The sequence below is a fragment of the Sphingomonas sp. GW821-FHT09E03 genome, assembly GCF_059416225.1.
This window is the reverse complement of sequence record NZ_JBWKOS010000007.1, coordinates 55,471-149,417: the sequence shown is the minus strand read 5'-3', so window position 1 is coordinate 149,417 and position 93,947 is coordinate 55,471. Positions and strand designations below refer to the sequence as shown.

The 93,947-nt window shown below is 67.7% G+C and carries 95 protein-coding genes (1 of these 95 running past the window's edge); 50 read left to right on the top strand and 45 right to left on the bottom strand.

Going from position 1 to position 93,947, the window contains the following annotated elements; all coding sequences use genetic code 11:
* Positions 1-165 precede the first annotated feature (165 nt).
* The 10 genes from AC07M8_RS15120 (at position 166) to AC07M8_RS15075 (ending at position 10,509) form a co-directional block, all read left to right on the top strand.
* Entirely contained in the window at positions 166-876 is a 711-nt protein-coding gene (locus AC07M8_RS15120; protein ID WP_495175151.1) for an endonuclease/exonuclease/phosphatase family protein, read from the top strand.
* 7 nt (positions 877-883) lie between these two features.
* Positions 884-3,208 carry a patatin-like protein gene (locus AC07M8_RS15115; protein ID WP_495175150.1) on the top strand — a complete coding sequence of 775 codons (2,325 nt, stop codon included), beginning with the start codon at positions 884-886 and terminating at the stop codon, positions 3,206-3,208.
* A gap of 193 nt (positions 3,209-3,401) precedes the next feature.
* The gene (locus AC07M8_RS15110; RefSeq protein ID WP_495175149.1) at positions 3,402-3,926 is read left to right on the top strand and encodes a lipopolysaccharide assembly protein LapA domain-containing protein; all 525 of its coding nucleotides are present in this window, start codon (positions 3,402-3,404) and stop codon (positions 3,924-3,926) included.
* Complete coding sequence (gene pyrF, locus AC07M8_RS15105) at positions 3,923-4,594, top strand: orotidine-5'-phosphate decarboxylase (protein ID WP_495175148.1); 672 nt, start codon at positions 3,923-3,925, stop codon at positions 4,592-4,594. Before AC07M8_RS15110 ends, pyrF begins: the two co-directional genes overlap by 4 nt.
* A 269-nt stretch (positions 4,595-4,863) precedes the next feature.
* Positions 4,864-5,502 carry a phosphoribosylanthranilate isomerase gene (locus AC07M8_RS15100; RefSeq protein WP_495175147.1) on the top strand — a complete coding sequence of 213 codons (639 nt, stop codon included), beginning with the start codon at positions 4,864-4,866 and terminating at the stop codon, positions 5,500-5,502.
* A 258-nt stretch (positions 5,503-5,760) separates the two neighbouring features.
* Positions 5,761-7,005: a tryptophan synthase subunit beta gene (gene trpB / locus AC07M8_RS15095; protein ID WP_495175146.1), complete on the top strand. Its 1,245-nt coding sequence runs from the start codon at positions 5,761-5,763 to the stop codon at positions 7,003-7,005.
* Positions 7,002-7,829 (top strand): tryptophan synthase subunit alpha, encoded by an 828-nt coding sequence (gene trpA / locus AC07M8_RS15090; protein ID WP_495175145.1) that lies wholly within the window; start codon positions 7,002-7,004, stop codon positions 7,827-7,829. The genes trpB and trpA overlap by 4 nt, the downstream gene beginning before the upstream one ends.
* Entirely contained in the window at positions 7,826-8,683 is an 858-nt protein-coding gene (gene accD, locus AC07M8_RS15085) for an acetyl-CoA carboxylase, carboxyltransferase subunit beta (protein WP_495175144.1), read from the top strand. Before trpA ends, accD begins: the two co-directional genes overlap by 4 nt.
* A 13-nt stretch (positions 8,684-8,696) precedes the next feature.
* Entirely contained in the window at positions 8,697-10,013 is a 1,317-nt protein-coding gene (locus tag AC07M8_RS15080; protein WP_495175143.1) for a bifunctional folylpolyglutamate synthase/dihydrofolate synthase, read from the top strand.
* A gap of 67 nt (positions 10,014-10,080) precedes the next feature.
* Positions 10,081-10,509 carry a DUF6628 family protein gene (locus tag AC07M8_RS15075; protein ID WP_495175142.1) on the top strand — a complete coding sequence of 143 codons (429 nt, stop codon included), beginning with the start codon at positions 10,081-10,083 and terminating at the stop codon, positions 10,507-10,509.
* Here AC07M8_RS15075 and AC07M8_RS15070 read toward each other — a convergent pair.
* The 3 genes from AC07M8_RS15070 to AC07M8_RS15060 form a co-directional block, all read right to left on the bottom strand.
* Positions 10,506-11,840 carry an AmpG family muropeptide MFS transporter gene (locus AC07M8_RS15070; RefSeq protein WP_495175141.1) on the bottom strand — a complete coding sequence of 445 codons (1,335 nt, stop codon included), beginning with the start codon at positions 11,838-11,840 and terminating at the stop codon, positions 10,506-10,508. The genes AC07M8_RS15075 and AC07M8_RS15070 overlap by 4 nt on opposite strands.
* 107 nt (positions 11,841-11,947) lie before the next feature.
* The gene (locus AC07M8_RS15065) at positions 11,948-12,682 is read right to left on the bottom strand and encodes a metallophosphoesterase family protein (RefSeq protein ID WP_495175140.1); all 735 of its coding nucleotides are present in this window, start codon (positions 12,680-12,682) and stop codon (positions 11,948-11,950) included.
* Between the two features lie 57 nt (positions 12,683-12,739).
* Positions 12,740-13,171, bottom strand: a complete 432-nt coding sequence (locus tag AC07M8_RS15060; RefSeq protein ID WP_495175139.1) for a response regulator — start codon at positions 13,169-13,171, stop codon at positions 12,740-12,742.
* 123 nt (positions 13,172-13,294) lie between these two features.
* Here AC07M8_RS15060 and AC07M8_RS15055 point away from each other — a divergent pair, with 123 nt between their 5' ends.
* Both AC07M8_RS15055 and rsmD read left to right on the top strand, forming a co-directional pair.
* A complete protein-coding gene (locus tag AC07M8_RS15055) occupies positions 13,295-14,842 on the top strand; it encodes a pseudouridine synthase (RefSeq protein WP_495175138.1) in 1,548 nt (515 codons plus the stop codon).
* On the top strand, positions 14,842-15,378 hold the full coding sequence (rsmD, locus tag AC07M8_RS15050; RefSeq protein ID WP_267396840.1) for a 16S rRNA (guanine(966)-N(2))-methyltransferase RsmD: 537 nt from the start codon (positions 14,842-14,844) through the stop codon (positions 15,376-15,378). The genes AC07M8_RS15055 and rsmD overlap by 1 nt, the downstream gene beginning before the upstream one ends.
* Here rsmD and AC07M8_RS15045 read toward each other — a convergent pair.
* On the bottom strand, positions 15,375-16,658 hold the full coding sequence (locus tag AC07M8_RS15045) for an MFS transporter (RefSeq protein WP_495175137.1): 1,284 nt from the start codon (positions 16,656-16,658) through the stop codon (positions 15,375-15,377). The two genes, rsmD and AC07M8_RS15045, sit on opposite strands and share 4 nt — an antisense overlap.
* 363 nt (positions 16,659-17,021) lie before the next feature.
* Between AC07M8_RS15045 and AC07M8_RS15040 the strand changes: the two genes are divergently transcribed.
* A complete protein-coding gene (locus AC07M8_RS15040) occupies positions 17,022-19,313 on the top strand; it encodes an ATP-dependent helicase (protein ID WP_495175136.1) in 2,292 nt (763 codons plus the stop codon).
* An 8-nt stretch (positions 19,314-19,321) separates the two neighbouring features.
* Here AC07M8_RS15040 and AC07M8_RS15035 read toward each other — a convergent pair whose 3' ends face one another.
* Positions 19,322-19,942, bottom strand: coding sequence for a TetR/AcrR family transcriptional regulator (locus tag AC07M8_RS15035; RefSeq protein ID WP_495175135.1), 621 nt, complete (start codon positions 19,940-19,942; stop codon positions 19,322-19,324).
* Positions 19,943-19,993: 51 nt separating this feature from the next.
* On the opposite strand from AC07M8_RS15035, the gene AC07M8_RS15030 reads away from it, so the two are divergent.
* Complete coding sequence (locus tag AC07M8_RS15030) at positions 19,994-20,836, top strand: oxidoreductase (RefSeq protein WP_495175134.1); 843 nt, start codon at positions 19,994-19,996, stop codon at positions 20,834-20,836.
* Between the two features lie 12 nt (positions 20,837-20,848).
* Here AC07M8_RS15030 and AC07M8_RS15025 read toward each other — a convergent pair whose 3' ends face one another.
* Both AC07M8_RS15025 and AC07M8_RS15020 read right to left on the bottom strand, forming a co-directional pair.
* Positions 20,849-21,085 carry a hypothetical protein gene (locus AC07M8_RS15025; RefSeq protein ID WP_495175133.1) on the bottom strand — a complete coding sequence of 79 codons (237 nt, stop codon included), beginning with the start codon at positions 21,083-21,085 and terminating at the stop codon, positions 20,849-20,851.
* Between the two features lie 230 nt (positions 21,086-21,315).
* Positions 21,316-21,720, bottom strand: a complete 405-nt coding sequence (locus AC07M8_RS15020) for a response regulator (RefSeq protein ID WP_495175132.1) — start codon at positions 21,718-21,720, stop codon at positions 21,316-21,318.
* A gap of 217 nt (positions 21,721-21,937) precedes the next feature.
* Between AC07M8_RS15020 and AC07M8_RS15015 the strand changes: the two genes are divergently transcribed.
* The gene (locus tag AC07M8_RS15015) at positions 21,938-22,474 is read left to right on the top strand and encodes a glycine zipper 2TM domain-containing protein (protein ID WP_495175131.1); all 537 of its coding nucleotides are present in this window, start codon (positions 21,938-21,940) and stop codon (positions 22,472-22,474) included.
* Between the two features lie 91 nt (positions 22,475-22,565).
* Here the strand turns inward: AC07M8_RS15015 and AC07M8_RS15010 are convergent, their stop codons facing one another.
* Positions 22,566-22,907, bottom strand: coding sequence for a hypothetical protein (locus AC07M8_RS15010; RefSeq protein WP_495175130.1), 342 nt, complete (start codon positions 22,905-22,907; stop codon positions 22,566-22,568).
* 107 nt (positions 22,908-23,014) lie between these two features.
* On the opposite strand from AC07M8_RS15010, the gene AC07M8_RS15005 reads away from it, so the two are divergent.
* Positions 23,015-23,476, top strand: coding sequence for a cupin domain-containing protein (locus AC07M8_RS15005; RefSeq protein ID WP_495175129.1), 462 nt, complete (start codon positions 23,015-23,017; stop codon positions 23,474-23,476).
* Between the two features lie 94 nt (positions 23,477-23,570).
* Here AC07M8_RS15005 and AC07M8_RS15000 read toward each other — a convergent pair whose 3' ends face one another.
* Positions 23,571-25,685, bottom strand: a complete 2,115-nt coding sequence (locus AC07M8_RS15000) for a prolyl oligopeptidase family serine peptidase (RefSeq protein ID WP_495175128.1) — start codon at positions 25,683-25,685, stop codon at positions 23,571-23,573.
* A 125-nt stretch (positions 25,686-25,810) separates the two neighbouring features.
* On the opposite strand from AC07M8_RS15000, the gene AC07M8_RS14995 reads away from it, so the two are divergent.
* The gene (locus AC07M8_RS14995; protein WP_495175127.1) at positions 25,811-27,208 is read left to right on the top strand and encodes an MFS transporter; all 1,398 of its coding nucleotides are present in this window, start codon (positions 25,811-25,813) and stop codon (positions 27,206-27,208) included.
* Between the two features lie 124 nt (positions 27,209-27,332).
* Here the strand turns inward: AC07M8_RS14995 and AC07M8_RS14990 are convergent, their stop codons facing one another.
* The gene (locus AC07M8_RS14990; RefSeq protein WP_495175126.1) at positions 27,333-29,099 is read right to left on the bottom strand and encodes a DUF885 domain-containing protein; all 1,767 of its coding nucleotides are present in this window, start codon (positions 29,097-29,099) and stop codon (positions 27,333-27,335) included.
* A gap of 121 nt (positions 29,100-29,220) precedes the next feature.
* Here AC07M8_RS14990 and AC07M8_RS14985 point away from each other — a divergent pair, with 121 nt between their 5' ends.
* Positions 29,221-30,048 (top strand): alpha/beta fold hydrolase, encoded by an 828-nt coding sequence (locus AC07M8_RS14985; RefSeq protein ID WP_495175125.1) that lies wholly within the window; start codon positions 29,221-29,223, stop codon positions 30,046-30,048.
* Between the two features lie 250 nt (positions 30,049-30,298).
* Here AC07M8_RS14985 and AC07M8_RS14980 read toward each other — a convergent pair whose 3' ends face one another.
* A complete protein-coding gene (locus tag AC07M8_RS14980; protein ID WP_267396827.1) occupies positions 30,299-30,580 on the bottom strand; it encodes an FtsB family cell division protein in 282 nt (93 codons plus the stop codon).
* A gap of 59 nt (positions 30,581-30,639) precedes the next feature.
* Positions 30,640-31,917: a phosphopyruvate hydratase gene (gene eno / locus AC07M8_RS14975; protein ID WP_495175124.1), complete on the bottom strand. Its 1,278-nt coding sequence runs from the start codon at positions 31,915-31,917 to the stop codon at positions 30,640-30,642.
* A gap of 136 nt (positions 31,918-32,053) precedes the next feature.
* On the opposite strand from eno, the gene AC07M8_RS14970 reads away from it, so the two are divergent.
* From AC07M8_RS14970 to AC07M8_RS14950, 5 genes are all read left to right on the top strand, one after another.
* Positions 32,054-32,569, top strand: coding sequence for a hypothetical protein (locus AC07M8_RS14970; RefSeq protein WP_495175123.1), 516 nt, complete (start codon positions 32,054-32,056; stop codon positions 32,567-32,569).
* A 5-nt stretch (positions 32,570-32,574) separates the two neighbouring features.
* Positions 32,575-32,928, top strand: a complete 354-nt coding sequence (locus AC07M8_RS14965) for a phage holin family protein (RefSeq protein ID WP_495175122.1) — start codon at positions 32,575-32,577, stop codon at positions 32,926-32,928.
* Entirely contained in the window at positions 32,928-33,218 is a 291-nt protein-coding gene (locus AC07M8_RS14960; RefSeq protein WP_495175121.1) for a DUF3618 domain-containing protein, read from the top strand. The genes AC07M8_RS14965 and AC07M8_RS14960 overlap by 1 nt, the downstream gene beginning before the upstream one ends.
* 56 nt (positions 33,219-33,274) lie before the next feature.
* Positions 33,275-33,739 carry a hypothetical protein gene (locus tag AC07M8_RS14955; protein WP_495175120.1) on the top strand — a complete coding sequence of 155 codons (465 nt, stop codon included), beginning with the start codon at positions 33,275-33,277 and terminating at the stop codon, positions 33,737-33,739.
* 221 nt (positions 33,740-33,960) lie between these two features.
* Positions 33,961-34,191: a DUF4170 domain-containing protein gene (locus AC07M8_RS14950; protein ID WP_495175119.1), complete on the top strand. Its 231-nt coding sequence runs from the start codon at positions 33,961-33,963 to the stop codon at positions 34,189-34,191.
* Between the two features lie 96 nt (positions 34,192-34,287).
* Here AC07M8_RS14950 and greA read toward each other — a convergent pair whose 3' ends face one another.
* From greA to carA, 4 genes are all read right to left on the bottom strand, one after another.
* The gene (gene greA / locus AC07M8_RS14945) at positions 34,288-34,764 is read right to left on the bottom strand and encodes a transcription elongation factor GreA (protein ID WP_267396820.1); all 477 of its coding nucleotides are present in this window, start codon (positions 34,762-34,764) and stop codon (positions 34,288-34,290) included.
* A gap of 79 nt (positions 34,765-34,843) precedes the next feature.
* Positions 34,844-38,167: a carbamoyl-phosphate synthase large subunit gene (carB, locus tag AC07M8_RS14940; protein ID WP_495175118.1), complete on the bottom strand. Its 3,324-nt coding sequence runs from the start codon at positions 38,165-38,167 to the stop codon at positions 34,844-34,846.
* 47 nt (positions 38,168-38,214) lie between these two features.
* The gene (locus AC07M8_RS14935) at positions 38,215-38,520 is read right to left on the bottom strand and encodes a hypothetical protein (protein ID WP_495175117.1); all 306 of its coding nucleotides are present in this window, start codon (positions 38,518-38,520) and stop codon (positions 38,215-38,217) included.
* Complete coding sequence (carA, locus tag AC07M8_RS14930) at positions 38,517-39,716, bottom strand: glutamine-hydrolyzing carbamoyl-phosphate synthase small subunit (protein ID WP_495175116.1); 1,200 nt, start codon at positions 39,714-39,716, stop codon at positions 38,517-38,519. The genes AC07M8_RS14935 and carA overlap by 4 nt, the downstream gene beginning before the upstream one ends.
* 145 nt (positions 39,717-39,861) lie before the next feature.
* On the opposite strand from carA, the gene AC07M8_RS14925 reads away from it, so the two are divergent.
* The 3 genes from AC07M8_RS14925 (at position 39,862) to rpoD (ending at position 44,334) form a co-directional block, all read left to right on the top strand.
* On the top strand, positions 39,862-40,314 hold the full coding sequence (locus AC07M8_RS14925; protein WP_267396817.1) for a GatB/YqeY domain-containing protein: 453 nt from the start codon (positions 39,862-39,864) through the stop codon (positions 40,312-40,314).
* Between the two features lie 103 nt (positions 40,315-40,417).
* Entirely contained in the window at positions 40,418-42,298 is a 1,881-nt protein-coding gene (dnaG, locus tag AC07M8_RS14920) for a DNA primase (protein ID WP_495175115.1), read from the top strand.
* Positions 42,298-44,334: an RNA polymerase sigma factor RpoD gene (gene rpoD, locus AC07M8_RS14915; RefSeq protein WP_495175114.1), complete on the top strand. Its 2,037-nt coding sequence runs from the start codon at positions 42,298-42,300 to the stop codon at positions 44,332-44,334. Before dnaG ends, rpoD begins: the two co-directional genes overlap by 1 nt.
* Before the next feature lie 110 nt (positions 44,335-44,444).
* Here rpoD and AC07M8_RS14910 read toward each other — a convergent pair whose 3' ends face one another.
* The 5 genes from AC07M8_RS14910 to AC07M8_RS14890 all read right to left on the bottom strand — a co-directional run bounded on the left by AC07M8_RS14910 (position 44,445) and on the right by AC07M8_RS14890 (position 47,134).
* Positions 44,445-45,131 carry a hypothetical protein gene (locus tag AC07M8_RS14910; protein WP_495175113.1) on the bottom strand — a complete coding sequence of 229 codons (687 nt, stop codon included), beginning with the start codon at positions 45,129-45,131 and terminating at the stop codon, positions 44,445-44,447.
* Positions 45,132-45,353: 222 nt separating this feature from the next.
* Positions 45,354-45,743, bottom strand: coding sequence for a 50S ribosomal protein L19 (gene rplS / locus AC07M8_RS14905; RefSeq protein WP_267396813.1), 390 nt, complete (start codon positions 45,741-45,743; stop codon positions 45,354-45,356).
* Position 45,744: 1 nt separating this feature from the next.
* The gene (gene trmD / locus AC07M8_RS14900; protein ID WP_495175112.1) at positions 45,745-46,473 is read right to left on the bottom strand and encodes a tRNA (guanosine(37)-N1)-methyltransferase TrmD; all 729 of its coding nucleotides are present in this window, start codon (positions 46,471-46,473) and stop codon (positions 45,745-45,747) included.
* Complete coding sequence (locus AC07M8_RS14895; protein WP_495175111.1) at positions 46,470-46,844, bottom strand: type II toxin-antitoxin system VapC family toxin; 375 nt, start codon at positions 46,842-46,844, stop codon at positions 46,470-46,472. Before AC07M8_RS14895 ends, trmD begins: the two co-directional genes overlap by 4 nt.
* Positions 46,841-47,134, bottom strand: coding sequence for an AbrB/MazE/SpoVT family DNA-binding domain-containing protein (locus tag AC07M8_RS14890; protein WP_495175110.1), 294 nt, complete (start codon positions 47,132-47,134; stop codon positions 46,841-46,843). Before AC07M8_RS14890 ends, AC07M8_RS14895 begins: the two co-directional genes overlap by 4 nt.
* Positions 47,135-47,233: 99 nt before the next feature.
* On the opposite strand from AC07M8_RS14890, the gene AC07M8_RS14885 reads away from it, so the two are divergent.
* Positions 47,234-48,139, top strand: coding sequence for an NAD(P)/FAD-dependent oxidoreductase (locus AC07M8_RS14885; protein WP_495175109.1), 906 nt, complete (start codon positions 47,234-47,236; stop codon positions 48,137-48,139).
* A 104-nt stretch (positions 48,140-48,243) separates the two neighbouring features.
* Here AC07M8_RS14885 and rimM read toward each other — a convergent pair whose 3' ends face one another.
* The 8 genes from rimM to AC07M8_RS14845 all read right to left on the bottom strand — a co-directional run bounded on the left by rimM (position 48,244) and on the right by AC07M8_RS14845 (position 54,079).
* Complete coding sequence (gene rimM, locus AC07M8_RS14880; RefSeq protein WP_495175108.1) at positions 48,244-48,786, bottom strand: ribosome maturation factor RimM; 543 nt, start codon at positions 48,784-48,786, stop codon at positions 48,244-48,246.
* A complete protein-coding gene (locus tag AC07M8_RS14875; protein WP_495175107.1) occupies positions 48,752-48,883 on the bottom strand; it encodes a hypothetical protein in 132 nt (43 codons plus the stop codon). Before AC07M8_RS14875 ends, rimM begins: the two co-directional genes overlap by 35 nt.
* Before the next feature lie 54 nt (positions 48,884-48,937).
* The gene (gene rpsP / locus AC07M8_RS14870; RefSeq protein WP_495175106.1) at positions 48,938-49,390 is read right to left on the bottom strand and encodes a 30S ribosomal protein S16; all 453 of its coding nucleotides are present in this window, start codon (positions 49,388-49,390) and stop codon (positions 48,938-48,940) included.
* Between the two features lie 120 nt (positions 49,391-49,510).
* A complete protein-coding gene (ffh, locus tag AC07M8_RS14865) occupies positions 49,511-51,019 on the bottom strand; it encodes a signal recognition particle protein (RefSeq protein ID WP_495175105.1) in 1,509 nt (502 codons plus the stop codon).
* 250 nt (positions 51,020-51,269) lie between these two features.
* Positions 51,270-51,824, bottom strand: a complete 555-nt coding sequence (locus tag AC07M8_RS14860; RefSeq protein ID WP_495175104.1) for a hypothetical protein — start codon at positions 51,822-51,824, stop codon at positions 51,270-51,272.
* 273 nt (positions 51,825-52,097) lie between these two features.
* Positions 52,098-52,382, bottom strand: coding sequence for a hypothetical protein (locus AC07M8_RS14855; protein ID WP_267396803.1), 285 nt, complete (start codon positions 52,380-52,382; stop codon positions 52,098-52,100).
* Between the two features lie 69 nt (positions 52,383-52,451).
* Entirely contained in the window at positions 52,452-53,231 is a 780-nt protein-coding gene (locus tag AC07M8_RS14850) for a transglutaminase-like domain-containing protein (RefSeq protein WP_495175103.1), read from the bottom strand.
* A gap of 95 nt (positions 53,232-53,326) precedes the next feature.
* Positions 53,327-54,079: a Bax inhibitor-1/YccA family protein gene (locus AC07M8_RS14845; RefSeq protein ID WP_495175102.1), complete on the bottom strand. Its 753-nt coding sequence runs from the start codon at positions 54,077-54,079 to the stop codon at positions 53,327-53,329.
* Positions 54,080-54,207: 128 nt separating this feature from the next.
* Between AC07M8_RS14845 and thpR the strand changes: the two genes are divergently transcribed.
* Together thpR and AC07M8_RS14835 are read left to right on the top strand one after the other, a co-directional pair.
* Positions 54,208-54,753: an RNA 2',3'-cyclic phosphodiesterase gene (thpR, locus tag AC07M8_RS14840; RefSeq protein WP_495175101.1), complete on the top strand. Its 546-nt coding sequence runs from the start codon at positions 54,208-54,210 to the stop codon at positions 54,751-54,753.
* A gap of 40 nt (positions 54,754-54,793) precedes the next feature.
* The gene (locus AC07M8_RS14835) at positions 54,794-55,327 is read left to right on the top strand and encodes a superoxide dismutase family protein (protein ID WP_495175100.1); all 534 of its coding nucleotides are present in this window, start codon (positions 54,794-54,796) and stop codon (positions 55,325-55,327) included.
* Between the two features lie 39 nt (positions 55,328-55,366).
* Here AC07M8_RS14835 and AC07M8_RS14830 read toward each other — a convergent pair whose 3' ends face one another.
* Positions 55,367-56,923, bottom strand: coding sequence for a spinster family MFS transporter (locus tag AC07M8_RS14830; RefSeq protein WP_495175099.1), 1,557 nt, complete (start codon positions 56,921-56,923; stop codon positions 55,367-55,369).
* A gap of 46 nt (positions 56,924-56,969) precedes the next feature.
* On the opposite strand from AC07M8_RS14830, the gene AC07M8_RS14825 reads away from it, so the two are divergent.
* Positions 56,970-57,197: a hypothetical protein gene (locus AC07M8_RS14825; RefSeq protein WP_495175098.1), complete on the top strand. Its 228-nt coding sequence runs from the start codon at positions 56,970-56,972 to the stop codon at positions 57,195-57,197.
* Positions 57,198-57,213: 16 nt separating this feature from the next.
* Here AC07M8_RS14825 and AC07M8_RS14820 read toward each other — a convergent pair whose 3' ends face one another.
* On the bottom strand, positions 57,214-57,924 hold the full coding sequence (locus AC07M8_RS14820) for a hypothetical protein (protein WP_495175097.1): 711 nt from the start codon (positions 57,922-57,924) through the stop codon (positions 57,214-57,216).
* Positions 57,925-57,926: 2 nt separating this feature from the next.
* Complete coding sequence (locus AC07M8_RS14815) at positions 57,927-59,132, bottom strand: TIGR04063 family PEP-CTERM/XrtA system glycosyltransferase (protein ID WP_495175096.1); 1,206 nt, start codon at positions 59,130-59,132, stop codon at positions 57,927-57,929.
* 96 nt (positions 59,133-59,228) lie between these two features.
* Here AC07M8_RS14815 and AC07M8_RS14810 point away from each other — a divergent pair, with 96 nt between their 5' ends.
* From AC07M8_RS14810 to AC07M8_RS14800, 3 genes are read left to right on the top strand one after another with little or no spacing between them, the layout of a single operon-like run.
* On the top strand, positions 59,229-59,417 hold the full coding sequence (locus tag AC07M8_RS14810) for a hypothetical protein (RefSeq protein ID WP_495175095.1): 189 nt from the start codon (positions 59,229-59,231) through the stop codon (positions 59,415-59,417).
* Complete coding sequence (locus tag AC07M8_RS14805) at positions 59,410-60,753, top strand: putative O-glycosylation ligase, exosortase A system-associated (protein WP_495175094.1); 1,344 nt, start codon at positions 59,410-59,412, stop codon at positions 60,751-60,753. The genes AC07M8_RS14810 and AC07M8_RS14805 overlap by 8 nt, the downstream gene beginning before the upstream one ends.
* Entirely contained in the window at positions 60,750-61,787 is a 1,038-nt protein-coding gene (locus AC07M8_RS14800) for an acyltransferase family protein (RefSeq protein ID WP_495175093.1), read from the top strand. The genes AC07M8_RS14805 and AC07M8_RS14800 overlap by 4 nt, the downstream gene beginning before the upstream one ends.
* A 12-nt stretch (positions 61,788-61,799) precedes the next feature.
* On the opposite strand, the gene AC07M8_RS14795 is transcribed toward AC07M8_RS14800, so the two are convergent.
* Positions 61,800-62,372: a type 1 glutamine amidotransferase domain-containing protein gene (locus AC07M8_RS14795; protein ID WP_267396791.1), complete on the bottom strand. Its 573-nt coding sequence runs from the start codon at positions 62,370-62,372 to the stop codon at positions 61,800-61,802.
* A gap of 107 nt (positions 62,373-62,479) precedes the next feature.
* Here AC07M8_RS14795 and AC07M8_RS14790 point away from each other — a divergent pair, with 107 nt between their 5' ends.
* Positions 62,480-63,484 carry a DNA topoisomerase IB gene (locus AC07M8_RS14790; RefSeq protein ID WP_495175092.1) on the top strand — a complete coding sequence of 335 codons (1,005 nt, stop codon included), beginning with the start codon at positions 62,480-62,482 and terminating at the stop codon, positions 63,482-63,484.
* A gap of 38 nt (positions 63,485-63,522) precedes the next feature.
* Positions 63,523-64,719 carry a mechanosensitive ion channel family protein gene (locus AC07M8_RS14785; protein WP_495175091.1) on the top strand — a complete coding sequence of 399 codons (1,197 nt, stop codon included), beginning with the start codon at positions 63,523-63,525 and terminating at the stop codon, positions 64,717-64,719.
* Positions 64,720-64,826: 107 nt separating this feature from the next.
* Here the strand turns inward: AC07M8_RS14785 and AC07M8_RS14780 are convergent, their stop codons facing one another.
* The gene (locus AC07M8_RS14780; protein WP_495175090.1) at positions 64,827-65,816 is read right to left on the bottom strand and encodes a retroviral-like aspartic protease family protein; all 990 of its coding nucleotides are present in this window, start codon (positions 65,814-65,816) and stop codon (positions 64,827-64,829) included.
* A 199-nt stretch (positions 65,817-66,015) separates the two neighbouring features.
* Positions 66,016-68,985: an L-glutamate gamma-semialdehyde dehydrogenase gene (locus AC07M8_RS14775; protein WP_495175089.1), complete on the bottom strand. Its 2,970-nt coding sequence runs from the start codon at positions 68,983-68,985 to the stop codon at positions 66,016-66,018.
* Positions 68,986-69,088: 103 nt separating this feature from the next.
* Here AC07M8_RS14775 and AC07M8_RS14770 point away from each other — a divergent pair, with 103 nt between their 5' ends.
* Positions 69,089-69,583 carry a MaoC family dehydratase gene (locus tag AC07M8_RS14770; RefSeq protein WP_495175088.1) on the top strand — a complete coding sequence of 165 codons (495 nt, stop codon included), beginning with the start codon at positions 69,089-69,091 and terminating at the stop codon, positions 69,581-69,583.
* Positions 69,584-69,593: 10 nt separating this feature from the next.
* Positions 69,594-70,772 (top strand): acetyl-CoA C-acyltransferase, encoded by a 1,179-nt coding sequence (locus AC07M8_RS14765; RefSeq protein ID WP_495175087.1) that lies wholly within the window; start codon positions 69,594-69,596, stop codon positions 70,770-70,772.
* Positions 70,773-70,795: 23 nt separating this feature from the next.
* Here the strand turns inward: AC07M8_RS14765 and AC07M8_RS14760 are convergent, their stop codons facing one another.
* Positions 70,796-70,948, bottom strand: coding sequence for a hypothetical protein (locus tag AC07M8_RS14760; protein ID WP_495175086.1), 153 nt, complete (start codon positions 70,946-70,948; stop codon positions 70,796-70,798).
* A gap of 147 nt (positions 70,949-71,095) precedes the next feature.
* Here AC07M8_RS14760 and AC07M8_RS14755 point away from each other — a divergent pair, with 147 nt between their 5' ends.
* The 4 genes from AC07M8_RS14755 (at position 71,096) to AC07M8_RS14740 (ending at position 75,867) form a co-directional block, all read left to right on the top strand.
* Entirely contained in the window at positions 71,096-71,581 is a 486-nt protein-coding gene (locus AC07M8_RS14755) for a pyridoxamine 5'-phosphate oxidase family protein (RefSeq protein WP_495175085.1), read from the top strand.
* A 133-nt stretch (positions 71,582-71,714) separates the two neighbouring features.
* The gene (locus tag AC07M8_RS14750; protein ID WP_495175084.1) at positions 71,715-73,070 is read left to right on the top strand and encodes a M48 family metalloprotease; all 1,356 of its coding nucleotides are present in this window, start codon (positions 71,715-71,717) and stop codon (positions 73,068-73,070) included.
* Positions 73,071-73,138: 68 nt separating this feature from the next.
* Positions 73,139-73,792, top strand: a complete 654-nt coding sequence (locus AC07M8_RS14745; RefSeq protein ID WP_495175152.1) for a DsbA family protein — start codon at positions 73,139-73,141, stop codon at positions 73,790-73,792.
* A gap of 449 nt (positions 73,793-74,241) precedes the next feature.
* Complete coding sequence (locus AC07M8_RS14740; protein ID WP_495175083.1) at positions 74,242-75,867, top strand: family 43 glycosylhydrolase; 1,626 nt, start codon at positions 74,242-74,244, stop codon at positions 75,865-75,867.
* Between the two features lie 365 nt (positions 75,868-76,232).
* On the opposite strand, the gene AC07M8_RS14735 is transcribed toward AC07M8_RS14740, so the two are convergent.
* Both AC07M8_RS14735 and AC07M8_RS14730 read right to left on the bottom strand, forming a co-directional pair.
* The gene (locus AC07M8_RS14735) at positions 76,233-76,538 is read right to left on the bottom strand and encodes a hypothetical protein (RefSeq protein ID WP_495175082.1); all 306 of its coding nucleotides are present in this window, start codon (positions 76,536-76,538) and stop codon (positions 76,233-76,235) included.
* A gap of 896 nt (positions 76,539-77,434) precedes the next feature.
* Entirely contained in the window at positions 77,435-77,674 is a 240-nt protein-coding gene (locus AC07M8_RS14730; protein ID WP_495175081.1) for a hypothetical protein, read from the bottom strand.
* A gap of 433 nt (positions 77,675-78,107) precedes the next feature.
* Here AC07M8_RS14730 and AC07M8_RS14725 point away from each other — a divergent pair, with 433 nt between their 5' ends.
* The 5 genes from AC07M8_RS14725 (at position 78,108) to AC07M8_RS14705 (ending at position 81,948) form a co-directional block, all read left to right on the top strand.
* The gene (locus tag AC07M8_RS14725) at positions 78,108-78,710 is read left to right on the top strand and encodes an anthrone oxygenase family protein (protein WP_495175080.1); all 603 of its coding nucleotides are present in this window, start codon (positions 78,108-78,110) and stop codon (positions 78,708-78,710) included.
* Between the two features lie 146 nt (positions 78,711-78,856).
* Positions 78,857-79,609, top strand: coding sequence for an EF-hand domain-containing protein (locus AC07M8_RS14720; protein ID WP_495175079.1), 753 nt, complete (start codon positions 78,857-78,859; stop codon positions 79,607-79,609).
* A gap of 100 nt (positions 79,610-79,709) precedes the next feature.
* Positions 79,710-80,144 (top strand): hypothetical protein, encoded by a 435-nt coding sequence (locus AC07M8_RS14715; protein ID WP_495175078.1) that lies wholly within the window; start codon positions 79,710-79,712, stop codon positions 80,142-80,144.
* A gap of 60 nt (positions 80,145-80,204) precedes the next feature.
* Positions 80,205-81,134 carry an ABC transporter ATP-binding protein gene (locus tag AC07M8_RS14710; RefSeq protein ID WP_495175077.1) on the top strand — a complete coding sequence of 310 codons (930 nt, stop codon included), beginning with the start codon at positions 80,205-80,207 and terminating at the stop codon, positions 81,132-81,134.
* Positions 81,135-81,186: 52 nt separating this feature from the next.
* Positions 81,187-81,948, top strand: a complete 762-nt coding sequence (locus AC07M8_RS14705; RefSeq protein WP_495175076.1) for an ABC transporter permease — start codon at positions 81,187-81,189, stop codon at positions 81,946-81,948.
* Here AC07M8_RS14705 and AC07M8_RS14700 read toward each other — a convergent pair.
* From AC07M8_RS14700 to AC07M8_RS14685, 4 genes are all read right to left on the bottom strand, one after another.
* Entirely contained in the window at positions 81,945-82,643 is a 699-nt protein-coding gene (locus AC07M8_RS14700) for a CPBP family intramembrane glutamic endopeptidase (protein ID WP_495175075.1), read from the bottom strand. The genes AC07M8_RS14705 and AC07M8_RS14700 overlap by 4 nt on opposite strands.
* Positions 82,644-82,665: 22 nt before the next feature.
* A complete protein-coding gene (glpX, locus tag AC07M8_RS14695) occupies positions 82,666-83,631 on the bottom strand; it encodes a class II fructose-bisphosphatase (protein WP_495175074.1) in 966 nt (321 codons plus the stop codon).
* Positions 83,632-83,693: 62 nt separating this feature from the next.
* Positions 83,694-84,521, bottom strand: coding sequence for a 2,3,4,5-tetrahydropyridine-2,6-dicarboxylate N-succinyltransferase (dapD, locus tag AC07M8_RS14690; RefSeq protein WP_495175073.1), 828 nt, complete (start codon positions 84,519-84,521; stop codon positions 83,694-83,696).
* Positions 84,518-85,183: a pyrimidine 5'-nucleotidase gene (locus AC07M8_RS14685; protein WP_495175072.1), complete on the bottom strand. Its 666-nt coding sequence runs from the start codon at positions 85,181-85,183 to the stop codon at positions 84,518-84,520. The genes dapD and AC07M8_RS14685 overlap by 4 nt, the downstream gene beginning before the upstream one ends.
* Positions 85,184-85,302: 119 nt before the next feature.
* On the opposite strand from AC07M8_RS14685, the gene AC07M8_RS14680 reads away from it, so the two are divergent.
* From AC07M8_RS14680 to AC07M8_RS14670, 3 genes are all read left to right on the top strand, one after another.
* The gene (locus tag AC07M8_RS14680) at positions 85,303-87,621 is read left to right on the top strand and encodes a S8 family peptidase (protein ID WP_495175071.1); all 2,319 of its coding nucleotides are present in this window, start codon (positions 85,303-85,305) and stop codon (positions 87,619-87,621) included.
* A gap of 194 nt (positions 87,622-87,815) precedes the next feature.
* Complete coding sequence (locus AC07M8_RS14675; RefSeq protein ID WP_495175070.1) at positions 87,816-88,814, top strand: LLM class flavin-dependent oxidoreductase; 999 nt, start codon at positions 87,816-87,818, stop codon at positions 88,812-88,814.
* Positions 88,815-89,229: 415 nt separating this feature from the next.
* On the top strand, positions 89,230-90,120 hold the full coding sequence (locus AC07M8_RS14670) for a DMT family transporter (RefSeq protein WP_495175069.1): 891 nt from the start codon (positions 89,230-89,232) through the stop codon (positions 90,118-90,120).
* Between the two features lie 27 nt (positions 90,121-90,147).
* Here the strand turns inward: AC07M8_RS14670 and AC07M8_RS14665 are convergent, their stop codons facing one another.
* From AC07M8_RS14665 to AC07M8_RS14655, 3 genes are all read right to left on the bottom strand, one after another.
* Positions 90,148-91,527 carry a sensor histidine kinase gene (locus AC07M8_RS14665; RefSeq protein ID WP_495175068.1) on the bottom strand — a complete coding sequence of 460 codons (1,380 nt, stop codon included), beginning with the start codon at positions 91,525-91,527 and terminating at the stop codon, positions 90,148-90,150.
* A 72-nt stretch (positions 91,528-91,599) separates the two neighbouring features.
* A complete protein-coding gene (locus AC07M8_RS14660; protein WP_267394055.1) occupies positions 91,600-92,265 on the bottom strand; it encodes a response regulator transcription factor in 666 nt (221 codons plus the stop codon).
* A gap of 24 nt (positions 92,266-92,289) precedes the next feature.
* Positions 92,290-92,430: a hypothetical protein gene (locus tag AC07M8_RS14655; protein WP_495175067.1), complete on the bottom strand. Its 141-nt coding sequence runs from the start codon at positions 92,428-92,430 to the stop codon at positions 92,290-92,292.
* A gap of 269 nt (positions 92,431-92,699) precedes the next feature.
* On the opposite strand from AC07M8_RS14655, the gene AC07M8_RS14650 reads away from it, so the two are divergent.
* Positions 92,700-93,947 carry the 5' portion of an ABC-F family ATP-binding cassette domain-containing protein gene (locus AC07M8_RS14650; RefSeq protein WP_495175066.1) on the top strand. The gene runs 528 nt beyond the window's last position, so 1,248 of the gene's 1,776 nt are visible here — the first part of the coding sequence; it begins with the start codon at positions 92,700-92,702; its stop codon lies off the right edge, out of view.

The window sequence follows — 93,947 nt, the reverse complement described above, 5'->3', positions numbered from 1 at the left end:
CGACCATGTCGGCCACCGCTGCGGTGACACCCATCTAGGTCGATCGTTCCCACCACGCAAGAGCTTTTTTCAGTTTTGTAGGGAGGCGCTGATTTCTGATGCTTACCGGCGCTCGCCCGGTACCGCGATGCAACCGTGCCCTCGTGACGGCGTTACGACATCGCAATGACTTCACGATCCCTGCTCAAGGTTGCCAGCTACAACATCCACAAGGGCATCGGTCTCGATCGCCGCCGCAGTCCCGAGCGCGTGATCGAGGTGCTTCGCGAAATCGACGCCGATGTGATCGCGCTGCAGGAAGCCGATCGCCGGTTCGGCACGCGCGAGGGAGTGATCCCTACCCATCTGCTTGACGAGCATAGCGACTATAAGGCGGTGGAATTCGGCATGCGGGCGCTGTCGATGGGGTGGCACGGCAACGTCATCCTTGTTCGCAAGGCAAGCCAAGTGATCGACCGCGAGCCGATCCACCTGCCCTCGCTAGAGCCGCGCGGCGCGGTTCTCGCGGACATCCGCAGCCATGCCGGGGTGATCCGCGTGGTCGGCATGCACCTCGATCTCTCGGGCCTGTGGCGTCGCCGGCAGGCAGCGGCGGTGATGAGCCATGTCGACAGCTGCAGCCAGCGCCACCCGACGGTGCTGATGGGCGACCTCAACGAATGGACCGCGGCGGCAGGCTGCCTGCGCGATTTCGCGCGCGACTTCACGGTTGCTGCCACCGGGCCCAGCTTCCACGCCCGCCGCCCGGTCGGCCGGCTCGACCGGATCATGGTCTCGCGCGACGTGACGGTAACCGAGTGCGGCGTCCACGCGAGCGCCGCCGCGCGGAAGAATTCCGATCACCTGCCGATCTGGGCAACGCTGGCGCTGCCATGACCGTGACATGGCGGCGCGCGTGAGCGTGCGCGACAAGGAATTGCGGCTGGCGCTGGTCTGCTACGGCGGCGTGAGCCTCGCCGTCTACATGCACGGCATCACCAAGGAGATTTGGCGGCTGGTCGGCGCGAGCCGCGCCCGGCACGACGACGATCCCGGGGAGCCGGACGCGCCGGACAGTCACGCGCCCCGTTCCGTGGACAATCCCTATGCCGCGCTGCTCGACGCGATCGAGACGAGCGCGGGGATCCGGCTGCGGGTGCTCGCCGACATCATTGCGGGTGCATCGGCCGGCGGGATCAACGGCATCTTCTTGGGGCAGGCGATCGCGACCGGACAGAGCCTCGATCCGCTTACCGACCTGTGGCTCGATTCGGCGGACGTCGAGGCGCTGGTCGCGAGCGAGGCGGCCCCGTCGTCGCGCTTCGCCAAGATGTGGGCGCTGCCGATCGCCTGGATGGCGGCGGGACGGAGCGCGGAGGGGGTTGAGGAGCTGGAGGAGGCGACGCGGGACGAGGTGCGCGGCAAGCTCTCGCACTTCGTTCGCTCGCGCTGGTTCGAGCCTCCGTTCGGCGGCGAGACCTTTACCGGGCTGCTGCTCGATGCGTTCGACGCGATGGCGGCGAGCAAGGCGGGGCCGCGGCTGCTCCCCGACGGGCAGCCGCTCGACCTGTTTGTCACCGTCACCGATTTCACCGGCCACCCCGAGCGCCTGACGCTGAACTCGCCGCCCGAGGTGCTGGAGACCGAGCATCGGCTGGTGATCGGCTTCACCGACCATGGCATCGCCGGCCATCCGCTCGCGGCGATCCCCGATCTCGCCTTTGCCGCGCGCGCGACCTCGAGCTTTCCCGGCGCCTTCCCGCCGTTCACCGTCAAGGAACTCGACACGGTGCTCGCGGCCCGCCGGCTCGACTGGGCCGGCCGCGCCGCGTTCCTCCAGCGGGTGCTGCCGCGCCAGTTCGCCGCCAACCAGGCCGACAAGACCGTGCTGATCGACGGCTCGGTGCTCGCCAACGCGCCGTTCCGGCCGGCGATCGACGCGCTCAAGCAGCGCCCGGCGCGCCGCGAGATCGATCGCCGCTTCGTCTATATCGACCCCTCCCCCGGCCTCAAGCTCAGGCTCGGCAAGGGCGAGGCCGACCCCGGCTTCTTCCAGACCATCATCGGCGCGCTGAGCGACCTGCCGCGCAGTCAGCCGATCCGCGACAATCTCGACGCGATCGCCGAGCGCTCGGCCCGCATCGACCGGATGCGCGGGATCGTCACCGCGCTGCGCCCCGAGGTGGAGGCGGCAATCGAGGCGCTGTTCGGCCATACGCTGTTTCTGGGTCGGCCGACCGCAGCGCGGCTAATCGCCTGGCGCCGGCGCGCGCAGGACGCTGCCGCCGCCGCTGGCTTTGCCTATGCCGCCTACGGCCACCTCAAGCTGACCGGCGTGATCGAAACGATCACCGCCTTGCTCTACGAAGCCGGTGGCGAGTCCGGGCAGCAGCGTTGGCAGCGGCTGCGCACCGCGATCGACGCGGCGATCGCCTCGCACGGCTTCGGCGATATCGGGCCATCCTTCTCGGGCAAGGAAAGCACGGCGACGATCGCCTTCCTGCGCACCTTCGACATCGGCTTCCGCATCCGCCGGCTGCGGCTGATGGCGCGCCGGCTGGCCCAGATCGAGGCCGACGAGCGTACCGCCGAGCCGATGCGCGAGGCGATCTACGGCTCGCTCGCGACCTATCTCAACGCGCTGCGCGCCGACCAACATCCCGCCTTGCGCGAGGTCGTCCGCGATCTGCGCGACGATGCCGCGCCGCTGCTCGACACGCTGGCCGCCAGCCTCGACCTCACCACCCTCGATGCCGACACCGACCGCCGGCTGGCCGAGGGCTTCGCCGCGCTCGACAAGCCGGCACGGCGGACGCTGCTGCTGAGCTATCTCGGCTTCCCCTATTTCGACACCGCCACCCTGCCGCTGCTGCAGGGCGAGGGGCTCGACGAGTTCGACCCGATCAAGGTCGACCGCATCTCGCCCGACGATGCGACCTCGATCCGTGGTGGCGGTGCCGAGGCGACGCTCAAGGGAATCCAGTTCAACAACTTCGGCGCCTTCTTCAGCCGCGCCTATCGCGAAAACGACTATCTGTGGGGGCGACTGCACGGCGCCGAGCGGATGATCGACATCTGCGTTTCGACGCTTCCCGCCAGCGTGCGGATGAAGCCCGGCCAGGTCGCCGCGCTCAAGCGCCAGGCGTTCGTCGCCATTCTCGATGAGGAGGAACCGCGGTTGACCGCGATCGGCGCGCTGTTTGCGTCACTGCGGGAGGAGATCGGGTAAGCGGAAATGCTGGTGAGGCGCACAGCAAGGGCGCCGTACAGGATCCCGGCGTCAGCTGGGCTAATGGAAGATTAGCAGCGGCCGCGCCCTCCCGACCGGCGGGCGCCACTCCCGCCGCCAGCGCCGCCCCATCCACCCTGCTTGCGCTGGGGTGACGGGGGCTCTAGCCTTGGCCGCCGCTAGGAGACGTTCATTGCAGTTCCTGAAAATCCTGTTCTGGTGCCTGCTCGCCTTCGTGGCGGCGCTGTTCACCTACAGCAATTGGAACAGCATCGAGATCCATCTGTGGAGCGGGCTGATCGCGGCGGTGAACCTGCCGCTGCTGCTGCTCGTCACCTTCCTGATCGGTTTCCTGCCGACCTATCTGTACATGGGAGCGCGCCGCTGGCGGCTGCGGCAGCGGCTGGCCACGTGCGAGCGCACCCTGGCCGACCTCCGCATTGCCGCGGTCACCCCGTCGCCGGCGCTGGTCGAGCCGACGCTGCCAATCGCGACGCCGTTGCCGATCGCCCCGGCCGGTGAGGTCCCCGCCGAGACCGTGCCCGTCAGCGTGGTGCCCGTCAGCGTGGTGCCAGTCGCCGTCGTGCCCGCCGAGACGCTGCCCGTCGATGTTACGCCCGTGCCAGCGGTGCCCGCAGAACCGGAAGCCGCGCCGTCGGCAACGCCGTCTGCCGCCACCGCGCCGGACGAGCCGCTGGCGCAGGGCCGGCTGGTATGAGCCCGATCTACGTCGCGATCGATACGCCAGACCTCGATCGCGCCAAGGCGATCGCTACCCGCACCCGCCACCATGTCGGCGGGATCAAGCTCGGGCTCGAATTCTTCTGCGCGCACGGCCAGCACGGCGTCCATGAGATGGCGACGCTGGGTTTGCCGATCTTCCTCGACCTCAAGCTCCACGATATTCCCAACACCGTCGCCAAGGCGGTGCAGGCGCTGGCGCCGCTCGCGCCGGCGATCCTCACCGTCCATGCCGCGGGCGGGCGGGCGATGCTGGAGGATGCCAAGGCGGCGGCGCCGAGCGGCACCAAGGTGGTGGCGGTGACGATGCTCACCAGCCTCGACGCGAACGACCTCGCTGCGACCGGGGTCGGCGGCAACGCCTATGACCAGGTCGTGCGGCTCGCCGAGCTGGCGCGCGAAGCCGGCGTCGACGGCATCGTCTGTTCGGGCGCCGAGGTCGCGGCCGCCAGGGCGCTGTGGCCCAAGGGCTTCTTCGTGGTTCCGGGGGTACGGCCGGCCGATGGCGTGATCGGCGATCAGAAGCGGGTGGTCACCCCGCGTGCAGCGCTCGATGCGGGTGCCTCGATCCTGGTGATCGGCCGCCCGATCACCCAGGCCGACGACCCCGACACGGCCGCCCGGGCGATCGGCGCGACCCTGTAAGCTTGGCATCTACCGGCGGTTCTCGGTCGCAGCCCTGTTCAGTTCTCCCATCTCCCGAGACTTGCACAGGGTCCACGCCGCTCCCCGGGAATGCTTCGGCTGATGAATCATGGATGCGCGGCCAAGCCCGGCATGACGAAGAAGAAGCGCGGATAAGGTCCAACCTTGCGGCGTCGATAACCATCGCCGCGAGGCAGCAGTCCCGGTATCGGTGGGCTGCCACCGGAAAGCCATTGTGTTGCCGCGCCGCCGGGCCGACAGAGCCGGTCATGCCAAGCCTTGCCAAGATCTGCGGCCTTTCGACTCCCGCCACGCTCGATGCCGCGATCGGCGCGGGTGCGAGCCATGTCGGTTTCGTGTTCTTCCCGCCGAGCCCACGCCATCTCAGCGTCGCGCGCGCCGGCGAACTCGCGGCGCGGGTGCCCGGCCATGTTGCGCGGGTCGGCGTGTTCGTCGATCCCGATGACGCGCTGCTCGAACAGACGATGGCGGCGGGGCAGCTCGATGCCGTCCAGCTCCACAAGGTGACGCCGGCGCGCACCGCGGCGGTACGCGCGCGGTTCGGCCGCGAGACCTGGGTCGCGGTGGCGATCCGCACCCGCGCCGATCTCGAGGCCGCGGCGAGCTATGCCGGCGCCGCCGACCGCTTGCTTTATGACGCCAAGACGCCAGAAGGCGCCGCCCTGCCGGGCGGCATGGGGCTGCGCTTCGACTGGGCGCTGCTCGACGGCTTCCGCCACCCGATGCCCTGGGCGCTCTCCGGGGGGCTCGATCCCGCCAACGTCGCCGAGGCAATCCGCCGCACCGGCGCAGCGCTGGTCGATGTGTCCTCCGGCGTCGAGTCCAGCCCCGGCGTCAAGGACGTCGACAAGATCCGGGTGTTCCTGAAAGCTGCTGCCTCGGGCTGACACGGCTGCTAGTGGCCCGCCCGCTATCGATCAGGATCCGTCACGCCGGCGCAAGCTGGGATCTTCCTTGATGGCGCGAGGCCCGCGGCGCGAGACCCGCGCTTTGGCTGTGGTGACGAATGGGAGGGGATGAGGGTTCGGCGGACCGACCAACCAGCCGATCAGCATGCAACACTTATCGCCCGGCATCATCCACGCCGCCCGCCGCCAACCCCAACCAACACTTGGCCTCCCGTGCGCAGGTGCTAAAGCGCTGGGATGAACGCCCCCAACACCTTCCGTGCCCAGCCCGACGAGCGTGGCCATTTCGGCGACTACGGCGGCCGCTATGTCGCCGAAACACTGATGCCGCTGATCCTCGAGCTCGAGCGCGAGTATAAGGCCGCCAAGGCCGACCCCGCTTTCCAGGCGCAGTTCGACGATTTGCTCGAACATTATGTCGGCCGGCCGAGCCCGCTCTATTACGCCGAACGGCTGACCGAGGCGCTGCGTGCGTCGGCGCCCGACGGCCCAGATGGTGAAAAACGCGGCGCGCAAGTGTGGTTCAAGCGCGACGAGCTCAATCATACCGGCGCCCACAAGATCAACAATTGCATTGGCCAGATCCTGCTGGCGATGCGGATGGGCAAGACCCGGATCATCGCCGAGACCGGCGCCGGCCAGCATGGCGTCGCCACCGCGACGGTGTGCGCACGCTTCGGCCTGCCGTGCGTGATCTATATGGGCGCCAAGGACATCGAGCGGCAGGCGCCCAATGTGTTCCGGATGAAGCTGCTCGGCGCCGAGGTCCGTCCGGTGACTAGCGGATCGCATTCGCTCAAGGATGCGATGAACGAGGGCATGCGCGACTGGGTCGCGAACGTCCACGATACCTTCTACATCATCGGCACCGCCGCCGGCCCGCACCCCTATCCGGAGCTGGTGCGCGATTTCCAGTCGGTGATCGGCAAGGAAGCGCGCGCGCAGATGCTGTCGCGGATCGATCGCCTGCCCGATCTGCTGGTCGCGGCGATCGGCGGGGGCTCCAACGCGATCGGCCTGTTCCACCCGTTCCTCGACGACGCCGAGGTCAAGATGCTCGGCGTCGAGGCGGCGGGCGAAGGGCTCGACAAGAAGCATGCGGCGAGCCTTGCCGGCGGCTTCCCGGGCGTGCTCCACGGCAACAAGACCTATCTGCTCCAGGACGCCGACGGCCAGATCACCGAGGCGCATTCGATTTCGGCCGGGCTCGATTATCCCGGCATCGGCCCCGAGCATGCCTGGCTGAAGGACATCGGCCGGGTCGATTATACCGCTGTCACCGACAGCGAGGCGCTCGACGCCTTCCAGTTGCTGTGCCGCACCGAGGGCATCATCCCCGCGCTCGAACCCAGCCACGCGATCGCCGCGGTGGCAAAGCAGGCCCGTGAAATGCGGCAGGATCAGATCATCCTCGCCAACCTTTGCGGTCGCGGTGACAAGGACATCTTCACCGTCGCCGACGCGCTTGGGGTGGCGATATGACCCGCCTCGCCACTGCCTTCGCCCGCGCCGCCGCGGACGGCCGCGCCGCGCTCGTCACCTTCGTCACCGCCGGCGATCCCGCGCCTGTCGCGACCGGGGCGATCCTCGATGCGCTGGTCGCGGGCGGCACCGATGTGATCGAGCTCGGCATGCCGTTCACCGATCCGATGGCGGACGGGCCCGCGATCCAGGCCGCCAACATCCGCAGCCTGCTCGCCGGCACCACCACGGCCGACATTCTCGGCATCGCGGCGGCGTTCCGCGCGCGTCATCCCGCCACGCCGCTGGTGCTGATGGGCTATGCCAACCCGATGCTGCGCCGCGGCCCCGACTGGTTCGCGCGCGCCGCGGCGGAAGCCCAGGTAGACGGCGTGATCTGCGTCGACGTGCCGCCCGAGGAAGACGATGCGCTCGGACCGGCGCTGCGTGGCGCCGGGATCGACCCGATCCGCCTCGCCACGCCGACCACCGATGCGGCGCGGCTGCCGCAGGTGCTCGATGGCGCCAGCGGCTTCCTCTATTATGTCTCGGTCGCCGGAATTACCGGGCTGCAACAGGCCGCGCAGGCCTCGATCGAAGAAGCGGTGACCCGGCTCAAGGCATCGACCGCGCTGCCGGTCGTGGTTGGTTTCGGCGTGCGCACGCCTGATCAGGCAGCCGCGATCGGCGCGGTGGCCGATGGCGTGGTGGTCGGCTCGGCGATCGTCGAGCTCGTCGCGCAGCACGGCGCCGATGCACCCGCCGCGGTCAGCGCCTATATCGCAAGTCTTGCCGGCGCGCTGGCGTCGGCCCGGAAGGTACCCTCCATGGACATCATCGCATGAGCTGGCTCAACAGCGTCCGCAACGCCCTTTCCTTCGTCGCCAAGAAGGAGAGCTCGGACGAGAATCTCTGGCACAAGTGCAAGGGCTGCGGCCAGATGGTCTTCACCCGCGAGTTGGAGGAGAACCTCTACGTCTGCCCGAAGTGCGATCACCATGAGCGGATCGGCCCCAAGGAGCGGTTCAAGCAGATCCTCGACGAGGGCAGCTGCGCCGAGATCCCGGTGCCCAAGGTACCCGAGGACCCGCTCAAGTTCCGCGATTCGAAGCGCTACAGCGATCGGCTGAAGGCGGCGCGGACCTCATCGCAGGAACAGGACGCGCTGATCAACGCGCGCGGCACGATCCTTGGCCGTCGCGTGGTGATGGGCGTGCAGGATTTCGGCTTCATGGGCGGGTCGATGGGCCTCGCGGTAGGCGAAGCCTTCATCCGCGGTGTCGAGGCGGCGATTGCCGACCGCTGCCCGTATGTGATCTTCACCGCGGCCGGCGGCGCGCGCATGCAGGAAGGCATCCTCAGCCTGATGCAGATGCCGCGCTCCACCGTGGCGATCCAGATGCTCCACGATGCCGGCCTGCCGTATGTGGTGGTGCTGACCGATCCCACCACCGGCGGCGTCACCGCCAGCTACGCGATGCTCGGCGACGTCCAGATCGCCGAGCCGGGCGCGCTGATCGGCTTTGCCGGCCAGCGGGTGATCGAGCAGACCATCCGCGAGAAGCTGCCCGAGGGCTTCCAGCGCTCGGAATATCTGCTCGAGCATGGCATGCTCGACATGGTGGTCCACCGCAAGGAACTGCGCGAGCGGCTGGCGACGGTGATCAGCTACCTGTGCGGCACGCGCGCGGCGGCCTGAGCCCGCCGCGGCGATGCCCGATTTCGCGACCTCGTCCAGCCCGGCGGTGCAGGCGCAGCTCGATCGACTGACCCTGCTCTCGCCGGGCGCCGACATCCTCGGGCTCGAGCGGATCACCACCCTGCTCGCCCGGCTCGGCGACCCGCATCGCTCGCTGCCGCCGGTGTTCCACGTCGCCGGCACCAACGGCAAGGGCTCGACCTGCGCCTTCCTTCGCGCCGCGATCGAGGCCACGGGGCACAGCGTCCACGTCTATTCGAGCCCGCATCTGGTCCGTTTCAACGAGCGAATCCGCCTTGCCGGGCAACTGATCGACGACGAGGCGCTGGCAGCGCTGCTCGCCGAGGTCCTCGGCCAGGCGGAGGATCTCGGCGCGAGCTTCTTCGAGATCACCACCGCGGCCGCCTTCCTCGCCTTCGCGCGTACCCCGGCGGCGGCGACGATCGTCGAGGTCGGGCTCGGCGGCCGGCTCGACGCCACCAACGTCATCGCCGCGCCCGCGGTGACCGGCATCGCCGCGCTCGGGCTCGATCACGAGGCGTTCCTCGGCGACACGCTGGTCGCGATCGCCGGCGAAAAGGCGGGGATCGCCAAGCGCGGCGTGCCGCTGGTGACGATGGACTATCCGCGTGCCTGCCGCGAGCGGATCGCCGCGGTCGCCGATGCCGCGGGCGCACCGGTGATTGCGCGCAACGCGGCGTGGCGGAGCGAGGCGCTGCGCACCACACTACGTTACCAAGATGATGGCTTCTCGGTGGTGACCCGCCGCCCGCGGCTGGTCGGCCCGCATCAGGGGCGCAACCTCGCGCTCGCGATCGCCATGCTCCGCCACCAGGGCGCGCTCGCCGTGCCCGAAGCGGCGATGCGCGCCGCCGCCGATTGGGCGCACTGGCCGGCGCGGATGCAGCGACTGGGCGATGGTCCACTCCACGCGCGGCTACCGGCGGGCTGCGAGCTGTGGCTCGACGGCGCCCACAACCCGTCCGCCGCGCAGCCGGTCGCCCGCGCGCTGCGCAGCCTCGCGCGCGGTCGCCCGGTGACGCTGGTGTCCGGCATGCTCGCCAACAAGGATGCCGCCGGCGTGCTGCGCGCGCTCGCACCGGGCCTCGCGCGGGTGATCGCGGTGCCGGTGCCCGGTCACGATCATCACTCGCCGACGTCGCTGGCCGACCTTGCCCGCGATCTCGGCGCCGAGGCAACGACCGCCGAGAGCCTCGACCAGGCGCTCGATCTCGCCGCGGCGGGCGGGAGCGATCAACTCGTGCTGATCGCCGGCTCGCTCTACCTCGCCGGCGAAGCGCTCGTCGCCAACGACGAACAGCCGACCTGATGAATTATTGCGATTGACTATCAATAGCTGAAGCGCGACCTTGCCGGCTCAACAGGAGTCGCGCCCCATGACCGACGTCGCCACCACTGCCACCCACCTGCCCCACGCGTTGCCCGACTGTCCCAATGCGCGGATCGCGCTGTTCGCGATGCGGCGGATGGGCGCCAACGGCCTCGCCGATGCCCGCGCCAGCCACGCGCTGTTCACCGCCTTTGGCCAGGGCTTCAAGCGCCCGTTGGTACTGATGCGCAGCTTCATGGCCGACCTCGCTAGCGCGGCGAGCGGCACCATCGCGATCGCGCCCTGCTGCTGCGCGCGCACCACCTCGGCCGAGGCGGCATTGCTGACCATTCTCGCCCGCGTCGAGACCGCGCCGGGCGCCGCGCGGTTGCTGATGGCCGATCTGCTCGGCGTCCGCCAGGTCGAGGGCGTGCTCGCCAGCGCCGCCGTGCTCGCCGCCGCCTTCGCCGACGACGGCCGCCCGATCACGGGCTAGACGGCCTCGCTTTCGCGCGCGTCGCCCTCGCCGACGGTGCCGGCGCTGCCGATCGAGCGATCGACCAGTCCCGAGCGGCACATCCACCAGAACAGCAGCACCCCCGGCAGCGCGGCTACCGTCGTCCCCCAGTAGAAGGCGACATAGCCGAAGCGATCGACCAGCTGGCCGGTAGTGGTAGCGGTGAGCACCCGCCCGACCACGCTCGCCGCCGCCGAGATCAGCGCATATTGCGCGGCGGTGAAGCGGAGATCGGTCAGCGCCGAGAAATAGGCGACCACCGTCACCCCGCCGATCCCGCTCGAGGCGTTTTCAAACGCCATCGCCGCACCGAGCCCGAGGTTGCTGTGCCCCGAGCCGGCGAGCAGCGCGAAGCTCGCGTTGGAGACCATCATCAGCACCAGGCTGATCAGCACCGAACGCTTGAGACCGAGCCGCGCATAGAGCGCGCCGCCGATGAACAGGCCCACCCAGAACGCCCAGAAGCCGACGCCGACGTCGTACAGCGCGATCTCGTCGTTGCTGAAGCCGAGGTCGTCGAGCAGCAGCCGCAGCGCCTGCTGGCCGAGCGTATCACCGATCTTATGGATGAGGATGAAGGCCAAGATCACGAATGCGCCGTGGCGGCGGAAGAATTCGGTGAACGGCCCGACGATCGACGACGTCAGGTCGCCGATCCCGCGCCGCTCGATCACCACCAGGCGGCGCACCGGCTCGCCGCGTATCAACGCGACGATCATCGCCGGCAATGCGAAGGCGATGCAGGCCAGATAGGCGACATGCCAGTTCGTCCGCGCGGCGATCACCAGTGCCAGGCCGCCGGCGAGCACCGAGCCGATCTTCCAGCCATATTGGGTCATGCCCGAGCCGACACCCATCTGATACGGCTCGAGCGTCTCGATCCGATAGGCATCGATGACGATGTCGTAGGTAGCACCGGCGAAGCCCACCAGGATCGCGGCGGTGACCGTCCGCGACAGCTCGGTCGCAGGATCGACCAGCGCGAGATTGGCGATCGCCACCATCACCAGGACGCCGGCCAGGAGCAGCCACGACACGCGCTGGCCAAGCCGGCCGAGCACCGGCAGCCGCACGCCATCCACCATCCACGCCCACAGCGGCTTAAGATTGTAGACCAGGAACGCGAGGGTGAACGCCGTGATGGTCGACTTGTCGAGACCATCCTGCTTCAGCCGGGTGGTCAGCGTCGCGCCGATCATGGTGAAGGCAAGCCCCGAGGAGATCCCCATGAAGAACACCGCGAGCGGACCCCGCTCGACATAAGGCCGCAGGCCATCCCACCAGCTCGCCTGCCGCACGCTCTCGTTCATCGCCGCTCCACTCGTCACTCGCAGCGGCGACACTAGCGCCAAATCGCGCCGCGGCTAGAACGGATCGACACCCGAGCGACGGCAGGCCCGGATCGCACGCTCACACCTCAGCAATAGCCGGTCCTCAACGCCCGCGCCCAATCTGCGCGCCCGTTGGCGTCGGCGTCGCACGCCGCCTGCTCCCAATCATAGGCCACTTTCCGAAAATCGGCCGACCAGCGGCCGCCACGGTCGTCGATCACGGCATAGCGCGCGTGCGGCGACCCGTTCTCCATCCGATGCGGAAACGGCCGGTCATCGTCATAGGCGGGCAAGCCGACGCTGCCCGGATTGACGATCAGCCGGCCGTCGCCAAGCGTCATCGTGCGCTGGAGATGGGTGTGCCCGCACAGGATCACCGCCGCATCCGCGCCGGCCGCGCGCGCCGCGACCTCCGCCTCGCTCGCCGGCCAGGCGCCATCGGCGGTGACGGTGTCGAGGAAGTAATCGAGGTCGCTTGCGGGCGTGCCGTGGACCAGCAGCACGCCGCCATCGATGCGCAAGCTTGGCGGCAGGCTCGCCAGCCAGGCCCGCTGGTCGGCGCCGAGCGTTGCGGCGGCATGGCGATCCGACAGTCCCATCCGTTCGGGCGGCAGTTCGCCAAGCTGCCGCTCGTGATTGCCGCGGATGGTGGGCAGGCCCAGAGGCATCAGTCGCGCCGCCGTGGCGGCCGGAAACAGCGCGCCCGAGCAGATGTCGCCAAGGTTGACGATCAGGTCGACGCCGTCCTTGGCGATGTGAGTAAGCACGGCGTCGAGCGCTGCGATATTGCCGTGGATGTCCGAGATGGCCGCGATTTTCATCACCGCAGCATAGCCGCCGGCGGCTCGGCGCCTACCCCCGCTGGCTCGACGGAGCCGCTAGACCTGCCGCTCGAACAGCCGCAGCCCCGGCGGCAGCCGCTTGGGCGGCTTGCCCGCGAGGCTCGCCTCGATCGCCGCGATCGCGCCGAGCAGGTCCTTCGGGTTGTACGGCTTAGCGAGGCACCCCACCGCGATTGCGCTCGCTTCGTCCGGGAAATGCCCGGTGACGAACAGCACCGGCACCGACCGCGCGACCGCGGCGCGGGCGACGTCTAGCCCCGAGCCATCGGCAAGATTGACGTCGACCAGCACGAGGTCGATCACCGTGTCCGATCCGATCACCTCGAGCGCGTCGGCGACCCGATCGACGGTGGCGACGATGTGATAAGCGGCATCCGACAGGAAATATTCGGTGTCGAACGCCACCAGCGGCTCATCCTCGACAACGAGGAGGCGCTCGATCTGACGTTTCTTCCGACCAAAAATCATCGTCCAGCCTGCTCCGAGCGCAATTCCGGTACTGTTCGTTACGCTCGCGCGACATAACGCGCGCTTTGTTGATCAGTCGCAAATATTTTCGCGTTGAGCGCCAATCACCTGTATGGCCGCGCCATGCCGAGCCACCAGGACGACCAAATTCCGCCCGATCGGGCCGGAGACCGTATTGCCAAGCTGCTGGCGCGCGCCGGCGTGGCGTCGCGCCGCGACATCGAGCGGATGATCGCCGACGGCCGTATCGCCAAGGACGGCGTGGTGCTCGATACGCCCGCCACCGTGCTGAAGTCGCTCGCCGGCATCACTGTCGACGGCGAACCGGTCGGCGCGCCCGAACATGCCCGCCTGTTCCTCTACCACAAGCCGCCCGGGCTGCTCGTCACCGAGCGCGATCCCAAGGGCCGGCCGACGATCTACGATCGCCTGCCCGCCGACCTGCCCCGCGTGGTGCCGGTCGGCCGGCTCGATCTCGCCACCGAGGGGCTGCTGATGCTGACCACCGATGGCGGCTTCAAGCGCCAGCTCGAGCTGCCCGCGACCGGCGTCGAGCGCAGCTATCGCGCCCGCGCCTATGGCAACGTCACCCAGGCGCAGCTCGAGGATCTCGCCGAGGGCGTCGAGATCGAGGGCATCCGTTATGGGTCGATCGACGCCAACATCGAGCGGCGCACCGGCGCCAATGTCTGGATCGAGCTGACTCTGACTGAGGGCAAGAACCGCGAAGTGCGGCGCGTGCTCGAATATCTCGGGCTGCAGGTCAGCCGGCTGATCCGCACCCGCTACGGCCCGTTCGTGCTTGCCGATCTGCCGCCGGGTGAGGTCGGCGAGATCAAGCAGCACGATCTGGTCGCCTTCCGCAAGACGCTGGAGTCGCCGCGCCGCCAGCGCGAGCAGATGGACCCTGTCTCGGTCGAGGGCCCGGCGCGCAACGCCGGCGCGAGCGGCCGCCCGCGCTCGCATCTGCCGTCGCAGCGCCAGGAGGGTGACGTTCCCTATCGTGGCGAGCGCGTGCCGCGTCCGGTGTCGGCACGCGGCTCGCGTGGCGCTGCCCGCCATCCCGCCGACGAGCGGGCCCCCGCGGGTCGCCCGGCGTCGGCGGTGAGGAGCGAGCGTCCATCGTTCCGCACCGGCGACGACCGCCCGATGCGCAGCGAGGCCCCGCAGGGCCAACGTCGCACCCCCGATCGCGCCGCGCCCGCCCCGCGTGGTGATGCACCACGCCCAGGCTTCAGGCCGCAGGCCGACCGGACGGCGCGTCCCGGAACCACGCGACCGTCCCGCACCGCCACCGATCCCCGCGCCGCGCGCAGCGACGTCGATGCACGGCCGCCGCGCGCCGCTGCCCCCGATCGCACCGGCTGGGCCAAGGCCGCGCCACGACCCAACAAGGGCAGGCCCGATCGCAGCGCCACGCCGCGCCCGCCTCGTACCGGCGACGATCGGCCGGAACGTGCCCCCGCCCCGCGCGGCGAGCGGATGGACGCCCCGCGCAGCGCGCGGACTGGCGCCCCGCGCACCGAACGGACCGGCGCGACCCTGTCGCCGCGCACCAAGGGCCCCGCCGGCGGACGCGGCCGCCCGCCGCGTGACGGCGTTAATCCCCGCCCCGGCCCCGGCAAGGGTCCGGCCGGCGGCCGCGGCCATCCACCCAAGGCAAAGCGCTGATGCGGGTGATCGCCGGGCAATGGCGCGGGCGGCCGCTGGTCGCTCCCAAGGGCGAGGCCACGCGACCCACCGCCGATCGCACCCGTGAGGCGCTGTTCTCGATGCTCGCCAGCCGGCTCGGCAGCTTCGAGGGGCTGGCGGTCGCCGATCTGTTCGCCGGCTCGGGCGCGCTCGGCATCGAGGCGCTGTCGCGCGGCGCGGGCTCGTGCCTGTTCGTCGAGCAGGATCGCGCCGCGGTCGACGCGCTCAAGGCCAATCTCGCCAAGCTCGAGACGCGCGCGGATGTCCGCGCCACCTCGGTGCTGGCGCTCGGCCCGACCGCGACGCCGCTCGACCTGATCATGATGGACCCGCCCTATGGCACCGGTGCCGGTGCGGTGGCGCTCGACAAGCTTGGCCGGCTCGGCTGGATCGGGCCTGCGACCTGGGTCAGTATCGAGACCGCCAAGGCCGAGGAGATCGAGGTCGCCGGCTTTGCGATCGACGCCACCCGCGTCCACGGCAAGGCGCGGCTGACACTACTCCGCCAGGCCTAGACCAGCAGGTCGGCCACCGGCGGCGCCGACCGGCCGCGCACCAGCACCAGCGCCACCAGGCTGAGCAGCGCCGCACCGCTGAGATACAGGCCGACCAGCGCCAGCCCACCCTGCATCGCCAGCCCCTGCGCGATCAGCGGAGTAAGGCCGCCGCCGATCACTCCGGCGACGTTGAACGCGATCGACGCCCCCGAATAGCGCACCCGCGCCGGGAAAAGCCCCGGCAGCCACGCGCCGAGCGGGCCGTAGACGAAGCCCATCATGAACAATAGCACCGCGAGGAACGCGAACAGCTCGCCGAGCGAGCCGCTGCCCATTAGCGGCGCCATCACGAAGCCGGTCAGCGCCACGCCGACGCAGCCGGCGGCGAGCACGCGGCGCTCGTCGAACCAGCGATCGGCGAGCCAGGCGGACAGATAGATGCCGAGCGCCATGAACAGGATCGCGCCGAGCTGGACGCCGAGCAGCGCCTGCATCGGATAGCCCAGCGTCTTGGTGCCGTAGCCGAGCACGAAGGCGGTGGCGATATAGTAGGTGGCGAAGCAGGCGACCGCGCCGATCGTGCCGGCGATCGTGACGCCCGCATGGCGGCGCAGCACCTCGGCGATCGGCACCGCGGGCGGTGGCGCCTCGGCAAGCGAGGCGGCGAACTCGGCGGTCTCGACCAGCTTGAGCCGGATCCACAGCCCGAGCAGCACCAGCAAGGCGCTGATCGCGAACGGAATGCGCCAGCCCCAGTCGCGGAACTGGTCGGGCGTCAGCCACAAACCGAGCAGCAGGAACAGGCCATTGGCGGCGATGAAGCCGACCGGCGCGCCGAGCTGCGGCGCCATCCCGTAGCGTGCGCGCCAGCCCGGCGGGGCGTTCTCCACCGCGAGCAGCGCCGCCCCGCCCCATTCGCCGCCGAGGCCGAAGCCCTGGCCGAAGCGCAGCAGGCACAAGGCGATCGGCGCGACCCAGCCGGCGCTCGCATAGGTCGGCAGCACCGCGACCAGCGTCGTCGACAATCCCATCGTCAGCAGGCTCGCGACCAGCGTCGACTTGCGGCCGATGCGATCGCCGAAATGGCCGAACACGACGCTGCCGATCGGTCGTGCGAAAAAGGCGACGGCGAGCGTCGCAAAGGCGGCGAGCTGCTGGGTGCCGGCCGCGCCCTTGGGGAAGAACAGCTCGCCGAACACCAGGCTCGCGGCGGTGGCATAGATGTAGAAGTCGTAGAATTCGACGGCGGTGCCAACCAGGCTGGCGAGCAGGATACGGCGGGCGGCGGGAGGATGCATGGCGCCCTGTATTGTTTAGCAGCCGCATCGCGCAACTAAAGGAACGTCGATGCCGCCCCGGCTTGCACGATGCGCCGCCGCCACCCGGCGTCGCGGAGGAAAGCAGAACGGCCTCGCGCGCCGAATCCGATATTCCCACCTGCTGACATTTTGCGGCAACAATGCTCCGCCATAGCGCCGGCAGCCGCTGCTCCTCTCCCCCTTTGAGCGCGGCTGTCGGGCGCCTCCCCTGTCGCCCGGCCTCCCTGAACTACGGGGCGGTTCCTCACCGAGCCGCCCCGGATTTTGTCAGGGGTTGCTCAACGACTTGACCCGACAGCTTGGCGGTTGCCTCCGGCCTCGGCGTTCCCTACCTGTTCACCGGTGAACGACCTCGCCCCCCGCCCGTCTGCCGCCGTGCAGGATCCGCCCTATCTCAAGGGCCTGAACGATCCCCAACGCGAGGCGGTGCTGACCACCGAAGGCCCGGTGCTGATGCTCGCCGGCGCCGGCACCGGCAAGACCGCGGCGCTTACCGCCCGGCTCGCCCACCTGCTCTACACCCAGCGCGCCTATCCCTCGCAAATCCTGTCGGTGACCTTCACCAACAAGGCCGCGCGCGAGATGCGCGAGCGGGTCGGCCGGCTGGTCGGCGACCTGGTCGAGGGGATGCCCTGGCTCGGCACCTTCCACGCGATCGGCGCCAAGATGCTGCGCCGCCATGCCGAGCTGGTCGGGCTGCAGAGCAACTTCACCATCCTCGACACCGACGACCAGCTGCGCCTGCTCAAGCAGATGATCGTCGCCGCCGATCTCGACGAAAAGCGCTTTCCCGCGCGCAGCCTCGCGGGGCTGATCGACGAGTGGAAGAACAAGGGGCTGGTCCCCGCCGACATCGATGCCGGCGAAAGCGAGCGCTACGCCAACGGTCGCGGCGGCGAGCTCTATGCTCAATATCAGGCGCGGCTGAAGGCGCTCAACGCCTGCGATTTCGGCGATCTGCTGCTGCACATGCTGACCATCCTCAAGACCCACCGCGACGTGCTCGAGGATTATCAGCGCCGCTTCAAATATATCATGGTCGACGAGTATCAGGACACCAACAGCGTCCAGTATCTCTGGCTGCGGCTGCTAGCCCAGGCGCGGCGCAACATCGCCTGCGTCGGCGACGATGATCAGTCGATCTATTCCTGGCGCGGCGCGCAGGTGGAGAATATCCTCAAGTTCGAAAAGGATTTTCCCGGCGCCAAGGTGATCCGGCTCGAGCAGAATTACCGCTCCACCCCGCACATCCTCGGCGCCGCGGGCGGCGTCATCGCCAACAACAGCGGTCGGCTCGGCAAGCAGTTGTGGACCGAGCTCGACGCCGGCGAGAAGGTCCAGGTGATCGGCGTGTGGGACGGGCCCGAGGAGGCCCGCCGCGTCGGCGACGAGATCGAGGCTTGCCGAAGGAACGGCAAAAGCCTCGATGACATTGCCATCCTGGTCCGCGCCCAGCACCAGACCCGCGAGTTCGAGGATCGCTTCATCGCGATCGGCATGCCCTACAAGATCGTCGGCGGCTTTCGCTTCTACGAGCGCGCCGAGATCCGCGATGCGCTCGCCTATCTGCGCATCGTCAACCAGCCCGCCGACGATCTCGCCTTTGAGCGCATCGTCAATGTCCCCAAGCGCGGCCTCGGCGACAAGGCGATCGCCAAGATTCACCAGCTCGCCCGCGCCACCCGCGTGCCGCTGACCACCGCCGCCGCGCGCATCCTCGACACCGACGAACTCACCCCCCAGGCGCGCCGCACGCTCGGCAATTTCATCGGCGACATCGCCCGCTGGCGGGACATGGCGCGCGACCTGCCGCATGCCGAGCTCGCCCGCCAGTTGCTCGACGAGAGCGGCTACACCGCCATGTACCAGGCCGAGAAATCGGTCGAGGCCGCCGGCCGGCTCGAGAATCTCAACGAGCTCGTCCGCGCGATGGAGGAATATGAGAGCCTCGGTGCCTTTCTCGAGCATGTCAGTCTGGTGATGGACAATGAGGGCGGCAAGCAGGACCCGCAGGTCACGATCATGACCATCCACGCCGCCAAGGGCCTCGAGTTCGACACCGTGTTCCTGGTCGGCTGGGAGGAAGGCGTGTTCCCGTCGCAGCGCAGCCTCGACGAGGGTGGGCTGCGCAGCCTGGAGGAGGAGCGCCGGCTAGCCTATGTCGCGATCACGCGCGCGCGCCGCCGCGCGGTGATCATCCACGCGGCCAACCGCCGCATCTATGGCCAGTGGACCTCGAGCATTCCCAGCCGCTTCGTCGGCGAGCTGCCGCCCGAGCATATCGACAGCGAGACCACCATGTCCGGCGGCGCCAGCCTGTGGCAGGCCAATTGGAGCGAGCGCGCCGATCCCTTCGCCAATGTCGCCCGCGGCAGCGGTCGCGGCCCCGGCTGGCAGCGCGCCGCTGACTCTGGCTCGGGTTTCACCACCGCCCCCAAGCGGATCGTCGAGACCCGCACGCCCTCGGTCAGCATCGGCAACAAGGGGCGCAGCGACCTGTCGGTTGGGCAGCGCGTGTTCCACCAGAAGTTCGGCTATGGCGCGATCGCCGAGATCGAGGGCAACAAGCTCGAGATCGATTTCGAGGCGGCGGGCCGCAAGCGGGTGATGGACAGCTTCGTGACGCTGGGGTGAGCCCGCGCTCAGGCCAGTTGATCGGCCGGCGGCGGCTGCTCGAGCACCCCAAGCAGCAACGCCAGCGCCATGTCACGGGCACTGCCGGCAAGCGCCGCGTCCGGCAGTTCGCCCGCCGTCCAGAACGACAGCACGCCGCGAAAGCCGAACGCCAGCTGGCCGGGTAGGCGACGCAGCGCGTCGTCCCTTTGCGCCGGGATCAGCCCGTCGCCCGCGCCCAGCGCCAGCGCCCATAGGGCAGTCGATCGCGCCCACACCGTACCCGGGGCACCGCCACGGGTGCCGATGAAGCCCATCACCGCGCGGTTGACCACCGGCTCCTCCAGCATCACCGCCGCTGCCGTATCGACCGCCAGCAGCACGCGCTGCGGCGCCTCTCCCGCTGGCCGCGCGGCGCGGTAGCGCGCTTCCATGCTGTCGATCCGCCGGCTCGACAGCGCGTGCATGATCGCATTCTTGCTGCCGAACTGGTTGAACGGGGTGGCGAAGCTGACCCCCGCCTCGGCCGCGAGATCGCGCATCGAAAAGTCGGCTCGATCGAGGCGCAGCAGCCGCTCGGCGGCGTCGATCACGCGCTGGCGCAGCGGTTCGCCGCGCACGCTGGTGGGTGGGGACGTCTTGTCGATCATCATCGCTCTTTCTATATCATGATATACCGCATTGCTACTGAGGAATTGATCATGGTCGTTGCCGCCAAAACCTTCGTCATCACCGGGGTCAGTTCCGGGCTCGGCCGCGCCTTTGCCGAGGGCGCGCTCGCTGCGGGGCATCGCGTGATCGGCACCGTGCGCCGCACGAGCGATGCCGATGCTTTTGCCGCGCTCGCGCCGGCCCAAGCGATCCCGTTGGTGCTCGACGTCACCGACTACGCTGCGATCCCGGCCGCCATCGCCGCTGCCGAGCGCCAGGCCGGGCCGATCGACGTGCTGGTGAACAATGCGGGCTATGGCCATGAAGGCGTGCTGGAGGAATCATCGATGGACGACCTCCAGCGCCAGTTCGCCGCCAACGTGTTCGGGCCAGTGGCGATGATCAAGGCGGTGCTGCCCGGCATGCGCGCCCGGCGGCGCGGTCATATCGTCAACGTCACATCGATGGGCGGTTTCATCACCATGCCGGGGATCAGCTTCTACTGCGGCAGCAAGTTCGCCCTGGAAGGCATCTCCGAGGCGCTCGGCAAGGAAGTGGCAGGCCTTGGCATCCGGGTAACCGCGCTCGCTCCCGGCCAGTTCCGCACCGATTGGGCGGGACGATCGATGGATCGCACGCCGCGCAGCATCGCCGATTATGATGAGGTCATGGACCCGATCCGCGCCGGGCGTCAGGCCAAGAGCGGCAACCAGCCGGGCGACCCCGCTCGGGCCGCACAGGCGCTGCTCGCCTTGGTCGAGACCGACAGTCCGCCGGTGCGGTTGTTCCTGGGCGAGGACGCGCTCGGCCTGGTGGATCAGAAGCTGGCCGCGATGAAAGCCGAGATAGGCGCATGGGACGCCCTCTCCCGCTCGACCGGCTTCGTGGCCTGACCCGGCCCGGCGCTATTCCGCCGCCGAGGCCGCGCCGCTTGCCGCCACCAGGCGATTGCGGCAGATCTGGCGCAGGTCGCGGCGGATGCTCGGGCCACTGAGATGGGCGTTGACCGACGGATAGCGCTCGCGCTCGAGCTGGCGGCGGATATCATCAAGCGAGGTGCACGGTCCGTTGCGCGCCAGCGCATAGGCGCGTTCGACGGTGGACAAGGCTCGGTGCTGCTCGGGCCGATCGCCCTCATGCATGCGCGAGACCCCGGCCGCTGCGCGCGTTCGCGGCGCAGCGCGCCTTGGTCAGCGAGATCCGCTCGTGGGCCTGGAGATAGCTGATGTCCATGACGGATACCTTGGCTTGTAAGCGAGGGCCCCGGCGGGCCGCCATCACGAGGATGCCTACGTTACGATCGGGTGATGCCACCCATTAGCACAGACGCGCGCTGAGGGCCACTCCGCCGCCGGCGAGCCGGCCGGGTTGATCAGGCTGCCATCCGCCTGATCGCGCTGGCAACGGCAATGCGCGTATAGGGCTTGGCGAAGAAAAGGCTTCCCGGCGGCAGCTCGCCGCCCACCGGCTTGGTGCGACCTGAGGTGAGGATGATCCGGATCGGTGGCCAGCGGTCGCGAACGCAGGCGGCCAGCTTCACTCCGTCCATCGATCCCGGCATGTCGATATCACTGAACACCACTCGGATGTCTTCGCGCTCCTCGAGCAGCGCCACCGCTTCGTCGGCATTGCGCGCCTCGATCGCGGTGAACCCTTCGGTGGTGACCAGCTCGATCGCGGCCATCAGCAGCAGCGGCTGGTCTTCCACCACCAGCACGGCAGGTGCCGATGTCTTGGGACGCTCGAGTGACGTTCCCGGGTAGATGGACTGGCCCATGGTACTCTCCTGTCACGCCGATGCGCGGGCATTCAATTGAACCACGTTATTAACTCATGATAATCCATCGCACAGCAATAGGTTCCGGATCGATGCCGAACGCTGATTACACGCACCACGGAGCGACGATCGGCCGCTGATCCGTTCAGGAACCGCCAAGCAAGGTCCTGCGTATCCTCGCCCAGCCCGACTCATCGGGCGGTAAAGGACGTGAACCATGCTCAACCGCCTGCTCACCGCCGGCCTGGCCGCCGCCACCCTCGTCACCGCCATGCCCGCCGCCGCGCAGAGCGGCGCCGACGAGGCCCGTTTCCGCCAGGCGCAGCAGCGCTTCGACCGCGAATATCAGATCTACCGCGACGAGACCGATCGCTACCTCGCCGCGCGCGGCAACCGTGGCGGCTACAACCCCGGCCCCGGCGGCTATCGCGAGGCGCCTGAGCGCTATGACGATGGCGACGAGCGCGACGAGAACGGCTATGATCCCGCACGCTTCTACCGTTCCGGCCCCAACTATCAGGAGCGTACGCTCAGCGCCGATGACCGTGTCTATGCCGGCAACGACGGCCGCTATTACTGCAAGCGCAACGACGGCACCACCGGGCTGATCGTTGGCGGCGCCGCAGGCGGCATCCTCGGCAACGTCATCGACGGCGGCCATTCGCGCGTGGTCGGCACGCTGCTCGGCGGCGCGGTCGGCGCGCTCGCCGGCAAGTCGATCGACCAGAACAACAGCCAGGTGCGCTGCCGCTGATGAACGGAGCGGCTGCCGGGGTTATCCGGCAGCCGCTCCGTTCATGCTTTGCAGGTGCTTGTTGCCGCGAGCGTCGGGGCTCGGGTGACGGTCAGCCGCGCTCGATCGCCATCAGCGTGACGCCGGCATATTTCTCGGCCTCTGGCTCGAACAACGCGCTCGGCGTGAACGGCTTGGCGCCGAGCCGCGGATCGCCGAGGCCATCGAGCTTGAACGTCCCGAGCTTCTCCTCGCGCGGTGGCTTGCCGTCGCGCTCCACCGTGGTCGCGTCGATATAGATCTCGCCGTGGCGGGTGTAGATAATGTGGGGGGCAAGGGTCACCACGCCGCGGTTGTACGTCGCCGTCACCGTTATCTGGCGGACGATCGCTTCGAACATGGTCGGCACCGGGCCGGTAGGCGCCTGCTGGTCGGCGTCACTGGGCTGCTTCATCGTCATGGGTCTAGCCGCTTCTGCTGCAATGCAGCAAGACTGGTTTCGGCAACGCAGCGTTCACTGCGCAAAATCGGGACAACCCACCCTCCGGAATGGATGCCATCATGGATGAAGCCGCGCTGATCGCCCATCTGGGCCTGATACCGCATCCCGAAGGCGGTTTCTACCGCGAGACGTTCCGCCAGCCTGCCGCGGATGGCGGCCGGGCGCTGGCCACTGCGATCCTGTTCCTGCTGCCGGCGGGGGGCCGATCGCACTGGCACCGGGTGGATGCCGCCGAATTGTGGATGTGGCACGCCGGCGCGCCGCTCGCTCTCAAGATCGACGACAGCGAGCTGGTGCTCGGCGGCAATGTGCTTGCGGGCGAGCAGCCCCAGGCGCTGGTCCCCGCCCACGCCTGGCAAGCCGCCGAGGCGCGGGCGGATTGGGTGCTGGTCAGCTGCGTCGTCTCGCCCGGCTTCGACTTCGCCGGCTTCGAGCTCGCGCCGCCCGGTTGGTCGCCCTCAGTGCCAGAAGATCAGCAGCAGGATGATGATCGGCAGCGGGATGCCGATCAGCCACAATAGAATACCCTTGCCCATCATGAACTCCTCTCGTTGATTGTCCCGGATCAGCAGAACCGGGGAAGAAAGGATTTCGTTCCGCTAGCGCAACGCCTGTTCAGCGCGCTGCGGTCGCCTGGGATGCCGGGCCGAGCAGTTTTTGCGCGAAATAGGTCATCTGCAGCGCCTGCAATCGCGCGCCCTGCTCGATATCGGCATCGCCCGAATGCCCGCCGGCGGTGTCCTCGTAGAACAGATAGGGCAGGCCATATTCCTTGAGCCGCGCCGCGAACTTGCGGGCATGCTGGGGCCCGACGCGATCGTCCTTGGTGGTGGTCCAGATATAGGGCTCGGGGTAGGCGACGCCCTTCTTGATGTTCTGATAGGGCGAGATCGTCTCGAGGAACGCCTTCTCGTCCGGGTTCGCCACCGAGCCATATTCGTCGACCCACGACGCGCCGGCGGCGATCTGCTCGTAGCGGATCATGTCGAGCAGCGGCACCTGGATGGTCACCGCCTTCCACAGATCGGGATGCTGGTTGAACTCGACGCCCATCAGCAGCCCGCCGTTGGAGCCGCCATAGATGCCGAGCTTGGCCGGGCTGGTCAGCTGCCGCGCGATCAGGTCCTTGGCGACGCTGGCGAAATCGTCGTAGATTACCTGCCGCTTGGTCTTGCGGCCGGCGTCGTGCCACGCCGGGCCGAACTCGCCGCCGCCGCGGATGTTGGCGAGCACATAGGAGCCGCCGCGCTCCAGCCACAGCTTGCCGGTGACGCCGGAATAGCTCGGCAGCATCGGCAGCTCGAACCCGCCATAAGCGGTCATGATCGTCGGCGTGGTGCCGTCGAGCGCGATGCCCTGCTTGTGGACGACGAAATAGGGCACCTTGGTGCCGTCGGCCGAGGTCGCCTCATGCTGTTCGACCACCAGTCCAGTAGCATCGAACTTCGCCGGCAGCGTCTTCACCGGCCGCGCTGCCGTGGCCGCCGCCGCATCGAGCGGCAGCAGCGTCGTGGGCGTGAGGAAGTCGGTCACGGTCAGATAGCCGTGATCGCTCTTGTCGTCGGCGCTGGCGACGCCGAGCGAGGCATTGTCGGGCAGCGCGATCGGCTTGGCGGTCCAGCCGCCCTTGCCATGGGTGTAGACCGAGGCGCGGCCACGGACATTGTCGTTATAGATCAGCACCACATGGTTGCGGGTGGCGACCACCTCGTCGACCGACTGGCGCGGCGTCGGCGCGAACAGGATGGTGGGTCTGAGCCTCCCCACCTCGACATCGGCGAGCGGCACCGACGCGATCGCGCCCGCGGGCACGCTGCCCCAGGGATCGCTGGTCTGGAACAGCACCTGGCCGTCGACCATGCCGGCGGGAAAGGTCCGCGCCGGCAGATCGAGCTTGCGCGTGCCGCTCGGCGTCCAGATGTAGGTCTCGCCGCCGAAGAAGGTGGTACGACGCAGGATCGTCACCAGCCGGTGGCCCTGGCCGTCGGTGATCACGCCCGCATAGGTGCCAAGCTGGTCGGTCGGCTGGCCGCGATACACCTCGGTCGCCGCCTCGAGCGGCGCACCGCGCTTCACCGTCTTGACCACGAACGGATAGCTCGACTGGGTCATCGTCCCCGCGCCCCAGTCGCGGCTGACCAGCAAAGTATCCTTGTCGAGCCATTCGGCGCCCTGCTTCGACTTGGGCAGGGTGAAGCCACCGGCGACGAACTGGCCCGCGGCGAGATCGAACTCGCGATAAGTCACCGCGTCCTCGCCGCCCTCCGACAGCGCCACCAGGCACAATCGCTCCTCGGGCTCCAGGCAGGTCGCGCCCTTCCACACCCACTTCTTGCCCTCGGCCCTGCCCAACGCATCGAGATCGAGCGTCGTCGTCCAGTGCGGCGCGGGCGCGGCGTAATCGGCCTCGCTGGTCCAGCGCCAGATGCCCTGCGGGTGATCGGCGTCGCGCCAGAAATTGTAGATCCGGCCGAACATCTGCGCCGGCATCGGGATGCGATCCTTGGCCGAGGCGATCGCCAGCGCTTCCTTGTAGAAGGTCGCGTAGCGCGGATCGTTCTGCAATCGCGGCAGGGTCTTGGCATTCTCCGCCTCCACCCACGCCAGCGGCTTGGCGCCATCCTTGTCTTCGAGCCAGATATAGGGATCATTGGTCATCGCGTCGCTCTGCGCGAGCGCGGGCGCCGCCGCAAGCACCGCAGCCAGACTAGCCATCCACCAGTTACGCATGCTGTCCCCTTGTTGATCCCCGGCCGGGTTGTTCCCCGTGCCGCCCGCCCCTATCGGCTGCGGGCCGGAGTGTGCGGGAGGGTCACTGCCGGAACAAGCCCGAACCGCAGGATTTCTGAGCTGCCATGACCGACGGCCTCCCCCTTCCCCGCCGCTATCTCGCGATCGGCGCGATCTCCGCCGGCACCGCGCTGGTGATCATCGACGGCGGCGTTGCCACCGTCGCGCTGCCGACCATCGCACGCGACCTCCATGTCGAAAGCAGCGCCGTGGTCGCGGTGGTGACGGTCTACCAGCTGATCCTGGCCATGATGATCCTCCCATTCGCCGGGCTCGGCGACAAGTTCGGGCTGAAGCGCACCTACCAGTTCGGGCAGATGGTGTTCACCGTCGCCACGATCCTGTGCTTCTTCGCCAAGAGCCTGCCGTTCCTGCTCGTCGTCCGCGCCGCCCAGGCACTCGGCGCGGCGGCGGCGCTCAGCGTGTCCCCGGCGCTGATACGCTCGATCTACCCGGCCAAGCAGCTCGGCCGCGGGCTCGGCATCAATTCGGTGGTGGTGTCGAGCTCGGCCGCCCTCGCGCCGACGATCGGCGGCCTGGTCCTCGCGATCGCGCCATGGCCGTGGGTGTTCGCGAGCGCGGTGCCGTTCGCGTTGCTCAGCCTCGCGCTCGGCCGCGCGCTGCCCGATCCGCAGCCGCACGACGAGCCGTTCGACGTGCTCGGCGCGGTGATGTGCGCGGCGATGATCGGGCTGGTGATCTCGGGCGCCGAAAGCGGCGTCCATGGCGACAGCCCGATCGTCTCGGCGGCGATCGTGCTCACCGGCGTTGTCATCGGCTGGTTCTTCGTCCGCCGCGAGCGCGGCGAGGCCAAGCCGATCCTGCCGATCGACCTCCTCGCAAAGCCGGTGATCGCGCTGTCGGCGATCGGCGCCTATACCGCCTTCACCGCGTCGATGACGCTGCTGCTGGCGACGCCGTTCCGCCTCCAGCACGGCTATGGCTTCTCCGCCGCCGAGGTCGGCGCCGCGATCGCGCCCTGGCCGCTCACCAACATGATCGTCGCGCCGCTCTCGGGGTGGCTGTCCGACCGCGTCCCCGCCGGGCTGCTCGGCGGCATCGGCATGGCGATCTCGATCGTGGCCTTGTCGTTGATCGCGTTGCTGCCGGCAGACCCGACCTATTTCGACATCGCCTGGCGGATGGCCTTGTGCGGATCGGGCTTCGGGCTGTTCCTGCCGCCCAACGCACGCCTGATCATCGGCTCCGCCCCGCGCGAGCGCGCCGCCGCCGCGGGCGGGCTGGTCGGCACGGTGCGGCTGGTCGGCCAGACCACCGGCGCGACCCTGGTCGCGGCGCTGCTCGCGCTCGGCATCGGCGCCGGCACCACCCCCCCGCTGGTCGCCGCCGGCCTCGCGCTGGTCGCCGGCCTGTGCAGCATCGCCCGCCTGCGCCCGTCGATCCGCAACCCGACACTTGCCGAGACGCGCGACGACGTGCCGGTGATGCGCCACACGCGCTAGCGGCCGGAGGCCGGCGCCGAGCCCGGTCCCGTCACCCCAGCGAAAGCTGGGGTCTTCGCGTTACGAGGCCGACCGCTCGCGGCACGAGATCCCAGCTTCCGCTGGGATGACGGTTCGGGCAGCCCTAGAACACCGCCTTCGCGGTCGGCTCACCCATCATCTGCTGGCGGAGCAGCGGGATCGGCGGGCCACCATAGCTCAGCAGCTGGTCGTGGAACGCCTTCCATGCCTTGCGACCGCCCCTGGTGGCGGTCCAGTCGTCACGCAGCTTGCGGATCATCAGCTTGCCCATCGTGTAGTTGAGATAGGCCGGATCATAGGTGCCGCGCGCCGCCTGCTGGCGGGAATTGCCCTCGTCCTGATAGCATTGCTCGCGAAACATCTTGAGGCTCTGCGCCTGGGTCATGCCGCGCGCATGCATGCCGATCGCCGACAAGAAGCGGCAGTCGCGCAGCAGCGCGTTCGAGATCTGGCCGATATGCGTCTCGGCGTCGCCCTGGTTGAGGCCCGCCTCCCACATCGTCTCCTCCATGTAATGCGCCCAGCCCTCGGCGAACGCATAGCCGACGAACAATCGCCCGAAGAGCGACGGCGAACGGTTGGCGTGGAGGAACTGGACGAAATGCCCCGGCATCACCTCGTGCACCGAGGTGAACAGCAACTCGGCCTTGCCCGGCACGAACGCATCGCGGGTCTTCTTGTCCCAGGCGGGATCGGGCGGCGAGATGTAATAGACCGAGGGAATACCCTTATCGAACGGTCCCGGCGGGTCGATATAGGCGGAGTTCTGCCGGTTGTAGGGCGGGCTTTCCTCCACCTTGGCTTCCTCGGTGCCGGGGATCGTCACCAGATCGTGATCGACCACGAACTTGCGCAGCATCGGTATCTGCCGCCGCGCCTCGGCCACGGGACCGTCGGCGGCCTTGTTCGCCCCCACCTTGTCGATGCACGCCGGGATCGTCTGGCCCTTGGCGTAGAGCGCGCAAGCCGCGGCGAGCGCATCCTGGTTGCGCTTGAGATCGGCGCGTCCCGCCGCCTCGAGCTGGGCGAGCGGCGTGTCGACACCCTCGGTAGCAAGGATCATTCGCTGGAAGCGATCGGCGCCGAGCGCGAAATTGCCGGTCGCGCTGCCCTGCTGGCTCTTCACCCAGCCCGCCAGCTCCTTCATCGACGCGCTCGCCTTGGTCGCCGCGTCAGTCAGCTGCGCCTGCAGCGCCGGGTCCTGGACCGCCGCGAACGCCTTCCTGGCATCGCCGGCGTAGTAATCGGCGAAGCCCTGGAAACCGGCCACGCCGTAATCGACGAACGAGCGCGGCATCGGCGTCTTGAGGTTGGCGCGGATGTTCTGCGCCGCTGCCGGCACCCGCTGCAGGAAGGCGATCAGCGCCTTCATCCGCGTCGGCGCATCGGCATAGGGCCGCGCGATATAGACGTTGGGGTCAAGCCCGCCGCCGACATAATAAGCCGGGTTGGTGTGGGGCTGGTCGGCATCCTCCAGCCAGAACAATTTCCCTTCCGCGACCTTGATCAGATAATCGCGCTCGAACTTGTCCTGCGGGCTCAGCCCGTTATCGCCGAACGCCTTGGCGCGGCCGATCGCCTGGTGAAGATAGTCGCTCTGCCGCTTGAGTCCCGCGGCGCTCCAGTCCGGCAGCTGGCCATCGAAATCGTGGCGTCCCTGGTAGACGGCGTTGGCCGGATCGAGCTTGAACCAGCCCTCGATGAAGCCGTTGCGGAACTGCGCCCAGTTGGTCGCCGACGCGGTGGCCGCGGGGCTCGGCGCCGCCGCAACCTGGTTGGTCGGCGCCGCCGCCTCGCGCGAACATCCCGCGAGCGCCCCCGCCCCGGCCATTGCCAGGGCCACCATCGAAACCGCCACCGTTGCGCGCATCCGTCTCTCCTCGTTCGCCGTACATGCTGCCAGAGACGGAATTCGAGCACCAGCCCGCATCCGGCGGGAACGTCCACAACGGCGCCTTGTTAAACCTCGAGCAATCCACTGGAGAGACTCGATGCCTTACGTAAAGACCCGCGATGGTACGGATATCTACGTCAAGGACTGGGGCAGCGGCCGCCCGGTCATCCTGCTGCACGGCTGGCCGCTCAACGCCGACAGCTGGGACGCGCAGGCTGTAGCGCTCGCCGAGGCCGGCTTCCGCGCGATCGCCTATGACCGCCGTGGCTTCGGTCGCTCGGGCCAGCCGTGGAGCGGCTATGACTATGACACGCTGTCGGACGATCTCGCCGACGTCATGAAGGAAACGGGCGCCGATCAGGACGCAACGATCGTCGGCTTCTCGATGGGCGGCGGCGAGGTCGCGCGCTACATGAGCCGCCACAATGGCCAGGGCGTGATCGCCGCCGGCCTGATCTCGTCGGTCGTGCCCTATATGCTCAAGACCGACGACAATCCCGACGGCACGCCGCAATCGACGTTTGACCAGATCGTTGCGGGCATCAAGGCGGACCGGCCGAACTTCTTCCGCCAGACCTTCATCCCGCAATTCTACGGCGTCGGCTACATCACCAGCCCGGTCAGCGACGATATGGTCGCCTATTCCACCGCGCTCGCGCTCCAGGCCGGCCTCAAGCCCACCCTCGCCTGCGCCCAGGCGTTCGGACACACGGACTTCCGCCCCGATCTCGCCGCCTTCAGGGTGCCGACGCTGATCGTCCACGGCACCGGCGACAAGACGGTGCCGATCGACGCCTCCGGGCGCGCCGCCGCCAAGGGCATCGCGAACAGCCAGCTGGTGGAATATGACGGCGCACCACACGGCCTCAACGTCACCGAAAGCGACCGCCTTACCAACGACCTGCTGACCTTCCTCGGCAAGTAACCGGAGCTGTCAGGCGGCGACCTCCGCAAGAGCGTCGCCGCCCAGCCTCTACCATGCTAGCGAAAGCTGGGATCTCAGCCCGCAAGCACCACGAAAAGATGTTTCGCGCGGAGGCGCGGAGGACGCAGAGATGCCGCCCCCGCGGCGAAGCCGCACTTAACCTCAATAATGATAGGGCTGCCGCCGCAGGCGAACCCTCTCTGCGCCCTCCGCGCCTCTGCGCGACCTCACCCAGCGTCGCGCCAACCGACTACTTGAGCGGCACGATCACCTCGTCCGGATGGACGACGTTGAGCTCCTTGCGGGTCATCTCGTCCACCATGTCCGGATTGGCGTGATCGGGGTCGAGCAGCGCCACCCGGTTCTTGATCACCTCGCGGCGGTGGTCGAGCACCGCATAGTCGCGCTCGCGCTTGGCTAGTTGGCGCTTGTAGTCGCCATAAGCGAGGATGCCGTTGGGCCCCAGCACGGCATAGGTGCCGAACACCGCGATCAGCGTGAAGCCGATCGCGGGCCAGGCGGCGCGCTTCATGGTCCTGCGAAAGGCCGATGTTTTCACGCGCGCCATCATTCACTCTCCGTGTCGGGCGATCAAGCCTTCAGAACGCTCCGGCCGGCGTAACGTGCCGAATCGCCCAGCTCTTCCTCGATGCGGATCAGCTGGTTGTACTTGGCGAGCCGGTCCGAGCGGGCAAGGCTGCCGGTCTTGATCTGGCCGCAGTTGGTGGCGACTGCGAGGTCGGCGATGGTCGCATCCTCGGTCTCGCCCGAGCGATGGCTCATCACCGCGGTGTACTTGGCGCGCTGCGCCATCGACACCGCTTCCAGCGTCTCGGTCAGCGTGCCGATCTGGTTGACCTTCACCAGCAGCGAATTGGCATAGCCGCCGTCGATGCCGCGCTTGAGGCGCTTGGGGTTGGTCACGAACAGGTCGTCGCCGACCAGCTGGACCTTGTCGCCGACCAGATCGGTCAGCGTCTTCCAGCCCGCCCAATCGTCCTCGCCCATGCCGTCCTCGATCGAGAAGATCGGATAGCGGCGGGTGAGCTCGGCGAGATACTCGGCCATCTCGTCGCTCGAAAGGATCTTGCCCTCGCCCGAGATATTGTAGCGGCCGTCCTTGTAGAATTCGGTCGCGGCGCAATCGAGCGCGAGCATCACGTCGTCGCCCGGGGTGTAGCCCGCCTTCTCGATGCTGGTCATGATGAAGTCGAGCGCCTCGGTGGTGCTGGCGATGTTCGGCGCGAAGCCGCCCTCGTCGCCGACGCCGGTGGCGAGGCCCTTCTCGGACAGGCCCTTCTTGAGCGTGTGGAAGATCTCCGAGCCGCAGCGCACCGCCTCGACGATGTTGGCGGCGCCGACCGGCACGATCATGAACTCCTGGAAGTCGATCGGATTGTCGGCATGCTCGCCGCCGTTGATGATGTTCATCATCGGCACCGGCAGCACGTGCGCCGAGACGCCGCCAATGTACTTGTACAGCGGCATGCCGCGCGCCTCGGCGGCCGCCTTGGCGGCGGCGAGGCTGACGCCGAGGATCGCGTTGGCGCCGAGACGGCCCTTGTTCTCGGTACCGTCGAGCTCGATCATTGCCTGGTCGAGATCGGCCTGATCCTCGGCATCCATGCCGAGCACCGTGTCGGTGATCTCGTCGTTGACCGCCTCGACCGCCTCGTCGACGCCCTTGCCGCCCCAGCGACTCTTGTCGCCGTCGCGGCGCTCGACCGCCTCGTGCGCGCCGGTCGACGCGCCCGACGGCACGGCGGCGCGGCCGAAGCTGCCGTCCTCGAGCAATACGTCGACTTCCACCGTCGGGTTGCCCCGGCTGTCGAGGATCTGGCGGGCATGGATGTCGATGATTGCGGTCACGTAACGAAGCTCCTAGGTCAGGGCATATCTCGCCGCGCCTCTACCGCGCTGTCCCGCCGCGGGCAATCGCCGCGCCGATGGAACCGGTGTTCGTGACGCGGGGTTGAAGCGACGAACAATCGAAAGGGCGCAAACCATGGCCGACGACAACGCAACCCCGATGACCGACGGCGACATCACCCCGCCGCCCGCCACCACCGAGTTCGAGCCCGCCGCGCCGCTCAAGGACACCGGCGTCGAGTTCGATGCCGAGGGCACTGCGACCGGCAGCAAGGCCGATCAGGCCCGCCAGGCGTTCAAGGACTATTCCGCCAAATATGGCGCGCAGGCCAACGACAAGCTCCGCGCCTTTGCCGACACCGGCAAGGACAAGGCGAGCGGCGCGCTGGACCAGCTCTCGCAGCTGCTCACCGACGCCGCAGGCCAGGTCGATGACAAGCTCGGCGCGCAATATGGCGAATATGCCCGCACCGCGGCGAGCACCGTCTCGGGCTTCGCCGAGCAGGTGAAGGGCAAGGACGTCGATGCGCTGATCGACGAGGCGCGCGGCTACATCCGCAAGAGCCCCGCGGTCGCCGTCGGCATCGCCGCCGCATTGGGCTTCGTGGTCGCCCGCCTCGCCCAGTCCGGCCTCGACGACAACAAGGCCTGATCAGCTTGGCGACCGGGACAATCGAGCAGGCCACCGACGATGAGAGCGTGGCGACGCTGGTCGGTCAATTGGTGGACGACACCCGCGATCTGGCCGCAGCCGAGATCGCGCTGTACAAGGCCAAATTCGCCGAGCGTGCCGGCGCCTATAAGAGCGCGATCCTGTTCTTCGCGGTCGCCGGGGTGCTGGCGCTGGCGGCGTTGATCGCGCTGCTGGTCGGCCTCATTCTCAGTCTTGCGACGCTGATCGGCCCCGGCTTCGCCACCGCTGCGGTGGTGGTAACGGTGCTGGTGATCGCCGCGGTGCTCGGCATCATCGGCAAGGGCCGTCTTGCCCCCGCCCGGCGGGAGACGGTGTGATGGCCAACCTCTCGCCCGATCCGGTCGCGCGGCTGGTCGATGCCGAGCTCGAGGCCGCGGTGGCCCGCCAGCGTCTGTCGGCAACGCTCGCCAGGCTGCAGGTCAAGCTCAGCCCCAAGGCACTGGCCCGCCAGGCGATGGTCGAGGTCACCGACAAGGGTGGCGCCGCCGCCCAGGCCGGGATCGAGACCGCACGGCGCAATCCCGCTGCGGTCGCCGGCGTCGTCGCGCTCGCCGGCGCGGTGCTCGCGCGTCGCCGGATCGCCGGTCTGTTCCGTCGCCGTCCCTGATGAAACCGCCAACGGCGCCAGCCGTTGATCCCGTCAATGCTCGCAAAGGACCTTCCATGACCGATATCGATACCGCCAAGGACCGCGAGACCCACGGCCGCCTGCACGACGCCAAGGAGACCGTGACCCACGCCTATGAGGCTACCGTCGAAAAGGCGTCCTCCGCGCTCGGCAGCTCCAAGGAAGTCGCCAGCGACGCCGCGCGCCGCACCGTCGAAGGGCTCGAATCGAACCCGCTCGGCATCCTGATCGGTGGCCTCGCCGTCGGCGCCATCGCCGGCGCGCTGATCCCTCGCTCGGCCAAGGAAAAGGAACTGCTTGCGCCGCTCGGCCAGCAGATCGGCGAGCGTGCCCGCCAGGCGATCGCCGCCGCCCGCGAAGCCGGCACCGCCGAACTCGACGGCTTCGGCATCAACAAGGATGCCGCGCGCGACCAGGTCAAGACGCTGCTCGGCAATGTCGTCAAGGCCGCGCAGACCGCGGGCGCCGCTGCCGCCAAGACGGCCACCAGCAAGGCGTGACGCACCTCGGAGGAGAGGAATGGGCCACCGCTCGCCTCTCCTCCTCCCGTCACGCCGGCCGTGGTCCGAAGCCTACCGCGTGCCATGGACGCCGCGGCAACGCCGGCATGCCGCAGCACGATCGTGTCCATTACCATCTGTTGCCCACCCCACGCGCAGGGTTCAATCCCGCGCCGCAACACGCTAGGGCAGCCGGCGAACCCCTTCAGCCAGGATTTCGCATGAGCAAGCTCCACCTCGTCTTCGGCGGCCGCGTCAAGGATCCCCGCACCCTCGAATTCGCCGATCCTTCGCAACTCGAGGTCGTCGGCATCTTCGCCGACTATGGCGACGCCGAAAAGGCCTGGCGCGCCGCCGCGCAGCGCACCGTCGACGATGCCGAGATGAAGTTCGTGGTGGTCCACCTCCACCGCCTGCTCGAGCCGGACGCGATCACGCCCCCGACGGCATAACCGCCTCTCGTCATCCCGGGTCCAGTCCGGAATGACGAACAAACAAAAGGCCGGGTTTCCCCGGCCTTTTTCATGTCTGCGGCTGTGGCGCGCTGATCAGATGAACTCGATCTTCGACACCACATAATAACGGTCGCCCGCGGGCACCGCGACCTCGACCTCTTCGTCCACCTTGCGCCCGATCAGCGCGCGGCCGAGCGGCGAATTGTACGAGATCCGGCCGGTCTTGGCGTTCGCCTCGGTCTGGCCGACGATCTGATAGCGCACCGGCTTGTTGTCGTCGTCGAGCAGCGTCACCGTGGCGCCGAACACCACCTTGTCGCCCGACAGGTCGCGCGGGTCGATGATCTGCGCGCGGGACAATTTGTCCTCGATGTCGCTGATCGTCGCCTCATTCTGGCCCTGCTGCTCCTTGGCAGCATGGTATTCGGCGTTTTCCGACAGATCGCCATGGGCACGCGCTTCCTCGATCGCGTCGACGATGTGCGGCCGCTCCTCTTTGAGACGCCGCAAATCCGCAGTGAGCTTCTCATAGCCCTCTTGCAGCATCGGCATCTTTTCGACGGTGGCCATTGTCTCGTCCCCAATAACTCATTCCCAAGCGGGCCCCCGACCAGGGCGCCCGCCCGCACATCACGCGATCATGCCGGGATTAATAGTGCGACTGCGAATAATAAGACTGCAACGGACGCACTTCAAGGGAGCGCGTGCCGATTGCCGCCGCCGCCTGTACCGAGGCGGGCGCGGTGGTGAAGTAAGGGATCTTCTGCGCGAGCGCCGCCTGGCGGATCGGCTTGGAATCCTTGAGGCTCTGCCACCCCTCGGTGGTGTTGAAGATCAGCCCCACCTCGCCGTCCATGATCCGGTCGAGGATGTGCGGCCGCCCCTGCGCGACCTTGTTGACCCGCTCCACCGACAGCCCGGCAAGCTCGAGGTAATCCGCGGTACCACCGGTCGCGAGCACGTGAAAGCCATGCTCGAGCAGCGAGCGCACCGCCGGCACGATGTGCGGCTTGTCGCCATGCTTGACGCTGACGAACGCGGTGCCGCTGGTCGGCAGCACCGTGCCGGCGCCGAGCTGCGACTTGGCAAAGGCGGTGGTGAAATCGGGATCGATTCCCATCACTTCGCCGGTGCTTTTCATCTCGGGTGACAATACCGGATCGGTGCCCGGGAAGCGGTTGAACGGGAACACCGCTTCCTTGACCGCATAATAATCGATGTGGCGGTTGATCGCCGGCAGGTCCTTCAGCTTCTCGCCCGCCATCACCCGGCTCGCGATCTTGGCGATCGGCGCGCCGATCGCCTTGGCGACGAACGGCACCGTGCGGCTGGCGCGCGGGTTGACCTCGATCAGATAGACAAGGTCGTCCTTCACCGCGAACTGGATGTTCATCAGCCCGACCACCGACAGCGCATGCGCGAGCAGCACCGTCTGCCGCTCGATCTCGGCGATGATCGCGGGGGTAAGCGAATAAGGCGGGATCGAGCAGGCGCTGTCGCCCGAATGGACGCCGGCTTCCTCGATATGCTGGAGCACGCCCGCAACCACCACATCGGTGCCGTCGCAGATCGCGTCCACGTCCACCTCGATCGCGTCGCGGAGATATTGGTCGATCAGTACCGGCGATTCGCCCGATACCTGCACCGCGGTCTGGATGTAGTCGTCGAGCTGCTGGAGCGAATCGACGATCTCCATCGCCCGGCCGCCCAGCACATAACTCGGCCGCATCAGCACCGGATAGCCGATCCGCTCGGCAGCGGCGACGGCCTCGTCACGGCTGCGGGCGAGGCCGTTGGCCGGCTGGCGCAGCTTGAGCTTGTTGATCAGCGCCGCAAACCGCTCGCGGTCCTCGGCGAGATCGATCGCGTCGGGCGAGGTGCCGAGGATCGGGATCCCCGCCTTTTCCAGCGCGCGTGCGAGGTTGAGCGGGGTCTGCCCGCCGAACTGGACGATGACGCCGACCAGTTCGCCGCGCGACTGCTCGACATGGAGGATCTCGAGCACGTCCTCGGCGGTCAGCGGCTCGAAATAGAGCCGGTCCGAGGTGTCATAGTCGGTGCTCACCGTCTCCGGGTTGCAGTTGACCATGATCGTCTCATAGCCGGCGTCTGCCAGTGCGAAGCAGGCATGGCAGCAGCAATAGTCGAACTCGATGCCCTGGCCGATGCGGTTGGGGCCGCCGCCGAGGATCACGATCTTGCGCCGGTCGCTCGGTGCCGCCTCGCTCTCTGGCTCGCCGAAGCTCGGCGACTCGTAGGTCGAGTACATGTACGGCGTCTTGGCGTCGAACTCGGCCGCACAGGTGTCGATCCGCTTGAACACGGGGCGCACGCCCAGTCGGTGACGCAGCGCGCGCACCTCGTCCTCGGTGACGCCGCCGGTCATCGCCACCACCGCTTCGTGGATCAGCCCGGTGCCGCGGGCGATGCCGCGCGCATTGCCGCGGAGGTTGGCCGAATGCAGCGCCAGGAAGGCCAGCCGCTTGTCGCTGAACCCCATCGACTTGAGGCGCCGCATGCCGGCGGCCTCGATCGGCAGGCCCTCGCGGCAGATCTGCGCTTCCGCCTCGACGATCTCCGCGATCCGTTCGAGAAACCAGGGGTCGTAGGCGGTCAGCGTCTGCACCTCGGCAACGGTGAAGCCTTCGCGCAACGCCTGCGCCGCGATCATCAGCCGGTCGGGCGAGCGGATCGCCAATTCGGCCTCGATCACGTCGCGCGGGGCGCCCGCCAGCCGCTCGACATTGTTGAAGCCGGACAGCCCGGTCTCCAGCCCGCGCAACGCCTTCTGCATTGATTCATGGATGTTGCGGCCGATCGCCATCACCTCGCCGACCGACTTCATCGCGGTGCCGAGCGTCGCCTCGGCGCCCTTGAACTTCTCGAATGCGAAGCGCGGGATCTTGGTGACCACATAGTCGATCGTCGGCTCGAACGACGCGGGAGTCGCTCCGGTGATGTCGTTCTCGATCTCGTCGAGCGTATAGCCCACCGCGAGCTTCGCGGCGACCTTGGCGATCGGGAAGCCGGTCGCCTTGGAGGCGAGCGCCGAGCTGCGCGACACCCGCGGGTTCATCTCGATCACGATCAGCCGGCCATCCTTGGGATTGACCGCGAACTGGACGTTGGAGCCGCCCGTCTCCACACCGATCTCGCGGAGCACCGCGATCGATGCGTTGCGCATGATCTGATATTCCTTGTCGGTCAGCGTCAGCGCCGGCGCGACCGTGATCGAATCGCCGGTGTGGGTGCCCATCGCATCGACGTTCTCGATCGAGCAGATGATGATGCAATTGTCGTTGCGGTCGCGCACGACCTCCATCTCATACTCCTTCCAGCCCAGGAGCGATTCCTCGATCAGCACCTCGGTGGTCGGCGAGAGGTCGAGGCCCGAGCGGACAATGCTCAAGAATTCCTCGCGATTGTAGGCGATGCCGCCGCCTGACCCGCCCATGGTGAAGCTCGGGCGGATGATCGCCGGCAGCCCGACCTTGGCGAGCCCCTCCAGCGCCTCGGCCTCGCTGTGCGCAATCGCCGAGCGGGCGCTTTCCAGCCCGATCTTGTCCATCGCCACCTTGAACTTCTGGCGATCCTCGGCCTTGTCGATCGCCTCGGCGTCGGCGCCGATCATCTGCACGCCATACTTTTCCAGCGTGCCGTCGCGGAACAGCGCCAGCGCTGTGTTGAGCGCGGTCTGCCCGCCCATCGTCGGCAGCACCGCGTCCGGCCGCTCCTTCTCGATAATCTTGGCGACGATCTCGGGCGTGATCGGCTCGACATAAGTCGCGTCGGCGAGCTCGGGATCGGTCATGATCGTCGCCGGGTTCGAATTGACCAGGACGATGCGATAGCCCTCTTCCTTAAGCGCCTTGATCGCCTGCGTGCCCGAATAATCGAACTCGCACGCCTGGCCGATCACAATCGGCCCTGCGCCGATGACGAGGATGGAGGAGATGTCGGTGCGTTTAGGCATCAGCGGGACAGACCCAAGTAAGAACGGAAGGGATGTTCATGACCAGATCACTCCGCAACTGGAGGATCGGCCTTGAACGAGAAAAAGTCGTAGCGGTAGTGCTGCAGGTTGGCGCCCATGCATTTGAAGATCGGTGAACCTTCATCCCCCACCTGCTTGGCAGCATCGCCATAGGTGAATTCGACATGAGGCAGACCTTTGGTCCCGCGATAGAAGACAGCGTGATCGGCATGGCACGTCGCAGCGATATGCCGGTAGGCGCCCGCAGTCAGGAGCGGCTTTTCCGCGCGATGCGTTGCACATCCCACGAGCATTATCGCGCAGATCAGCAAGACGCCGCCGGCACGTTTCACCGCAGCGAACCCACGAACCGCTCGAACAGGTACAGGCTATCCTGCGGCCCCGGGCTCGCCTCAGGATGATATTGCACGCTGAACGCCGGCCGATCGGTCAGCTCCAGCCCCGCGTTCGAGCCGTCGAACAGCGACACATGCGTCTCGCGGACGTTGGCGGGCAGGCTGTCGCGTTCCACCGCAAAGCCGTGGTTCATGCTGGTGATTTCCACCGCGCCGTCGCTGAGCCGCTTGACCGGGTGGTTGGCGCCGCGATGGCCCTGGAACATCTTGGTGGTGGTCGCGCCCACCGCCAGCCCGAGCAGCTGGTGTCCCAGGCAGATGCCGAACAGCGGCTTTCCCGTCTCGAGCAGCTGCCGGATCACCGGCACCGCATAGTCGCCGGTCGCGGCGGGATCGCCGGGGCCGTTGGAAAGGAAGATGCCATCCGGCGCGAGCGCCATGACCTCGTCGAAGGTCGCCTCGGCAGGTAGCACCGTTACCTTCGCACCCGCCTCAACAAGGTTGCGGAAGATGTTGAATTTGCTGCCATAGTCGATCGCGACGACATGCGGCCGCGGGGCGTCGTTTGCGTGACCTTTGTGAAGATAGCCGTGGCCGAGCTTCCATGCCCCGCCCTCGCGCGCCTCGCCCCAGGCATAATGGGTCGCGGTCGACACCTCCTTGGCGAGGTCCATGCCCTCCAGCCCGGGCCAGCCGCGCGCCAGCTTGAGCAGCAGGTCGAGGTCAAAGTCGCCGCTCGCCGAATGCGCGATCACGCCGTTGGGCGCGCCGCCGCTGCGGATCCGGCGGGTCAGCGCGCGGGTGTCGATCCCGGCGAGGCCGATCCGCGCGTGGCGCTTCATCCAGCCGTCGAGCCGCTCGACCGCCCGGAAGTTGGACGGCTCAGTGACGTCCTCGCGGACAATCATGCCCAGCGCATGCGGCGCGTCGGCCTCGATGTCGTCCGGGTTGGCGCCGACGTTGCCGATGTGCGGGAAGGTGAAGGTGATGATCTGCCCGGCGAAGGACGGATCGGTCATGATCTCCTGATAGCCGGTCATCGCGGTGTGGAAGCACACCTCGCCCACCGCCTGCCCCTCGGCGCCGAAGCCGCGGCCCCAGGCGATCTCGCCACTGGCGAGGACGAGCACGCCGGTCGCGCCATCTGGCCTGGCGGACGTAGCAGGCGCGGCAGAGGGTTTGGCGTCGGCCATGGCTTGGCGGGCACTCCTGTGTTGGTTCGCGATGTCGCTAAGTGGCGCCCGCTAGACCTCACACCCCGCGAGGTCAACCGGTTCACGGGGGAGCGTTGTTCCGCTAGGGTAACCCGCTTTACCGCTTTGGCTTCGAGAGACACCCATGATTCGCGACGACATCAAGGCCGCGCAGGTCACCGCCATGAAGGCCGGCGACAAGGAAGCGCGCGCCGCCATCAGCCTGATTCAGGCCGCCATCAAGAACCGTGACATCGAGCTGCGCACCGGCACCGCGCCGGCGGACGATGACGCCGTGGTGGTTGAGGTGCTGCAGAAGATGGTCAAGCAGCGCCGCGAGTCGATCGCCATGTACGAGACCGGCGGCCGCCAGGAACTCGCCGACGCCGAAAAGGCCGAGGTCGCGGTGATCGAGCGCTTCCTGCCGGCACAGATGAGCGAGGCGGAGACGACCGCGGCGATCGAGGCAATCAAGGCCGAGCTCGGCGCCAGCGGGATGAAGGACATGGGCCGGGTGATGGCCGAGCTGAAGGCACGGCATGCGGCGAGCCTGGACATGTCCAAGGCAAGCGGGCTGGTGAAGGCGGCGCTGGCGTAACGGCACAGGGCCGCATATCGATCGGGCTCGACGCGGCGGCGGCGGCCCGGGATCTTGCCCACCCGTTCGTGCGGCGCGCAGTCGAGAAGGCAGGCACCCAACCATGAGCCTCTCCCCCCAATTCCTCGACGAGCTGCGCGCCCGCACCTCGCTGTCGGCGCTGGTCGGCAAGACCACCAAGCTGCAGAAGGCGGGCCGCGAGATGCGCGGCTGCTGCCCGTTCCACAACGAGAAGACGCCCTCCTTCTACGTCAACGACGACAAGGGCTTCTACCATTGCTTCGGCTGCTCGGCGCATGGCGACGCGATCCGCTGGATGACCGACCAGCGCGGCCTGCCGTTCATCGACGCGGTCAAGGAACTCGCCCAGGCGGCAGGGCTCGACATGCCCGCGCAGGACCATCAGTCCGCGCGCAAGGCCGAGCGCGCCAAGGGCCTGCACGAGGCGATGGCCGGAGCCGCCGCCTGGTTCACCGAGCAGCTCGGTGGGCTCGGCGGCAACGATGCCCGCGCGGCGCTGGCAAAGCGCGGCATCACGCCCGAGACCGCGCGCACCTTCGGCATGGGCTTTGCGCCGGACAGCCGCGGCAAGCTCAAGGCCGCGCTAAAGGACTTCGGCGACCCGATGCTGGTCGAGACTGGCATGCTGATTCAGGTCGAGGGCAAGGAACCCTATGACCGCTTCCGCGGCCGGCTGATGATCCCGATCCGCGATCCGCGCGGCCGGGTGATTGCGTTCGGCGGCCGGATCATCGGCGAGGGCGAGCCCAAATACCTCAACTCGCCCGAGACGCCGTTGTTCGACAAGGGCCGCACCCTCTACAACCTCGATCGCGCCGCGCCCGCCAGCCGCAAGTCCGGCCGGGTGCTGGTGGTCGAGGGCTATATGGATGTGATCGCGCTCGCCCAGGCGGGGATCGCCGAGGCGGTCGCCCCGCTCGGCACCGCGCTTACCGAGGGGCAGCTCGAGCGCTTGTGGCGGATGGTCGACGTGCCGATCCTCTGCCTCGACGGTGACAGCGCCGGGCAGAAGGCCGCGCTGCGCGCCGCCCACCGCGCGCTGCCGATGCTCGGCGGCGGGCGCAGCCTTGCCTTCGTCACCCTGCCGGAAGGCCAGGATCCGGATGATCTGGTCCGGTCCGGTGGCGCGCAAGCGATGGAAGCCCTGCTCCAGCACCCCCAGCCCCTGGTCGACCGCCTCTGGCACAGCGAACTCGCCACAGGCCCGCTCGATACGCCCGAGCAGCGCGCCGGGCTCAAGCAGCGCCTCCAGGAGCTAGCCGCGACCATCGTCGATGCGTCGGTCCGCAAGGAATATGAGAACGACTTCCGTAACCGGGTTTACGAGCATTTCGCGCCCAAGCGCCGCGCCTTCACCCCCGCCCCGCCCCGCCCACAAGGTAAGCGAGACACCAAGGGCCAGTGGAAGCAGCCGCACGCGCCGGCGACCGAGGACGCCAAGGCCGTCCGCGCCGCCGGAATTGACCGCGTGCTTGCCAAGGCGGTGCTCGCCGGGCTGATCCGCCATCCGGTGGAGATTGCGCGGCACATGGAGGTGCTCGGCAGCCTCAAGCTGATCGATGGCGCGCTGGGTAGGCTCTACGAGGCGGTGGTCGATCTGGCGCTGGAGGAGCAGGCGCTTGATAGCGGCCGCTTGATTACCATATTGGCGTTATCCGGTTTCGATTCAGTCGCGAGCGACCTGCTGAGAGCCGATACGATGCCCTATTCGTTCACGCGGAATGCCGGTGATCCGGCCAGAGCCAGAGCCGACCTCGACGAGGCGATTGCCATCATGGTGGCACGTCCGGAAGTCGATTTGGCGCTTGCCGAGGCAACCAGCGCCATGCAGGCGCATTTCACTGATGAGGCGTTTGAACGGCAAGTGGCATTGGTGAGAGAGAAACAGGCGTTGGAGCTTCGGCTTGCAAATCTCGTGCAGGCGAACGAAGACGCCCGGGCGTTTGGATCCGAGGGCAATTGATGGCGAAATCGAACATGGCGGCTGAAGCCCCCGACACGGCAGAGACGGGCGATGCGCCGCTGATCGACATGAACGATGCGTCGGTCAAGAAGCTGATCGCGCGCGCCAAGAAGCGCGGCTACATCACCTACGACCAGCTCAACGAGGCGCTGCCGCAGGACCAGATGTCCTCCGACCAGCTCGAGGACGTGATGGCGGCGCTCAACGAGATGGGCGTCAACATCGTCGAGAACGACGAGGCCGGCGACGACGGCGAGACCGACGACGCGCAGGATGACGAGGTCGAGACCCCGGACGCCGAGGCGGATACCGGCAGCGCGCCTGCGCTCGACACCAAGAAGAAAGAGACGATCGACCGTACCGATGATCCGGTGCGGATGTATCTGCGCGAGATGGGCGCGGTCGAGCTGCTCAGCCGCGAGGGCGAGATCGCCATCGCCAAGCGCATCGAGGCTGGTCGCGACACCATGATTCTCGGCCTGTGCGAATCGCCGATCACCTTCAACGCGATCATCGATTGGTCGACCGCGCTCAATGAAGGCACGATGCAGCTGCGCGAGATCCTCGATCTCGATGCGATGCTCTCCAAGGGCCCGACCGCCGAGCAGGTCGAGGGTGCCGAGGAAGACGACAACGGCGAAATCTCCGAGAAGGCCGCCGGCCCGTCGTTCAAGGAAGAGGAAGAGCCCGAGGAGGCCTCTGCCGACGAGGACGAGGAGGGCGGCGAGCGCCGCGCGCCGCGTCCGGCCGATGACGAGGAAGAGGACAACACCCTCAGCCTCGCGCAGATGGAAGAGACGCTCAAGCCGCAGGCGTTGGAGCGCTTTGCCAACATCACCGCGCTCTACAAGAAGTTCAGCAAGGTCCAGCAGGCGCGGCTCGATGCCATGGCCGCCGGTGGCGAGCTGTCGGCTGCCGAGGAACGCAAGTACCAGAAGCTGCGCGAGGAGCTCACCGCCGAGGTGGAGAGCGTCCAGTTCCACAACGCCAAGATCGAGTTCCTGGTCGACCAGCTCTACGCCTACAACCGGCGCCTGACGACGCTGGGCGGGCAGATGCTGCGCCTCGCCGAACGGCACAAGGTTGCGCGCAAGGACTTCCTCGATCGCTACGTCGGCCATGAGACCGACGAGAACTGGCTCGCCTCGATCGGCAAGCTCGACAAGAAGTGGACCGCGTTCGCGACCAACGAGGGCGAGGCGGTTGACCGCATCCGCGCCGAGATCGCCGACATTGCCCAGCAGACCGGCATGGCGCTCACCGAGTTCCGCCGCATCGTCAACACGGTGCAGAAGGCCGAGCGCGAGGCGCGGATCGCCAAGAAGGAGATGGTCGAAGCCAACCTCCGCCTGGTGATCTCGATTGCCAAGAAGTACACGAACCGCGGGCTGCAGTTTCTGGATCTGATCCAGGAGGGCAACATCGGCCTGATGAAGGCGGTCGACAAGTTCGAGTATCGGCGCGGCTACAAGTTCAGCACCTATGCGACCTGGTGGATCCGCCAGGCGATCACCCGCTCGATCGCCGACCAGGCGCGGACGATCCGTATCCCGGTCCACATGATCGAGACGATCAACAAGCTGGTCCGCACCAGCCGCCAGTTCCTCCACGAGCAGGGCCGCGAGCCGACTCCGGAGGAGATGGCCGAGCGCCTGAGCATGCCGCTCGAGAAGGTGCGCAAGGTGATGAAGATCGCCAAGGAGCCGATCAGCCTCGAAACGCCGATCGGCGATGAGGAAGACAGCCACCTCGGCGATTTCATCGAGGACAAGAATGCGGTGATCCCGGTCGACGCCGCGATCCAGGCCAACCTCAAGGAAACGGTCACCCGCGTCCTTGCCAGCCTCACCCCGCGTGAGGAGCGCGTGCTGCGCATGCGCTTCGGGATCGGCATGAATACCGATCACACGCTTGAAGAGGTCGGCCAGCAATTTTCGGTGACGCGCGAGCGCATCCGCCAGATCGAGGCCAAGGCGCTGAGGAAGCTCAAGCACCCGAGCCGCAGCCGCAAGATGCGCAGCTTCCTCGACCAGTAAGCGGGCGTCTAATCAAGCAACGGACAAGGGCCGCCGGGCATCAGCTCGGCGGCCCTTTTCGTGCTACCTGTCGACGTCCGGCGGGTCGCCAGCAGCGACGGCAGCCCTGCTCAGTCGCCGAATTGCCCGAACGGCAGCAGTCTGGCCGCCAGCTTCTTGGTCGCCGCCGCATCGCCGCCGTTGAGCGACGCCAGCACCGCGGTCGAGGCCCGGCGCATCGCCCGGTCGAACGCGGTCGGCGTGCTCGCCCGTGCGGCCATCTCCGCCAGCGCGCGGCCGCGTTGGTCGCCCGGGTCCTGCTCCAGCCGCAACAGCGCCGCGACGCCGGCGCAGGACGCCCTGTCGCCGCCCAGCGCCACCGCGCGGTCCAGCGCGGCCAGCCCCACCGCCTTTTGCGCGCCGAGCGCCGCCCGCCCCATCAGGCTGCCGAGCTTGAACACCGCGCCCATGTGCCAGGCGCCGAGCCCGAGCTGCGGCTCGGCATCCCGCGGCGAGCGGCTGGCAAGCGCCTCGAACAGCTTGCGCGCGGCGATCGCGTCGGCGCGGCTGCCGCTGAGCTTGGCCTCATAGCCCTTGGCGGTGGCCTGCATCAGCAGCGCCTCGTGATCGGTCGGCGACCGTGCCAGCGCCGCCGCGGCGAGCCGCTGGGCGGTCAGCACGCCCTGCATCGCTGCCTGCTTGGTCGCGGAGCCGAACGAAGCCTGGGTGAGCACGTCGCGCGCGGACACGGCGCCGGTCTGCGCAGCAGACGGCACCGCCGTTCCCGCCAGCGCACAGTAAGCGGCAGCCGCCGCCATCGGGTATCTCCACGCGCCCATCGCTCGCCGCATCTCGCCTCTCTTTTCCACTGTTATCAGCATCATAACGGCGCAGCTGCCGCAACGATACTCCACAGAAAGCCGAGAGGTAGCATGGTCGCGTGCGTTGGCCAGCCGCCAGGCAAGAAAAAGGCGCGGCAGCCGAAGCCTCCGCGCCCTGTTTTCTCGTGCGACCGGCCGGCGGTCACCCACCGGGGTGGATTACTCGGCGGCCGTGCCCTTGGCCGGACGGACGTCGCGGCGCTCGGCGATACGCGCCGACTTGCCGGTGCGGCCACGCAGATAATAGAGCTTGGCGCGACGCACGGCACCCTTGCGGACCACCTCGATCGAATCGACGTTGGGCGAGTAGAGCGGGAAGACGCGCTCGACGCCCTCGCCGAAGCTCATCTTGCGCACGGTGAAGCTCGAGCCCATGCCGCGGTTCGAGCGCGCGATGCACACGCCTTCGTAGTTCTGCACGCGGGTGCGCTCGCCTTCGACGACCTTGACGCCGACCTTGAGCGTATCGCCAGGGCGGAACTCGGGAATCGACTTGGTCTCGTGGAACTTGGCAATCTGCTCGGCTTCGAGCGTCTGGATGAGGTTCATCTCATTCGTCCTTCATTCGCCGCGCGCTAGAGGGCGACTGGACCCGAGCGCCCTCGTGGCGCTCCCAAAGGTCCGGCCGCCGTAGCCGTGTGTCGGTCTCGGCCATGTGCTTTCGCCAGGCCGCGATCCTCGCATGATCCCCCGATCGCAGCACTTCGGGGATCGTGCGCCCTTCCCATTGCTGAGGTCGGGTATATTGCGGGTATTCGAGCAGCCCCGTTTCGAAGCTCTCGTCCACACCGCTGGAAGGGGCGCCCATTACGCCGGGCAGTAGCCGAATGCAAGCGTCGAGCAGCACCAGCGCACCCATTTCGCCGCCCGAGAGGATATAGTCGCCGACCGACACCTCCTCGATCGCACGGCCCTCGAAGATACGCTCGTCGAACCCCTCGAACCGGCCGCACAGGATCGTCACCCCGGGTCCCGCGGCAAGCGCCCTCACCCGCTCCTGGCCGAGTGGCCGCCCGCGCGGCGTCATCGCCAGCACCGGGCGGTCGTCGGCCACGCTGTCGATCGCCGCCGCCAGCACGTCCGCGCGCAGCACCATGCCCGCGCCGCCGCCCGCGGGCGTGTCGTCTACAGAGCGATGTCGATCGGTAGCGAAGTCGCGAATCTGCACCGCGTCGAGCGTCCAGCCTCCTTCGCGCAGCGCGCGGCCGGCGAGGCTCGCGCCAAGTGGCCCGGGGAACATTTCGGGGTAGAGGGTGAGAATGGTGGCAGCGAAGGTCACAGCGTCCAGTTTTCCACGGAGAGGCCCGGCACATCGGCGAAATCGCGCTCGTTACCGGTAACGACCGTCAGCCCCAGCGAGAGAGCGTGCGCCGCAATCAGCCGGTCATAGCTGGCCCGCACGAACGGCAATGCCGCATAGGCGTTCGCGGCGGCTGCATCGAAAGGCAACACGGGAATGGCCCGCAGGAAGCGGTCAAGCAGCGGGATCGGGGGCGGCTTGCCATGACGCGAGCCATGGGCAACCTCCACATAGGCCATGGCGGAGGTGACCAGGTCGTCTTCGTCACACGCCGCCATCCGGTCGCGCAGCGGGTCCGATGCGGCAAGCATGGCAACGATGATGATGTTGCTGTCGAGCAGATATTTCACGGCGTTGGCGGGACCAGCGATTCGTCGGGATCAATCTCGGGCCACAGCAGAGGTCGGTCTTCAAAGACGCGATCCTCCGGCGCAATCGGTCTAAGGCCAAGGTGACGACCGATGCCCCATATCCCTGCGATATCGAACTTGCGCTTGGGCTGGCTGACCCGCTCTACGATGAACCGCCCCTCCTCCTCGCGGATGCTCATCTCCACGCCTTCCTCGATGCCCAAGCCTTTAGGCAAACGCAGCGCGACCGAATTGCCTGACTTGAAAGTTCTCGTAGGAAGCACGCCCATCTCAGCTACTCCGTATATACGGGATGTATATACCGTGAGCACTGTTGCGGCAAGAACCGCGCCCAAGGAACCACGCCCGGTGCGGGGGATTGCGCCACCATGGACGATTGCATCATCATCGGCGCCGGGCCCGCGGGGCTTACCGCGGCCATCTATCTCACCCGCTTCCATCTTTCGATCCGGCTGTTCGACAGCAATTCGAGCCGTGCGGCGATGATCCCGTGCACCCACAACCATGCCGGCTATCCTGACGGGATCAGCGGCAAGGATCTGCTGCGGCTGATGCGCGTGCAGGCGGAGAAATACGGCGCGCGGCGCGAGGAGAAGAAGGTCACCGAGATCGTGCCCGACGGCGACAATTTCGTGGTCGTCACCGACGAAGGGCGGTTCGCCGCACGCACGGTGCTGCTCGCCACAGGCGTCGTCAATCACCGCCCCCATATCTTGCCTGAGGTGCATGATCCGGCGCTCGAGCGCGGCCTCTTGCGTTATTGTCCGATCTGCGACGGTTATGAGGTCACCGACAAGCGCGTCGGCGTGATCGGCACCGGAGACCATGGCATGCGCGAGGCGCTATTTCTGCGCGGCTACACCCGCGACGTGACGCTGATCGCCCCCGAGGCCGAACACCTGCTCGATGAAGCCTGCGCCGCCAAACTCGACGAGGCCGGCATCGTCCGTGTTGACGGGCCGTGCGGCGATTGGGCAATCGAAGGCGACCAGCTCGCGCTCGACGCCGCCGGCGGCCGTCTGGCGTTCGACAGCGTCTATCCAGCGCTCGGCTCGCGGATCCGCTCGCACCTCGCGGTCGCCGCCGGCGCGCGCGCCAGCGATGAAGGCTGCCTGGAGGTGGACGACCACCAGCGCACCACCGTGGCAGGCCTGTTCGCCGCAGGCGACGTGGTGAAGGGGCTTGACCAGATCAGCCACGCGATGGGCGAAGCCGGCGTCGCCGCGACGACGATCCGCAACCTGCTCAGCGAGCGGCAGCCGATCAGGCGCTAGGCCATGGTCTTTATGGCTTAAGCCGCCGAGGTCCGCCTCGCCCGCCACGTGGCAAGGTCGGCATGACGACGAAGAGGGGTATATCGGCCCCTCTCCCGCTGCTGCTATTCGATGAAATCGGGGCTGATCACCAGCCGCTCGGCGTTCCACTCGGGCACCGCCTCAGGCCGCATCGGCACCATGAAGCGCTTGCCGGCCTTGCCGTCGACCGGCGGCCGCTCGATCTCGATGACGTCGCCGGCACCGAAATTCTCGATCAGCACCACCGTGCCGAGTTCCTCGCCGTCGGTCGACACCGCCGCGAGGCCGATCAGATCGGCATGATAATATTCACCCTCCGCCAACGCCGGCAGCGCCGAGCGCGGAATGGTAAGTTCGGTGCCGCGCATCGCCTCGGCGGCGGTGCGGTCCGCCACCTCGGCGAAGCGGGCGATGGTGCCGTTGTTGCCTGGGGTCGCGTTCTTCAACGTCAGCGTGCCACCGTTGAAGCTGCGATAGGGTCCCAGATTCTCGGCGAAGACCTTGAGGCGCACCTGGCCATGGATGCCATGCGCACCGATCACCACCGCCAGCGTCACCGTCGGCTCGGTGCCGGGTGACACGGGGACGGCGTTAATCTGGTGATCCACTGCCGCCGTCGGGGGCATCGTCTTCCCCTTCTGCGGGATCGGTGCTGGAGACACCCTGGTTGGTGGCGTCTTCGTCGTCATCGGGTGCGGTACGCGGATCGGGATCGATGGCCATGATGCGTCGTCTCCTGTTGGTAGGAGGGTAACGCACCATGGCCCATCCGGATGCTTACTGCTCGGCCGTCGCGTCGGCGACCTGCTCGGATTCCGCGGTCGGCGTCTCGGTCGCGGCTTCCACCTCGGTGGCGATCACGGCCTCGGCCTCGGCGCGGGCGTCCTGCTCGGCCTTCAGCTTGTCGGCACGCTCCTCGGCGCGCTCGGTGGCCTTCTCGCCAGGCTTGCCCTTGTTGGGGTTGCTGCGGGCGGCGCGCTCGCGGACGCCGGCGACGTCGAGGAAGCGGGCGACGCGGTCGGTCGGCTGGGCGCCGTTCGACAGCCAGTACTTGGCGCGCTCGGCGTCGAGCACGACGCGCTGATCGTTGTCCTTGGCGAGCAGCGGGTTGTAGTTGCCGAGCTTCTCGATGAACTTGCCATCGCGCGGGCTGCGCGCATCGGCGACGACGATGCGGTAGTAGGGACGCTTCTTGGAGCCGCCGCGCGACAGACGAATGCTGAGTGCCATGGTAACCAGTCCTTCTTTCAAATCGTCACCCCAGCGAACGCTGGGGTCTTGTGGTTGTTGTTCGTGCCCTGGCCGCCTGAGCCCCCGGCTGTCGCTGGGGAGACGGTCAGGATCGGGTAATCACTTCTTCTTGATCAAATTCTCGAAACCCGGGGGCAGCTGGGGCATGCCGTTGCCGCCGCCCAGTCCCGCGAGCCCCTTGGGTAGCCCGCCGCCGGCCTTGTCCATCATGTCGCCGAGCTGGGCGCCCCCGATTGCGTTGCCGAGGCCGGCCATGCCGCCGCCCATCCCGCTCTTGCCGAGCATCGCCATCATGCCCTTCAAGCCGCCCATCTTCTTGATCTTCTTCATGGCGGTGGACATTTCGAGGTGCATCTTGAGCAGCTTGTTGACCTCCTGGACGGTGGTCCCCGAGCCCTTGGCGATGCGGATCTTGCGCTTGGCGGTGATCAGCTCGGGCTTGGCACGTTCCTTCAGCGTCATCGAGCCGATCATCGCGTCCATGTGGACCAGCACCTTGTCGCTGCCCGGCGCCGAGGCCATCGCCGCCTGCGCCTTCTTCATGCCCGGGATCATGCCGGCAAGTGCGCCCAGCCCGCCCATCCGGCGCATCTGCGCAAGCTGGCCGCGCAGGTCGTTCATGTCGAACTGACCCTTGGCGAGCCTGCCCGCCATCCGCTCGGCGTCTTCCTGCTGGATCGACTCGGCGGCCCGCTCGACCAGGCTGACGACGTCGCCCATGCCGAGAATGCGCCCGGCGACCCGCTCCGGGTGGAACGCCTCGAGCGCATCCAGCTTCTCGCCGGTGCCCGCAAACTTGATCGGCTTGCCGGTGACGGCGCGCATCGACAGCGCCGCGCCGCCGCGGGCATCGCCGTCCATCCGGGTCAGCACCACACCGGTGAGCGGCACCTGGTCGGAGAAGTTCTGCGCGACGTTGACCGCGTCCTGGCCGGTCAGCGAATCGACGACGAGCAGGATTTCCTGTGGGTTGGCAATCTCGGCGACCGCCTTCATCTCGTCCATCAGCGCCGCGTCGACATGGAGTCGGCCGGCGGTGTCGAGCATCAGCACGTCATAGCCCTGCAGCCTGGCGGCCTGGAGCGCGCGACGCGCGATATCCACCGGCTGCTGGCCGGGGATGATCGGCAGCGTCGCCACCTCGATCTGGGTGCCGAGCGTCGCCAGCTGTTCCTGCGCATTCGGGCGATTGACGTCGAGCGACGCCATCAGCACCTTCTTGCGATCGCGTGCCGTGAGCCGCTTGGCGATCTTGGCCGTGGTCGTGGTCTTGCCCGAGCCCTGCAGGCCGACCATCATCACCACCGCGGGCGGCGCGACGCCGAGCTCGAGCTCCGAGGCATCGGCGCCGAGCATCTCGATCAGCGCGTCGTTGACGATCTTGACGACCTGCTGCCCCGGCGTGACCGAGCGCAGCACATTGTGGCCGACCGCTTGTTCGGTGACCTTGTCGACGAACGAGCGGGCAACCGGCAGGGCGACGTCCGCCTCGAGCAGCGCGACGCGCACCTCGCGCATGGCGGTGCGGACATCGGCTTCGGTCAGCGCGCCACGGCCGCGCAGGCGGTCGAACACCCCACCAAGCCGGTCGCTCAGACTGTCGAACATCGCGCCATCACCTCATCAATGCCGCCAAACGCAAAAGCGCCGGCGGGCGAAACCTCGCCGGCCAGCGTGCACCCGTGGGCGCGTGTCTATCGCGTTCGACAACGAACGTGGAAGGGCGTGTAGCCCGCGGGGCGGCAAAACGCAAGGCTGACAGATCGAACCCGTGCGTGCCGAGCGTGTCGAGACACGCTAAGCCCTATGCCTGGTCGTCCTCCACGCGACCAGATGACAACGGGGTGCGTTGCCTCGATCAGTTCGGCAGCGCCGCGCCGCTGTCCACCTTCTCCACCCAATGCGGATAGAAGGCCGGCCGCCGGTTGGACCAGCCCGACGCGGTCGCCGCAGCCTCGCTGATCGACTGGAGCAGTTTGCGCCGCAATTCGGGGTGGAGGTGCGGCAGCGCCGCCGCCGCGCAAAAGGCGCTGGGCAGCCACGGCCGCACCTCGGCACCGAGCAGCCGCTCGTAGAGAAAGCGGAATGCCGAGAAATGGGTCAGCCGTCCCTGGCCGAGGTCGAACGCCGCCAGCGTCACCACGGGTGCGAGGAACGGCTCGAGCGCGCCGAGATCGGCATCGTCGGGCACCATCTCGCGCAGCTCGGGCAGCGCGCGATACAGCCGCGCCTGGGCACGGATGCTCGCTGCCTCCACCACGTCGCGCGACCAGCGGGCCATCGCATCGTCACGGTCAAGGCCGATATCGAGGCTGCGACGGATGTAACGCTGCGTCGCCGCAGGAAAGCCCGCAAATTCCTTCATCTCGGCCAGCGTCATCGCACCTTCGGCCGGCTTCATCTTGGCACCCATGATCTATCACCCCGCCCCGCAATGGAACCGGCAGATCATGCGCCAGGATGGTTAACGGACCCCTTAACGCCTTGGTCTGCCGACATTCACAAAAGCATCACATATCCCGCTGCGCCGCAACATGACTGCGACGAGCCGATGCGAAATGACCTTTTCTGCGATCTGACTGGTGCAAGCGCGCAACATAGCGTCCAAAGCTGCTGACCGGGGACGCACGAACGGCGGCCCTGCGTCAGCGGGGCCGCCGTTCCTCAGCGCCAGTGGGAGCGCCGATCAGTCCTGCTGCAGCTTGCGCTCGGCTTCCTCGTCATAGCCCGACGAGGGCGCCGGACCATGGTTGTGCACCGGCTGGGTCGTGGCGGGCGGATCGCTTGCATCCATCGATTCATCAAGCGCATTGTCGAGCCGCGCGTCGCTGCTTTCGGGATTCTTCTCCAGCCGCTTGGCGATCGACTTGTCCTGGCCGGCGTCCTGGCGCGGGTCGCGTTCCTGATTGCTGCCGCCCTCGGCCGGCGCGACCGAGAGACTGTCGAGAGCCCGTTCGTCAATAGCAGTCATGGTGACACCCTCCTCGATTGGTTTCGGGAGTAGAACGGCTGGCCAGCCGCTTCCGTTCCTGCCGGTGCGTCAGGTCCGGGTCACCACCACTGATTGATTGACCATCTGCGCCACGCCGAAGATTGTCATGAACGCGATGTCGGTGGCATCGCGACCGACGCTGACCCGCGCGATCTCGGCCGGGTCGGCCATGCCGGTGGGATCCACCAGCCGCCAGCCGCCGTCGAGCCATAGCTCGGCCACTGCGTGGAAATCGGGCGGGTCGACGCCAGGCGCATAGGCCGAGACGCAGCGCGCCGGGATCTCGCCCGCGCGTGCCAGCGCCACCAGCAGATGAGCATAGTCGCGGCACACGCCGGCGCGGCTGGCGAAGGTGTCGAGCGCGGTGGTGGTACCGCTGCTCGCATTCCAGCGATAATCGAGCGAGCCCCTCACCCAGTCGCTCAGTGCCGCCGCCAGCGCGCCACCCTCGAGCCCGGCAAACTTGCGACGGACGAAGCCCTCGAAGCGGTCCGACTGGCAATAGCGGCTCGGCAGCAGATAGGGCACCAGCGCACCGTCGAGCAGCCGCACCGGCGTCGGCGCCAGCGTCTCGAGCGACACCGCGTTGCGCTCGATGGCGACGGTGGCGCGATAGGAAGCGCGGACCTGCCCGTCGCCGCGGATCCAGCAGCGCTGGCCGATACCATCCTCGCCTGCCACCGCGGCGATCGGCGTGTCGCTCCACACCGTCAGCGCCTCATGCTCAAGGCGCTGGTCGGCCATCGCCGCCACCTCCACCTGGAGCAGCACGTCGGCCGGACCATTGCCCAGCCAGTAATCCAGTTCCACCTCGATATTAAGCCGCATCACAGGCCCTTGTGCCAAAAGAAAGGGCCCGGCGGATCATCCCGCCGGGCCCTGAACGTCTGCGGTGCCGGCCGCGTCGCCGCGACCGCGCCGGGTCAGCTGCGCTGCGAGCCGAACAGGCGCAGCACGAACATGAACATGTTGATGAAGTCGAGATACAGCGACAGCGCCGACATGATCACGACCTTGCCGACCATATCGGTGCCCGCGACCTGATAGTACAAGCTCTTGGTGCGCTGCGTGTCGTAGGCGGTCAGCCCTGCGAACAGCAGCACGCCGACCGCGCTGATCACCAGCTCGAGCACGCTGTTGTGCAGGAACAGATTGATCAGGCTGGCGACGATCAGGCCGACCACGCCGATGATCAGGAAGGTGCCGAACGCCGACAGGTCCTTCTTGGTGGTATAGCCGTAGAGGCTGAGGCCCGCAAAGCCCGCCGCGGTCGAGAAGAACGCGCCCGCGATCGAGGTGCCGCTATAGACCAGGAAGATGGTCGAGAGCGACAGGCCCATCAGCACCGCGAACGCCCAGAACAGCATCTGCATGGTCGAGGTCTTCATCCGACCCTGGCCCATGCTCATCCCGAACACGATCGCGAGCGGCGCGAACATGATCACATAGCGCATCAGCCCGCCGCCGAGGAACACCTGCGCGGCCGGCGAATTAGCGCCGCCCCAGGCGAACAGCAGCGCGACGATGCCCGTCAGCAGCACGCCGGACGACATGTAGTTATACACCGACAGCATGTACGAGCGCAGACCCGCGTCATAGCCGGCGCTGCGCGTCGCATCGGCGCGCGTGGCCCCGAACGGCGCGGCGCTCGGCCGGGGGTCAGACCAGTTAGCCATGGTACACCAAACTCCTTCAAACCGGCCCGATGCCGATTACCTCGAAATATCGGCCCGGACCGATCCCTTTTCAAGCGAAACCGGCTAAGCCGCTGGCTTTCAGCAATAGAACATTACACGGCTCGCCCATGCACCGCCTGTTCGTCGCGCTCCGCCCGCCGCCAGAAATCCGCCGCCAGCTCGCCGGCGTCATGGCCGGCGTGCCCGGCGCGCGCTGGCAGGACGACGACCAGCTCCATCTCACGCTGCGCTTCATCGGCGCGGTCGATCGACCGCTCGGCGAGGACATCGCCGCCGCGCTCGCCGGGATCCATGCGCCCGTGCCGCAGGTATCGCTCGCCGGCGTCGGCCGATTCGAGCACCGCGGCCGCACCGATACATTGTGGGCGGGGCTCGCCCCCACCGATGCGCTCCATCATCTCCATCGCAAGGTCGAGCAGGCCTGCGCCCGCGCCAGGCTGGCGCCGGACCGCCGCGCCTATGCGCCACACGTCACTCTCGCGCGCCTGGCGCGCAGCCACGGCCTTGCCCCGGAGATCGACGGCTGGCTCGCCGTCCACGCCGGTCTCGCGAGCCAACCGTTCACCATGGCGCATCTGTTGCTGTACGAGAGCCACCTCGGCGGCGAGGGCGCGCGCTACGAGCCGATTGCCCGCTGGCCCTTGGCGACCTAGTCGGCCATATCTGCGCGCAGGAATTTACGGGAGAACCCTGATGCGCACCGCCCTGCCCCTCGCTGCCCTGCTCGCCCTCGGGCTAACCGCCTGCGACCACAAGGACATGGCAACGGGTGCGCCGCTCGCCGGCGGCGCCAAGGCGGTGGCGATGCTCCACACCGCCACCGGCGCCGATGCCGGCCGCGCCACCGCGACCGATGTCTCCGGCGGCGTCCGCTACACGCTCGACGTCAAGGGCCTGCCTGCCGGCACTCACGGCGCGCACGTCCACATGACCGGGCTGTGCGAAGCGCCCGGCTTCACCACCGCGGGTTCGCACTGGAACCCAACCAACACCAAGCATGGCGCGATGAACCCGGCCGGGCCGCACGAGGGTGATCTGCCCAATCTGGTGATCGGCGCCGATGGCCGCGGTACCGTCGCGGTCACCATCCCCGGCGCGACGGTCGCCGGCATGCTCGATGCCGATGGCGCGGCGATCGTGATCCATGCCGCCGCCGACGATCTGATGACCGATCCGTCTGGCAACAGCGGCGCCCGGATCGCCTGCGGCGTCTTCGCCGCAAGCTGAGCCGACAACAGTTCCCCGGCGACAGCCGGGGAACACGGCCTAGATCACCTCGCCCACCGCGCACGCGCGGTCCTCGCGGCTCGCCTCTGCCGCCGGCACCAGCCGATAGGCTGCGATCGCGGTCGCGAGGCCCACCGGCATCACCACCAGCAGCGACAGCATCCCCACCGACAGGCTGCCGCTCAGCGTCGATACCCGCCCGGCGAGATACGGCCCCAGCGCCAGCCCGATCAGCGTCGTGCCGATGAAGAAGGTCGCGGTCGCCGTGCCGCGCATCCTGGGCAGCACCAGATCCTGGGTGGTCGCCGCCGCGGCGCCGAGCGCGCAGCTCGCGCTCAGCAGGGCGACGAACAGGCACGGATAGAACAGCCACGCCGACCCCGCGGTGAATGCCGCGACCAGGAACGGTGCCGGCATCACCGCGCCGAGGATCACCGGCACCAGCCGCCCCGCCGGATTGCCGCGCCGCAGCCGATCCGCCGCGACCCCGCCGATCGTCAGCCCCAGGAACCCCGCCAATGCGCCACAGCCGCCGGCGAGCAGCCCGGTGTCCGCCGGCGACGCACCGAGCACGCGAAGCGCATAAGGCGCCGCCCAGAAGCTGGCGGCATAGCTTAGAAACGCGTTGAGGCCATAAGCCACCACCGTGCACAGGAACGCCGGCGTTCCGACGATCAGCGCAAAGGTCGCCGGATCGCGCCGCCTGAGCGCGCTCGCCCAGGAAAACACCGCATAGACGCCGATCCCGATCGCCGCCCATTGCAGCACCGGCTCGCCGAGGCTCACGAGCAGCGCCACCAGCCCGGCGATTATCGCCAACCCGACCACGTTGATGCCCAGCGCCCGCCGCCCGCCCAGCGCGGCGCCGATCAGCGTCAGCGGCGGCACGATGGTCAGCAGCTCGCCCGCAAAGGCACGCAGCGGCGCTGGGTGTGGCGCCGGCTCTGGCAGTCCCTCGATCCGGCCACGGATCGGCTCGCGCAGCGTCGACACCCACAAGGCCAGCACCAGCCCGGGCAGGCCGACGCCGAGGAACGCCGCCTGCCAGCCGGCGAGGCCGAGCGGCCCGCCGCCGGGATAGGCCCGGTTCCAGTTCTGCACGATCAGACCGCCGATGAACAACGAACAGCCACCGCCGACGAACAGCCCGGCCGAATAGATGGACAGCGCGGTCGCGCGCAGCCGGCGCGGAAAATAGTCGGAGATTAATGAATAAGCCGAGGGGCTGGCGGTCGCCTCGCCGATTCCCACGCCGATCCGCGCCGTCGTCAGCTGCCCGCCACTGCGCGACAAGCCGGATAGCGCCGTCATCGCCGACCATAGCGCAAGGCCGATCGTCATCAGCCGCACCCGGTGCCAATGATCCGCCAGCCGGCCGAGCGGAATGCCAAACAGGGCATAGAACACCCCGAAGGCGGTGCCGTAGAGAAACCCGAGATCCTCGTCGGCAAGGTGAAGATCGCGCTTGATATCCTCGGCCAGAATCGAGATCACTTGTCGATCGACGAAGTTGAGCACATACACTAGGAAAAGCGTGCCGAGGACGTACCACGCGTAGCGCGAGGTCTCCGGCGAGTCCGCCGCCGTGCTGCCCATTGCCCTCTCCCGGCTGTTTTGCGGGAGGCTAGCCAAGGTGCGCGGCATGAACAAGCGGGAGCGCCGACGATCGGGCGGCCTCGGAACCTCACCGCGCTTTACCGGTTCATCTGCAACTGCGAACGGATTGGCGATGGCACACAGCGAGCGACATAGAGCCTTGGAGCTGCTCAGGCAGGCGTTGGACACGCTGGACCACCTCGGTTGCGAACAGGCGGTCGCGGCCGTGGTTGCCCATGCGATCGATCTGCTCGAAAGCAGCCCGCACCGCTGAGGCGGAGCGGCAGGCCCTATTGCGCCGCCGTCCGCCGCCCGCGGGTGCTCTGTTCCAGCCGCCGCAGCAGCGACTCGATCGACGGCGGCCCGCCTGCCTCACTGGGTCCACGCGGCAATTCGACCGAAGCGATCCGCTCGCCATCCGCCAGTTCCACCGGGACCCGTAACGACGGCACCGGCCGCACCGGCTCGCGCGGGACTGCGGGCACCGCCGCGGGATGGAAGGCCGCGAGCGGCAGGTCGAGATCGGCAGGAATGTCCTGCTCATCGGGCTCCAGCACCAGCGCCGGCAGGACTTCCGGCTCGGGCACAGCCGCCTCGGGCGGCATTGGCACCCCGAGATCGCTTGCCGACAGCGGCCGCCGCGGTGGCGCATCGGGATGGGCATCGGCGCGGCGCACCACCGGCACACCGTCGTCGCGCAGCCGCTTGGGCACGAGCAGGCCGCCGTTGCCGAACAGCAGGAACAGCGCCGACCAGACCACCGCGGCAGCGATCGCGCCGCCGCCCAGTGCGAGCAGCGCGCGTGCGGTGGTGCCGAGCGGCGGCGCCGCGACGCTGACGAGCGAAGCCATGCCGCTCTGCCACACCCAATCCTCCAGCACGGTCCGGGGCACGAGCACCGCGACCGCGGCAACGGCGAGCCCAGCAGCGGCGCCGCCGAGCGGCGCGACTCGATCGGTGATCGCCGGGTTTTTGAGAGGTAGGCGGGGGAACGCTGCCATGATCAATCCACTGAAGCGGCGCCGACCAGCCGCTGGTAAACCGGTTCGTAACGACAAATATTTGACGACCAGTTACGATCCGTCTCGACGAACCTGCGCCCAGCCGCACGTCTTCTATCCCACCCCGACCGATCCGCAAACAGCCCGGCTAGCGCCGCGGCGATCGCGGCGGGGTCGTCGGGGCGAAACAGCGTGCCGGTCTCGCCGTCGCGGATCAGCTCGCGATGGCCGCCGACGTCGGATGCCGCCACCAGCCGTCCCTGCGCCATCGCCTCCAGCGGCTTGAGCGGGGTGACGAGATCGGTCAGCCGCATGTGCTTGCGCGGATAGGCGAGGACGTCGATCAACCCGTAATAGCGCTCCACCTCGGTGTGCGGCACCCTGCCGACGAAGTGGATCGCCGCCGCCACCGGCGACGCCTCCGCCTGCGCCCGCAGCGCCCCCTCCATCGGCCCGCCGCCGACCAGCAGCAGCCGCGCCGCGGGCCGCGCCGCGACCAGCGCCGGCATCGCCGCGATGAGGTCGTCCAGCCCTTCATAATCGTAGAAGCTACCGATGAAGCCGACCACGTCGGCGCCATCCAGTCCGAGCGAGGCGGCGAGCGCATCGTCGCGCGGCGGGACCGTGCCGAACAGCGCGAGATCGACGCCGTTGGGCGAAACCACGATCTTGTCTGCCGCGACGCCACGCGCCACCAAATCGCCGCGCAGCCCCTCGCAGATCACCGCCACCGCATCGGCGCGATGCACCGCCCAAGTCTCCAGCGCCCGCGTCGCACGATATTTCGCCGAGCCTTCGCGCCCGGTCCCATTGCCCACCGCCGCATCCTCCCAGAACGCGCGTATCTCATAGATCAGCGGCAGCTTCCGCCGCCGTGCCACCACGAGGGCCGCCAGTGCGTCGAGCACCGGCGAATGGGCATGGAGGATGTCGGGCCGGAACGTGTCGACCGCGCGGCCGATCCGGCGGGCGAAGGCCGCGATCTGCGCGAGTTCGCCAACTACACCCGCGGGTCGCGCACCGCGAGTGCGGTGGAAGCTCAGGCCATCGACCTCGTCGACGCGGTCGTGGTCGCCGCCGTGGCGTGGCCCGGTCACCGAGGCCACGGCCCAGCCCCGCGCCTCCTGCGCCTTGAGGATCGCGCGGGTACGGAAGGTATAGCCGCTCTGCAGCGGCAGGCCGTGATCGAGGATGTGGAGAATACGCATCGCCGGCGATACTGCGCGCGATGCACTTAACGGCGCGTCAACTCACCGGGCGCTAAGCCGATGCCGACGCCAAGGCAGCAAGGAAAGCGCGAAAGGATGATCGACAATCTCGCGCTCGGCATCAGCCACGGGCTGATGATGCTCGCGGCCTTTTACCTGTTCAAGCGGTCCGATCTCGACTCCGAGACACCGGCGCCGCGTCACTGGCGCGCGCGTAGCGGCGAGAGGTCAGTTGGAGCCCAGCCGGGCGAGAATCGAGCAGGTCGCGACCAAGCCGATGCGTGATCTCGCCTTCGTCGCCTTCCTCGTCATCCTGTTCGGCATGGGATTGCGTCGGCCGTTCCTGCTGGTGCTGGCCTATGTCTATATCGACATCGTCTCGCCGCAGCGGCTGACCTATCTGCTGCTCAACACCGTGCCGATCTCGCTGATCGCGGTCGTGCTGGCGGTCGGCGGCTGGTTGCTGATCGACAACAAGGCGGACAGCCGCTTCGCGCCGCGCCAGGCGCTGATGGTGGTGCTGCTGCTCTATTGCTGGGCCACCACGCTCACCGCCGATTACCCGCTGGAGGCGGCGGACAAATGGGGCTGGGTGTGGAAGTGCCTCGCCTTCGCCGCCTTCCTGCCGCTCACCCTGCGCACCCGCTTGAGGATCGAGGCGCTGCTGCTGTTCATGATCCTCTCCGCCGCCTCGATCATCATCGTCGGCGGGATCAAGACGGTCGCGGGCGGCGGCGGCTATGGCCAGCTCGACCTGATGGTGAACAACAATTCGGGGCTCTACGAGGGCAGCACCATCTCGGCGGTGGCGATCGCGATCATTCCGCTGATCGTCTGGTTCATGAAATATGGCACCATCTTCTCGCCCGACTGGAAGGTGAAGGGGTTCTGCCTGGCGCTGATCTTCGCCTGCCTGCTGATCCCGGTCGGCACCTCCACCCGCACCGGCCTTCTCTGCATCGGGCTCGTCGCTTTGCTGTCGCTGCGCAACGCCAAGCGCAAGCTGCTCTACCTCGCGATGATCGCCGCCGTCGGCATCGTCGCCGTGCCGTTCCTGCCGTCGGCCTTCACCGATCGGATGAACACCGTGAAGACCTATCAGGCAGACGAATCCGCCTCCACCCGCCTCGCGGTGTGGCAATGGACGATCGACTACGCCAAGACCCACCCGTTCGGCGGCGGTTTCGCCGCCTATCTCGGCAACCACATCCGCTACGATATCAAGACCGAGAACGGCGCCGGGGTCCAGGACAAGCTCACCCAGGACAAGGCCCGCGCCTATCACAGCGCCTATTTCGAGATGCTCGGCGAACAGGGCTATCCCGGCCTCGCCTTGTGGCTGTCGATCAGCCTCATCGGCATCGTCCGCATGGAGATGCTGCGCCGCCGCTATCGCGAACCCGCCGGCGAGCTCGCCTGGGCGGGCAGCCTCGCCGCCGCGCTGCAAACCGCGCATCTCGTCTATCTGCTCGGCGCCGCCTTCATCGCCATCGCCTTCCAGCCGTTCATCTACATGCTGATCGGCGCGCAGATCGGGCTCGACACCTATTGCACCCGTCGCCGCGGCGAGGGCAGCTTCCGGCCGATGAACCGCGCCGCGCCCGCGCCGCTCGTCGCATGAGCGAGCTGCGCGCGCTTACCGGCGCCCGCGGCCTCGCCGCCTGGGCCGTAGTGTTCTACCATATCCGCGGCGGGCTCGCCTGGGCGCCGCCCACCGCCATCGCGGTACTGGCCAAGGGCTATCTCGCGGTCGACTTCTTCTTCCTGCTCTCAGGGTTCGTGATCTGGCTTAGCTGGCATGCGCGGCTGCGCGACGTCGGGGTCGCCGCCTTTCTGCACAAGCGCGTCGCGCGGATCTGGCCGCTCCATCTTGTGATGCTCGCCGCCGCCGCGGCGCTGGCGCTGCTGCTCGCCGCCACCGGCCGGCCCGATCCCGCCTTCCCGCCGGCCGAGCTGCCGCTCCATCTCCTGCTGCTGCAGAATTGGGGGTTAACCCCCGCGCTGCGCTGGAATGACCCCGCCTGGTCGATCAGCTGCGAGCTCGCCGCCTATCTGTTGTTCCCGCTGCTGATCGCCGCGGTCGACTGGCGTCGACTGCCCACCGCGGCGCTGGTCGCCCTTGCCGCCGCGATCCTGCTGCTGCTCCACGCGATCATGGCCGGCCAGCCGGGGCTCGGCGCCGCGATCCCGCGCTTCGGCCTTGCCCGCTGCCTCGCCGAGTTCGCCACCGGCACGATCATCGCCGCGCTATACCTCCGCCACCCGCCGCTCTGGCCGTGCCTCGCGATCGCCGCCGCCTGCCTGCTCGCCTGCGCACTTGGCGGCGCGGAGACGCTCGCCATCCCCGCCGCCCTCGCCGCGCTGCTGCTCGCGCTCGCGCTGACCTCGGCCCGCGCCGGCAACCCGCTCGCCACCCGCGCGATCCATTATCTCGGCGAGATCAGCTACGCGACCTATCTCAGCCATTTCCTGCTGTGGAAGATGTTCAAGCTCGCGGCTGTGCGCGACGCCACCGCGGTACCGCCGCTTCTCGTCGCGGCCTATCTGCTGCTCGTCCTTGCCGCCTCGGTGGCGCTCTACCACCTGGTCGAGCGCCCCGCGCAACGCTGGGTCAACGCCTGGCGCTGGCCGCGGCGAACCGCGGCGCGCGCCTGACGTCACCCTGCGTCACGCCGGCTCGTCGGCGAGCTCCTCCTCCAGGGCATCGATGATCGCCTGGTTGAAATGGGGGATGTCGTCGGGCTTGCGGCTGGTGATCAGATTGGCGTCGATCACCACCGCCTCGTCGATCACATCGGCGCCGGCATTCTCGAGATCGGTGCGTAGCGACGGCCAGCTCGTCATCCGCCGCCCGTCGACCACATCGGCCTCGACCAGCAGCCACGGCGCATGGCAGATCGCCGCGACGATCTTGTCGTCCTCCATGAACTCGGTAACGATCTCGACCGCACGCTCCTGCAGCCGCATCTTGTCGGGATTGGCGACGCCGCCCGGCAGCACCAGCGCGTCGTAATCGTCGGTGTCCACCTCCTCGAGCGTCAGGTCGGGGGTGATCGTGTCGCCCTTCTCGGTGTCGTGGCGGACGCCCTGGATGGGATCGGTGGTGATCGAGGCGAGCGTCACCTGCGCGCCTGCGTCGAGCAGCGCTTGGCGCGGCAGAAACAGCTCGTCCTGCTCGAAACCGTCGGTGGCGAGGATGAGCACGCGGGCTTGCGCCAGCAACGAGGCGGTATCGGCCATGGTAAACTCCTTGAGAACGTGGACGCCCAATCCCCGGCAGTGGCCCGCCGTTCCGGAACGAAGCGGGCCGCGGATCATTTGCAGGGATCGTTTCGTAGGAGCATCGAGTGGCGGCCAGAATCGTATATTCGGATGACTCTAAGCCGGGGATCACCCGCAAGAAGGTCCGCAATGGCTGGGCCTATTTTACCCCCGCCGGCGAACGCATCACCGATCGCGACGAGATCGACCGGCTCAACGCGATCGGCCTGCCGCCGGCCTATGCCAATGCCTGGTTCAACCCCAAGCCCAACGGCCACATCCAGGCGGTCGGCTGGGACGAGAAGGACCGTAAGCAATATCGCTATCACATCGGCTTTCGCGAGGCGCAGGAGGCGGCGAAGTATGAGCGGTGTGCGGAATTCGGCCATGCCCTGCCGCGCCTGCGCAAGCAGGTGGAGGAAGACCTGGCATCGCGCGGACTCACCAAGGACCGCGCCGTCGCCGCGATCGTCCGCCTGCTCGACATCGGCCACATCCGCGTCGGCAACGAGGCCTATGCCGCGGCGAACGAGAGCTACGGCGCCACCACGCTGCGCAAGGAACATGGCGAGGTGCGCGGCGCCACCCTCAAGCTGCGCTACAAGGGCAAGTCGGGCAAGGAGCGCGACATGGCGGTCACCGACAAGCGCCTCGCCACCACCGTCAAGAAGATGCAGGATCTCGACGACCAGCATCTGTTCGCGTGGGTGGACGATGAGGGCGAAGCCCATCCGGTCACCTCGTCCGACGTCAACGACTATATCAAGAAGGCGACGCGCGGCGATTTCACCGCCAAGCATTTCCGCACCTGGGGCGCCAGCGTTACCGCGTTCGAGGCGCTCGCCAGCGCCGAGGCCGACCTGTCGTTGAAGCTGCTGCTCGCGCCGGTGGTGGAGAAGCTCGGCAACACCCCGGCGATCGCGCGCAAGAGCTACGTTCATCCGTCGCTCATCGCGCTCGTGAAAAAGGGACAGAACAGCTTCCGCAAGGCGCTGCGCCTGCCCCGGGCCAAGCGCTATCTGAGCCGCGAGGAATGCGGCCTCATCGCCTTCCTGGAGAAAGGCACGCCACCGGCCATCGCGGCCGCCTGACGCCACCGGCCGCCACGGCCCGCCCGATAAGAGCTCCTATGCCCGCTTCATCCGCCCCAGCCGCCAGCGCCACGCCCAAGCCACCGATCATCAACAAGGTAGATGTAGACCGCCAGTTCCAGGAGCTGGCCGATGCCAGCGTCGTCTGGCTGCACACCCATTGGCTGCAGATCCTGATCGCCTTTGGTGCCGGCGCGCTGATCGTGATCGTGCTTCACGGCCTGCGCCGCCTCGGCAACCGCCTGTGCAGCCGCGACAAGAGCATGCGCGGCTGGGGCACTATCCTTGGCCGGGTGGTAACGCGCACCAACAACTTCTTCATCATCATGCTCGCGTGCAAATTGGTGGTCGGCTACGCCGGCGCGCCGAGCCAGGTCGACACCACCGTCAACTTCCTGTGGACCGTCGCCTCGGTGTTCCAGTTCGCGATCTGGGCGCGCGAGCTGATCCTCGGCGCAATCGAGCATCGCACTAGCTCGGAACATTACTCGGGCGAGGCGCTGCTGAGCGCGCTGGGGCTGATCCGCCTGCTCGTCACGGTCGCCTTGTTCGCGATCGCGCTGGTGGTGGTGCTCTCCAACCTCGGCGTCAATGTCACCGGGCTGGTCGCCGGCCTCGGCGTCGGCGGCATCGCCATCGGCCTCGCGGCGCAGGGCATCTTCGCCGATCTGTTCGCAGCGCTGGCGATCATCTTCGATCGCCCGTTCCGCCGGGGCGACAAGATCTCCTACGGCACCACCAGCGGCGTGATCGAATCGATCGGCCTCAAATCCACCCGCATCCGCGCCTTCACCGGCGAGCTTCGGATCATTTCCAACCGGCAGCTGCTCGACAAGGAGATCCAGAACACCTCGGTGCGCGATCACATTCGCATCAACTTCACCCTCGGCGTCGCCTATGAGACCCCGCCCGACACGCTGGCGCGCATTCCGGCGCTGCTCAAGGAATTGGTGGAAGCGGAGAACGCCAAGGTCGCGCGCTCGGGGTTCGAGAATTTCGGCGCCAGCACGCTCGATTTCGCGCTCCAGTTCGACATCCCCGGCGACGATTGGGCCACCGCCCATCCCACCCGCGACCGGATCATGGTCTCGATCATGCGCCGCTTCGCCGCCGAGGGCATCAACCTGCCCTATCCCACCCAGACCACCTTCACCGCCGCCCCCGACGGCTCGCTGATCATGCCTTATGCCGCAGCACCGGCGGCCGGCGCTCCCGACGCTGCCCCGCACCCCTAAGCCGTCGTTCGTCACCACCCATCTACGTCACCCGAGCGCAAGCTTGCGTCTCAAGCGGCTTCATCCCCGCTCTCAGCTCCATCTTCGACAAGGGCGACCTTCCACCCTCAACATCCCGACGTTCGCCCGATCGAGAACCCTGCCGCACCCGCCAGCCGCGGTGGGCATCGCCGCAACTGAAAGCGCACCTTCTTCGCTCGGAAATCGAGCGACACCCGGCGAAAGCTCGCCATCACGTCGGATCCCAGCATCATCGCCGGCGTGTCGGCGAGCCCGAACAGCGCGAATGGCGGCACCTCGGCAAAGGCGATCGGCACATCGCGCAGCACGATCCCGCCCAGCCGCATCTCGCGCACCGTGGTGCGCTGCCCCACCACCGGCTGGCCGGTGACGCTGATCATCGTCACCGGGTTGAACATCCCCGGTCGTGCCCGCCGAAATAGCGCGCGGTGCAGCGCGCTATTGCCGATGGTGATGTCGGATCCGGTGTCGATCACCGCACTGAGCGGCACGCCCCCCGCGCGAGCCTGGGTGAGGATCAGCTGGCCGTGGAAGCGCCGCGCGGTGACGACAATGTCGTCGGCGCTGTGCCGCGCCGGCCGCCGCGCATCCTCCACCACGATCGCATGATGCTCGAAATCGAGCATCAGCCGCTGCCCGGCGAGCGCATCGATCCCGAGCAATCCTTGCGCGCCGAGATTGCGCTCGAGCAGCACCGGCGCGACGATCTCCTCCACCGCGCTGCTACCGACCCGTAGCCGGTCGATCCGCACGGTCACGGTGCGGCTCGCCCCGGCCATGCCGTGCAGCATCACCGGCGCCGCAGGCGGCAGCCCCAGCGCCGTCGCCAGGCGCCGCCCGATCGCGGTGCGATCGGCGCCGCTGTCGACGATGAAGCGATACGGCCCACGGTCGTTGACCATCACCGGCACCGTCATCCGGTTCTGCAGCTGCCAGGCCTCGATACTGTCGCCGGTGATATCAAGCGAATCGTCGAGCGCCGCCGGCGCCACCGGCATGATCGGCGGTACTGCGGTAGGCGGCGTGACCGGCGGCTCGCGCTGCGGCGCCTGTGCCGTGCCAAGGAGAAGCAGCACCACCGGCAGCCACACAGGGCAACGCGACCGAGTCATGGAGGATCATACCATTGAGACGGCGGCAGGTTAAGCCCAGCCCATCTCTCGCAGTTGCGCCGATCCCCACGCCGTCACCTCAGCGCACGCTGGGGTCTCGACCGGCTCCTTCCCTATCCCGGCCGCGAGCGCCCACCAATCCAGCAGGATAATCAACGAGCCGTCAGATCCCGCCCTCATCCAGGCTCAGCAAGGTCGCATTGCCCCCGGCCGAGGTCGTATCCACCGACACCGCCCGCTCCGCGCAGAAGCGATACAGATAATGCGGTCCGCCCGCCTTGGGCCCGGTGCCGGACAGACCTTCGCCGCCAAACGGCTGCGAGCCGACCACCGCGCCGATCATCGAGCGGTTGACGTAGAGATTGCCGACCGCCGCCAGCGCCTCGGTCACCTCGGCGGCGCGGGCGATGCGGCTATGCAGCCCCATCGTCAGCCCATAGCCCTTGGCGTTGACCCGCGCGATCGTCTCGGCGAGCTTGCCCGCCGGCCAGGTCGCGACATGGAGGATCGGCCCGAACCATTCCTGGGTGAGATCCTCGATCCGGTCGAGCGCGATCAGCGTCGGCGGCACGAACAGACCCTCCGCGGGGGCATCGAGCGTCTTCACCCAGCGGCTGCGGACGCTGTCGCGATAACCCATCAGCCGATCATAGGCCGCCCGGTCAATCACCGGGCCGACATCGGTCGCCGGATCGCCCGCCGGCCCCAGCCGCAGCGTCTCCATCGCGCCCTTGAGCATCTCGATGATCGTGGCGGCGACATCCTCCTGCACCAGCAGCAGCCGCAGCGCCGAGCAGCGCTGCCCCGCCGAGCGGAACGACGAGGCGATCACGTCCGCCACCACCTGCTCGGGCAGCGCGGTGGAATCGACGATCATCGCGTTGATCCCGCCGGTCTCGGCGATCAGCGGCACGATCGGCCGCTCGTCGTCCGCCACCAGCATCCGCGCGATCCGCTTGGCGGTGGCGGTCGATCCGGTGAAGGCGACGCCGGCGACACGCACATCGCCGGTCAGCGCCGCGCCCACCTCGGGGCCGCCGGTCACCAGCACCAGCGCATCGGCCGGCACGCCCGCTTCGTGCGCCAGCTCGACCGCGCGCGCGGCGATCGCCGGGGTCTGCGGCGCCGGCTTGGCGACCACCGTGTTGCCCGCGACCAGCGCTGCGGCGGTCTGGCCGAGGAAGATCGCCAGCGGGAAGTTCCATGGCGCGATCGTCGCCCACACGCCGCGGCCCTCGATATGGAGGGTGTTGCGCTCGCCAGTCGGTCCCGGCAGCTCCACCGGCTGCAGCCGCGCTCGCGCCTCGCCCGCATAATAGCGGCAGAAGTCGGCGGCCTCGCGGACCTCGCCGATCGCATCGGGAATGGTCTTGAACGCTTCCTGGACGCAGATCGCCATCAGCTCGTCGCGATGGTCTTCGAGCAGGTCGGCGAGCCGCTCGAGGCAGGCGGCGCGCTGCGCCACCGGCGTCGCCGACCACGATGGGAAGGCCGCATGCGCACGCGACACCGCGTCGGCGACGTCCGTGCCGTGGCGCAGCCCGGGCGACGGGAGGGGCTTGTTCACCGCTGTCACCGTCGCCGTCAGCGTCGCCACGTCGCTGAGGTCCAGCCCGCCCGAATTGCGGTGCCCCGGCGCGAACAGGTCCTTGGGAAGCGGGATGCTCGGATGGCGCGCGCCGCCCACCGCAGCGATCTTCGCCACCGGATCGGCAAGGATCTCGCCCTCGCTCAGCCGCGCATCGGCGAGCTGGTGGACGAAGCTCGAATTGGCGCCATTTTCCAGCAGCCGGCGGACCAGATAGGCGAGCAGGTCGCGATGGCCGCCGACCGGCGCATAGATCCGGCAGTGATAGCCGTTCTCGCGCACCAGCCGCTCGTAGAGCCCGTCACCCATGCCGTGGAGTCGCTGGAACTCGAAGTCGCGGCTGTTGCCCGCCCATTCCATGATCGTCGCCACGGTCAGCGCATTGTGGCTGGCGAAGGCGGGGCGGATGTTGGGGGCGGCGAGCATGTCCTTGGCCACCGCAAGGTAAGAGACATCGGTCGCCGCCTTGCGGGTGAACAGCGGATAGTCGCCCAGGCCCTCCACCTGCGTGCGCTTGATCTCGCTGTCCCAATAAGCGCCCTTGACGAGCCGGACGTTCATCACCCGATCGAGCTCGTTGGCCCAAGCCACCACCGGCCGCGCGCGCTTGCCATAGGCCTGCACCGCCATGCCGAAGCCTTCCCAGCCGGCGAGGCTCGGCAGGCTGGCGACGCTGCCGATGATGTCGAGGCTCATCTCCAGCCGCTCGGATTCCTCGGCGTCGACGGTCAGCGCGATGCCCTTGGCCGCGGCCTGCACCGCGAGCGCCTCGAGCATCTCGGTCAGCGCCGGCACGCACTCGTTCCACCGCGCCACCTCATAGCGCGGGTGCAGCGCCGAGAGCTTCACCGATATCGAATGGCCCGCCGCCGGGTCGTTCCCCACTGCCGCGATCGCGCCGACATAGGCCTGGAAATAGCGCTGCGCATCGGCCTGGGTCCGTGCCGCCTCGCCGAGCATGTCGAAGCTCGCGGTGAAGCCCTTGTTCTCGGGCCGCCGCATCCGCCGCATCGCCTCATCGATGGTGCGTCCCATCACGAAGATCTCACCCATCCGCTTCATCGCCGCGCCCACCGCCTGGCGCACGAACGGCTCACCAGCGCGGCTGATCAGGCGCCGCAACGGCCCCGTCTCGCCCTCACCCACCAGCACCCGGCCGACCACCAGGCCCCAGGTCGCCGAATTGACCAGCTTCGAGTTCGACTTGCCGGCGTGGGCGCGCCAGTCGGCATCGCCCAGCTTGTCGGCGATCAGCAGGTCCGCGGTCTCGGGGTCGGGCACGCGCAGGAACGCCTCCGCGAGGCTGAGCAGCGCGACGCCTTCCGACGAGTTGAGCCGATATTCCTGCAGGAACTGGTTCACCCAGCCGCGCGACTGCGCCGCGCGAAGGTCGGCGAGCAGCCCGGCGGCATGGCCGAGCACCCGCTCGCGCGAATCGGGTGCCAGCGCGGCGCGCTCGAGCAGCGGCTTTAGAACATCGGGTTCGCTCGCCCGGTACAGACCCGCCAGGGTTTTGCGATGGAAAGTCGTAGCGTCAATCGTCATGGTCGAAGATCCGGTTGGGTCGCGCGCTTGCCAGCGAAGCGCGTGGTCGCCTATCTGATCGCCCGCCTATGCGATGAAAGATGGGGCAGCGAAAGGCATGCACATGGAATTGGTCGATCACCGTGCGCCGCAGGGGACCATCACCGTCGATGCCATGGCGCAGCGGATCGGTACCGAGCAATTGTCCGATTGGCTGCTGGTTGATCAGGCGATGATCGACCGCTTCGCGGCAGCGACCGGCGACCACCAATTCATCCACGTCGATCCCGTCGCCGCCGCCGCTACCCCGTTCGGCGGCACGGTGGCGCATGGCTTTCTCACCTTGTCGCTGATGCCGCTGCTGTCGAGCATGATCGCCGATGCGCCGATGATCGAGGGCATGGCGATGGGCATCAACTACGGCGGCAACAAGTTGCGCTTTATCACCCCGGTGCGCGCTGGATCGCGCGTCCGCGGCCGCTTCCGGCTGCTTGCCTTTGCCGAGAAGAAGCCCGGCCAGTGGCAGCAGACCACCGAGTTCACCGTCGAGATCCAGGGCGAATCCAGCCCCGCGCTGGTCGCCGAATGGATCAGCCTCGTCATCGTCCAGCCCCGCTAGGAGACACCCCATGCGTTCCGCCGTCATCGTCGCCACCGCGCGCACCCCGATCGGCCGCGCCTATCGCGGCGCGTTCAACGATCTGCCCTCGCCCAGCCTCGCCGCCCATGCGATCACCGCCGCGGTCGAGCGCGCCGGGATCGATCCCGCCGAGGTGCAGGACGTGGTGCTCGGCGCCGCGCTCCAGCAGGGCTATCAGGCGACCAACATCGCCCGTACCTCGCTGCTCCGCGCCGGGCTGCCGACCAGCGTCGCCGGCATGTCGATCGACCGCCAATGTGCATCCGGGCTGATGGCGATCGCCACCGCCGCCAAGCAGATCGTCGTCGACCACATGGACGTCGCGATCGGCGGCGGCGTCGAATCGATCAGCATGGTGCAGACGCCCAAGATGAACGTCGCGCCGGATCCTGCGCTGCTGGGGATGCACGCGAACATCTACATGCCGATGCTGCAGACCGCCGAGGTCGTTGCCAAGCGATACGGCATCGGCCGCGACGCGCAGGACGCCTATGCGCTGCAGTCGCAGCAGCGCACCGCCGCCGCGCAGGCCGCCGGCCGCTTCGATGCCGAGATCGTCCCCGTCACCGCGACCATGGCGATCGTCGACAAGGAGACCAAGGCGGTCAGCCACCGCGAGGTGACGCTCGCCAAGGACGAGGGCAATCGGGCCGACACCACGATCGAGGGCCTGCGCGCGCTCAAGCCCGTGCTCGGCCCCGATCTCACCATCACCGCCGGCAACGCCAGCCAATTGTCCGATGGCGCCTCGGCGAGCGTGCTGATGGAGGAGAAGCTCGCCGCGCGGCGCGGTCTCGAGCCGCTCGGCCGCTATGTCGGCATGGCGGTCGGCGGCACCGAGCCCGACGAGATGGGGATCGGCCCGGTGGTCGCCATCCCCAAGTTGCTCGACCGGTTCGGGCTGGGCATCGGCGACATCGGCCTGTGGGAACTCAACGAGGCGTTCGCGGTCCAGGTGCTCTACTGCCGCGACAAGCTCGGCATCCCCAACGAGCTGCTCAACGTCAACGGCGGCGCGATCGCGATCGGCCATCCCTATGGGATGTCGGGCGCGCGGATGACCGGCCACGCGTTGATCGAGGGCAAGCGCCGCGGCGCCCGCTATGTGGTGGTGACGATGTGCGTCGGCGGCGGCATGGGCGCCGCGGGGCTATTCGAGGTGCTGTGATCGGGCCGCCGGGCCCGGCCGGCTCAATGAGTGAGGCGCACCGTCGGGTTCTGCCGGCGGTGGATCTCCCACCCGATCGTCGACGCCTCCAGGCTCCCCCACCGCGCCCGGCGGAAGCACGCCAGTAGCTCGGCGTCGGAGAAATTGCGGAGATTGGCCTTGAAGTCGGGTGTCATGGGGAATGCCGAATTTGCCTGCGTTCCCGGAAGTTACGGTGCCACCGCCGATAAAGATGCACCGCGGCGCGCTCCATGTCCCCCGCCCCTCGCGCAACCAACCCCCATCCCCATCGTTCTCCCGCCGACCTCGACAGGAGACACACCATGGCCGATCACGACACGCCCCAGGAAATCGCCACCAAGTTCCTCGGCAAGCTCAAGGACAGCCCGTTCGTGATGATCGGCCTGACCGGCAGCCACCAGCACAGCGAGCCGATGACCGCGCAGGTCGACGACGACCTGCCCAACACGCTGTTCTTCTTCGCTGGTCAGGACAACCGCCTCGCCGCCGGTGGCGAGGCGATGGCGCAGTTCGTCGGCAAGGGGCATGATTTCTTCGCCTGCCTGTCGGGCATTGTCACGCCCGACAATGATCGCACCCAGATCGACAAGCTCTGGAACAACCATGTCGAGGCCTGGTTTCCGGCCGGCAAGGACGACCCCAACCTCACCCTGCTGCGCTTCGACATCGACAGCGCCGAGCTGTGGGAAACCGACATCTCGGTGAGCGGCCGCGTCAAGATGCTGTTCGGCGGCACCATCCGCGCCGATGAATCGAGCAGCCACGCCGTGGTCGACTCGGTCGGCTGAGCGCCAACGCTCCGATCCGTCACCCCCCGATCCGTCATCCCAGCGCCAGCTGGGATGACGGATCGGTTCTTCACCCACCATTCAGCCCCCGCGCCGCATTGCGCCCGTCCCCCGACTGGACGATACCACCCGCATGAAGCGTTTCCTCGCCGCCGCGACCGCCTCGATCCTGCTCCTGGCGCAACCCGCCGCCGCCCAGTCGATCCTGCGCGATGCCGAGACCGAGGCGATGTTCGCCGACATGTCGGCGCCGTTGTTCAAGGCCGCGGGCCTGTCCCCGCGCGATGCAAAGGTCGTCCTCATCAACGATGATTCGATCAACGCCTTCGTCGCCGGCGGCCAGATCGTCTACGTCCACTCGGGCCTGCTCCAGGCCGCCGACAACGCCAACCAGGTCCAGGGCGTGATCGCGCACGAGATCGGCCATATCGCCGATGGCCATGTCGTGCTCGCCGATGCCGGGATCAAACCCGCGCTCGGCATCACCATCCTCTCGATGGTGCTCGGCATCGCGGCAATGGCGGCGGGCAGCGGCGATGCCGGCGCCGGGATCATGGCCGCCGGCCAGCAGGCGGGGATGAGCAAGTATCTCGCCTTCAGCCGCACCCAGGAATCGAGCGCCGACGCCGCCGGCGCCCGCTTCCTCAACAGCGCCGGAATCAGCGGCAAGGGCATGCTCACCTTCTTCAAGAAGCTGCAGCAGGAGGAATATCGCTACGGCGTCGAGAACATCGATCCGTTCATGCAGACCCACCCGCTGTCGGGCGAGCGGATCGCGCATCTCTCCGCCGATCTCCAGGCCTCGCCCGCGTTCAACAAGGCGCCCGATGCCGCGCTCGAGGAGCGCTTCCGCCGGGTCAAGGCCAAGCTCGAAGGCTATGTCCAGCCCGCGGCGCGCACGCTCAAGGATTTCCCGGACACCGACAATTCGGTCTACGCCCATTATGCCCGCGCCTATGCCTATCACAAGGCCGGCTACCCGGACAAAGCCGACGCCGAGGCCGCCGCATTAATCAAGGCCAAGCCGGACGACCCCTATTTCCAGGAGATCCAGGGCCAGATCCTGCTCGAGGCCGGCAAGCCCGCCCAGGCGATTGCGCCGTTGCGCGCCGCCACCGAAGGGTCGAACAACAATTCGCTGATCGCCACCACCTTCGGCCACGCGTTGATCGCCACCGAAAACAAGGTCAATTACCCCGAGGCGGTGCGCGTGCTCAAGCTCGCGGTCGGGCGCGACGACGACAATCCGTTCGCTTGGTACCAGCTCGGCACCGCCTATGAGCTCACCGGCGACACCGCCCGCGCCGCGCTCGCCACCGCCGAACAGGCGAGCATGCGCGGCGACCTGCGCACCGCCGCGCAGAGCGCCGCCTACGCGCTTGGCAACATTCCGCAGAACACGCCGGACTGGATCCGCGCGCAGGACATCGCGATGGCCGCGCAGAACGACATGGACGACAATCCCAAGAAGTATAAGAAGCGCCGGTGATCCGAACCTCCTCGCGCTACACCCTGCCGCTGGTCGCGTTGCTGGGCGCCGTTATCGGCGCCGGCGCGATGCTCGGCGTCGATCGCCTCGCCTCGCCGCACGGGCCCGATCAGGCGCGGATCGAGCGCGTCGTCCATGATTACGTGCTCGCCCATCCCGAGATCATCCCCGAGGCGATGCAGCGGCTGCAGGACAGCGAGAGCGGCAAGACCGTCGCGGCCAATAGCGCCGCGATTACCACGCCGTTCGGCAGCGCTTGGGCCGGCAACGCCAAGGGCGATGTCACCGTGGTCGAATATTACGACTATAATTGCGGCTATTGCCGTGCCTCGCTGCCGATGATCGCGAGCCTGCTTCAGCGCGACCACAACATCCGCCTGGTCTATCGCGACCTGCCGATCCTCTCCGACGAGAGCCGCGTCGCCGCCCGCGCCAGCCTCGCCGCTGCCGCCCAGGGCAAGTTCCAGGCGTTCCACGACGCGCTCTACGCCGCCGGCCCGGTCAGCGACGCGACCATCGCCGCCGCGGCGACCGGCGCCGGCGTCGACCTCAAGGCCGCCGACGCCAAAAGCCTCGACGCCGAGATCGCCCGCAACCTCGACACCGCCGCCAAGCTCGGCATGAGCGGCACCCCCAGCTGGGTCATCGGCAACCGCGTCCTCTCCGGCGCGCTGCCGATCGAGGAACTGGAAAAAGCCATCGCCGCCGCCCGCGCGGGCTGAACGGCCTTTGCCGGGGCTACGGCACGATGGCGCAAGGATGATCCGAAAGGCGGCAACGGAACCGCCGCCTGCCTCACCTCACCAATCGTTATCCCGGCGTCAGTCCACAACACAAGCCTGCCCGCCAGTCCGCTCCAACCGATGATCACTGATCTCGGTTGGGGCGATAAAATGCTGGCAAGCATTCGCGCCGCGTTGCGAAGACAGATGGCGATAGTCGATTGCGCGGCGCTGCCTCCTTTTATCCTGCACGGATGGTAGATTGCGCATGTCTGTCGTTGGTAATTGTAACTGACTGTTCTCCGAACGGCAGCGAGGCATAGCTGCCGCCCGGCAAGGTTCGAGGCTGGGCGTAAGGATCCTCTGCGCCCCAATCGTCTTGGCTATTGTGGTGCCAATTTCAGCGCCGTACGTGTCCGCAGTGAAAAGGCGACGGAATAGGAAGTGGCATGGATCATTCGCGGAGAGACGCGCTCGCCTTTGGGATGCTCGCTGCCGGCGGCTTACCTGCGACTGCGTTGGCGGCTGCGAATGATGGAACGCCGCCCGGTTCGGTTCGGTGGCGTCCCGGTATCGACGGTCAGCGGCGTGCCGACTTGGGCGATGGCCGGTATCGCAACCCCGTTCTGTCAGGCGACCGGCCCGACCCCAATATCCTGAAGGACGGTGCCGACTATTGGGCGACCTTCTCCTCGTTCGAATATTATCCGGCGGTGGTCGTCTGGCACTCGCGCGATCTGGTGAACTGGACGCCGGTCGGCCCGGCATTGACGAAACCGCTCGGTTCCGTCTGGGCACTCGACATTGCCAAGCACGACAGCCGCTATTTCATATACATACCCGTATTCAACGCGAGCGACCCGGCCTTTCAGGCCGGCCCGATGATACCGTGCAAGATCTTTGTGGTTCACGCCGACAGTATGCGCGGACCATGGAGCGAGCCCGTCGATATGGGCATCAAGGGCTATATTGATCCCGGCCATGCAATTGGAGAGGACGGTAAGCGCTATCTGTTCCTTAACGGGGGAGCGCGCGTAAGGATCAGCGACGACGGGCTGCATGCCGACGGCCCGGTCGAGCAGGTCTACGCCGGATGGACCATCCCGGAGGATTGGATCGTCGAGGCGCCCGCGCTCGAAGGGCCGAAGGTGCTGCGCCACAATGGCTGGTTCTACCTTTTCTCGGGCGAGGGCGGGACTGCCGGCCCGCCAACCAGCCACATGGTCATCGTGGCACGCTCGCGGTCGATCGATGGCCCTTGGGAGAACTGCCCGCACAATCCCATTGTCCATACCAACAGCGCGTCCGATCCGTGGTGGTCGCGCGGGCATGGAACGCCCGTGGAGGGTCCCGCTGGCGACTGGTGGCTTGCCTATCACGGTTACGAGAACGGCATCCGCACGCTCGGCCGACAAATGCTGCTGGAGCCGTTCGTGTGGGATGTAGACGGCTGGCCGCGCATGACCGGGGGCGACCTTTCCCAGCCGCTGGCGAAGCCAAAGGGCGGCAGCGACACCGGCGCCGGTGTCAAGCTATCGGGTCCCTTCAGACCGAACAACCTTGGCTCCCGGCTGGCGTTCTTCCGGCCCCAAGCGGGATATCTCGATCGCGCTAGCTTCGCGAATGGAGCACTGACGCTGCGCGCGGAAGGGACTGGACCGGCGGACTCGTCGCCGCTCGCTTTTATTGCCGGTGACCGCTCCTACGAGGTGACAGTCGACATCTTGCTCGACGGCGACGTTCAGGCCGGCCTGCTGCTGTTCTACGATAACAAGTTGTTCGCCGGGCTCGGCGCCGAATCCGACAAACTCCATACCTACAAGGTCGGCCACGAGCAGGGTTATCCGCCGCCCGGCCCCGCCGAAGGGCGCACGTTGTCACTGCGGGTGGTCAATGACGAGAACGTCGCGTCCTTCTACGTTCGATCCGGCGCGAAGCGGTGGCGTAAGGTCGTGTCATACGACGTCGCCTGCTACAATCACAATATTGCGGACGGGTTCATGAGCCTCCGTCCGGCGCTGTTCGCCTCAGGCAGCGGCAAAGCCACATTTGGCTCTTTCGAGTATCGAGCCTAAAATCCTCCTCGATTGGCACGTGAGCGGAACGGTCGCTCCGACGAATAAGCCAACATCTGGTCGGGGCGCCGCCCGGGGTTGCCGGTTGCCAAGCGGAGCGTCCGACTATGGTGGGGAGCTGCCGTCAGCCGCCTAAACTGAACGCGGCGGCGATGAGCGGGCCAAGCAGTAAAACGAGGAAGATGATCCAACCTTCCCACGTCGCCGGAAAATATGGCTTTCCGCGCCCTTCCACAAACCAATCGCCGGGATGATTGAACCGCAAACGGCTATGTTTCCTCCGCTCCATAACCCGATTATAAACTGATCTCGATTGTCGGGAAGTGCGCGGTAACTGAATGCCTGCAACTGGTGGAGAGCCGACGTTAACGTTGATGCTCATTTGGTTTTCGGCGGGCTAGCTTCGCGCCGATTATTAAGCCCACCCATGACGCAAGGAAGAACGGCACCCACATCAGCGGAATACCTAAGGCAGTTTGGCCATCAGCTGGGTCCGTGGGCCGGACAGTCGCTAGCATCCCGACCGCTGTAAACGCCGTAGCCTGTAAAGCCGCGAGCGTGGCGTTCCTTCCGTCTCGGGTGAGTGCGCCAAGCATGATCCCTGTGACGAGCACAACGGCGATCATCCAGAGGAGGTAGTGTAGTTCGGTAGTCGCGTCGGCGGCGGTCATGTGGCATCACCTTTGCGTTAGTATTGCACGTCAGCAGCACGCTTGGAACGTCTGCGTTTGGGTCGCTTCCAGCCCGGCCAGTTTCGGGTCCGCTTCTGGCCCACGATTGTCGCTAACTGGTGGACAACGGAAAGTCCGCTTTCTGGCCAGCGTAGCTGGAAAGCGGGACATTGACGAATGCCGCGACGTGTTTGATCATTCGGAATGCTACGAGTGCTGCCTCAGGTCGTCCCGGCGATACTCATGATCTGCGCAAGCTTGCCAAACTGTTCGCGTCCTGACCGTAATGCCATTTCCGTGGCGGATACCGTAGATGTCCTGACCCTCGCGGCGAACGCTGCCGCGCGAGCCGCGGAGCTGCCGTCAGCGTATTGTGTGACTACGCAGCTGGACCCGCGCAAGACCGTTATAAACACGTCGAAAGAGGACACTGGGTGGTCGTCCATTTCACCAGAAATAGCGTATCATCGAGTGGTCAGTCCTATGCTCGGACAAATGCCGAAACAGGCTGTCGCCTCATTGCCAACCTCTGCTCGCCGCTCAAATTGTCGCCACCCGCTGACATTCCACGAGCCCGAGTTTTTTGGAGGTGAGGCGGCGGACTGGAACACGGATAATGGCAATCATTGCTATAGACGATTATTGCCCATCATGCGGTGGAGGCTACTCAATGAGCCTGACGAAGTCCGGCAGTGGCTGGAAAGTGGACGCACCAGGCATTGCTAAATCGTGGGTTATGTAGATCCGGCAAGTGTCTGCAATAGCCGATGTCTGCCGGGCAGCTATTTGCCCTCACAACGGACGGTCGGCCTTTGGGCGATCTGATCACGCCGCACCCATCTGAGCGCCCTGGTCTGGTGGAATGCAGCCTGACCGCCTTTTGGCGGTATTATTGGTTAGCTGCCGTTCCCACTCGTGGGTGTCAGCCGTGCCTTCGCATGGGCGATCAGCCACTCGACAAGAGGCAGCGGCAGATCGGCGCGATAGCTTGTGAACGTCATGCTATCGTCGCGGTCGCTGTAGAACACCTCGGCAAGGACCGCTTTCGCGTTATCCTCAACCTCCAGATACATGCCGTCCCTTTGAATGTCGCTGCCGACCGTGACCCCGTAGCTCTGTCCCAAAATCTCGATCATGTTCGCATCGTGCCTTGCTAGGGGAACGTCCGCAATCGGGCGTCTCCGCTGGTGGTTCAATGGCGGGGTCTGGGCGCTTTCAGCCTTGCCGCTTTCGGGTTCCGCTTTTCGGCCCACGAATGTCGCGACTTGGTGGGGAGCTGCCATCAGCCGCCTAAACTGAACGCGGCGGCGATGAGCGGGCCAAGTAGTAGACCAAGGGAAATGACCCACCCTTCCCATGTCGCTGGGAAATATATCTTTCCACTCCCTTCGACAAACCAGTTAACGGGATGAATGAGCCGCAATCGGCGATGATTCCTCGGCTCCATATTCAGACTATAGACCTATCTCGAATGTCGGGAAGTGGTGGTTTGCTGTCAGGCAGCTTTCAGTGCATTCATTCGGTTAGCAGTCATAGCGCGATCTAGTAGCCGCGGGCCAAGGGGGAAACATGACGAACCGTGAAAGCACCACGAGAGCATTTCTATGGCTGGCGGCGCTGGTCGGTGGCCCTCTAGTAGGTGCGAAGTTGTTCGACCTTATCGTCCTTGCAGGAGCGTGGAGCGCTCATCCGCCCCAATCCTTGGCGATGATGCCATACGGCAAGGCGTGGCCGATCGATACCGGAGTGTTTTTCATTCCGTTCTCGGCTGCAATGCTGGTCGCTGGGTTCGGGGCGCTCACCGCAGGATGGAAGACGCCTTGGCGCTACCGCTGGCTTCTGTGCATCCCTTCGGTCGGCATCTTGGTCCTGCTCGTGCTGACGGTCATCGCGTTCTGGCCGATGAACGCGGCGCTCTTCTATCACGGTGTAGGTTCGCCCAAGAACACGATCACCGACGCGCAGTCCGTTGCTATGACATCTCGATGGTTGCAGCTTGACTGGGTGCGTGTCGCAGGCGCGGCAGCCGCCTTCGTGGCGGCGCTTAGGGCTTTGACCCTGCCCTGGCCCGGTGAGGTCGCGACCAAAGATGCTCCAATTGTGCGGGCGCTCCTTGTCTTGGCACTTGCCGGTGTGGCTGCGTTCGTCGTCTGGTTTGTAGCCAATATCTAGTCTGCTTTCAGGCATCCCACGTCGATCGGCGGATATCTGTTTTTGGGCGTAAGCCGCCGCGCCTCCTGCCCCGCCATGCTCCGACCTGCCTTGTTGGCGCACCATCGACGCCGTACCACACCGCCGGACACGGAGCACCGACCGGCATGAGCGCAGATGAGCAGATGACGGCGGCGCTGAGCCGGCTCACGGCGAACGAGAAGGAATGCCTGCTCCGGCGCTTGCTGCCGCAGACCGCCAAGGAGATGGCGCTGGATCTCGGCATCTCCCCGCATGCGGTGGAGAAGCGGCTGAAGATGGCGCGCACCAAGCTCGGCGTGTCGTCGTCGCTCGCCGCGGCGCGGTTGCTCGCCGTGGCCGACCGGTACCAGCCGCTGGTACCCGAGCCGTCGGACCTGTCGCAAGCCTTCGTCGGGGCGGAAGGCGGAACGGCCGCGGCGCCGTTCTCGCAACGCCGGCCGCGCCTCTCCCTCTGCCAAGGATTGACGATGATCACACTGCTCTGCCTCGCCGCGCTGGTCGCGCAGGATGTTCCTGCCGCTGCCGGCACCGCCGCCGCCCCGACGATCGACCATCTTGGCGACATGGCGACGCGCAAGGTCGGCATGGATGAGGCCGCCGCCTTCATCAGGCCGGGCTTCCTTGACAAGGACAAGGATCGCTCCGGCTTTCTCGACGCGCGCGAACTGTCCGCCCTCGAACCGCGCAACCGCGACCGGGACCCCAGCCGCCCCACCGCCCCACCGCCCGGCGCGCCCGATCCGGCCGCCGCCGCCAAGTGGATGGGCAAGATGGACACCAACCGGGACAACAAGGTCAGCGAGCAGGAATATGTCAGCTACATGATGCCGTGGATCCTGTGGCAGGGCGTTCCCGCGGACTGGCACGCCGCGCCCTGACGCCCCGCGCCTGCGCGGGCGTCGGCGAGCGGCAAGGTGCTGAATTATCCCCAAAAGGGTTCCGTCATGGTTCGTTTACCGTGCGGCGCAACGGTGGACCATGACCTTCCTCACCCGCATCCTGCGCGCCGCCGACGTCGCCGATCCCCGCCATGCCGAACCCGGCCCCGCCGAGCCGTTCCGGATCGAGGTCGATCCCGTTGCCGGGCTGATCCGCGTCACCCGGCATCCGCTCGCGTCGGTGATCGATCTCGGCCAGCATTTCGCCCTGCTCGAGAGCGAGATCGCCGCGATCCGCCGCGACGGCCTGCCGCTGCGGATGATCGTCGACATCCGCGAAGCGACGGTCGATTCGCCCGCGGTCGCGTCGCAGATCGGCGAGCGCGTCCACGGCTTCGATCGCCCTGGCGACCGCATCGCGCTGATCGTCCGGCCGGGCCTGCTCCAACTCCAGGTCCGGCGTGAAACCCCTGCCCACCACCGCATGTTCGACACGGTCGCGGCGGCGGAGGCGTGGCTCGGCCTTGGCGGCTGAGCGCGCCGCCCCTTCCCTCCGCCGCCCCGGCTCCCTAACTGGCGGGGAGAGGGAGCTTCCATGACCGATCCGATCCTCCGCATCGCCGGGGTCGCCAAGACCTACGGCAGCGGCACCCATGCGCTGCATCCCGTCGACCTCGAGATCGCCCGCGGCGAGATCTTCGCGCTGCTCGGCCCCAACGGCGCCGGCAAGACCACGCTGATCAGCATCATCTGCGGCATCGTCACGCCCTCGGCCGGAACGATCACGGTCGACGGCCACGACACGCTGCGCGATTACAAGGCGGCGCGGCGGATGATCGGGCTGGTGCCACAGGAGCTCTCCGTCGACATGTTCGAGACGGTGCTCGCCACCGTCACCTTCTCGCGCCGGCTGTTCGGCCGCTCCGGGCACAGCGCCTATATCGAGCAGGTGCTGCGCGACCTGTCGCTATGGGACAAGCGCGACGCCCGCATCATGGAGCTGTCGGGCGGCATGAAGCGTCGGGTGCTGATCGCCAAGGCGCTGGCGCACGAGCCCGAGGTGCTGTTCCTCGACGAGCCCACCGCGGGCGTCGACGTCGCGTTGCGCCGCGACATGTGGAAGCTGGTCCACCGCCTGCGCGCGCGCGGCGTGACGATCATCCTCACCACCCATTATATCGAAGAAGCCGAGGAGATGGCCGACCGGATCGGCGTCATCAACAAGGGCCGCCTGCTGCTGGTCGAGGAAAAGGCCGCGTTGATGAAGAAACTCGGCAAGCGCGCGCTCGATCTCGCGCTGGTCGAGCCGCTCGAGGCGGTGCCGGCGGGGCTCGAGCAATGGCAGCTCAGCCTCGTAAACGATGGCAAGACCCTCCGCTATGTCTTTGATGCGACGGAGGAACATACCGGCATCCCGTCGCTGCTCCGAGCCCTTGCCGAGCGCCACATCGCGTTCAAGGACCTCGAGACCTCCAAGTCGAGCCTCGAGGACATCTTCGTCGATCTGGTCGGGGAGCGGGCCTGATGCCGATGATCATATGCGTGACGTTAGCGAAGTTAGGGCGGGGACGAGCGGCATGAACCTCCACGGCATCTGGGCGATCTATCGCTTCGAAATGGCCCGCGCGCTGCGCACCCTGTGGCAGAGCCTGGTCGCGCCGGTGCTCACCACCAGCCTCTATTTCATCGTCTTCGGCGGCGCGATCGGCAGCCGCATGCAGAGCGTCGGCGGGGTTGACTATGGCAGCTTCATCGTGCCCGGGCTGATCATGCTCTCGCTGCTGACGCAGAGCATCGGCAATGCCTCGATCGGCATCTACTTCCCGAAGTTCACCGGCACCATCTTCGAGCTGCTCTCGGCGCCGGTGTCGTCGATGGAGATGGTGCTCGGCTATGTCGGCGCCGCGGCGACCAAGTCGGTGGTGCTCGGCCTGATCATCCTGGCGACGGCGAGCCTGTTCGTGCCGCTCCGGATCGAGCACCCGCTGGCGATGATCGCCTTTCTGCTGCTCACCGCGATCGCGTTCAGCCTGTTCGGCTTCATCATCGGCGTCTGGGCCAAGAGCTTCGAGCAGCTCAACTTCGTCCCGATGCTGCTGATCACCCCGCTCACCTTCCTCGGCGGCAGCTTCTACTCGATCGACATGCTGCCCGGCGTGTGGCGCACGGTGAGCCTGTTCAACCCGGTGGTCTATCTGATCTCGGGTTTCCGCTGGAGCTTCTTCGGCCATGGCGATGTCGATGTCGCGATCAGCCTGGCGGTCACCGGCGGCTTCCTTGCCGCCTGCCTCGTTATCATCGCCTGGATCTTCAAAACCGGCTGGCGCCTGAAGAACTAGCGGCGGCGCCGCCAGCGCGCGCTCAGCGCCGGCCTCAGCACCAGCGAGTTGAGGTCGGTGAGCGCATGGACGACGATCGCCAGCCACAGGGCGCCGCTGCCGACGTAGAGCACGCTCATCAGCGCCCCGCCGACCAGCGTCGCCAGCACACCGACCCAGCCCTGGTAGCGATGCATCGCCGCAAAGCTGAGCGTGCCGGCCAGGCAGCCGATGATCGCGGAGCCGGTCGCCAGCACCACCAGCAGCGGCAGCAACAGCCGGAAGAACAGCTCCTCGACGATCCCGGCGGAGACCGCGAGCACCGCCGCCGGTAACAGGTCGCGGTCCGCGGTCGGCATAACGCTGCTGGCGTCGCCGGCGGTCCACGGCGCCTTGCCGCGCCGCGCCCGCCACCAGGTCAGCCCGATGCCGAGCACGCTGCCGGCCGCAAGACCGATCGCGACCAGCTCGAAGCCGATCGATCCGGGCGGCAGGCCGGCGATGTCGCCGAGCACGACGAACTCGGGCGGCAGCTGCGTCAGGGCGCCGGTCCGGTTCAGCAGCACCAGCCCGACGAGCGCGGGTACGCCATAGCCCAGCCACAGACCCACCGCCCAGCGCAAGTGCCGGGCCCGGATCGACAATCGTGGCGGTGCGAACAATCGGCCGCGGTAGAGCAAGGCCGCCAGATAGCCGGCGGCCAGCACCAGCAGCATCGCCGGCATCAATTGCGCCGGATTAGCCGAGGCGATGCTCGCCCTTCACCCAGCGCACCGTGCCGGACGAGGCGCGCATCACCACGCTCTCGGTTGTCATCTTGCCCTTGCGGCGCTTGACTCCGGCGAGCAGCGAGCCGTCGGTGACCCCGGTCGCTGCGAAGATGCAGTCGCCGATCGCGAGCTCCGAGAGGTCATACTGTTTGTCGAGGTCGGTCACGCCCCATTTCGCGGCCCGGGCGCGCTCGTCGTCGTTGCGGAACAGCAGCCGCCCCTTGAACTGGCCGCCGACGCAACGCAGCGCCGCGCAGGCGAGCACGCCTTCCGGCGCCCCGCCCGAGCCCATGTAGACGTCGATCGTCGTTTCGGGGTCGGAGGTCGCGATCACCCCGGCGACGTCGCCGTCGCCGATCAGCATCACCCCGCAGCCAATACTGCGCAGCTCGGCGACCAGCGCCTCGTGCCGCGGGCGATCGAGCACGCAGGCGATGATCTCGCTCGGCTTGACGCCCTTGGCCTCGGCGATGGCGGTGACATTCTCGGTTGGCGTGCGATCGAGATCGATGATGCCCTCGGGATAGCCCGGGCCGACCGCGATCTTGTCCATGTACACGTCCGGCGCGTTTAGCAGTCCGCCCTTCTCGGCGATCGCCAGCACGGCGAGGCTGTTGGGCCCGGCCTTGGCGGTAATGGTGGTGCCTTCGAGCGGATCGAGCGCAATATCGATCGCCGGGCCGTTGCCGGTGCCGACCTTCTCGCCGATGAACAGCATCGGCGCCTCGTCGCGCTCGCCCTCGCCGATCACCACCGTGCCGTCGATGTCGAGGCTGTTGAGCGCCTCGCGCATCGCCTCAACCGCCGCAGCGTCGGCCGCCTTCTCGTCGCCGCGCCCGACCAGCGTCGACGCGGCGATCGCCGCCGCCTCGGTGACGCGGACCATCTCGAGGACGAGGACGCGATCAAGCACCTGGCTGGCGGTGGTGGTCATGGAAACTCCCTTTTCTGCTGCGCCCGGGGATAGGCAGCGGGGATGCCAGTGTCGAGCCGTGATCAGTCGCGCAGCAGCTCGTTGATGCTCGTTTTGGAACGGGTCTGCGCATCGACCCGCTTGACGATCACCGCGCAATAAAGCGCCGGCTTGCCGTCGCCGCCACCGATCGATCCGGGCACCACAACGGCGTAAGGCGGCACCTCGCCGCGGAACACCTCGCCGCTGTCGCGGTCGATGATCTTGGTCGAAGCACCGAGGTACACGCCCATCGACAGCACCGCCCCCTCCCCGACGCGCACGCCTTCGGCCACTTCCGCACGTGCGCCGATGAACGCGCCGTCGCCGATGATCACCGGATCAGCCTGGAGCGGCTCGAGCACGCCGCCGATGCCGGCACCGCCGGAGAGATGGACGTTCTTGCCGATTTGCGCGCAGCTGCCGACGGTAGCCCAGGCGTCGATCATCGATCCCTCACCGACATAGGCACCGATGTTGACGAAGCTCGGCAACAGGATCGCACCGGGCGCGACATAGGCGCCGCGGCGGACGATGCTGCCGGGCACCGCGCGGAAGCCGGCGGCGCGGAAGTCGGCCTCGGCCCAGCCGGCGAACTTCGAGGGCAGCTTGTCGAACCAATGGCCGGCGCCCGGGCCATTGTCGATCAGCGCATTGTCGTTGAGGCGGAACGACAGCAGCACCGCCTTCTTGAGCCACTGGTTGACGGTCCAGCCGCCCTCGCCGTCAGGCTCGGCGACCCGCGCGGCGCCCGCGTCGAGCAGCGCCAGCGCCTGGTCGACGGCGACGCGATACTCGCCGGTGGTGTTGAAGCCGAGTTCGGTGCGCGCCTCCCAAGCAGCCTCGACGATGGTTGCCAGTTCCTGGCTCATGATGCCTCCATGATCTGATGAAGCCACGCCGCAAGGTCGTGGACGGTAAAGTCGATGAAATCCCGGTCCGGTTCCGGCCCCTGCTCCGAGCCATTGTCCACCCACACCGTGGTCATGCCGATCGCCTTGGCCGGCGCGAGGTTGCGCGCCATATCCTCGACGAACAGGCAAGTGGTGGGATCGAGCCCGAAAGCGGCGCACAGGCCGGCGTAAGCGGACGGCTGCGGCTTGGGCTGGAGGTTCATGGCATGGATGTCGTGCACCGCCTCGAAGCTTTCGCCGAGACCGAGCCGGTCGAGCACCTTCAGCGCATAGGGCTTGTCACCGTTGGTGAAGACCAGCTTGCGCCCCGGCAGCCGGGCGATCGCCGCCGCCAGCGGAGCGTCATGCTCGAGCACGTCCATCTCGACGTCGTGGACGTCGGCGAGAAACTCGTGGGGGTCGACACCGTGATCCGCCATCAGCCCGGTCAGCGTCGTACCGTGCCGGTGAAAATAGTCCTTCTGGACGCGCAGCGCCTCGTCCGCGGGTAGGTGGAGGCGGCGGGCGACGTAAGCCGTCATCCGCGCATCGATCCTGGCGAACAGATTGGCGCGAGCCGGATACAGGGTGTTGTCGAGATCGAAGATCCAGGTGCGGATCGGGGCAAGGCGCGCAAGCATGGCCGCGGCTCTAAGCGGCGGGCCTCCACCGCACAAGCTGGCCCCAGGCCTGGATTAAGCAACTATAAAGAGGCAAACGGTAAAGCGCTGCAACAATGGGATTTTCGGGGAGGTTGACGGTGAACGCACGAGCATGGCTGCTGGCATCGGCAGCAGGCGCCGGCACGCTGTGCCTCTCCGCCTGCGGCGGCGGCAGCGGTGGCCTCAACAGCACGCCCGCGCCGCCGAGCGTGACCGTACCGACGCCGACCCCCACCCCGGTGCCGATTGCCACCCCGACGCCGACGCCTACCCCCACCCCGACACCCACGGCCAACTACGACACCAGCGAATATCGCGCGACCGTCGGCGCGGTGTCGATGAACGCGCTTGCGGCCTATCAGAAGGGTGCCACCGGCGCCGGCGTCACCATCGGCATCATCGACAGCGGCATTGATGCCGGCACCACCGACTTCGGCAGCCGCATTTCCACGGCTTCCCAAGACGTCGCCGGCAACACCTCCACCGATGACGAGAGCGGCCACGGCACCGCCGTCGCCTTCACCGCGGCGGGGCAGCGAAACGGCACCGGCACCCAGGGCGTCGCCTTCGATTCCACGCTGGTGATCCTGCGCGCCGATCGCCCCGGATCTTGCGCCACCGAGGGGCAGACCGGCGACGACACCGGGTGCAAGTTCGGCACCGACGCCATCACCAAAGGCGTCGACGCGGCCCGGGTCGCCGGCGCCAAGGTGATCAACATGTCGCTTGGCGGATCGACTATGCCCCAGAGCCTGATTGACGCGATCGGCCGGGCGACCGCGCAGGGCATCATCGTCGTGATTGCCGCGGGCAATGACGGCACCGACAATCCCGACCCCTTCACCACTGTCGCTTCCAGCGCAGTGGCGCGCAACCTCGTGATCGTCGCCGGTTCGGTGAACAGCAGCGACGCGCTGTCCACCTTCAGCGACAAGGCCGGCACGGGCGCCGCGCACTTCCTTGCCGCGGTCGGCGAGCAGGTTCGGGCGCCATGCGAGAACACCTCGGTGTGCCTGTGGAGCGGGACCTCCTTTGCCGCCCCGCAGATCTCCGGGGCGATCGCGCTGCTCGCCCAGGCATTTCCCAACCTTACCGGCGCGCAGCTGGTCGATCTGCTGTTCCGCACCGCCCGCGATGCCGGTGCCGCTGGGGTCGACACCGTCTACGGCAATGGCGTGCTCGATCTCACCAAAGCATTTCAGCCGGTCGGCACCACCTCGGTCGCCGGGTCTACGGTGCCGGTGTCAATCACCAGCAACGCGACACTGTCGGCGCCGATGGGCGATGCGACCAGCGCCGGGCTCGGCGCGGTGATCCTCGACAGCTACAATCGCGCCTTTGCGATCGACCTTGCCCGCACCATCCAGCGCACCGGGCCGCAGCGCACGCTGGCGGGCGTGCTCCAGAGCCGGCAGCGCAGCATGGCGATCGGCATGGGCGGCACCGCCGTGTCGATGACCATCGCGCCGCGGGCGACCGGCGACGCCGTGCTGTACCGTTCGTCGCTCAGCAACGGCCAAGCCGAACAGGCCCGGGCCATCGCCGGCTCGGTCACCCAGCGGCTCGGCGCCAAAACGTCGTTCGGCTTCGCCTTTTCGCAGAGTTCGGGCTCGCTGACCGCGCAGATGGTCGGCCAAGCCGAGCCAGCCTTCCTAGTCGCCGGCCAGAGCGGCCTCGGCTTCGACAGCGTCGCGCGCTCGGCGAGCGCGATCCGGCAGGAGGTGCGCGGCGTTGGCGTTACCGCGGCGATCGAAAGCGGCAACGTGCTCAGCCGACGCGATCCGTTGATCACCGGGCTCGATGGCTATCGCCGATCGGGCTATCAACGCACCACGCTGATGCTCGACAAGGCGTTCGGCGGCCTGACCACGACCCTCTCCGCCACCAACCTTGCCGAGCGCGACACGCTGCTCGGCGCGCGGTTCGACGGCGGGCTCGGTGCGGCGCGGGCGACGAGCTGGTTCGTCGACGCCGGCGCTCGCTGGCAAATGGGTGCCGGCTGGACCATGGGCGGCGCGTGGCGCCAGGGCTGGACCACAGCGGACCTGCGCGGCGGCATGGCCGGCAGCGGCCGGCTCCGCACCGAGAGCTTTGCCGCCGATGTCGGCAAGGATGGCGTGTTCGGGAACGACAGCCTCGGCTTCCGCTTCGCCCAGCCACTGCGGGTGTCGCGCGGCGGGATCGATTATGCGCTCCCGACCAACTATGACTATTCCACGCTGCAGGTGACGGAATGGACCGTCCAGCGGCTCAACCTCGCGCCGACCGGGCGCGAGCTGATAGCTGAAGCGCGCTACAGCGTCGTCGCGGGGCCGGGCAGCCTGCAAACCAATCTGTTCTGGCGGCACAATCCGGGCAATTTCGCCACCATCTCGGCCGATGTCGGCCTGGCGATGCGCTATTCGATGGGATTCTGAGGCGAGCAGCCGTCGCGGCGCGAGCTGCGATGCCTCGGGAAAGCGGTCATCGTGCCGCCGCGCACCATCGCAGCGTGCGTGGCGATGAAACCGAGGCTTCGCCCGTGCGTCATCCAAGCGCAGCTGTTCCGCGGCCAACAGGAACCATGCCGCCGCCGATTGCGGGCGGCAGGGGCAACGCCCATCTTAGACCCATGACCCGTTATTCGCTGCTCGATCTGGTGCCCGTCGTCGAAGGCGGCACTGTCTCCCAATCGCTGGCCCAGGCCGCGGATCTTGCCCGGCATGCCGAGATGCTGGGCTTCACCCGTTATTGGGTCGCCGAGCATCACGGCATGAAGGGGATCGCGAGCGCGGCGACCGCGGTGGTGATCGGCCATGTCGCCGCCGCGACCAGCCGGATCCGCGTCGGCGCCGGCGGGATCATGCTCCCCAATCACGCGCCGCTGACCATCGCCGAGCAGTTCGGCACGCTCGATGCGCTGTTTCCCGGCCGGATCGACCTTGGCCTCGGCCGCGCACCGGGATCGGATCAGCGCGTCGCCCGCGCCATGCGTCGGACGCTGGAGACCGATGCCAACGCCTTCCCGCAGGACGTGATGGAGCTGCAGAGCTATTTCGCCGACGACGGCCGTACCGGGATCAGTGCCACGCCGGGCGCCGGCGCCGATGTGCCGCTGTGGATCCTCGGTTCGAGCACCTTCGGCGCGCAGCTCGCCGCCGCGCTCGGCCTGCCCTATGCCTTCGCCTCGCACTTCGCGCCGGACGCGCTCGACCAGGCGCTGGCGATCTACCGGCGCGACTTCCGCCCGTCGGCGCAGCTCGCCAAGCCCTATGCGGTAGCCGGCTTCAACATCTTCGCTGCCGACAGCGATGCCGAGGGCGAACTGATCGCCAGCTCGCAGCAGCAGAGCTTCGTTGCGCTGCGCACCGGCCAACCACGCCAATTGCCGGCGCCGGTGGAAGGCTATCGCGCCAGCCTCGGCGCGCAAGGCGCCGGGATCCTCGACCATGTGCTGTCCTGCTCGGCGATCGGCTCGCCCGAGACGGTCGCGCGCCAGACCGCTGCGTTCATCGAGCGCACCGGGGTGGACGAGCTGATGGTGGTCAGCGCGATCTACGATCACGCCGCCCGCAAGCGCAGCCTGGAGATCACCGCGGAGGTGATGAGCGGGCTGACCATCGCGGCGTAGGCCGGCGGCAGCGCCGGACAAAACGGCGGAAATCTGCCGAAGGTCACGGTAAAGTCACACCTGCAAAGCGGCGCAGTTCACGGCGTCGGCAGCGCTGACATGCTCTTCCCTCGTGATGCTATTGGCAGCGGGAGCCGCATCTTGCCCGAGTGACAAGTTGAGGAAGTTGAGAGACATGGTGGAAACGGTGCTGGAGCATTGTTTCCATGCATGAGCTGTTGGTACAGTCTTCACTGGTGAGAAAGAGCGGCGTCACGCGCCAGCCTCCGCGTGGGTACGCGCACGGCGGGTGACCAATGCATGAAGCCTATCATCGCTGCGACCTGTAGGACAGCAACGGCGCCCAGCCATGCCGATGCTTCGAGCAGCAACCAAAATCCAAGACGGCGGCACCTCACCGGGCTAGACGGCGCGCATGGCCAATCTGCTGTGGGTTCCCGCGACGATCGCGGCATCGGTGTTTCAGGTTGGGCGCAACGCCCTGCAGCGCGGGGTGATGGCGGATTCCGGCCCCTGGGGCGCGACGCTGGTGCGCTTCCTGTTCGGGCTGCCGTTTTCGCTCGCGTTCGTCGGGGTAGCGCGGCTGCTGGTGCCTCATGCCGACCCGCACTGGGTGCGGGCCTTCTGGCTCTCGGCGATCGCCGGTGCCGCCAGCCAGGTGCTGGCGACCGCCGCGCTGCTGACCGCGATGCACCGCGCCGGCTTCGCCGTCGGCACCGCGCTCCAGCAAAGTTCGCTGCCGCTGGCGGCGCTGCTCGGGCTGGTGATCTACCATGACCGGCTGAGCGCGATCGGCTGGCTGGGGGTGGCGATCACCACCGCCGGGCTCGCGGCGCTGAGCTGGCCGGCGCCGCAGCAGCGCCAGGCATCGCTGAGCGGCGCGGTGTTCGGGCTGGTCTCTGGCTTGTGCTTCGGTTTTTCGCTGAACGCCTTCCGCCATGCGGCGCTGGCGCTCGACGCGCCGCATCCGGTGGTCGGTGCCATCATCAGCGTCGCGGTGGTGCAGGCAATGCAGGCGGCGGCGCTGACGGTGTGGCTGCTGTGGCGCGATCCCGCGGCGCTGGCCGCAGTGCTGCGCCGGTGGCGACCGTCGCTCGGCGCCGGGCTGTGCGGCGCCTGCGCCTCGGCGGGATGGTTCGTCGCGCTGGCGCTGTCGCCGGCTGCACCGGTCAGGGCGCTCGGGATCATCGAGGCGCCGATCGCGGCGCTGGCGGGGCACCGGCTGTTTCGCGAGACACTGAGCGTTCGCCAGATCCTCGGCGGCGTCGCGGTGATCGGTGGCGTGCTGCTGACCTCGCTCTACTGACCCGCTGTCCGGACCCCGGAGACCGCCCTACCCCGCCGCCGGCAGCCGCAACCGCACCAGCAGCCCGCCCAAGTCCTCGCTCTCCTCGAGGCTGACGGTGCCGCCGTAGATTTCCGCAACGTCGCGGACGATCGCCATGCCGAGCCCGGTGCCGGGCTTGCCGCTGTCGAGGCGGACGCCGCGGTCGAAGATGCGCAGCCGGTCTTCCTCGGGAATGCCGGTGCCATCGTCCTCGATCAGGAACTCGACGAAGCCGGCCTGGACGCCGACGGTGACGAACACGCTGCCGCCGCCATATTTGGCGGCATTTTCGATGAGGTTGCCGAGCATCTCGTCGAGGTCCTGGCGCTCGACATGGACCTGGAGGTCGCGCGGCCCGGTGACGTCGATGCGGACGTGGCGGTAGAGCCGGGCGACCGCGCGCTCGACCGATTCGAGGCTCGGCCAGACGTCGGCACGGCTGTGCGCCGAGCCGCGACGGCCGACCGCGCGCGCGCGGGCGAGATGGTGGTCGACCTGGCGGCGCATGGTGCGCGCCTCGCGGATCACGGTGTCGGCGAGATCGTCCGATTGTGCGGTGGCGGCGTTCATGATCACCGTCAGCGGCGTCTTAAGCGCATGGGCAAGATTGCCGGCATGGCGGCGCGCTTCCTCTGCCTGGCGCTCGTTATGCTCGATCAGTGCGTTCAGTTCCTCGACCATCGGCGCGACCTCGATCGGCATCGCCTGGCTAACCCGGCTCGACTGGCCGGCGCGCATCCGGGCGATCTCGGCCTGGACCTTGCGCAGCGGCCAAAGGCCATAGAGGGTCTGGAGCGCTGCCATCACGATCAGCCCGAGTGCGAGGAGCGCGAAGCTGCGGATCAGCGTGCGGCGGAGCACCTCGATCTGGCCGTCGAGCCCGGCACGGCTCTGCGCGACTTGAAAACGCCAGCGCACCTTGGAACCTGGCAGCATCGCATCGCGCTCGACGATGCGCAGCTTCTCGTCGGGAAATTGCGTGCTGGTATAGAAATGCGCGTCACGGTCGTTGTGCTGGCTGCCGTAAGCGAGGTGGCGATCCCACAAGGATCGGGAGGGGAAGACGTCAACACCGGGGGCGGATATCTGCCAGTAAAGACCGGAATTGGGCTCGAGGAAGCGCTGGTCGGCGGTCGCGTCGCGGCTGAGGATCACTTCCCCATCAGGCCCGATCTCCGCGGAGACGAGCAGCGAGCGCAGGACATATTCGAGCTGGTCGTCGAAGTTGCGGGTCACCGCGGTGACGAGCACGCGATCGAGCGCAAAGCCGCCGCCGGCAAGCAGCAGCGCGATCCAGCACGCCGCGACTAGGATCATGCGGCGCGACAATGAGCCTTTGGCGCGGGCGGGGACGCGGGGCTCGAGGGTGGGCGTGACGGCTTCCATGACTGGCTGCGGCTAGAGCAATCGTCCTGTCGCCCCCGTCACCAACGACGGATGAGGACAGGCCGATATCGCCTACGCGTCCGGATCTTCGAGGCTGTAGCCGAGACCGCGGATGGTGGTGATCACGTCCTGGCCGAGCTTCTTGCGAATGCGGGTGACGAACACCTCGATGGTGTTGGAATCGCGGTCGAAGTCCTGATCGTAGATATGCTCGATCAGTTCGGTGCGGCTGACCACCTTGCCCTTGTGATGGAGCAGGTAGCTCAGCAGCTTATATTCCTGCGCGGTGAGCTTGACCGGCTCGCCGGCGCGGGTGACCTTGCCCGAGCGGGTGTCGAGGCGGACGTCGCCGGCGGTGAGTTCCGAACTGGCATTGCCGCTGGCGCGGCGGATCAGCGCGCGCAGGCGGGCGATCAATTCCTCCGTCTGGAACGGCTTGGCGACATAGTCGTCGGCACCGGCGTCGAGCCCCGCGACCTTGTCCGACCAGCTGTCGCGCGCGGTGAGCACCAGCACCGGCGCGGTGCGGCCTTCCTTGCGCCAGCGATCGAGCACGGTGAGGCCGTCGACCTCGGGCAGGCCGAGATCGAGCACGATGGCATCGTAATTCTCGGTGGAGCCAAGGAAATGCCCCTCCTCGCCGTCGGTGGCGAGATCGATGGCATAGCCCGCCCCCTCCAGCGTGTTCTTGAGCTGCTGGCCGAGATTAGGCTCGTCCTCGACGATCAGAACGCGCATGATATCCCCTTGTTTACTGGCGGGTTAGCGGCCGGTGCGGCCGATGATCTGCCCCGAGCGGCCGTCCACGTCGACCCAGACGACCATTCCATCGCGCAGGAACTTGAGCGTGTAAACCGCGCTGCCGAAATCGAGATCGAAGCCAAGATACTCATATCCCTTCATGGTCGGCACCACCCGCGCCTCGATCGCCTTGGGCGAGAGGATGCGGCCCTGGCGGCGCGCGTCAATAGGCGCGTTCCTGATCGGTGCGGTGCTGGTCGAGCGGCGCGGCGAGCGCCGGTGCAGCGAGCAGGAGCAACAGGGACACGACAGCCTTCATGCGCGGCGCCCTAGCGCGCCGGCATTGAACATCCTGTGAATGGCCCCGCGCCTGATCCTCATCACGCCGTGCAACTTGCCGGACGGGCGCGGGTTCCCTACCTGCCCGGGCCATGGCCGCCCCGATCCTCGCTTATGAAGACCTCGGCCTGATCCAAGGATCAGGCTGGTTGTTCCGCAATCTCAACCTCCAGGTGGGGCCGCGCGACCGGCTCGCGCTGATCGGCCGCAACGGCGCCGGCAAGACGACGCTGCTCAAGCTGATCGCCGGCACGATCGATTCCGACGAAGGCCGCCGCGTGGTCGTGCCGGGGACGCGGGTGGTGCTGCTCGAGCAGGATCCGAACCTCGCCGGCTTTGCGACGCTGGCGGATTACGTGATGGCGGGCGACGATGCCCCCGAGCGGCACGAGGCGGATGCGATCGCCGACCAGCTCGGCATCGATCTGTCGCGCGAGAGCGGCTCGGCGTCGGGCGGCGAGCGGCGGCGGGCGGCGATCGTCCGCGCGCTGGCGCAGGACCCGGACGTGCTGCTGCTCGACGAGCCGACCAACCACCTCGATATCGGCGCGATCGACTGGCTCGAGCAATGGCTGGGGCGGTTCACCGGCGCGTTCGTGGTGATCAGCCATGATCGCACCTTCCTCACCCGGCTCACCAAGCAGACGTTGTGGCTGGACCGCGGCACCATCCGCCGCGCCGAGATCGGCTTCGGCGGGTTCGAGGCGTGGACCGAGACGGTCTATGCCGAGGAACAGCGCCAGGCCGAGAAGCTCGACGCGCGCCTCAAGATCGAGGAGCATTGGCTGCAGCGCGGCGTCACCGGGCGGCGGCGGCGCAACCAGGGGCGGTTGAGCAAGCTCAAGGACATGCGCGCCGAGCGCGCGGCGATGATGGGGCCGCAAGGCGCCGCTAATCTCGTCACCAGTTCTGACGACAATAAGACCAAGGTGGTGATCGACGCCACTCATGTCACCAAGAGCTTCGGCCCGCGCACGATCATCAACGATCTCAACCTGCGCGTGACCCGCGGCGACCGGATCGGCATCGTCGGGCAGAATGGCGCGGGCAAGTCGACCCTGCTCAAGCTGCTCACTGGCGAGATCCAGCCCGACAGCGGCACGGTGAAGCTCGCCAAGACGCTGGATGGCGTGGTGATCGACCAGCAGCGCAGCCTTATGGCACCGGAAAAGACGGTGCGCGAAGTGCTCGCCGACGGCGGCGACTGGATCGACGTGCTCGGCGTGCGCAAGCACATCCACGGCTATCTCAAGGAATTCCTGTTCGATCCGAGCCTGACCGAGGCGAAGATCGGCACGCTGTCAGGCGGCGAGCGCTCGCGGCTGCTGCTCGCACGCGAA

Excerpts from the sequence above, each read along its gene's own strand:
- AC07M8_RS15120 (WP_495175151.1), top strand. The coding sequence starts at position 166 with ATGACTTCACGATCCCTGCTCAAGGTTGCCAGCTACAACATCCACAAG.
- AC07M8_RS15115 (WP_495175150.1), top strand. The coding sequence starts at position 884 with ATGGCGGCGCGCGTGAGCGTGCGCGACAAGGAATTGCGGCTGGCGCTG.
- pyrF (WP_495175148.1), top strand. The coding sequence starts at position 3,923 with ATGAGCCCGATCTACGTCGCGATCGATACGCCAGACCTCGATCGCGCC.
- AC07M8_RS15100 (WP_495175147.1), top strand. The coding sequence starts at position 4,864 with ATGCCAAGCCTTGCCAAGATCTGCGGCCTTTCGACTCCCGCCACGCTC.
- trpB (WP_495175146.1), top strand. The coding sequence starts at position 5,761 with ATGAACGCCCCCAACACCTTCCGTGCCCAGCCCGACGAGCGTGGCCAT.
- trpA (WP_495175145.1), top strand. The coding sequence starts at position 7,002 with ATGACCCGCCTCGCCACTGCCTTCGCCCGCGCCGCCGCGGACGGCCGC.
- accD (WP_495175144.1), top strand. The coding sequence starts at position 7,826 with ATGAGCTGGCTCAACAGCGTCCGCAACGCCCTTTCCTTCGTCGCCAAG.
- AC07M8_RS15080 (WP_495175143.1), top strand. The coding sequence starts at position 8,697 with ATGCCCGATTTCGCGACCTCGTCCAGCCCGGCGGTGCAGGCGCAGCTC.
- AC07M8_RS15075 (WP_495175142.1), top strand. The coding sequence starts at position 10,081 with ATGACCGACGTCGCCACCACTGCCACCCACCTGCCCCACGCGTTGCCC.
- AC07M8_RS15070 (WP_495175141.1), bottom strand. The coding sequence starts at position 11,840 with ATGAACGAGAGCGTGCGGCAGGCGAGCTGGTGGGATGGCCTGCGGCCT.
- AC07M8_RS15065 (WP_495175140.1), bottom strand. The coding sequence starts at position 12,682 with ATGAAAATCGCGGCCATCTCGGACATCCACGGCAATATCGCAGCGCTC.
- AC07M8_RS15060 (WP_495175139.1), bottom strand. The coding sequence starts at position 13,171 with ATGATTTTTGGTCGGAAGAAACGTCAGATCGAGCGCCTCCTCGTTGTC.
- AC07M8_RS15055 (WP_495175138.1), top strand. The coding sequence starts at position 13,295 with ATGCCGAGCCACCAGGACGACCAAATTCCGCCCGATCGGGCCGGAGAC.
- rsmD (WP_267396840.1), top strand. The coding sequence starts at position 14,842 with ATGCGGGTGATCGCCGGGCAATGGCGCGGGCGGCCGCTGGTCGCTCCC.
- AC07M8_RS15045 (WP_495175137.1), bottom strand. The coding sequence starts at position 16,658 with ATGCATCCTCCCGCCGCCCGCCGTATCCTGCTCGCCAGCCTGGTTGGC.
- AC07M8_RS15035 (WP_495175135.1), bottom strand. The coding sequence starts at position 19,942 with ATGATCGACAAGACGTCCCCACCCACCAGCGTGCGCGGCGAACCGCTG.
- AC07M8_RS15030 (WP_495175134.1), top strand. The coding sequence starts at position 19,994 with ATGGTCGTTGCCGCCAAAACCTTCGTCATCACCGGGGTCAGTTCCGGG.
- AC07M8_RS15025 (WP_495175133.1), bottom strand. The coding sequence starts at position 21,085 with ATGCATGAGGGCGATCGGCCCGAGCAGCACCGAGCCTTGTCCACCGTC.
- AC07M8_RS15020 (WP_495175132.1), bottom strand. The coding sequence starts at position 21,720 with ATGGGCCAGTCCATCTACCCGGGAACGTCACTCGAGCGTCCCAAGACA.
- AC07M8_RS15015 (WP_495175131.1), top strand. The coding sequence starts at position 21,938 with ATGCTCAACCGCCTGCTCACCGCCGGCCTGGCCGCCGCCACCCTCGTC.
- AC07M8_RS15010 (WP_495175130.1), bottom strand. The coding sequence starts at position 22,907 with ATGAAGCAGCCCAGTGACGCCGACCAGCAGGCGCCTACCGGCCCGGTG.
- AC07M8_RS15005 (WP_495175129.1), top strand. The coding sequence starts at position 23,015 with ATGGATGAAGCCGCGCTGATCGCCCATCTGGGCCTGATACCGCATCCC.
- AC07M8_RS15000 (WP_495175128.1), bottom strand. The coding sequence starts at position 25,685 with ATGCGTAACTGGTGGATGGCTAGTCTGGCTGCGGTGCTTGCGGCGGCG.
- AC07M8_RS14995 (WP_495175127.1), top strand. The coding sequence starts at position 25,811 with ATGACCGACGGCCTCCCCCTTCCCCGCCGCTATCTCGCGATCGGCGCG.
- AC07M8_RS14990 (WP_495175126.1), bottom strand. The coding sequence starts at position 29,099 with ATGCGCGCAACGGTGGCGGTTTCGATGGTGGCCCTGGCAATGGCCGGG.
- AC07M8_RS14985 (WP_495175125.1), top strand. The coding sequence starts at position 29,221 with ATGCCTTACGTAAAGACCCGCGATGGTACGGATATCTACGTCAAGGAC.
- AC07M8_RS14980 (WP_267396827.1), bottom strand. The coding sequence starts at position 30,580 with ATGAAGCGCGCCGCCTGGCCCGCGATCGGCTTCACGCTGATCGCGGTG.
- AC07M8_RS14970 (WP_495175123.1), top strand. The coding sequence starts at position 32,054 with ATGGCCGACGACAACGCAACCCCGATGACCGACGGCGACATCACCCCG.
- AC07M8_RS14960 (WP_495175121.1), top strand. The coding sequence starts at position 32,928 with ATGGCCAACCTCTCGCCCGATCCGGTCGCGCGGCTGGTCGATGCCGAG.
- AC07M8_RS14955 (WP_495175120.1), top strand. The coding sequence starts at position 33,275 with ATGACCGATATCGATACCGCCAAGGACCGCGAGACCCACGGCCGCCTG.
- AC07M8_RS14950 (WP_495175119.1), top strand. The coding sequence starts at position 33,961 with ATGAGCAAGCTCCACCTCGTCTTCGGCGGCCGCGTCAAGGATCCCCGC.
- greA (WP_267396820.1), bottom strand. The coding sequence starts at position 34,764 with ATGGCCACCGTCGAAAAGATGCCGATGCTGCAAGAGGGCTATGAGAAG.
- carB (WP_495175118.1), bottom strand. The coding sequence starts at position 38,167 with ATGCCTAAACGCACCGACATCTCCTCCATCCTCGTCATCGGCGCAGGG.
- carA (WP_495175116.1), bottom strand. The coding sequence starts at position 39,716 with ATGGCCGACGCCAAACCCTCTGCCGCGCCTGCTACGTCCGCCAGGCCA.
- AC07M8_RS14925 (WP_267396817.1), top strand. The coding sequence starts at position 39,862 with ATGATTCGCGACGACATCAAGGCCGCGCAGGTCACCGCCATGAAGGCC.
- dnaG (WP_495175115.1), top strand. The coding sequence starts at position 40,418 with ATGAGCCTCTCCCCCCAATTCCTCGACGAGCTGCGCGCCCGCACCTCG.
- rpoD (WP_495175114.1), top strand. The coding sequence starts at position 42,298 with ATGGCGAAATCGAACATGGCGGCTGAAGCCCCCGACACGGCAGAGACG.
- AC07M8_RS14910 (WP_495175113.1), bottom strand. The coding sequence starts at position 45,131 with ATGGCGGCGGCTGCCGCTTACTGTGCGCTGGCGGGAACGGCGGTGCCG.
- rplS (WP_267396813.1), bottom strand. The coding sequence starts at position 45,743 with ATGAACCTCATCCAGACGCTCGAAGCCGAGCAGATTGCCAAGTTCCAC.
- AC07M8_RS14890 (WP_495175110.1), bottom strand. The coding sequence starts at position 47,134 with ATGGGCGTGCTTCCTACGAGAACTTTCAAGTCAGGCAATTCGGTCGCG.
- AC07M8_RS14885 (WP_495175109.1), top strand. The coding sequence starts at position 47,234 with ATGGACGATTGCATCATCATCGGCGCCGGGCCCGCGGGGCTTACCGCG.
- rimM (WP_495175108.1), bottom strand. The coding sequence starts at position 48,786 with ATGCCCCCGACGGCGGCAGTGGATCACCAGATTAACGCCGTCCCCGTG.
- AC07M8_RS14875 (WP_495175107.1), bottom strand. The coding sequence starts at position 48,883 with ATGGCCATCGATCCCGATCCGCGTACCGCACCCGATGACGACGAAGAC.
- rpsP (WP_495175106.1), bottom strand. The coding sequence starts at position 49,390 with ATGGCACTCAGCATTCGTCTGTCGCGCGGCGGCTCCAAGAAGCGTCCC.
- ffh (WP_495175105.1), bottom strand. The coding sequence starts at position 51,019 with ATGTTCGACAGTCTGAGCGACCGGCTTGGTGGGGTGTTCGACCGCCTG.
- AC07M8_RS14860 (WP_495175104.1), bottom strand. The coding sequence starts at position 51,824 with ATGGGTGCCAAGATGAAGCCGGCCGAAGGTGCGATGACGCTGGCCGAG.
- AC07M8_RS14855 (WP_267396803.1), bottom strand. The coding sequence starts at position 52,382 with ATGACTGCTATTGACGAACGGGCTCTCGACAGTCTCTCGGTCGCGCCG.
- AC07M8_RS14850 (WP_495175103.1), bottom strand. The coding sequence starts at position 53,231 with ATGCGGCTTAATATCGAGGTGGAACTGGATTACTGGCTGGGCAATGGT.
- AC07M8_RS14845 (WP_495175102.1), bottom strand. The coding sequence starts at position 54,079 with ATGGCTAACTGGTCTGACCCCCGGCCGAGCGCCGCGCCGTTCGGGGCC.
- thpR (WP_495175101.1), top strand. The coding sequence starts at position 54,208 with ATGCACCGCCTGTTCGTCGCGCTCCGCCCGCCGCCAGAAATCCGCCGC.
- AC07M8_RS14835 (WP_495175100.1), top strand. The coding sequence starts at position 54,794 with ATGCGCACCGCCCTGCCCCTCGCTGCCCTGCTCGCCCTCGGGCTAACC.
- AC07M8_RS14830 (WP_495175099.1), bottom strand. The coding sequence starts at position 56,923 with ATGGGCAGCACGGCGGCGGACTCGCCGGAGACCTCGCGCTACGCGTGG.
- AC07M8_RS14825 (WP_495175098.1), top strand. The coding sequence starts at position 56,970 with ATGAACAAGCGGGAGCGCCGACGATCGGGCGGCCTCGGAACCTCACCG.
- AC07M8_RS14820 (WP_495175097.1), bottom strand. The coding sequence starts at position 57,924 with ATGGCAGCGTTCCCCCGCCTACCTCTCAAAAACCCGGCGATCACCGAT.
- AC07M8_RS14815 (WP_495175096.1), bottom strand. The coding sequence starts at position 59,132 with ATGCGTATTCTCCACATCCTCGATCACGGCCTGCCGCTGCAGAGCGGC.
- AC07M8_RS14810 (WP_495175095.1), top strand. The coding sequence starts at position 59,229 with ATGATCGACAATCTCGCGCTCGGCATCAGCCACGGGCTGATGATGCTC.
- AC07M8_RS14805 (WP_495175094.1), top strand. The coding sequence starts at position 59,410 with ATGCGTGATCTCGCCTTCGTCGCCTTCCTCGTCATCCTGTTCGGCATG.
- AC07M8_RS14800 (WP_495175093.1), top strand. The coding sequence starts at position 60,750 with ATGAGCGAGCTGCGCGCGCTTACCGGCGCCCGCGGCCTCGCCGCCTGG.
- AC07M8_RS14795 (WP_267396791.1), bottom strand. The coding sequence starts at position 62,372 with ATGGCCGATACCGCCTCGTTGCTGGCGCAAGCCCGCGTGCTCATCCTC.
- AC07M8_RS14785 (WP_495175091.1), top strand. The coding sequence starts at position 63,523 with ATGCCCGCTTCATCCGCCCCAGCCGCCAGCGCCACGCCCAAGCCACCG.
- AC07M8_RS14775 (WP_495175089.1), bottom strand. The coding sequence starts at position 68,985 with ATGACGATTGACGCTACGACTTTCCATCGCAAAACCCTGGCGGGTCTG.
- AC07M8_RS14770 (WP_495175088.1), top strand. The coding sequence starts at position 69,089 with ATGGAATTGGTCGATCACCGTGCGCCGCAGGGGACCATCACCGTCGAT.
- AC07M8_RS14765 (WP_495175087.1), top strand. The coding sequence starts at position 69,594 with ATGCGTTCCGCCGTCATCGTCGCCACCGCGCGCACCCCGATCGGCCGC.
- AC07M8_RS14760 (WP_495175086.1), bottom strand. The coding sequence starts at position 70,948 with ATGACACCCGACTTCAAGGCCAATCTCCGCAATTTCTCCGACGCCGAG.
- AC07M8_RS14755 (WP_495175085.1), top strand. The coding sequence starts at position 71,096 with ATGGCCGATCACGACACGCCCCAGGAAATCGCCACCAAGTTCCTCGGC.
- AC07M8_RS14750 (WP_495175084.1), top strand. The coding sequence starts at position 71,715 with ATGAAGCGTTTCCTCGCCGCCGCGACCGCCTCGATCCTGCTCCTGGCG.
- AC07M8_RS14745 (WP_495175152.1), top strand. The coding sequence starts at position 73,139 with ATGCTCGGCGTCGATCGCCTCGCCTCGCCGCACGGGCCCGATCAGGCG.
- AC07M8_RS14740 (WP_495175083.1), top strand. The coding sequence starts at position 74,242 with ATGGATCATTCGCGGAGAGACGCGCTCGCCTTTGGGATGCTCGCTGCC.
- AC07M8_RS14735 (WP_495175082.1), bottom strand. The coding sequence starts at position 76,538 with ATGACCGCCGCCGACGCGACTACCGAACTACACTACCTCCTCTGGATG.
- AC07M8_RS14730 (WP_495175081.1), bottom strand. The coding sequence starts at position 77,674 with ATGATCGAGATTTTGGGACAGAGCTACGGGGTCACGGTCGGCAGCGAC.
- AC07M8_RS14725 (WP_495175080.1), top strand. The coding sequence starts at position 78,108 with ATGACGAACCGTGAAAGCACCACGAGAGCATTTCTATGGCTGGCGGCG.
- AC07M8_RS14720 (WP_495175079.1), top strand. The coding sequence starts at position 78,857 with ATGAGCGCAGATGAGCAGATGACGGCGGCGCTGAGCCGGCTCACGGCG.
- AC07M8_RS14715 (WP_495175078.1), top strand. The coding sequence starts at position 79,710 with ATGACCTTCCTCACCCGCATCCTGCGCGCCGCCGACGTCGCCGATCCC.
- AC07M8_RS14710 (WP_495175077.1), top strand. The coding sequence starts at position 80,205 with ATGACCGATCCGATCCTCCGCATCGCCGGGGTCGCCAAGACCTACGGC.
- AC07M8_RS14705 (WP_495175076.1), top strand. The coding sequence starts at position 81,187 with ATGAACCTCCACGGCATCTGGGCGATCTATCGCTTCGAAATGGCCCGC.
- AC07M8_RS14700 (WP_495175075.1), bottom strand. The coding sequence starts at position 82,643 with ATGCTGCTGGTGCTGGCCGCCGGCTATCTGGCGGCCTTGCTCTACCGC.
- glpX (WP_495175074.1), bottom strand. The coding sequence starts at position 83,631 with ATGACCACCACCGCCAGCCAGGTGCTTGATCGCGTCCTCGTCCTCGAG.
- dapD (WP_495175073.1), bottom strand. The coding sequence starts at position 84,521 with ATGAGCCAGGAACTGGCAACCATCGTCGAGGCTGCTTGGGAGGCGCGC.
- AC07M8_RS14685 (WP_495175072.1), bottom strand. The coding sequence starts at position 85,183 with ATGCTTGCGCGCCTTGCCCCGATCCGCACCTGGATCTTCGATCTCGAC.
- AC07M8_RS14675 (WP_495175070.1), top strand. The coding sequence starts at position 87,816 with ATGACCCGTTATTCGCTGCTCGATCTGGTGCCCGTCGTCGAAGGCGGC.
- AC07M8_RS14670 (WP_495175069.1), top strand. The coding sequence starts at position 89,230 with ATGGCCAATCTGCTGTGGGTTCCCGCGACGATCGCGGCATCGGTGTTT.
- AC07M8_RS14665 (WP_495175068.1), bottom strand. The coding sequence starts at position 91,527 with ATGGAAGCCGTCACGCCCACCCTCGAGCCCCGCGTCCCCGCCCGCGCC.
- AC07M8_RS14660 (WP_267394055.1), bottom strand. The coding sequence starts at position 92,265 with ATGCGCGTTCTGATCGTCGAGGACGAGCCTAATCTCGGCCAGCAGCTC.
- AC07M8_RS14655 (WP_495175067.1), bottom strand. The coding sequence starts at position 92,430 with ATGAAGGGATATGAGTATCTTGGCTTCGATCTCGATTTCGGCAGCGCG.